This is a genomic window from Pseudomonas asturiensis, from assembly GCF_900143095.1.
In the GTDB taxonomy this organism is placed as follows: Bacteria; Pseudomonadota; Gammaproteobacteria; order Pseudomonadales; family Pseudomonadaceae; genus Aquipseudomonas; species Aquipseudomonas asturiensis.
In genome coordinates this window covers 1-114,072 of record NZ_FRDA01000010.1, presented here as the reverse complement: position 1 = coordinate 114,072, position 114,072 = coordinate 1, and the positions used below count along the sequence as shown (strand labels likewise).

The window sequence follows — 114,072 nt, the reverse complement described above, 5'->3', positions numbered from 1 at the left end:
GCCACTCTGCAGCTTCTTGCTGCTGGCCTCGCTGGGCACGTTTTATCACCCGGCAGAGGATGGCGGCTGGGCGGGCTGGCTGGCGGTGTTCGCGGTGCATCTGCTGTCGCTTCGTCGCCTGGCAGGCATGTTGCCGAGCCTCGCAAACCGTGTGGCGCATATCGTCGGCTGCTGGCTGATCATCGCCGTGCTGGCGCTGGAATTGCGTTTTGGCCTGATGCAGCTTTCCGAGTCCTACAACGCCTGGCGCTGGCTAGGCTGGGCGGTCGTGCCAAGCCTGTATCTGTGGGCCATGACCTCGCAGCGTCAATGGCCGTGGCCTGTCTCGGCCTACCCCGACACCTATCGGGTCAGCGCCGCTGCTCCCCTGGCGGTGCTGATGCTGGCGTGGTTCTGGCTGGCTAACTTCTTCAGCGATGGCGCGGCCGACCCGCTGCCCTACCTGCCGCTGCTCAACCCGCTGGAAATCGGCCTGCTGTTTTCGCTGGGTGGCGTTTTCCTGTGGATGCGCCACTGCCTGTCGAGAATGGGCCTGGACGACATTCGCGCTCGCACCCTTGCCCTTCTGATAGCGGGCAGCTCAGTGTTCGCACTGGTCACGGCAATGGTCATGCGCACCGCGCATCACTGGGCCGATGTGCCATGGCATACGCAAAGCCTGCTCGAATCGATGCGTGTGCAGGCCGGACTGTCGATTGTCTGGACGCTGATGGCGTTGGCGCTGATGATCGGCGGACACCTGCGCGCCAACCGACAGGTCTGGCTGGGCGGCGCGGTACTGATCGGCGTGGTGGTGGTCAAACTGTTCTTCGTGGAACTGAGCAATCGCGGCGGCATGGAGCGCATCGTCTCCTTCATAGGAGTTGGCATTTTGCTACTGGTGGTGGGATATTTCGCACCATTACCGCCGAAACCTCTCGTTGCGAAAAGGGACGAGGAACCCGGCACGGCTCCTACCAGCGAGCCGACCAGCCCATGAGGAAACCGTTCTTGAGTCGTTCCCCCCTGAAAGTCGCTGCGCTCGGCCTGGCGCTGTGCACGACGATGGCCGCCCATGCTCAAGACAAACCGGCCGACTTTGCCAGCCAGACGCCGTTGACGCTCAGCGGCGATGGCCCGTGGTATCGCATCGAGCTGCCGCTGGCCGTGCAACTGAGTGCTCGGCAGACCGACCTCAGCGACCTGCGCGTCTTCAACAGCGAGGGCCAGCCGCAAGCGTATGCACTGAACCAGAAGCAGGCGAAGCAGGATCAGGAGCCCACGCCGATTCCGGTGAAGTGGTTTGCGCTCTACAGCACTCAGGAAGCGGGCGATGCAACACCGGTCATTCGTATCGAGCGCGCCAGTAACGGCACAGTCATCGAAGTCCAGCCGCAAAGTGACATCGAGGCAGGCGAAGAAGTGCTGCGTGGCTGGCTGCTGGACACAAGCGCAGTCAAGGCACCACTGGAACAGTTGATTATTGACTGGAGCGCCGAGCGCGAGGGTTTCCAGAGTTTCAGCATCGAAGCCAGCGATGACCTTCAGCACTGGCGCAACTGGGGTGACGGGCAAGTGGCCCGCCTGTCGTTCGCCGACGAAGTGGTGGATCAGCGCGAAGTCGGCCTGCCCGGCCAGAGCGCTCGTTATCTGCGCCTGCTGTGGCGCTCGCCGCACAGTGCGCCGACGCTGATTTCCGCGCACGTATTCGCGGCAGAGACGCAAAGCCCCGCGCCGCCCCTGACCTGGTCACCTGCCATCACCGGCAAGGTCGAAACGGCCAACGAGTATGTCTGGCAACTGCCTGCGGGCTTGCCGGTCGAGCGCGTGAAGGTCGACATCACTCAACCCAACAGCCTGGCGCCCGGCACGCTCTATGCGCGCAGCGACGCCAGACAGCCGTGGCAACCGGTCAGCAGCGGGCTTCTGTATCGCCTGACGCAGAACGGCGGCGACATGGTTCAGGATCAATTGCACCTGTCCGGGCGCGTCGTGCAGCAACTCAAGCTGGTGGTCGATGACCGCGGCGGCGGGCTGGGCAGCGAAGCGCCAACCTTGAGCGTGGCCGTGCAGGCGAGCGAAGTGGTGTTTCTGGCACGCGGCAATGGGCCTTTTACCCTGGCCGTGGGCAACTCGAGCGCCAAGGCTGCCAACCTGTCGCTGGCCACACTGATTCCTGATTTCACGCCACAGAAACTGGCCGCGCTGGGTAACGCGAAACCGACCACTGCTGCCGTCGCCAACATGGCCGCGCCGCTGCCGGTGGCGCAGGAAAGCGTCGACTTCAAGCGTCTTGGTCTCTGGGCCGTCCTGCTGCTGGGTGTGCTGTTTCTGGGCTGGATGGCGCTCAGCACCCTGCGCGCCTCGAAGCGCTGAACAGGCCATCGACCCGGCCGGATTCCAGCTACGCTGACCCGACATATGAACTGAAACCGTCATAAGCCAGTCTGATAGCAGTATTACGTCGCCACTCGCGTTAAACTGCGCGGGTTTTCATACCCCCTATCTTCGGAGCTATCCATGTCCCGCGTTACACTAAGTCGCTACTTGATTGAGCAGACCCGCAGCAACAACACTCCTGCCGATCTGCGCTTCCTGATCGAAGTAGTGGCGCGAGCGTGCAAGGAAATCAGCCACGCCGTCTCCAAAGGCGCGCTGGGCGGCGTACTGGGCAGCATGGGCACCGAGAACGTGCAGGGCGAAGTGCAGAAAAAGCTCGACGTGATCTCCAACGAAATCCTGCTGGAAGCCAACGAATGGGGTGGTCACCTGGCCGGCATGGCGTCCGAAGAAATGGACAATGCCTACCAGATTCCCGGCAAATACCCTAAAGGCGCCTACCTGCTGGTGTTCGACCCACTCGACGGCTCGTCCAACATCGACATCAATGCGCCGGTCGGCACCATCTTCTCGGTGCTGCGCTGCCCAAACCAGTACCTGAGCCAGAACGAAGCCCTGAACGAAAAAGCCTTCCTCCAGCCAGGCACCGAGCAGGTCGCGGCCGGTTACGCAATCTACGGCCCGCAGACCATGCTGATCCTGACCCTGGGTGACGGCGTCAAAGGCTTCACCCTGGACCGCGAGATGGGCAGCTTCGTATTGACTCACGAGGACATCACCATCCCTGAGACCACTCAGGAATTCGCCATCAACATGTCCAACCAGCGCCATTGGGAAGCCCCGGTACAGCGCTACGTGGAAGAGTTGCTGCAGGGCGAAGAAGGTCCGCTGAAGAAGAACTACAACATGCGCTGGGTCGCGGCGATGGTTGCCGACGTGCACCGCATCCTGACCCGTGGCGGTCTGTTCATGTACCCGCGCGACAGCCGCGAGCCATCCAAGCCGGGCAAGCTGCGCCTGATGTACGAAGCCAACCCGATGTCGTTCCTGGTTGAGCAGGCAGGCGGCGCGTCCACTGATGGCCACCAGCGCATCCTCGACATCCAGCCTGAAGGTCTGCACCAGCGTGTCGCTGTATTCCTGGGTTCCAAACAGGAAGTCGAGCGCGCCACGGCGTACCACAAAGCGTAAAAGGAACAAGCCCCATGCGTGCGCCCTGGCTGCCGCTGCTCGACTGGTGGTTCGGCCCGGCCGAATCACCCACTGAAGTGGTGAAAGCCAGGAACACGCTCTGGTTTGGCAAGAAACAGGCGAACGACGCCGAAGCCCGCGAGCGCTTCGGTGATCTGGTCGATAAAGCGCTGGCGGGTGGCTTGGCCGAGTGGGCGGAAAACCCAAAGGGCTGGCTGGCGCTGATCCTGTTGCTCGATCAGTTGCCACGCATGATCCATCGCGACACCCCCAACGCTTTTGCCGGAGACCCGCGTGCGCAGGCGCTGGTCAAGCACGGCCTGAAGCTGGAGCGTGACCAGCATCTGGATCCCCTGCAGCGCACCTTTATCTACCTGGTGCTGGAGCACAGCGAGAACCTCGCTGACCAGAATCAGGCCATCGCCTGTTTCACCCGTTTGCTGCCCCTTCTGCCTTCCACTGATCGCGACTATTTCACAAGCAGCCTGGATTTTGCCGAGCGCCATCAGGCGATCATCGCCCGCTTCGGGCGCTTCCCGCATCGCAATGCCATTCTGGGCAGAACCTCTACCGATCAGGAAATCGAATTTCTCGAGAAACCGGGCTCAAGCTTCTGATAGGCCGAATAAATCCTTTTGTCTGCCGGGAACCAGATCCGCTTTTCCTCTTCTAAGCTTTCGGTACTGCGCCAGCGTCAGGCTGCATCGGCCCCCGTTGCGACGAGACCCCTCTTCCGTTCAGGAGCTTCACCCATGTCCTTGCGCTCTGTCGCTTTACTCTCGTTTTGCGTGTTCCTGGCTGCGTGCAGCAAAATCACTCAGGAAAACTACTCCAAACTCTCTGCGGGCATGCCCAAGGCTCAGGTCGAGTCCTTGCTGGGCAGCCCGACTGAATGTTCCGGTGCGCTGGGCATGTCGAGTTGCACATGGGGCGACAAAAACACGTTCATCAGCGTGCAGTATGCCGCTGACAAGGTCGTCTTGTTCTCGGGTCAGGGCCTGAAATAAGCATGGTCAAGGTACTCGTACGTTTCGGTATCTTCGTGATGGCCAGTTTTCTGGCCATCGGCTTTGCGCACTCGGCTGACAACCTTGAGCCGAGGACGGTCGACAGCGTCGATCTCAAGCAGTATCAGGGTACCTGGTACGAGCTGGCACGACTGCCGATGTTCTTCCAGCGCAAATGCGCCCAGTCCGAAGCCCACTATCAGCTCAAGGACGACGGCAACATCGCCGTGACCAATCGCTGCCGCACCCTTGAAGGCGAATGGCAGGAAGCGACCGGTACCGCCTCGCCGCAGGTTCCGGGCAAGACCGACAAACTGTGGGTCGTGTTCGATAACTGGTTCTCGCGTCTGCTACCGGGTGTTGCCAAGGGTGATTACTGGGTGCTGGACGTGAGCGACGGCTACAAGACCGCTGTGGTCGGCAACCCGGACCGCAAGTACCTCTGGCTGCTGTCACGCACGCCCACCGTGTCCGAGTCGGTCAAGCAAGACATGCTGAGCAAGGCCCGTCAGCAGGGTTACGACACCTCACGCCTGATCTGGCGCGAGGCTGATTCGAAGATTGGCAAAGACGGGAAGTGAACACTGGCGCGATTGATCGTGCTAACCCGTTGGCACGATCAGTCAGCTAGTCCAATAACGTCTTCAGTACCTGAGCAAACGCCTGGGCACTCTGATCCTGATCGGCATGTCGTCCTTCACGAATCACCCAGCGCCCGCCAACCGCCACGTCGCGGATCTGGCGATCACTGCCTGCAAACAACCAGCGATTGAGAATGGCATCACCCGTTGCAGTGGCGATATACGGGTCATTGCCATCCAGTACCAGCCAGTCTGCACGCTTGCCGATTTCCAGCGCGCCAATCTCCTGACCCAACGCCTGAGCACCGCCCGCGAGCGCCGCATCCATCAAGGTTCTGCCAACCCTCGGCTGATCGCTGCGATACAACCGGTTACGACGCTGATCGCGCAGCCGCTGGCCGTACTCCAGCCAGCGCAGCTCTTCGACCACGCTGAGCGACACATGGCTGTCTGAACCAATGCCCCAACGCCCGCCCTGCGCGAGGTAATCCACGGCCGGGAAAATCCCGTCACCCAGATTCGCTTCAGTGGTCAGGCACAAACCGGCAACGGCTGCGCTGTTTGCCATAAGGGCCACTTCGTCAGGCTCGGCATGGGTCGCATGCACCAGACACCAGCGGTTATCCACAGGCGCGTTCTCATACAGCCACTGCAACGGACGTCGACCGCTCCAGCTCAGGCAGTCATCGACTTCCTTCTGCTGTTCGGCAATGTGGATATGCACCGGGCAATCCGGGGCGCTGGCAGCCAGCACGGCGCTGATCTGCTCGGGCGTCACGGCACGCAATGAGTGAAAGCAGAGGCCAAGCCGCTGCGCCGTTTGACTCGCCACAATCGGCTGCAAACGCGCCTGCAGGTCCAGATAGCTGTCGGTGCTGTGGATAAATCGGCGCTGGGCTTCGTTCGGTGCTTGCCCGCCAAAACCGGAATGGCTGTAAAGCACCGGCAACAGCGTCAGGCCGATACCGACCGAGCTTGCCGCCTGGCTGATCTGCACCGCCAGCTCGGCCGGGTCGGCGTAGGGCTTGCCCGTGATGTCCTGATGCACATAGTGAAATTCGGCAACTGAGGTGTAGCCACCTTTGAGCATCTCGATGTACAGCTGCCGGGCAATGATGCCCAGTTGCTGCGGTGTGATGCGCCCGACCAGCCGGTACATGAGGTCGCGCCAGGTCCAGAAGCTGTCGTTCGGGTTGCCGGCCACTTCCGCCAGACCGGCCATGGCACGCTGGAAAGCGTGCGAATGCAGGTTCGGCATGCCGGGCAGCAGCGGGCCATTGACGATTTCAGCGCCCTGCCGCTCCGCATTGGCCTGAATCCGCGTCAGCATGCCCTCAGGGCTGACCTCCAGACGCACGTCATTGGCCCAGCCATCAGGGAGTAGCGCGCGCTCGGCAAAGAAGGCTGACATTGACTTCATACCTCATCACTGTAATTTGTATATACATATACAGACGTTTGGCGCACTGGTAAACCGTCGGCAAACTTGCCGTACCACGGGTTAATGGTTAGCTTGAGCGCCTGAATCATCTTCACAACAAGGACACCTACGTGCCGACGCCGCCCGCCTCTTCCTCACTGGCAGCCCAGATGGGCGAAAGTCCCGCACCCTTGTACGCCCGCGTCAAACACATGATCGCCCTGCAGATCCAGAACGGCACCTGGCCGCCGCATCACCGCGTGCCGTCGGAAAGCGAGCTGGTGACGCAACTGGGTTTCAGCCGCATGACCATCAATCGCGCCTTGCGCGAACTCACCGCCGAAGGCCTGCTGGTGCGCATGCAGGGCGTTGGTACGTTCGTCGCCGAGCCCAAAAGCCAGTCCGCGCTGTTCGAAGTCCACAATATCGCTGACGAGATTGCCGCACGAGGCCATCGTCATTCCTGCAAGGTCATCATCCTCAAAGAAGAAGCCGCAGGCTCCGAACGCGCACTGGCGCTGGACATGCGCGAGGGTCAGCGGGTGTTCCATTCGTTGATCGTGCATTACGAAAACGACATTGCCGTGCAGATCGAAGACCGTTTCGTGAACGCGTTGGTCGCGCCGGATTACCTCAAGCAGGACTTCACCCTGCAGACGCCCTACGCCTACCTATCGCAGGTCGCGCCGTTGACCGAGGGTGAGCATGTGGTCGAGGCGATTCTGGCCGAGGCCGACGAGTGCACACTGTTGCAGATCGACGCGGGCGAACCCTGCCTGTTGATTCGCCGCCGTACGTGGTCAGGTCGCCAGCCGGTGACCGCCGCACGCCTGATCCATCCCGGCTCCCGTCATCGCCTTGAAGGACGCTTCACCAAATGACCTCCACCCGAATCCTGCGCGCCATCGACTACCCGCGCATGCCGTGGAAGAACGGCGGCGGCAGCACCGAAGAAATCGCCCGCGACGCAGGTCAGGACCTTGACGGTTTCGGCTGGCGGCTGTCGATTGCAGATATCGAACACTCAGGCGGCTTTTCCGTGTTCGCCGGTTATCAGCGGATCATCACCGTGCTGCAGGGTACCGGCATGACACTGACGGTCGATGGCCTCAACAGCCGTCCGCTGCTGCCTTCCGATCCGTTTGCGTTCAGCGGGGACAGCCAGGTCGAGTGCACATTGCTCGACGGGCCGATCCGGGATTTCAATCTCATCTATGCGGCGCATCGATACAGCGCTCGCCTGCAATGGATCGACGTGCGCCAGCCGCAACGGCTGTTCAGTTCGGCGAGCACCTTCATGCTGTTCAGCATGGCCGAGCAGGTCGCCCTCAGTATCAACGGCCAGCCGTGGGAAATCCTCGGCCGACACGACTGCGCCCAGGTGGACAACACCGGCGCACTCATGGAGATCGAGCTGCAATCGTCGGGCGCCAGCCGTTGCTGCCTGATTGAGCTGAACGCCATGGGTCAATGAAGGTATGCTAGGCGCCCTCTAAAAATCAGATCCCTTCAAGGACGACCATGACTCAATTCCCGATCAAGGAAACGCCTCGGGCTGTTGCCATCCTCGCCAGCTTTCTCGCCTCCGAGTCCGCAGGCGGCATCGTCTTGATGCTGGCCGCGCTGGCCGCGCTGATTGTCGCCAACTCGCCACTGTCCGCCGGTTATTTCGCGGTACTGCACAGCGTGTGGCTGGGCCTGTCAGTCGAGCTGTGGGTCAATGACGGGTTGATGGCGATCTTTTTCCTGATGGTCGGCCTGGAAATCAAGCGCGAAGTGTTGGCGGGTGGACTTTCGACCTGGGGGCAACGCGCCCTGCCCGGCTTTGCCGCTGCCGGCGGGATGCTGGTGCCGGCGCTGATCTACATCGCCGTCAACTGGGGCAACCCGCAGACATTGAGCGGCTGGGCGATTCCTGCCGCGACTGACATCGCATTCGCACTGGGCGTACTGTCTTTGCTGGGCAATCGAGTACCGACGTCGCTCAAGGTGTTTCTCGCGGCACTGGCGATTCTCGATGATCTGGGTGCCGTCACCATCATCGCGTTCTTCTACAGTTCCGGCCTGAACCTGCCGATGCTGGGCGCGGCCTTCGCCACGCTGGCGGTGCTGATCGTGATGAATCGCCTCAACGTCCGTCGCCTGCTGCCTTATCTGTTGCTGGGCGCGCTGCTGTGGTTCTTCGTGTTGCAGTCGGGCGTTCACGCCACACTGGCCGGCGTCGCACTGGCGCTGTGCATCCCGATGGGCAAGCCCGAGGAAGAAGCGCGCTCGCCGCTGCTGTTCCTTGAAGAGAAGATGCATTACTGGGTGGCGTTTGCCGTAGTGCCGATCTTTGGCTTTGCCAACGCCGGGGTTTCGCTGTCCGGCATCTCCCTGGAAAATCTCATCGATCCGGTGCCGCTCGGGGTCGCGCTGGGGCTGTTCGTGGGCAAGCAGATAGGCGTATTCCTGGCCGCCGTGCTGGCCATTCGTGCAGGGCTGGCCGTGCTGCCGGAAGGCAGTAACTGGGTGCAGCTGTATGGCGTGGCGATCCTGTGTGGCATCGGCTTCACCATGAGCCTGTTCATCGGCAACCTGGCGTTTCCCGGTCAGCAGCACCTGATCGATGAAGTGAAAGTCGGCGTATTGATGGGCTCGGGCCTCGCGGCGATCACCGGGATCTTGCTGCTGCGCAGCCGTTTTAGCAGGCCCTGAAAAAATATTTTCAAATCACTGCATCCAGATCGTTTCCTCGCGGGTAGTACTTGCAGCAGCCACTTCGAGTTGCTGAGCGCGGTTAAACCATCTGGAGATTTCTGCATGAACGCAAAACGCTTGCTCTGCCTTGCAGGTAGTACCCTGGCTTTCACTTGCCTGTCGTCCGTCGCCATGGCCCAGACCGATCTGCCCGAAAGCGTTCGGGTTCCGGCCGGCCACAAGATCAGCATGCAAACCACCGGGGTCGGCGAAATTACCTACGAATGCCGCGCCAAAGCCAACATGCCCAATGAGATGGAATGGGCGTTCGTCGGTCCCAAGGCGGTACTCAATGACAAGAGCGGCAAACAGGTCGGCACCTACTACGGCCCGCCTGCAACGTGGGAAGCCAAAGACGGCTCGAAAGTGACCGGCACTCAGGTCGCCGTGGCACCGTCGAGCGCAGGCAACCTGCCGTATCAACTGGTCAAGGCCAACCCGGCTGAAGGCAAAGGCGCCATGACCGGCGTTGCCTACATCCAGCGCACCGCCCTGAAAGGCGGCGTGGCACCGACCACCGCGTGCGCGGCCAGCAACAAGGGCGCCAAGGAAGTGGTCAAGTATCAGGCCGACTATCTGTTCTGGACCGCCAACTGATCACAGTCAGGCAATCGGTCACCGCGCAGCCAGTGAGCTATGCTGCTGCGCGGGTCCTCGTGATATCAACGAGGCAGTAGTCCATTGACGGCGGATCACCTTGTCCTCACACGAATCTCTCTTTGATTACGAAGGCACGCTTCAGGCCTGCGCTCGCGGTGAGCGGCAGGCCCTGCATCGTCTTTATGAACAGGAAAGCGCACGGCTGCTCGGTGTGGTCATGCGGCTGGTGCGTGACCGCGCACAGGCTGAAGACATCGTGCATGATGCCTTTCTCAAGATATGGACCGGTGCCGCCAGTTTCGACGCCTCACGCGGCTCGGCACGCGGCTGGATTTACAGCGTGACGCGCCATCTGGCGCTCAACAACCTGCGCAACACCGCACGGGAAGTTCGCGTTGAGGATGACGGCAGCGAAGATCATCATGAGCAGGCGACACTGGAAGGCTGGCAGGAAACCGGCGATGCTTTCGACTGGCGAGTCAATCCCGGGCGCGTTACATCGTGCCTGGAACAGCTAGAACCGGTGCGGCGTAACTGTGTGCTTCACGCCTATGTAGACGGTTATTCGCATCAAGAAATCGCGCAGAAAGTTGGCGCGCCACTGGGTACGGTCAAAGCCTGGATCAAGCGCAGCCTGACGGCTTTGCGGGAGTGCATGGGATGACCCGACCTTCGAACGAGAACATTCACGAGCTGGCGGGCGAGTACGTACTCGGCACCCTGCCGGCCGGGCAACGGCTGGACGTCCAGCGTCGCCTGCCCCACGAGCCTGACCTGCAGGCGGCGATAGACGCCTGGGAACAACGCCTGCTGCCCCTCACCGAGCTGGCGGAGCCCGTCATGCCGTCACCCGGTCTATGGGAGCGGATCGAGCGCAACCTGATGGATCGCACAGTGACCCGGTCGCAGCCTGAACAGCGCGTACGCTGGTGGGACAACCTGGCGATCTGGCGCGGCCTTGCAGGCGCAGGACTTGCCGCCTCGCTGGTGCTGGGCATGACACTGCTGACCCGCACCCCAACGCCGCCCTCTTATCTGGTGGTGCTGGTCGGGCCTCAGGACAAATCACCCGGCTGGGTCGTGCAGGCCAGCAACCCACAGGAAATCCAGCTCATCCCGCTGGGCGCGTTCGAAGTCCCGGCCGACAAGGCGCTGGAGTTCTGGACCAAGGGTGATGGCTGGCAAGGACCGGTTTCCCTCGGGCTGGTCAAACCGGGGCAAAGCCTGAACATCCCGCTCGACAAACTACCGCCACTGCAACCCAACCAGTTGTTCGAGCTGACGCTGGAAACATCCACCGGCTCGCCCATCGGCAAACCGACGGGTCCGATTCAATTCATTGGACGAGCAGTCAAGGTGATTTGAGACGTATGACACGGATCGTCTGACGTTCTGCCCCCTTCGCTTCACACCCGCCTCACCGGATAACTACAACCCTGTGGGAATGCGCCGGCAACCCGAGCCGCACCAGCGTGTTACCCACCGCCCCAAAACTGCGCAAAAAAGCCCTCAGGTAACAATCACGGCGTCTTGGCGCGCTCGCACGCCAACCATGCCCGTTCCTCTGAAAACCTCGAAAAGCAAGGCCTTGCGCTGTTTCTGAATAGGCTACAGCCATCGCGCGACAAAGTTGGTCTTCAGATTGCATATGCTTGTATGTACAAGTAGAGACAGGTTAATCAAGCCGCTCTGCCGACCTGCATTGAAGCGCCCTGCACGGGCTGGTTTGGAATGATCGCTGAGGATTTTTTTGTGGCCGAGAATAATCAAGACCTGAAGCAGGACTGGACCCGCCATCGTGAAGGCGAGGTACGTGCTGCCCGTGGGACTCAACTAACAGCCAAGAGCTGGCTGACCGAAGCGCCGCTGCGCATGTTGATGAACAACCTGGACCCGGAAGTGGCCGAGAACCCCAATGAACTGGTGGTCTACGGCGGTATCGGGCGAGCGGCGCGCAATTGGGAGTGTTACGACAAGATCGTCGAAAGCCTCACTCACCTGAATGACGACGAAACGCTGCTGGTGCAGTCCGGCAAGCCGGTTGGCGTGTTCAAGACCCACAGCAACGCCCCGCGCGTACTGATCGCCAACTCCAACCTGGTGCCGCACTGGGCGAGCTGGGAACACTTCAACGAACTGGATGCCAAGGGCCTGGCGATGTACGGCCAGATGACCGCAGGCAGCTGGATCTACATCGGCAGCCAGGGCATCGTGCAAGGCACCTACGAAACCTTCGTCGAAGCCGGTCGTCAGCATTACGACGGTAACCTCAAAGGCCGCTGGGTATTGACCGCAGGTCTGGGCGGCATGGGCGGCGCGCAGCCATTGGCCGCAACACTGGCCGGCGCGTGCTCGCTGAACATCGAATGCCAGCAGAGCCGCATCGATTTCCGCATCAAGACCCGCTATGTCGACGAACAGGCCACCGATCTGGACGACGCGCTGGCCCGTATCGCCCACTACACCGCTGAAGGCAAGGCCATCTCCATCGCCCTGTGCGGCAACGCGGCCGAAATCCTGCCGGAAATGGTCCGCCGTGGCGTGCGTCCGGACATGGTCACCGACCAGACCAGCGCCCACGACCCGCTCAACGGCTACCTGCCCAAAGGCTGGACCTGGGACGAGTACCGCGCCCGCTCGGTGAGTGAGCCGGCCAATGTGGTCAAGGCTGCCAAGCAATCGATGGCCGAACACGTCCAGGCCATGCTGGCGTTCCAGCAAGCCGGTATCCCGACCTTCGATTACGGCAATAACATCCGGCAGATGGCCAAGGAAGTCGGCGTGACCAACGCCTTCGATTTCCCAGGCTTCGTTCCCGCCTATATCCGTCCGTTGTTCTGCCGTGGCATTGGCCCGTTCCGCTGGGCCGCGCTGTCGGGCGACCCACAGGACATCTACAAGACCGACGCCAAGGTCAAGGAACTGATCCCGGACGACGAGCATTTGCACAACTGGCTGGACATGGCCCGCGAGCGCATCAGCTTCCAGGGTTTGCCCGCCCGTATCTGCTGGGTCGGTCTGGGTCAGCGCGCAAAACTCGGTCTGGCGTTCAACGAGATGGTACGCAGCGGCGAGCTGTCGGCACCGGTCGTGATTGGTCGCGACCACCTGGACTCTGGCTCGGTTGCCAGCCCCAACCGCGAAACCGAATCCATGCGTGACGGCTCAGACGCGGTGTCAGACTGGCCATTGCTCAATGCCCTGCTCAACACCGCCAGCGGCGCGACCTGGGTGTCCCTGCACCACGGCGGCGGCGTCGGCATGGGCTTCTCGCAGCACTCGGGCATGGTGATCGTCTGCGACGGCACCGATGAAGCCGCCGAGCGCATCGCCCGCGTGCTGCACAACGACCCGGCGACCGGCGTCATGCGCCACGCCGATGCCGGTTACGACATTGCAATCGACTGTGCCAAAGAGCAGGGCTTGAACCTGCCGATGATCGGACGTTAAGGGCGACGTCGGTCATCAGGCCGACAGACCCCGGGGACGGGCGTGTAAACGCCCAAGGGCCGGATGCCTGTTTTGATGAAACTGCCACCATCCCTTTCAGGCGTAGGAGCATCGACAATGAATATGAAAAAGGCCCTGTTGACCACTCTGGTATCCGCTGGCTTGCTCGCCAGCGCCGGAGCGAGTCAGGCCGCCAACTGGTGTGAGTCAGGCAAGCCAGTGAAATTCGCGGGCCTGAACTGGGAAAGCGCGATGCTGCTGACCGACATCCTGCAGATCGTGCTGGACAAGGGTTACGGCTGTACCGTGGATGCCCTGCCCGGCAACTCGATCGCCATGGAAAACGCCCTGAGCACCAACGACATCCAGATCTTCGCCGAAGAATGGGTCGGTCGAAGCGAAGTGTGGAACAAGGCTGCCGCCGCCGGGAAAGTGGTCGGTGTCGGCGCGCCGGTCGTCGGTGCAGTCGAGGGCTGGTACGTGCCGCGCTACGTGATCGAAGGCGACGCCAGGCGCAAGCTGGAAGCCAAGGCACCGAACCTCAAGTCGATCAGCGATCTGGCGCAGTATTCGGCAGTGTTCAAGGATCAGGAAGAACCCGGCAAAGGCCGTTTCTACAACTGCCCGGCCGGCTGGACCTGTGAGCTGGAAAACAGCGAAATGCTCAAGACCTACGGCCTGGAAAACACGTACACCAACTTCCGTCCGGGCACCGGCCCTGCGCTGGACGCAGCTATTCTGTCCAGCTACAAGCGTGGCGAGCCGATCCTGACGTATTACTGGTCGCCAACGCCGTTGATGGGTCAGGTAGACCTGGTGCGTCTGGAAGAGAAGGCCGGGGTAAACAAGACGATCGATATCAAGGTCGGCGTGTCCAAAGTGTTCCATGATCAGGCGCCTGAACTGATTGCCGTGCTGGAGAAGGTCAATCTGCCGATCGACCTGCTCAACCAGAATCTGGGGCGCATGGCCAAGGACCGCATCGAATCGCCGAAACTCGCCCGGATCTTTCTGAAAGAGCACCCGGAAGTCTGGCATCAGTGGGTCAGTGAAGACGCCGCGAAAAAGGTGGACGCCTCGCTGTAAACGACTGGGCAGCCAGGCTGACACTGCAGGTCCGGCTGCCCGTTCGTTGACCGAAACACCTTACTTGAGAGCCGCTTATGTTTCCTGAAAGCTTCACTTTCTCGATCGCCAACTGGGTCAACGACGGCGTCGACTCGCTGGTGACCCAGTACGGCGATGTGTTCCGACACATCTCCGACACGCTGCTGTGGGCCATCGTCAACCTGGAAGGCCTGCTGCGCATGGCGCCGTGGTGGTTGATGCTGATCATTGTCGGCGGCATTGCCTGGCACGCCACGCGCAAGATTGTCACCACCGTGGTGATCGTCGGCCTGCTGTTTCTGGTCGGCGCGGTCGGGTTGTGGGACAAGCTGATGCAGACACTGGCGCTGATGCTGGTCGCCACGATCATTGCCGTACTGATCGGCATTCCGCTGGGCATTCTTTCGGCGCGCAGCAACCGCCTGCGTTCGGTGCTGATGCCGCTGCTGGACATTATGCAGACCATGCCCAGCTTCGTTTACCTGATTCCGGTGCTGATGCTGTTCGGCCTGGGCAAGGTCCCCGCGATCTTCGCCACCGTGATCTACGCCGCGCCGCCGCTGATTCGCCTGACCGACCTGGGTATTCGTCAGGTCGACGGCGAGGTCATGGAAGCCATCAATGCCTTTGGTGCCAACCGCTGGCAGCAACTGTTCGGTGTGCAACTTCCGCTGGCGATGCCCAGCATCATGGCCGGTATCAACCAGACCACCATGATGGCACTGTCGATGGTGGTGATTGCCTCGATGATCGGCGCTCGCGGTCTGGGCGAAGACGTACTGGTCGGCATTCAGACGCTGAACGTCGGACGCGGACTGGAAGCGGGTCTGGCCATTGTCATTCTGGCGGTCGTCATTGACCGCATCACTCAGGCCTACGGCCGCCCACGGCATGAGGCGCAAAAATGATGAGTGAGCAACCGAACAAGATCGTTGTGCGAAACGTGTACAAGATTTTCGGCAATCGGGAAAAAGAAGCGCTGACCATGGTCCAGCAGCATCAGAGCAAGGATCAGGTGCTGGCGAAAACCGGTTGCGTGGTGGGCGTGAACGACCTGTCACTGTCGATTGCCAGCGGCGAAATCTTTGTGATCATGGGCCTGTCCGGCTCGGGTAAATCGACCCTGGTGCGCCACTTCAACCGGCTGATCGATCCCACCAGTGGCGAGATTCTGGTCGATGGCGAAGACATTCTGCGCTACGACATGGAAGCGCTGCGCCAGTTTCGTCGGCACAAGATCAGCATGGTGTTCCAGAGCTTCGGCCTGCTGCCGCACAAGACCGTACTCGCCAACGTCGCCTACGGCCTGAAAGTGCGCGGCGAGACCAAGGCATTGTGTGATGAACGCGCACGGCACTGGATCACCACCGTCGGCCTGAGCGGCTATGAAAACAAGTACCCGCATCAGCTTTCCGGCGGTATGCGCCAGCGCGTGGGTCTGGCCCGTGCGTTGGCGGCCGACACCGACATCATCCTGATGGACGAAGCGTTCAGCGCACTCGACCCACTGATTCGCGCCGAAATGCAGGACCAGTTGCTGGCCCTGCAGGCCACGCTGCACAAGACCATCGTGTTCATCACCCATGACCTTGATGAAGCCGTGCGCATCGGTAATCGCATCGCGATCCTCAAGGACGGACGGCTGATCCAGGTCGGTACGCCGAAAGAAATCCTTCACTCGCCCGCCGACGATTACGTGGATCGTTTCGTTCAGCGCCGCGTGGCCACTCTTTAAGGACCGTTGCAGATGTCGCGAGCAGAACAGATCGTTTTCGGCGACGCCCCGGCGCGCTGGCAGGATGTAGTCGCCGTTGCCCGGCATGGCGCGCCACTGGCGCTGTCGCAAGCCGCGTGGGCCCGGATCGATAACGCCCAGGCCATCGTGCAACGCATCGTTGTCAGCGGCGAGCGCGCCTACGGCGTGAACACCGGCCTGGGCGCGTTATGCAATGTGTCGCTGGCAGGCGAACAACTCAGTCGCCTGTCGCGTAATACCCTGCTCAGCCATGCCTGTGGCGTCGGCGCACCCCTGACCGACGAACAGACGCGCGCGGTCATCTGCGCGGCCCTGCTCAACTACAGCCAGGGCAAATCCGGTATTCATCGGCAAGTGGTCGAAGCACTGCTGGCCCTGCTCAACCACGGCATCACGCCTCAGGTCCCGGCGCAAGGTTCGGTGGGCTATCTGACCCACATGGCCCATGTGGGCATCGCCTTGCTGGGCGTCGGTCAGGTCAGCTATCGCGGGCAGATCGTGCCCGCACAGCAGGCGCTGGTGGAGGAAGGCCTCAAGCCGGTCATCCTCGGTGCGAAAGACGGATTGTGCCTGGTCAACGGCACGCCCTGCATGACCGGCCTGAGCTGTCTGACCATCGCCGACGCCGAGCGACTGGTCCAATGGGCCGACGTGATCGGTGCCATGACCTTTGAAGCCCTGCGCGGCCAGCTGGATGCATTCGACGAAACCATTCTGGCCCTCAAGCCGCATCCCGGCATGCAAGCCGTCGGCAGCAACCTGCGCAGCCTGCTGGCAGGCAGCGAAGTCCTCGCCAGCAGCCAGGGCATTCGCACTCAGGACGCACTGAGCATTCGCTCCATGCCGCAGGTACACGGCGCAACACGCGACCAGCTGGCGCATGCCGTCCGGCAGATCGAGACCGAACTGAATTCGGTCACCGACAACCCGTTGCTGCTCGGCACGCCCGATGCTTACCGCGTGGTGTCCCAAGCCAACCCGCACGGTCAGTCGGTGGCGATGGCGGCGGACCTTCTATGCGTGGCCGTCGCCGAGCTCGGCTCGATTGCCGAGCGTCGTCTGGACCGCCTGATCAATCCGATGGTCAGCGGCCTGCCCGCGTTTCTGGTCAGCCAGCCGGGCGTCAACTCGGGAATGATGATCGTCCAGTACGTCGCAGCCTCACTGTGCGCAGAAAACCGCCAGATGGCGCAACCGGCGGTTGTGGATAACTACGTCACGTCCGGCCTGCAGGAAGATCACTTGAGCCTGGGCACCAGCGCCGCGCTAAAGCTGCACAAGGTGCTGGGCAATGCGACGCAGATTCTCGCCATCGAATACCTGCTGGCGGCACAGGCGTTTGAATTCCTCAAGGCCCAGCAGTTCGGCGTAGGCACGCGGATCGCCTGGCAGCTGTTGCGCGAACGCGTTCCGGCTTACGACGAAGACCGCTGGCTGGCCCCGGACATCGCCAGCAGTGCGGCACTGATCAACGAACACCAGGCGCTGGAAAGGATTTTCCAGCACTGCCGCGAACACACGGCAACCCAATAACAAGCGGTCAAGGCCCGGCGTCACCCACGCAGGGCCGACGGCGGCACGCTCAAGACGCGCGCACGCCCGACATCAATCAAGGAGTAGCTGCATCGTGACCACCCCATCTGCCAAGACCTTCAACCTGATCCCCGGCCAACTGACGCTGGCACAACTGCGCGCCTTCTATCAGCAGCCCATGACCCTGACGCTGGACGCCAGCGCTGACCAGCCGATCGACGACAGCGTGGCCTGCGTCGAGCGCATTCTGGCCGAGAACCGCACCGCTTACGGCATCAACACCGGTTTCGGTCTGCTGGCCTCGACGCGCATCGCCAGCGAAGACCTGGAAAACCTGCAACGCTCGCTGGTGTTGTCCCACGCAGCCGGTGTCGGTCAGCCAATCAGCGACGAACTGGTGCGGGTGATCATGGTGCTCAAGGTCAACAGCCTGAGCCGCGGTTTTTCGGGGATTCGCCGTGTGGTCATCGACGCGCTGATCGCGCTGATCAATGCCGAGGTCTACCCGCACATCCCGCTCAAGGGTTCGGTGGGCGCATCCGGTGACCTCGCGCCGCTGGCGCACATGTCGCTGGTGCTGCTGGGCGAAGGCAAGGCGCGTTACAAGGGTGAATGGCTCAACGCAGTCGATGCACTGAAAATCGCAGGACTGACGCCACTGACCCTGGCCGCCAAGGAAGGTCTGGCGCTGCTCAACGGCACGCAGGTCTCAACCGCCTATGCGCTGCGCGGCCTGTTCGAGGGCGAAGACCTGTTCGCCGCTGCTCTGACCTGTGGCTCGCTCACGGTCGAAGCGGTACTGGGTTCACGCTCGCCGTTCGACGCACGCATTCATGCCGCTCGCGGCCAGCGCGGGCAGATCGATTCCGCCGCCTGCTACCGCGACCTGCTCGGTGAAAGCAGTGAGGTGTCCGAGTCGCACCGCAACTGCGACAAGGTTCAGGACCCCTACTCGCTGCGCTGCCAGCCACAGGTGATGGGCGCCTGCCTGACCCAGTTGCGTCAGGCCGCCGAGGTGCTGCAAATCGAAGCCAACGCCGTGTCTGACAACCCGCTGGTGTTCGCCGCCGAAAACGACGTGATCTCCGGCGGCAACTTCCACGCCGAGCCGGTCGCCATGGCGGCCGACAACCTGGCGCTGGCCATCGCTGAAATCGGTTCACTGAGCGAGCGGCGCATTTCGCTGATGATGGACAAGCACATGTCGCAGTTGCCACCGTTCCTGGTGGCCAACGGCGGGGTCAATTCCGGCTTCATGATCGCCCAGGTCACAGCCGCGGCGCTGGCCAGTGAAAACAAGGCGCTGGCCCATCCGCACAGCGTCGACAGCCTGCCGACCTCCGCCAATCAGGAAGACCACGTGTCGATGGCACCAGCCGCCGGCAAGCGGTTATGGGAAATGGCAGAAAACGTTCGCGGGATTCTTGCCGTAGAATGGCTGGCTGCGTGTCAGGGTCTGGACCTGCGTAATGGTCTGAAAACCTCTCCAAAACTGGAGCAAGCCCGAGCCCTGCTACGCAGCAAGGTCCCGTCCTACGACAAAGACCGCTTTTTCGCACCGGACATCGAAGCTGCCAGCCAGCTGTTGTCCTCCACTTGCCTGAACCCTTTGGTTCCTGCACGTCTGCTACCCAGTCTGTGATGCACCGCGAGCCTGGCAGGGCTCGCCATGGTCAATCGCTGCGGGAAGCCGAATGCAGGCGTTCTCGCAGCTATAGCCATACCAGTAATGAAATGGACCTGAAATGACGTCACAAGATGGTTTGAAACGCGGGTTATCCGCCCGCCACATTCGCTTCATGGCTCTGGGCTCTGCCATCGGCACAGGGTTGTTCTACGGCTCGGCCTCGGCGATTCAGCAGGCCGGGCCTGCCGTGTTGCTGGCCTACCTGATCGGCGGCGCAGCCGTGTTCATGGTCATGCGTGCGCTGGGCGAAATGGCCGTGCACGATCCCGTTTCCGGCTCCTTCAGCCATTACGCCACACGCTACCTCGGCCCGCTGGCCGGCTTCGTGCTGGGCTGGACCTACGCGTTCGAGATGATCATCGTCTGCCTTGCCGATGTCACAGCGTTCGGCATCTACATGGGCTTCTGGTTTCCGGAAGTGCCGCGCTGGATCTGGGTCCTGGGCATCGTATTTCTGATCGGCGCGCTGAACCTGTGCAACGTCAAAGTCTTCGGCGAGACCGAATTCTGGCTGTCGCTGCTCAAGGTCGGCGCGATCATCGCGATGATTCTGGCGGGCTTCGGCATCATGCTGTTCGGCATCGGCACCTCGACCAGCGGCACGGAAGTCGGCATCAGTAACCTGTGGGCGCATGGCGGCTTCATGCCCAACGGCGTGACAGGCCTGATCGCTTCGTTCGCCGTGGTGATGTTCGCCTTTGGCGGCATCGAGATCATCGGTATCACGGCCGGTGAAGCGAAGGACCCGCAACGCACGCTGCCTCGCGCGATCAACGCGGTGCCGCTGCGCATCCTGCTGTTCTACGTGCTGACATTGTTCGTGCTGATGTCCATCTACCCGTGGCCACAGATCGGCACACAGGGCAGCCCGTTCGTGCAGATTTTCGACAATCTGGGCATCGCGTCGGCAGCGACCATTCTCAACATCGTGGTGATTTCCGCCGCCGTGTCGGCCATCAACAGCGACATCTTCGGCGCGGGCCGCATGATGTACGGCCTGGCCCGCGACGGTCAGGCGCCAGCCAGCTTTGCGCGCTTGTCGCGTCAGGGCGTGCCGTGGATGACGGTGCTGGTAATGGGCGTGACCCTGCTGGGCGGCGTGCTGCTCAACTACCTGATTCCGAAAAACGTGTTCCTGCTGATCGCCTCGCTGGCGACCTTCGCCACCGTCTGGGTCTGGCTGATGATCCTGCTGACCCAGGTCGCGATGCGCCGCGCCATGAGCCGCGAAGAAGCCGCACAACTGAAGTTTGCGGTGCCGTTCTGGCCCTATGCGCCGGCCGCCGCCATCGTCTTCATGCTGTTTATCTTCGGCGTGCTGGGTTACTTCCCGGATAACCGCGCCGCGCTGATCGTCGGTGCGATCTGGATCGCGCTGCTGGTCATCGCCTACCGTCTATGGGTCAAACCCAAGTCGCTCACACCTGTTCCTTAGCCTGAGGAGGCCTGGATGAAAACGCTCTGGAAGAACTGTCACATCGCAACCATGGCACAAGGCAACTACTCGATCATCGAGGATGCCGCCATCGTGACTTCCGCAGCGCTCATCGACTGGATCGGGCCTCTGGCGCAGGTGGACGAGGCAGGCTGTGACAGCACCGTCGATCTGGGCGGCGCGTGGGTCACGCCAGGCCTGATCGACTGCCACACCCACACGGTATTCGGCGGCAACCGCAGCGGCGAGTTCGAACAGCGGCTGCAAGGCGTAAGTTATGCGGACATCGCAGCCGCAGGCGGCGGCATCGCCAGCACCGTGCGCGCCACACGTGCGGCGACCGAGGACGAGTTGTATCGCAGCGCTGAGCGGCGGTTGCGGCACCTGCTCAACGATGGCGTGACCACGGTCGAGATGAAATCCGGCTATGGGCTGGACCTGGAAAACGAGCGCAAACTGCTGCGCGTGATCCGCAGCCTGGGCAACACCTTGCCGGTCACCGTGCGCGCCACCTGCCTGGCCGCGCACGCCCTGCCGCCCGAATATGCCAATCGCGCCGACGACTACATCCACCACATCTGCAACGACATGCTGCCCGCGCTGGCCGCTGAAGGGCTGGTGGATGCCGTGGACGCGTTCTGTGAATACCTGGCGTTTTCTCCCGCGCAGGTCGAACAGGTGTTCATCACCGCCGGGCAGCTCGGGCTGCCGGTAAAACTGCACGCCGAACAGCTTTCATCGCTGGGCGGTTCGAGTCTGGCGGCGCGTTACAACGCCCTGTCGGCCGACCATCTGGAGTTCATGACCGAAGACGACGTGATCGCCATGGCTGCTGCCGGAACAGTCGCCGTGCTGCTGCCGGGCGCTTACTACTTTCTGCGCGAAACTCAACTGCCGCCGCTGGATGCGTTGCGCAAACACGGTGTGCCCATCGCCATTTCCACCGACATGAATCCCGGCACCTCGCCCGGCCTGTCGCTGCGTCTGATGCTCAACATGGCCTGCACGCTGTTTCGCATGACGCCTGAAGAAGCACTGGCGGGTGTCACGCTCAACGCTGCCAAGGCACTGGGCATGGGCGACACACACGGTTCTCTGGAAGTCGGCAAGACGGCGGATTTCGTCGCCTGGAACATCGAGCGACCGGCTGACCTGGCGTACTGGCTGGGCGGCGATCTGGACAAACGCATTGTGCGCCATGGCGTGGAATCACTGGTGTAAAGGAGAAGATTGTGGACAACGTTCTGACATTCACCCGCGGCCGTATTCCGCTGCTGATCAGCATGCCCCACGCGGGCCTCAAGCTCACGCCCGCCGTGGAAGCGGGGCTGGTGGACGAAGCGCTGAGCCTGCCTGACACCGACTGGCACATCCCGCGTCTGTACGACTTCGCTGCCGAGCTGGGTGCGAGCACGCTGGCTGCCGAGTATTCACGCTTCGTCATCGACCTCAATCGTCCCTCCGACGACAAGCCGATGTACGCCGGTGCGACCACAGGACTGTTTCCGACGATCCTGTTCGACGGCGTGCCGCTGTTCAAGGAAGGCCAGACACCGGGCCCCGAAGAACGGGCGACGTATCTGGAGCAGATCTGGACGCCTTACCACCAGACGCTGGAACAGGAACTGCAACGGCTGCGTGACGCGTTCGGCTACGCCCTGCTGTTCGACGCGCACTCCATTCGCGGCCACGTCCCGCACCTGTTCGACGGTCGCCTGCCCGATTTCAACCTCGGCACCTTCAACGGCGCCAGCTGCGACGTGGAGCTGGCCAACAGGCTGGAACAGGTCTGCGCGGCCGCCAAAGACTACAGCCACGTACTGAACGGCCGCTTCAAAGGCGGGCACATCACCCGCCATTACGGCGACCCGGCGAACAATATCCACGCCGTGCAACTGGAACTGGCGCAAAGCACCTACATGGAAGAATTCGCCCCGTTCCACTACCGCCCCGACCTGGCCGAACCGACCCGCAAAGTCCTGAAGCCCTTGCTGGAAACCTTCATCGCCTGGGGGCAGGAGCGGTTTGGCAGGAGTTAGTGGATGAGTAAAAAACCGTGCGAGCTTGCTCGCGAAGGCCATGTCTCAGACTCTACATCTTGACCAGGTGCACTGGCCTCTTCGTGAGCAAGCTCACTCCCACAAGGATATGTGTGACGCGGAGCGCGGGCACGATGGTTAGCTCACACTCACGAGCGCTTACTTCTTGAGCAACCGCAACCCGTTGAATACCACCAGCAGGCTCACACCCATGTCGGCGAACACGGCCATCCACATGGTCGCCAGCCCCGCAAAGGTGATGCCGATGAACAGCACTTTGGTGACAATCGCCAGGACGATGTTCTGCTTGAGCACCGCCGAGGTTCTGCGCGACAGGCGAATGAATGCCGGGATCTTGCGCAGATCGTCGTCCATCAGCGCAACATCCGCCGTTTCAATGGCGGTGTCCGTTCCCGCCGCCGCCATGGCAAAACCGATCTCGGCCCGCGCCAGCGCAGGCGCGTCGTTGATGCCGTCGCCGACCATGCCGACGCGATGGTTTTGCGCGTACAGCCCTTCGATCGCCGCCAGTTTGTCCGCCGGCAGCAGGTTGCCCTGCGCCTGATCGATGCCCACCTGATCGGCAATCGCCTTGGCGGTGTGCGGGTTGTCGCCGGTCAACATTAGCGTCTTGATGCCCAGCTCGTGCAGCTCGGCAATGGCCTGACGGCTGCTCTCCTTGACGGTATCTGCCACGGCGAACAGCGCCAGCGGACCGGTTGCGTCGAGCAACAGCACCACGGTCTTGCCCTGCATTTCCAGCGCATCGAGACGCGCTTCCAGTTCAGGCGAGCACAGTCCCAGTTCTTCCACCAAACGGTGGTTGCCCAGGTGATACATCCGGCCATTGATCTCGCCTTTCACGCCACGGCCGCCCAAGGCTTCGAAATTCGCGACCTCATGCGCCGTGCTGTTGGCATCGGCAGCCTTGGCGATGGCCTGAGAAACCGGGTGATCGGAACGACCTGCAAGGCTCGCGGCGATGGCAGGCGCGCTATCGGCCGCCTCAGTGTGCAGCGCCACATAATCGGTCTGCACCGGCTTGCCGTATGTCAGGGTGCCGGTCTTGTCGAGGGCCAGGTAATCCAGCTTCTCGCCCATTTCCAGATACACTCCGCCCTTGATCAGGATGCCCTTGCGCGCGGCTGCCGCAAGACCGCTGACGATGGTCACAGGCGTGGAGATCACCAAGGCACAGGGGCATGCCACCACCAGCAGCACCAGCGCCCGGTAGATCCAGTCAAACCACGCGCCGCCGAAGAACAGGGGTGCAATCAGAGCCACCGCCAATGCCACGACGAACACCACCGGCGTGTAGATGCGCGAGAAGCTGTCGACGAAGCGCTGGGTCGGCGCACGCGAACCCTGGGCCGCTTCTACAGCGTGAATAATCCGCGCCAGCGTCGAGTTGTTGGCCGCCGCTGTTACGCGATACTCCAACGAACCCGCCTGATTGATGGTACCTGCGAACACTTTGTCGCCCACGGTCTTCTCGACCGGCAGACTTTCCCCGGTGATCGGAGCCTGGTCAATGGTCGATTGTCCGGACACGACTTCGCCGTCCAGCCCTATGCGCTCACCGGGTTTTACCCGCACGATGGCATCCAGTTCGACCTTTTTGGCTTCTACTTCCAGCCAGCTGCCATCCGCCTGACGGACCGTCGCCAGTTCCGGCGTCAGTTGCATAAGGCCGCTGATGGCGTTGCGCGCCCGGTCCAGCGACTTGGCTTCGATGAGTTCAGCCACGGTGAACAAGAACATCACCATCGCTGCCTCAGGCCATTGGCCGATCAGCACAGCACCGGTCACAGCGATGCTCATCAGGGCATTGATGTTGAGGTTGAAGTTCTTGAGCGCGATCCAGCCTTTCTTGTAGGTCATGAGACCGCAACTGAAGATCGACACCAGCGCCAGCAGGGCAACGACCCAGGTCGGACCCAGCGAGGCAAAATGCACCACTTCGGCAGCCAGTGCAGCCACGCCGGACAGCGCCAGTGGCCACCAGTGCTTCTTGGGCGCGGGGGCAGCAACAGCCTCAGAATCCGCGCCTTCTTCGATCAGGTCGGCCTGCATGCCCAGCGACCCGATGGCGTCGCGAATCGGGTCGGTCGATGGCAAGTCATGCCACACGCCGAGGATGCGATTGATCAGGTTGAATTCCAGCTTCTGCACGCCTGCCAGCTTGCCCAGCTTGTTCTGAATCAACGTCTGCTCGGTAGGGCAGTCCATCGCTTCAATACGGAAACTGCTCAGGCGCGCGTCGGCTGACGCGGCGTTGTCGAGCGTCACGACGGCGGGCGCTGCTTTGCTGGAACAGCAGGAATGCGCGTGCTCTGCATGCGCTGCTTCGTGTTCGTCGTGACCGTGTGTCTGAGTAACTTTGCTGATCGGGCCCATTTGGCGCGCTCCTGGATTCTGCTTGTTGCCAAGTGAACACCCTGTAGCCACTATAGGGTCAAGCGCTAAAAACGAGATGAAGCCCATGAAGATTGGCGAACTGGCAAAGTTGACGGATACACAGGTCGAAACCGTCCGTTATTACGAACGCGAAGGTCTGTTGCCTGCGCCCGCACGCAGCGACGGTAACTATCGGCTGTATACCCAGGCTCACGTCGAGCGACTGTCATTCATCCGCAATTGCCGCAGCCTGGACATGACGCTGGAAGAGATTCGCAGCCTGCTGAACCTGCGTGACAGCCCGCAGGACCAGTGCGAAAACGTCAACGCGCTGATTGAGGAGCACATCGAGCACGTCAACGCCCGCGTTGCCAGCCTGCAGGCGCTGCAACAACAACTGCTCGAGCTACGCCAACGTTGCGGCAGCGACGCAGCCGATCACTGCGCGATTCTGGAAAGGCTGGAAGTGACCGGCGCCGTCGCCTCACCTGAAGGCGAGCCCTCGCATGTGGGGCGCAGTCACAGTCATTGAGGCTCAAGGCCTGACCTGATCCTCGAAACCATCCACATACAGGGTCTGGTAACGCGCCATGGTGTCGCTGAGCCGCTGCCGGAGGTAGCCATTCGCATGGCCCAACGCATTCAGGATCTGCTCAGACTCGATCAGGTAGGACGCTCGTTTGGCGTGCGTCCATTTGGCAGGCGCTGACTGCAGATTGGTGATGCGGTCGCACAGTTTGACCGCTGCCGCTTCACGGGAATGCTCGGCGATGCCCTGAAAATAACGCTCCTCGGAAAACGGCACGATCAGGTTCTTGCTCAGGCACGCGACAGTCGATGCGACCTGCGCGCCAAAAGCCTCTTGCAACTGGATCGTGGTTACATCGGTGTCTTCAACGACGTCATGCAACAGTGCGGCAGGCAGGGCAATCTCGAATGCCCCTACGGGTTCTTCGCGATGGGCGAAGATCAGCTCATTGGCAACCATCGCCACGTGGGTCGTGTAAGGGAGATCCGAGCTTGTCATCTTCTGCCCGACGTGAGCTTGAGAAGCGAACAACCAGGCTTTGTTGTAGAGATGTTGCAGGTCGAGGGTGGGCATCAAACGGTTCCTATGCTGACGGGGTCATCACTGAATCTTCGCGTCGGTTGAAGCGGTGTGCGGGCAGACCGGAACTGGATTGTGTGGGCACAAGACCTCTGTGACATAGCGCTGTATTGCAGCCAGCACAACAACTGTGGGAGCGAGCTTGCTCGCGAAGGCGATAATCCAGGCGCACTGTCTCTCCTGAAAGTACTGACCCTTTCGCGAGCAAGCTCGCTCCCACCAGGTTTCGCATTTCTCCAGCAAGCCTTGTCTATCGCAGCAAGCACGGAGCGTCAGAACTGATCAAAAGGCATCCAGCTCAAGCCTTCGGGACATCCTCAATGCTTTGCTCAGGTTCAGGCTCTTCGGCCGCTGGCGGCTCGGCTGTCAAGTCCAGGAGGTCTGGCCCGTCATCCTCGGCGCTCTCCTCCTCAATGGCTTCAGGCTCCACCACCAAGGGTGCCAACAGGCTCGGATCGGTCACCCCCGTCAGCTTCTTACGCAGGCGCTGTAAATCCCCGACGCTGAGTTTCAGCAGCTTGGCCGACTTGGTCTTGAGCAATTGGGTGACGCTGTCTTCCTCGCCCAACTGCGCCATCTGGCCCGCGAGGTTCATCGCCAGAACCTCGCGCTTGTAGATGCCGGTGTTGTATTGATAAACCGCCGCGATCAGTTCGCGCAGCTCCAGCGGCAGACGCCAGCGGGTGCGCAGCGCAGAGCCGAAGGCCGCCGAATATTGCTCCAGCGCCTGATCGATCGCCTGTTCATTCAGCTCGCCGCCCGCCAGCAACCATTCCTGCAGGCAACCGAGCACCGCCAGATCGCCCAACGATTGCAGCATGCCTGCACAGAAGCAGCGCTCGACATCCAGCTCCAGCATGCCGCCCAGAATCCGGGCGTAATCGGCCGTGCGTTGCGACAGCGTCCAGAACTGACTGGCCTTGGCCAGCAGCGCATCGCTGGTCAATACCGCCATGCGCTTCTTGGCCAGGCCCGAGGCGATGCCAGCCGTTTGCGGCGCGCCCAGCACCGCCATCGCCCCGCCCAGGGTTTGCACGGGCTTTCCCAGATGCTGGGCAGCCGTGTTCGCCGCCGCGATCAGCACCGCCGTAATATGCGGGTCGTTGCGCAGCTCTTGCTCAAGCAGCGTTGCATCAAGGCCCGTCGGCCCCTGGCTCAACTGAATCGCGTTAGGCACGTCAACGAACAGCGGCGCGCCATCGGCCACGTCGCGGCGCTTTTCGAGAAATTTCATCAACGTCAGGCCTGGCGTCAACGCTGGCATGTCGCCTGCGGGAGACGCACGCCGTCCCAGCAACAGCCCTTCCAGACGCTGCTTCAGGCCCACGGTATCAAGAGGCTTGGTCAGATACGCCGTCGGCGCGAGCGGCAGCACTTCACGCACGCTGGCCGCATCACTGCGGTTACTGATCAAAATAAACGGGATGGGCGGCTGACGACGCAGGTTACGAATGCCGCGCAGCAGGCTCAAGCCATCGATAGCGGGCAGTTCACGCGCAGCAATGACCAGATCCGGCAGGTGTTTTTTCATCCACTCGATGGCTTGCCTGCCGTCGGTGCACATCTCCAGCTCGACATCACCACGCACACTCAGCACCAGATCGCTGAGTGTTTCGCGAACCCACGGATCAGACTCAGCAATCAATACGCGAGGTACCGCGGGCAAAACTACAGCAGTCATCAGGACTCTCCGACATCGATGCGTTCACCTTAGCCAAAGCCTTCGCCCGGATATAGCCAAAACAGTGAAATACCTTCGTCCAGACGAAAAAAAACCCGTCGAAACGGGCTTTTTCTGTCTGTTTGGTCACAAATCAACCAATCCGAGACCGCACAGTGAATCAGGCGATTTCAGCGAAACACTCTTCGAGAATGGCCAGACCTTTGGTCAGCAGTTCGTCTTCAGCGGTCAGCGGAACCAGCACGCGCAGAACGTTGCCGTAGGTGCCGCACGACAGCAGGATAAGACCCTTGTCACGCGCCTTGGCGACAACCTGAGCCACTGCCGCAGCGTTTGGCTTGTGCGAGTCGCCGTCTTCGAACAGCTCCAGCGCAATCATCGCGCCCAGCGCACGGACTTCGCCGATGACCGGGTGCTTGGCCTGAATGGCCTTCAAGCCAGTGACCAGACGCTCGCCGACCGACTTGCAGCGCTCCAGCAGGTTCTCTTCTTCGAAGATATCCAGCACGGCCAGCGCCGCCGCACAGGCCACCGGGCTACCGGCATAGGTGCCGCCCAGACCGCCCGGCGCGATGGCGTCCATGTACTCGGCCTTGCCGCATACGCCCGCCAGCGGGAAACCGCCTGCGATGGACTTGGCGAAGGTGGTCAGGTCGGCCGCAACGCCCATCTGCTCCATCGCGAAGAAGGTACCGGTACGACCAGCGCCCGTCTGCACTTCGTCAGCGATCAACAGAATGCCGTGCTTGTCACACAGCTCGCGCAGACGCAGCATGAAGGCCTTCGGCGCCACGTAGAAACCACCTTCGCCCTGCACAGGCTCGATGATGATGGCGGCGATGTCCTTCGGCTCGGCGTCGTTCTTGAAGATGCGCTCGATGCTGGCGATGGAATCGTCAACGCTCACGCCGTGCAGCTCGCACGGGTACAGTGCGCGGAAGATACCGCCGGGCATCAGGCCCATGCCTGCCGAGTACGGCACGACCTTGCCAGTCAGACCCAGGGTCATCATGGTACGGCCGTGGTAAGCGCCGGTGAACGCGATCACGCCAGCGCGGCCAGTGGCAGCACGGGCAATCTTGACGGCGTTTTCGACCGCTTCGGAACCGGTGGTGACCAGCAGGGTTTTCTTCTCGAAATCACCTGGCACCTTGGCGTTGATCTTCTCGCACAGCTCGACGTACGGCTCGTAAGCCAGCACCTGGAAGCAGGTGTGCGTCAGCTTGGTCAGCTGTTCCTGCACCGCAGCCACGATTTTCGGGTGCAAGTGACCGGTGTTCAGGACCGCAATACCGCCCGCAAAGTCGATGAACTCACGACCTTCAACGTCGGTAACGGTGGCGTTCTTCGCCGAAGCAGCAAAGATCGGGTGAATCTGACCCACGCCACGCGGGACGGCAGCATGGCGGCGTTGCATCAGGGAGTCGTTTGTCTTGCTCATGTATTCCTCATTCGCCGCTCATCGGTCGGCGTGGTTCAAGGATCGAGCGGCCTGGATGGACTGCAACAGCATACGATGATCGACTGCTGCAGCCTTCAAGCCACCAATAAGTTTCGGGTGCTGCAAAAGCCGATGACACGTCGCTCTCGCGCGCCATCGGCTGCAATAACTCTGGTCACGCCGTCTGGATCAGACCGACAGGCAGAGGTATTTGATTTCCAGATAATCTTCGATGCCGTACTTGGAGCCTTCACGGCCCAGGCCCGAAGACTTGATGCCGCCGAACGGTGCCAGTTCGTTGGAGATCAGGCCAGTGTTGATACCCACCATGCCGTACTCCAGCGCCTCGGCCACGCGGAACACGCGGCTCATGTTCTGAGCATAGAAGTACGACGCCAGACCGAACTCGGTGTCGTTGGCCATCGCGATCACTTCGGCTTCATCTTTGAAGCGGAACAGCGGTGCCAATGGACCGAAGGTCTCTTCCTTCGCGACGGCGGCATCTTTCGACACGTTGATCAGGATAGTCGGTTCGAAGAACGAGCCTTCCATGCTGTTGCCACCGGACAGCACTGTCGCGCCCTTGCTCACGGCATCGGCGATGTGTTCCTTGACCTTGGCCACGGCCTTGTCGTCGATCAGCGGGCCTGTGGTAATGCCCTCTTCCAGACCGTTACCGATCTTGAGCTTGCCCACCGCCACCTTGAGCTTCTCGGCGAACGCTTCATACACCGCGTCCTGCACATAGATGCGGTTGGCGCAGACACAGGTCTGACCGTTGTTGCGGTACTTGGAGATCATCGCGCCTTCAACCGCCTTATCCAGGTCGGCATCATCGAACACGATGAACGGCGCGTTGCCGCCCAGCTCCAGCGAGACTTTCTTGATGTCCTTGGCGCACTCGGCCATCAACTGGCGACCAATGTCGGTCGAGCCGGTAAAGGACAGCTTGCGCACGATCGGGTTGCCGGTCAGCTCGCTGCCGATATCGCCCGCGCTGCCCGTCACGACACTGAACACGCCCGCCGGGATGCCCGCACGCTCGGCCAGTTCAGCCAGCGCCAGAGCAGAGTAAGGGGTCTGCGAAGCAGGCTTGAGCACCATGGTGCAACCGGCCGCCAGTGCCGGACCGGCCTTGCGGGTGATCATCGCCGCCGGGAAGTTCCACGGCGTAATCGCAGCGGTCACACCAATCGGCTGCTTGAGCACGATCAGACGCTTGTCCGGCTGGTGGCCCGGGATCACGTCACCGTAAACACGCTTGGCTTCTTCAGCGAACCACTCAATAAAGGAAGCAGCGTAAGCAATCTCGCCTTTGGCCTCGGCCAGCGGCTTGCCCTGCTCCAGCGTCATCAACAGACCCAGGTCGTCCTGGTTCTCGATCATCAGCTCGAACCAGCGACGCAACTTGTTGCCCCGCTCCTTGGCGGTCAACGCACGCCAGGCCGGCAGCGCCTTGTCTGCCGCTTCAATCGCACGACGCGTCTCGGCCGCGCCCATTTTCGGCACAGTCCCGAGAATCTCCTGGGTAGCAGGGTTATTGACCTTGATCGACTGACCACCGTCCGCATCCAGCCACTGGCCGTTGATATAGGCTTGCTGGCGGAACAGTTTGGAATCTTTGAGCTGCATGTCGGCCTCCTAAACAGCACCGCACAAGGGCGGAGCGAACACATGAATATCGATGCACCTCTTTTGGAAGCCATCGCCGTAAAAACATTCCATCGGCCTGAGCGATGCACGGCGCAAAAAAAGCGCGAAGACCGGACAAGTGCGTTTGAAATCTCAAACGAATCCTAGGGACTGCGGGGGTAAAGGACAATAGGCTGTTCGAAAAAAAGAACGGGGTAGCGAGGAGCGGTCGAAGGTTTTACCGGGTTTGGCCGTGAGGATGAGTAAAGCGTGCGAAATCGACAACAGCCGCTCGCCAGCATGGACGCCCGCCCACCAGATGAGTATCATGGCGCCCGCGTTGCACCAGTAGCTCAGCTGGATAGAGTACTGCCCTCCGAAGGCAGGGGTCGTGGGTTCGAATCCCGCCTGGTGCACCATCTTCTATCCCTTGTATTACAAGGGGTAAGCGCAACTGCCAGAAACCTGTCCGGGTCCTGAAAGTCTTTTTTGCCAAAAATTTGCCACACTCAAGTGTGGCGGGAATGGTCGAAATGGCAACCATCAGGAGTCGCGGCCCAGCCGTTAGTAAGGGACAGTGAGAAGCGCAAATTCGCCGTAAGGGCTATCCAGCCCAGCGCAAAACCTTCGAGACCAAATCCGATGCCCAAGCCTGGGCACGCATGATCGAAAGCGAAATCGACCGGGGCATCTTTGTCTCTCGGGTCGAGGCTGAACGCACAGCCTTTCATCAACTCATTGATCGCTACATCTCCGAGATCGCTCCGAAGCACAAAGGCGCGTATTCGGAAATCAAACGTTTGGAAGCGCTCAAATGTCATCCGCTCGCGACGCGCATCGTTGCCACCCTCAGCACGATTGCTTCATCGCTAACGTTGGGCGAGGTTTTGAAACGTTTGGGCTCAAGGCGCTTTAGCCAAAGGCGAAAACCGTTGCGTTCCCAATACAAAATCTTCACTCGGTTGCGGGGTTTGTTGAGAAAGACGAAAAGCACGGGATCGAATACCGCCACTTTTATGTCCAGCTCGACCAACGCAGAGAGGCCGTCGATGGATTTTCGAAAGTCCACGGGTGTGGGGTAGAGATAGAGTTTTTCGACTTTGGCGTCGGCTCGCATCATGAGGTGCTGGCTCCAGAAAAGAATCGGAAGCACAGCATCGGGGATTAACTGAGCGCTTTGAATGTGGGGTTAATGGCGCGGTTACGACTCAATAGCCCGCTCCCGCACCCGCGCCTGTCACGATCGCAATCCCTGAACTGGTGCCCAGGCGTGTTGCGCCAGCTTCGATCATCGCTCTGGCAGTGGCCACGTCACGCACCCCGCCAGACGCCTTGACGCCGATGTCAGGGCCTACCACACGGCGCATCAGCGCCACATCTTCGAGCGTCGCGCCACTGCGGCTGAAGCCGGTGGAGGTCTTGACGAATGCCACGCCTAGCTCGCGGCAGATCTCGCAGGCACGCACCTTTTGCGCCTCGTTGAGCAGGCAGGTTTCCAGGATCACCTTGAGCGGCACCTTGCCACAGGCCTGCAGCACAGCAGCGATATCGTCGCGTACTTCATCGTGCAGGCCGTCCTTGAGCCAGCCGATGTTCAGCACCATGTCAATTTCCTGAGCCCCGGCGGCGATCGTCAGGGCGGCTTCCGACGCCTTGCTGGCGCTCAGCCCGGCACCCAGCGGAAAGCCCACCACGGCACAGACCTTCACGGCAGACCCGGCCAGTCGTAGAGCGGCAAAAGGCACCTGGCTGGAGTTCACGCACACCGAGTAGAAGCCGTGCTCTCGGGCTTCGGCGCAAAGTGTGGCAATCTGCTCTCGGCTGGCATCCGCCGCCAACAAGGTGTGATCGATGGCCTGAGCCAGTGCAGCGGGTTCGAGCGAATTCATCAAGAGATTCCTGTCATCAGTAAAAACACGTGGGCGGATACCCATAAGTTATAAAATTAACACTTGGTGTTACTATAGTGACACCACCAACGGATTGCCGGGATGCCCGTGGACGTCAAGAAAACCGATCGCATCAAACAGATTCAACAGGCCCTTCAAGATCAGAAAGCCATCCATCTGCGGGAGATGGCGGCGCTGCTCGATGTGTCCGAAATGACCTTGCGCCGCGACCTCAGCCGGCACCCCGAACAGTTACGTCTGCTGGGCGGCTACATCACCCGTGCCCACGATGATCCTGAACCGGGGGATTACCGGGTCAGCGAACAGAACACCCGCCACGTCGAGGAGAAGCGCCGTATCGGCAAGCTGGCCGCCACGTTCATCCAGCCCGGCGACACGGTATTTTTCGACTGCGGCACGACCATCCCCTTCGTGGTCGATTTCATCCCCGACGAGCTGGAGTTCACTGCGGTGTGCAACTCACTCAACGTGCTGCTCAAGCTGCAACAAAAACCCAATTGCAGCATCGTCCTGTGCGGCGGCGTATTCCACCGCAAGAACCAGGTGTTCGAGAGCCATGCCGAAACCAGCATCCTTGATGGCGTGCGCCTGACCTGGGCCTTTGTCTCGGCGGCCGGAGTCAGCCTGGACTGCGGTGTCACCTGCTTCAACTTCCACGAGGTGGAGGTCAAGCAGAAGGTGATGCGCCAGGCCCGGCAAAGCCTGCTGCTGGCCGATCACTCCAAATTCGACGCCGTACGCACTGCACACTTCGGTGCCTTGAGCGATTTCCATTGCGTGGTTAGCGACAAGAAAATCCCGCGTAGCTACCGCGAGGCCATCAAGGCTGGCGGCGCGCAGCTTGTGATTTAGAAGCGTCACGGTTGCAGCGCCCGGCGTTCGGATGCATTCATGTAACCGGTGGTCAGGCTGAACTCGGCGCTGGCACCGGGCGCGAGTCTGCGCACGTTGCCTTTGGCGAGTTCGGCGCGGTAGCCCTCCGGCTCGCAGGTGGCTGGCAGGACGAAGGCCGCCACCTGCTGATCGGGGTTGTGCAAGATCCAGCGCGCAGCATGTTCAAATTGCCGGGGGCTGTAGCGGGTGTAGAACGCCGCGCCGTCGGGATGATCAAGGAAGAAGTGCGCCTGTCCCTGAGCGTCGCTGCGCACGTCATCGAAGAAGCAGACGATCTCCGGGTCATACAACGCAGGTGAGTCGAGCACCTTGAGGCGGGTCGGGTCCTGGCTGAGTTCAGCGATATACGCGTTCCAGGCCGGAGTCGGTCGAACGTGGGCCGGTACGCTGGCGCGCACACGTGTGTGCTCGCAGCCCAAGGGCTGGTTGAGGCAGGCGCCGTCGACATAGGCGTAGTTCATGTGCGCCATGTACATCAGGTCCATCCCCTTGCCGGACAGATTGACCACCTGCATGCCGATCTCGAACAGCCCGCTGGCCGGGCGCAGGGTCACGCTCGGGCTGGCACGGTAATGGTCGCCGAAGCCCTGCACGTATTCGTAGGTGCCGCCGAGGCGCAGATAAGCGCCGTGTTCGTCTTCGCCTGTTTGCAGCCAGGCATCGTCCATCGGCGCGCAGGGCATTTCGCCGTGCAGCGCATGATCATCCTCAGGTCCCGGGCAACCGTTGCGCAGCAGGCCGCTGTGAAACATGAAACAGCCGTAGGTGCCGATCACGCTGGCACTGGGCCGTGGCTGAGTGAACATATTGAGCATGGTCAAATCGACGCCGTCGAATTCAGCCGACCAGATCATTTGCCCCTGCCAAGGCAGGATGACCAGCTTGCCACGGCTGTTTTCCAGTGACAGCGCCTTGACTCCGCTGGGGTAGGTCCAGGCGCGCACGTTAAAATTCGCTGATTCGAGCAGCAGGCGGCTGGCCTGATCCCAGAGCTGTGGGTAGAGCGGCAGGCGTAACGGTTCGCGACTCATTGCGCCACCGCCGTGGCCGAGCCATCCAGCACCGGTTGCGGCTGACGCATGCAGCGCACTGCATACATCACAATGGCTACGAAGCACAGCAGCGGCACACTATAGGCAATCTGCATGTTGCCGCCAGTGGCATCGCTGAGCAGGCCCTGGAAGATCGGAATCACGCCACCGCCGACGATGCTCATCACCAGCAACGAGCCGCCGACACCGGTGTCCTCGCCAAGCCCATCAATGGTCAACCCATAGATGGTCGGCCAGCAAGGCCCGAGAAACACGCTTACCCCCACGGCGGCATACACTGCGGTGATGTTCGGAACCAGGATGGTGTAGGCCAGCAGTACGATGCACAGCACGCCATACACCGCGAGGACTTTGGCAGGGTGCATTTTTCGCATCAGCAGGTTGGCGATCATCTTGCCGATAAAATAGGCGGCAAAGGTGGTCAGCAGGAACCACGAGGCGCTGCGCTCATTCATGCCGCCCATTTGCATCGCCAGGCGAATAGTGAAGCTCCACACTCCGACCTGCGCGCCCACGTAGAGGAACTGCGCCAGCACACCGAAGCAGAAGCGCGGATTGCGCCGCAGGCGGCTGAGGCTCTGGCCGATACTCGCCCGGGGTTCGCTGACGGTGGAGTTGCCCTTGCAGGCGGGGAAGCGAGTGATGGCGATCAGGATGAACATCAATATGAGTACTGCGATCATCCATTTGTAAGGCAGCAGGGTTGACTGGATCATTTGCAATTGCTGCACCGCCGCATCGCTGGCGCTCATGGTGGCCAACTGTTCGCTCGTGGCGTCGGTGTCCTTGAACATCACGAAGCTGCCGACGTACACCCCGGTCATGGCGCCGAATGGGTGAAAGGTCTGCGAGATGTTCAGGCGTCGTGTGCCGGTTTCTCGCGGCCCCATCAGTGTCGAATAGGTGTTGCACGCGGTCTCGAGAAACGACAGGCCAGCGGCGATGACGAACAGCGCCATCAGGAACATGCCGTACTTGGCGGTCGACGCCGCCGGAAAGAACAGGGCACAGCCGAACATGTACAGCATCAGGCCGATGAGGATGGTGGTCTTGTAGCTGAAGCGGCGCACCACCATTGCCGCCGGAATGGCGACGAAAAAGTAGCCCAGGTAGAACGCCGACTGGACGAAAGCGGTCTGGAAATCGCTGAGCAGGAAGGCCTTCTTGAAGTGTGCGATCAGCACGTCGTTCATGCTCGCGGCCGCCGCCCAGAGGGCGAAGATGCTGCAGAGCAGGAGGAAGGCGAACCAAGGTGTGCGGTTCAGGTAGAACCCGTCCGGGGTTTGTTGCAGCGCAGGCTTATTCATTATTGTTCTCCGCGAGATGCTGGTGAGTGTCAACTGGCCGATGCATCGAGGAATCGCGCAAACGTGGGCGCATCGGGGTAAGAAGATTGCGTGCCGAGCCCGGTGACCGAGCAGGCGGAATAGGCCACCGCCTGGCGCATGGCTTGGCGAATATTGCCGTCCTGGCTCCAGTGCCGGGCGAAGCAGCCAATGAAGGCGTCACCGGCTCCAGTGGTGTCACGCGCCTGAACCTTGACCCCTGGAATCTTCCACTCGCCTTCAGCGCCGATGTACAGCGCCCCTTGTTCGCCCAGGGTGACGATGACGTGGCGTACGCCCAGCGCCACCAATTGGCGTGCAGCCTGAGCCGCCTCCTCGGCGCACGTCACCGGCTGGCCACTGATCAGGGCCAGCTCGCTCTCATTGGGGATCAGGAAATCCAGCTGCGCCAGGTGCTCGCGGCTCAGGCCAGCCAAGGCCGGTGCCGGATTGAGCAGCACCGCGATGTCATGCCGGTGAGCGAAGGCGATGGCGTGGTAAACGGTCGCCAACTCGACTTCCAGTTGCAGCACGATCAAAGCGCAATCACGCAGTTGCGCCTCGGCGCGGTCGATATCGGCCGGGCTTAGGTGGGCATTGGCGCCTTTGACGATGAGGATGCTGTTATGAGAGTTCTCCTGGACGAAGATCGGCGCCACGCCGCTCGACACACCCGGCACCCGTTCGACGAATCGCGTATCAATGCCCAGCCGTTGAAAATTGGCCAGGGTGGTATCCGCGAAAGCATCGTCGCCGACCTTGCTAAGCATCAGCACGTCAGCGCCCAGCAGCGCCGCAGCGGCGGCCTGATTGGCGCCCTTGCCGCCGCAGCCCATGGCAAAACGCGGTGCTTCTAGCGTTTCGCCCTGGGCGGGCATGCGCTCGATGTAAGTGATCAGGTCGACCATGTTGCTGCCGATGACTGCAATCTTGCTCATTGTTATTTTGACCTCACCAACGCCGATGGAAGCCTCATCGGCTTTTATTTGTGTTATTTAAATAACATTTGTTGTTATTATTCAATCTTTATTTTTTGATGTGAACGTGCGCCAGCAAAACACTGGCCAGACGTTTTAGAGGCCGTTCCGGATTGGAGACAGGGAAATCGGACGCCTGCCATCGTCGCCTTCCATCTCTGATGCAAGCCAAGCGGAGATGGGGATTTCGGGTCATTGCCTGGCCGTTGACGGCATTCGCGCATGGCGAGGGCTGCCGCCTATTGCGGCGCAGATTGAGGTGTCGGCGGGCAGCTCAATCTGACAGAGGGCGGCGTATCGAGTGCGACCGAGACCACACTGGCCGAAGATCAGGTTCACATCGGCGGCCTGCAAAGCCAGACGCGGGCCCTGAGCATGCTGAGGGTGCCTTGCCGGGTATCTGGGGTATGGCGATGCTGCTCGGTGCTGCCGGTGGTGCCAGCGACCCGGTGCGGACCTTGAAGGTGCTCACCGGCAACGCCGTGGCAACGGTGCCCAGTGACCGGCACTTCATCAATCTGAAGGACCCGGCTGGGGGGAGTAGCCGACGCTCATCAAGCCGGTTGAAGGGCGACAGTTTCCAGGAGCCCCCCGCCTCACCCACCAAACGACGCATACCGCAGCGGCAGCCCGGTGGTGAATTTGATCTGTTCCATGGCAAAGCTCGAGCTGACGTCGGTAATGCCAGGGATGCTGATCAGTTGTTTATAGACGGCGTCGTAGCCTGCGATGTCGGCAACGACGATGCGCAGCAGGTAGTCGGTGTCGCCGGCCATGCGGTAGCACTCGACCACTTCGGGCAGGTCGCCGACGGCGTTGTGGAATTGTTCGAGCCAGGCGGCGTTGTGCTGGTTGGTGCGGATGGCGGCGAAGACACTGACGGATACGTTCAACTGCTGCGGGTTGAGCAGGGCTACGCGGCGGTCGATGATGCCGCTTTCTTCCAGTTTTTGAATGCGACGCCAGCAGGCGGTGCTGCCCAGTCCGATGCGTTCGGCGATGTCTGCGACCGAGCGGGTGCAGTCGGTCTGCAGAATGTCGAGGATGGCTCGGTCGAATTTGTCCATGTGGGTTCCTGTGGCTCGGGCTCAATGTGAAAACGGGGAAGGTGCGCTGACCGGTATTCACGCCGCCTTGGGCATAAAACTACTGACTGCCAATCAGTCTGTAAAACATTAATCGCAAAAGCAGGCCATAAGCCGAATAATTTTTCACTCCTGATCGTTCAATCCGCCCAAATGTCAAAAATTTTTCGCGTCGTCGTCGGTAATCTTTCATCCATCAGCCATGACCCGATCACGAAGCGAATTGACCATGACCGCACCTGCTCTGTACCTGGATTACGCCGCCACCACGCCTGTCGATGAGCAGGTCATTGAAGCCATGGTTGCCTGTCTGGGGCTCGAAGGGCATTTCGGTAATCCGGCGTCCAGCGGGCACGGTTATGGACAGGTGGCGCGGCAGGCGGTCGAGCTGGCGCGGCGGCAGGTGGCGGACGCGGTGGGTGCGCCTGCCGATGCTGTGATCTGGACATCCGGCGCGACCGAGTCCAATAACCTGGCGATCAAAGGCATCGCCCACGACAGCAGCGCGAAGCGTCGGCACATCATCACCAGTGTTCTGGAACACAAGGCCGTGATCGACACCGTGAAAACGCTCGAGCGTCAGGGCTTTCCGGTGACCTGGTTGACGCCGGATGAGCAAGGTCTGATCCAGCCGCACGCCGTGCAAGCCGCGCTGCGTGAAGACACTTTGCTGGTGTCGCTGATGCTGGTGAACAACGAGCTGGGCACGCTGACGGATGTCGCAGCCATCGGCGCGCTGGTGCGCGAACATGGGGCGTTGTTTCATGTGGATGCGGCGCAGGCGGTCGGCAAGGTGCCGGTTGATCTGGCGAGCCTGGCGGTCGATCTGATGTCGTTCTCGGCACACAAAGCGTATGGCCCCAAGGGCATCGGCGCGCTGTACATCGGCCCGCGCGCGCATTCGATGTTGCAGGCGCAGATTCACGGCGGTGGTCATGAAGGTGGCTTTCGTTCAGGCACTCTGGCGACGCACCAGATTGTCGGGATGGGCGCAGCGTTTGCGCTGGCAATTGGCAAGGCTGACGCGGAAAACCGTCGCATTGCGGAGTTGAGCAGCCATCTGCGTGAAGGGCTGCTGGCCCTGCCGGACGTGCGGCTCAACGGTTGTGCGCAGCAGCGCATTCCGCACACCTTGAACCTATGCATCACACGCGCTGGCTTCACCAGTTCGCAGCTGTCCCATGCGCTGGCGTTGTCCTCGACTTCGGCGTGCAACTCGGCGAGCAATGCGCCTTCGCATGTGCTGCTGGCGCTTGGGCTGGATGCCAACAAGGCGCTGGCCAGCGTGCGGGTCAGTCTGGGGCGTTACACGACGCAGGCGGACGTCGAGCGCGCCATCGAGGTGTTCAGCAAGGCGCTCAGCGCACCGGCGGCATTCTGGTAAGCCCGTACGGTCAGCCGAGAAAGAGCACAGTGAGTTGCAGCAGGGTGAGGACGATCCAGAGAATCAACAGGCTCTGACGCCTGCCCAGCGTGCGCGAGCGAAAGAATAGGTAGAGGAACGGAAACAGCACCGACCAGATGGGCGGCCTGGCGTAACCCACCTTGCGCAGCATACCCACGTCGATGCACATGATGATCAGCACCACGATATCGGCGGTATACGGGCCGACGCTGCCCATGAGCCTGTCGATGAAAAAATACAGCGGAGACAGCGCGACAAGCCATGCCAGCGTATCCGGGACCTTGCTGCTGTCCAGTGTCGGCGGCAGCGCCGATGCCAGCTCGGTGGTTGCCAGCACCACCCAGTCTTCAAGCCCGCTGTGCCAGACCCGCGTGGAAGCGCCAATCCGTCGGTTGGCCACGAGTTCCTCAAGCTGAAGCCGGGTCATCGGGCCGCACCGTTGGCCCCACTGCTTATAAAACCACTGTACTTCAGCCATTCAGGGCAGGCTCCGCTTGCGGTCAGATCACCTCGGGAGCCGAATTGTTACATGGATGCCAGGCACATGCCGCACTGTTACGAAGGCATCTTTGCCGCTTCAGCCGGGCGACACGCCGCCGCCCTCGTCCGCCACGATGTCCGGGTCATCCGAATACACCTCAGGCTCATCATCTTCGTACGCCTCGTCCTCTTCGGTGCGCTCCAGCACCTCGTCGCCCTTCTCGGGTCCTGCACCCGGTTTGTTGGCGTTCATGTTCAACACCGGATCGGCTTCACGGTCGTACTGGCCGAGCTGCGGGCTCGCCGGATCTTCCTTGGGCACTTCGTTTGTCAGGATGAAATCGGTTGTCATGTCGGCCACCTCTTTTGTCTTGCCAAAGAAAGTGGACGTGCCTGAGCGCCAGGGGTTCGATCCAGGTGATAAACGCAGCGATACGCGCCCTTCATCGGCCTTTGTAATCTTCATGATACAAAAAGACACAATTGGCACAGATCTTCCAAGTGGAACGCCCGTGCCATAAACCATTGGCGCGCGCTGCACATGAGAGGTGCCCACACGCACCAACGTGCAGTTCACGGACGCCAGCGCGTTCACAAACAGTGCAGGGGCCAGACCACAAGTCGTGTGCCTTGCCAGGAAAGGAGTCTACCGGTGTCATATTCAGCTCGTGCCCGATCACTGCAATCCCCGTCACTGCCGCAAATGGCTACGCCCGCAATGGGTCTGCCCCCTGTTCAGGCTTCGCCCTGAGCACCGACTTCTCCGATCGACTGATCGAAAGGCGCGAGCCTTGAATGAAATGCCAACGGGTTCTGCCCTGCCTTATGGGCCAGGACTGGCGAAGCCCTGCGTGTCTCTCATTAACTAACACAGGACAAGTCTGCCTACTAAGCCTCTTATCGTCCGACAATTTATTTTGACTAGTTGCACTTAGCCATTACCCCTCATAAGGGCTGGCTTTATATTTCATCTAACCTTTCATCCTTCCTTACCCACAGGAGCACCTTGCCGTGAGTAATTAATCAACTAACGCACCAACTTGAATCGGATCTAACAGTCATGGTGCATCGTTTTTCATGACCGATCGGTCATGTATTTTTTAATTCGTCTGCCTGCTCAGAGGGACGAGTCTCGTCCTCTGACTTTATTTTCTTGCTGTTCAAATGAAGGTAATAACAAGCGGAAAGCTCCTTATTCGAAAAAAAGGTACAGGAATGCGACACCTGCTCTAGAGCGGCCCATACAGGCCAGCCGATGGGCCTTTTCTGGCACAGCGGTTGCAATGTAAGCCTTCAGGAACACGTTTGTACCTCGCTGTACACGACTGATAAGCAAGGATTTGCAATGCCATCATCCTGATCGAACATCGCGCGTTACCAAACTGAGCCTGCTGTTCCAGCACGCTCCGCGGCAGCGTGCACGCTAAAGACTGTGCAGGTCTCCATCATTCGAACATTCGTCAATGTTTGAACGGACTTTTATTGCCCTTCAACTACCCGAGGGAGCGTTAATGAATGATGCGGTAATAATGAAAGCGGTTCCTGTTCCACCGCCGGAAGAACGTCCAACGGTGTGGGAGAGCATTCCTTTCAAGGCCAATACTTCGCAACCTGGCGGCCTTAAAAAGTCCCACGCTTTTGTATTGATAGCCGCTTCGGTACTTATTCATGGTGCCGTGTGGTGGTACATGCAAACAGCCGAGGCAGAGGTGCCGGAAGTTGCTCCGCAAGTCCCGGAGATGACCATTGAACTGACCAGCCCGACGCCGCCAACACCGGAGCCACCGCCGCCACCCGAACCTCCACCGCCGCCGCCTCCCCCGCCACCGCCGCCCGAACCGGAGCAGCCAGTCGAGGACCCGGACGCGGTCGAGCCGCCGCCCAAGCCGATCGAAAAGCCCAAGGTCGAGAAGCCCAAGCCGGTCAAGAAACCTGAGCCGGTGAAAAAGCCGACACCTCCGGCACCGCCCAAACCGGTAGCTGCGCCTGCGCCGGCTGCACCCCCGACGCCAGCGCCCGCGCCGCTTGCCCCGGCAGCGCCAGCAGCACCCGCCAAGGAAAGCGCGGCGGTGTCCGGGCTTGCCAGCCTGGGCAACCCGCCACCCGAGTATCCGGGGCTGGCCCTGCGACGCAGTTGGGAGGGTCGCGTGGTGTTGCGCATCAAGGTACTGCCCAACGGCCGTGCTGGCGCTGTCGAGGTGACCAGGTCCAGCGGCAAACCGGTGCTCGACGACGCAGCGGTGGAAGCGGTGCGCAACTGGAAGTTCATCCCGGCCAAGCGCGGCGACACACCGATTGAAGGCTTCGCGACACAGACCATCGATTTCAAGCTGCCGGAATGACCCGGCGCATGACCACAGACAACTTTATTAAAGCTGGTGAGGTGTAAACCATGAACGCATCGCTCTCTTCCATGATCGTCCCCGCCGTGCTCTGGGCGCTGATTCTGTTTTCCGTCCTGAGTTGGGCGCTGTTGTTGATCAAATCCGCGCAGTACGTGAAACAGAAATCCCAGAACAAACACTTCACCAAGGCGTTCTGGGGCGCGCCGGATCTGCTGACGGCCGCCGAACACGCCTCGCAATACCCAGGCTCGCTGGCACGTATTGCCAACAGCGGTTTCGAAGCCATGGCCGTGGACGACTCGCCGCGCACCACGCAACAACTGGCGCACACCATCAACCGTTCCGACCGCCTGGAACGCAACCTGCGCCAACAGATCCAGAAGGAACGCCGTTCGCTGGAAAGCGGCCAGGCGATTCTGGCCAGTATCGGCAGCACTGCGCCCTTCATCGGTCTGTTCGGGACAGTGTGGGGCATCATGGAAGCGCTGCAGAGCATCGGCCTGACCGGCTCGGCCAGCCTTGAGGCGGTCGCCGGTCCCATCGGTCACGCCCTGGTCGCCACGGGCGTGGGCATCGCGGTCGCTGTGCCGGCGGTGCTGATCTACAACTTCTTCCTGCGCCGTCTCAAGCTGGCCGTCGCCGACATGGACGACTTCGCCCACGACTTCGATGCCCTCGCCCAGCGCAGCGCCTTCGCCGTGACTCGTCAACCCATCGCCAGCAAGCAAGGCCACGCCGTGCGGGAGGCAAGCTAATGTCGTTTTCCACTCAAGACAGCGATGAAGTGCTCAGCGAAATGAACGTCACGCCGCTGGTGGACGTGATGCTCGTGCTGCTGGTGGTGTTCATCGTCACCACGCCGCTGATGACCAACGCCATCAAGGTCAACCTGCCCAAGACCGGCTCGGTCGCCCCGGCCGAGAAGAAGGATCCGGTGGTGGTCAGCGTCGATCAGAGCGGCAAGTTTTTCCTCGCCAAATCGGAAATCGCCCCCGAATTGCTGGAGAAAAGCCTGCAGGACGAGAAGGCCAAGGACCCGGACATCCGCGTCCAGCTTCAGGCCGACACCGACGTGAACTACGGCCAGGTGGCCAAGGCGATGGCGTCCATCGAACGCTCGGGCATCACGAAGATTTCCGTCATGACGGCCAAATGAATTGAGGGTTTCGCCCCGCGAAACCCGCTAACCCGACTCCCGTGAACACGGTCGTCCGTGGGCTGAAAAGCCCTTGGAGGGGAGCGGCTTGCTGGAAAACCAAAGCAGTGGAACGCCCGCCCGGCATAACCGGGAAGGGAATAGAGGGCTCACAAGGCCATTTCAATAATGTCTGGACCAGGTCGGAAATAACCATGCTGATGAATCTTCCCGGATACACCCTCAAGCCACTGACCCTCGCGGTCCGCCGTCATCCTCGCGTGCTGTTGTGCGCATTGGCCATGGGCATGAGCGGTGCCCACGCGGCCGATGTCGTCGAGGCGGACACAGGCGGTGAGTCCGTCTCCGCTGCCGCCGTCGTGCCGGCCACGACCCAGTTGCAACGCGTTGAAGTGACAGGCTCGGCGATTCGCCGGGTCGATGCCGAAACCGCTGTACCGATCACCATCCTGCGCGCCGATGATCTGAAGAAACAGGGCGTGACCACCACTCAGGAAATGGTTCAGCGCATCACCGGCAGCCAGTCGATCAACAACAGCGCAGGCTCGGTCGGTGCAGGCACAGGCGGTGCATCCTTCGCCGACATGCGCGGCATCGGCGCGAACAAGACGCTGGTCCTGCTCAATGGCCGTCGCCTGGCCAACAACGCGCTTTCCGGTGTCGGCACGCCCAACGGCAGCGCCATCGACCTGAACATGATCCCTTTCGCGGCTATCGACCGTGTGGAAGTGCTGCGCGATGGTGCATCGGCGCTGTACGGCACCGACGCCATTGGCGGGGTGATCAACTTCATCACCAAGAAAACCCTGACCGACGGCACCCTGAGCCTGGGCGGCGAGACCCCGACCAACAGCGGCGGCGGAGCGACCAAGGACATGAGCGCCAGCTGGGGCTTTGGTGATCTGGACGAAGACCGCTTCAACGTGATGGGCGTCTTCAACTACAACAAGCAGCAGAACCTGGACGCCAACGATCGCTCGTTCGCGCAGGACTATGTGCCAGGACGCGGTCTTAACCAGACGTCCGGCACGGCGTATCCCGGCAACTACTATCAGGGCGACAACTCCGCCAACCCGCTGGGCACCAACTGCTCGGGACCTAGCCTGATTGCGCGCAACGGCATCTGCCGGTTCAGCACCCGCGAATACATCGACCTGATCCCGCAGACCGAAAAAACCTCGTTCTTCGGCAAGGCCACCGGCAAGCTGGCCGACGATCACAACGTCAGCCTCGAATACTTCTGGGCACGTAACAACAACCACACCGACATTGGTCCGGCGCCACTCACCGGTCTGTCACTGGATTCGTCATCGCCGTTTTACCCCGGCAATGGCATCACCCCGGCACCGACCAACTTCACGCTCGACCCCACTCAACCCATCGACACCGCCTGGCGCGAAACCGCAGCCGGACCTCGTGGTTCAAGTGACCAGAACACCAGCCAGCGCTTTCTGTTGAATTTCGACGGTCTGGTCGGCGGCTGGGATTACAACGTCGGTGCCTCATACAACCAGAACAAGGTGCTGTCCAACCTCACCAACGGCTACGTCAGTGACGCAGCGATGATCAATGGCCTGGCCAATGGCGTGATCAACCCGTTCGGTCCGCAAACAGCGGCCGGTCAGGCGCTGATCGATGCCAACGAATACCACGGACAATATTCCAGCGCCGTGGGCCGCGTGGCCGGCATCGACGGACGTATCAGCCGGGAAATCGGTGACTGGTTCGGCGCAGGCCCCGCCGGTCTGGCACTGGGTGGCGAATACCGCAAAGAGAAGATGCACCAGCAGTACGAAACGTTCGTCAACGACATCAGCAGCCTGGGAGCGGACGCGGCAGGCAGCGTGTCGGGAGAGCGCAGTGTGAAGGCTCAATACGCCGAATTGAACGTGCCGGTACTCGACAGCCTGGAGCTGAGCGCGGCGATTCGTCACGACAAGTACAGCGACTTCGGCAGCACCACCAACCCCAAGTACTCGTTCCGTTACCAGCCGGTCAAACAACTGGTGGTCAGGGGTGCATACAGCGAAGGCTTCCGTGCACCGTCGCTCTATGAGCTGTATGCGCCACGCAGCACGACCTTCACCCAGGGTTACTACAACGATCCGGTGCTGTGTGCAGGCGGCACTGTCCAACCCGGCGGGAATTCGGGTCGCGACTGTGCGCAACAGTTCCTCAACAACGGCGGCGGCAACACCGACCTTGCGCCGGAAAAAGCCCGTAACGTGACACTGGGCTTCGTTTATCAGCCAGTCAGCAATCTGTCGATGGGCCTGGATTTCTGGTGGATTCACATTTCCAACCAGATTCAGGCGTTCCCGGAATCGACGGTTTTCGATGAACCCGACACCTACGCCGATCGCTATATCCGCAACGCTGACGGCTCGATCGCCAACATCGTGACCGGCAACGCCAACCTGGGCATCGTCAAGACCAGCGGTGTGGACGTCAGCCTCGACTATCGCTTTCCGAACACGCCTTACGGCCAGTTCGGCCTGGGCATGACCGGCACCTACGTGACCCGTTATGACTTCCAGAACATCATCGACGGTCCGTACACCGACAAGGTCGGCGACTTCCAGGGCGACGGCGTGATCGCACGCTGGAAACACGTGCTGGTGGGTTCCTGGTCGCTGGGCAACACCCGCGCGTCCATCACCAACCGCTTTACCACCGGCTACAACGATTACGACCGCACCACCAACGACCGCGTCGCCTCGTATGCGCTGTGGGACCTGTCGGTCGGGCACACCTTCGACAAGGTGCTGGACGTCGATGCCGGGGTGCGCAACATGTTCGACCGCAACCCGCCGTTCTCCAACCAGGCTTACAACTTCCAGTCCGGCTACGACCCTCGCTACGCCGACCCGCTGGGCCGCACGCTGTTCGCACGCATGACGTATCACTTCTGAGTGAGGACGCGACCCACACCCGCTCCGTGGGTCGCGTCTGGATTGCGAGCTCGCCCCCTCCGGCCACAGGTTTCATCCACCTTCTCCGGCCGGAGGCCTTTTTCGCCGCGTTGCGTTATCAGTGCGTTCGAGGATAGCCCCATCATGTCGCGTCAAATCCGTTTTCTGCGACGCCTGCTTCTGGGTGTTGCGGTGCTGTGCAACTGTTGGCAGGTCGCGCTGGCCTCGCCAACCCATGCCTTGACTGTCTATGGCGAAGCACCGAAATACCCGGCTGGCTTCAAGCACTTCGACTACGTCAATCCGAATGCCCCCAAAGGCGGATCACTGACCCGCTCGGCCGAAGAAATCGGCCAGTTCAATTACCTCAATCCCTACGTCGATCAAGGCATAGGTGTAGTGCAGGTGGACAGTTGGGTCTACGCGCCGCTGGCGTATCGCTCGCTCGACGAGCCTTACACGGTCTACGGGCTGATCGCAGAAAAGATGGAAGTGGACCCGGACGGTCTGTGGATCCGTTTCTACCTTAACCCCAAGGCACGCTTCGAGGACGGCCAGCCCGTCACTGCCGAGGACGTGCGCTACACCTTCGAGCTGATGACCACCAAGGCCAGCTTCAGCTATCGCCCGATGTTTGCCGACGTCAAGGACGTGACCATCGAGGGGCCGCTGCAGATTCGTTTCGACTTCAAGAACAACCTCAACCGCATGCTGGCGCTGGACATCGCCAGCCTGCACATTCTGCCGCAGCACTGGTGGAAGAGCCGGGACTTCGCCAATGGCGGCGGTTTCGAGCCACCACTGGGCAACGGACCGTACCGGGTCGCCAGGGTCGACGCCGGACGCAGCGTGGTTTTCGAACGGGTCAAGGACTGGTGGGGCAAGGACCTGCCGGTGAGCCGTGGCCTGTACAACTTCGACACCCTGACGGTGAATTTCTACGGTGACACGGAAATCGCCCGGCAACTGCTGCAGGCCGGGGCGTTCGACTACAACCGGGAGTTTTCTTCAGCCGGGTTTACCGTGGGCTACAGCGGCCCGGCCATTGATGACGGGCGCTTGCAGAAAAACATTCTGGCCACCCAGCGCCCCGTGGCCGCGCAGGGTTTCGTGTTCAACCAGGACAACCCGATCTTCAAGGACCGCCGCGTGCGCCAGGCGTTGTCGATGCTGTGGGACTTCGACTGGATCAATCGCCGGGTGATGCGTAATTTCTACCTGCGCCAGCAGAGCTACTTTCCGAAAAGCGAAATGTCCGCCACCCAACTGCCGGACGAAGCTGAGCTGAAGATTCTCGAACCCCTGCGCGGCCAGGTGCCAGACGAGGTGTTCACCCAGGTTTATCAACCACCGAAGACCGATGGCAGCGGCTATATCCGCGACAAGCAGATGCAGGCCCTCAAACTGCTGGCCGAAGCCGGTTGGCACCCGAAGAACAACAAATTGGTCAACGCCGCGGGCGAGCCGATGGTGTTCAGTTTTCTTGATGGCCAGGGCGGCTTCGACCGGTTGATCCTGCCGTTCAAACGCACCCTGGCGCAGATCGGCATCACGCTGGACTTCCTGCGCATCGACTCGGCGCAGTACATCAACCGGCTCAACGCACGGGACTACGACATGATCGTGGTCACCTTCCCGAAAAGCGGCAACCCGCTGATCTCGCCAGGCCGTGATCTGTACAACCTGTACGGCTCGCAAAGCGCAACCGAAGTCGGCAGCTCGAACGCCATGGTGCTGCGTAACCCGGCCGTGGACACCCTGATCGATGGACTGGTGGCAGCCAACAGTCGCAACGAGATGGTGCATTACGCCCGTGCGCTGGATCGGGTCCTGCAATGGGGTTACTACATGATCCCCAACTACTTCTCCAAGGGCACACCGCTGGTGTACGCCAACCGTTTCGGCAGGCCCGACACCGCGCCTGTCTATGACGTTGGCCTGGAAACCTGGTGGCAAATCAGCCCGACCGCGCTGACCAACGCCCAGGCTGCTGCGCTGGGCAGCACGACCACCGCTGCGAAGGAGCATTGAGATGCTGGCATACGTAATCCGACGCCTGCTGCTGATCATTCCTACGCTGCTGGCCATTCTGATCGTGAATTTCCTGATCGTGCAGGCCGCGCCTGGCGGGCCGGTGGAACAGGCCATCGCACGCATTCAGGGTTTCAGCCCCAATGGCGTGGGCGGAGGCGGCGGCGAAGTGGCGTCCAACGGCACCGCCAGCCGCAGCACGCGGGGTCTGGACCCGGCGCTGATCGAGTCGATCAAGGAGCATTACGGTTTCGACAAACCGATGCACGAACGCCTGTGGCTGATGCTCAAGAACTACGCGCAACTGGATTTCGGCAACAGCTTTTTCCGGGGCGCGCCGGTCACTGAGTTGATTGCACAGAAGCTGCCGGTGTCGCTGTCGCTCGGGCTGTGGGCAACATTGATCACGTACCTGATTTCCATCCCGCTGGGGATTCGCAAGGCGGTGCGGCACGGTAGCGCGTTCGACGTGTGGAGCAGCACGCTGGTGATCATCGGCTACGCCACGCCCGCATTTCTGTTCGCGATTCTGCTGATCGTGGTGTTTGCCGGCGGCAGCTACCTGAGCTGGTTTCCCGCGCAGGGGCTGTTCTCGGAAAACTTCGACAGCCTCGGCACCTGGGGCAAGGTGAAGGACTATTTGTGGCATCTCGTGCTGCCGGTTACTTCGCTGGTAATCGGCGGCTTCGCGACACTGACCATCCTGACCAAGAACAGCTTTCTCAACGAGATCAGCCGCCAGTACGTGGTCACGGCGCGGGCCAAGGGGCTGACGGAACATCGCGTGCTGTACGGCCACGTATTTCGTAACGCCATGCTGCTGGTGATCGCGGGTATTCCCCAGGCGTTGATCGAGGTGTTCTTCGCCGGTTCGCTGCTGATCGAAACCATTTTCGGCCTCGACGGGCTGGGGCGCATGAGCTACGAAGCGGCGGTGTCGCGGGACTATCCGGTGGTCTTCGGCACGCTGTTTCTGTTCACCCTGTTCGGCCTGTTGATCAAACTGGTGGGCGACCTGTGCTACATGCTGGTCGATCCGCGCATCGATTTTTCCGCGAGGAGCGCCTGATGTTCGAGTTCTCTCCCCAGAGCCAGCGACGCATGGCGCTGTTCAAGGCCAATCGGCGCGGCTGGTGGTCACTGTGGATCTTCATCGGCCTGATGCTGGTGTGCCTGTGCGGCGAGCTGATCGCCAACGACAAGCCATTGCTGCTGAGCTACGACGGCGAGTTGTATTACCCGGCGTTTCACACCTACGTGGAAACTGATTTCGGCGGCGAATTGCCCTTCGAGCCAGACTACGCCAGCGACTATGTACGCCAGTTGATCACCGCGAAAAACGGCTGGATGCTGTTTGCGCCGATTCCGTTCAGTTACGACACCATCAACTACGACCTGGAAGCGCCCTCGCCCAGCCCGCCGGGTGGCCGTAACTGGCTGGGCACCGACGAGCAGGCGCGTGATGTGCTGGCGCGGGTGCTGTTCGGTGCGCGGATTTCGATTCTGTTCGCGTTGCTGCTGACGGCGATCAGCACCGTGATCGGCGTCTGCGCCGGGGCGATTCAGGGTTACTACGGCGGCCTGACCGACCTGATCGGCCAGCGTATCCAGGAGATCTGGTCGGGCCTGCCGGTGCTGTATCTGCTGATCATTCTGTCGGGCTTCGTGTCACCGAATTTCTGGTGGCTGCTGGGCATCATGGCGCTGTTTTCGTGGCTGTCGCTGGTGGACGTGGTGCGCGCCGAGTTTCTGCGCGGCCGCAATCTGGAATACGTCAAAGCCGCCCGCGCACTGGGCCTGACCGATGCCGCGCTGATGTGGCGGCACATCCTGCCCAATGCCATGACCAGCACCCTCACCTTTCTGCCGTTCATTGTGACCGGCGCCATTGCCACGCTCACCGCGCTGGATTTTCTCGGCTTCGGCATGCCTGCGGGCAGCGCGTCGCTGGGTGAACTGATCGGCGAAGCCAAGCGCAATCTGCAGGCACCGTGGCTGGGCCTGACCGCCTTTGTCGCGCTGGCGCTGATTCTGTCCCTGTTGGTGTTCATCGGCGAAGCCTGCCGAGACGCGTTCGATCCCCGGAGCTGACATGCACGATAACCTGATTGAAATACGTGACCTGCGCGTCGCCTTCAACGGCCACGAGGTGGTGCATGGCGTCAGCCTCGACATCCGGCGCGGCGAATGCCTGGCGCTGGTGGGCGAGTCCGGCTCGGGCAAGTCGGTGACGGCGCATTCGATTCTGCGCCTGTTGCCCGCTAAAACGGTCAGCACGCAAGGCTCGATTCACTACGACGGACTGGATCTGGTCAGCGCCAGCGACAAGCAACTGCGCAGCCTGCGCGGCAACCGGGTAGCGATGATCTTTCAGGAACCCATGAGCTCGCTGAACCCGCTGCACACGGTGGAAAAGCAGATCGGCGAAATTCTTGTCACTCACAAGGGCCTGAAAGGTAAGGCCGCCCGGAACCGTACCCTTGAGTTGCTGGAACTGGTGGGCATTCGCGATCCGCTGTCGCGCCTCAACGCTTATCCGCATCAACTCTCGGGCGGGCAACGCCAGCGCATCATGATCGCCATGGCGCTGGCCAACGAGCCCGATCTGTTGATCGCCGACGAACCCACCACCGCACTGGACGTGACGGTGCAGGTGAAAATCCTCGAACTGCTCAAGTCGCTGCAACAGCGGCTGAACATGTCGCTGCTGCTGATCAGCCACGACCTCAATCTGGTGCGTCGCATTGCGCAGCGGGTGTGTGTGATGCGCGAAGGCGAGATCGTCGAACAGGCCGACTGCCAGACCCTGTTCGACAACCCGCAGCACCCGTACAGCCAGTTGTTGATCAACGCCGAGCCCGACGGCGAGCCGGTGCCTTCGACGCACAGCAACACGTTGCTGTCGGTGCTGGACCTTAAGGTCTGGTTTCCGTTGGCGAAGTCCTGGTTCAAGCGCGAGCAGCAGTTCGTGAAAGCCGTGGACGGCGTGAGTTTCGAACTGCTCAAAGGCAAGACGCTGGGTATCGTCGGTGAGTCGGGTTCAGGCAAATCGACGCTGGGCCAGGCCATTCTGCGGCTGGTCGACTCCGAAGGCAGTATCCGTTTCGGCACCAAGGAGCTGAGCCTGCACAGTCAGCACCTGATGCGCCCGCTGCGTCGTCATCTGCAGGTGGTATTTCAGGACCCGTTCGGCAGCCTGAGCCCGCGCATGACCGTGGCGCAGATCATTGCCGAGGGGCTGGTCACTCACAACATCGGCACGCCCAAAGAGCGTGAGGCAACGGTGATTCGGGTGCTGGGCGAAGTCGGGCTGGACCCGGCCAGTCGCCATCGTTATCCGCATGAGTTCTCCGGTGGGCAACGCCAGCGTATTTCCATTGCCCGCGCACTGGTGCTGGAGCCCGACCTGATCCTGCTGGACGAACCGACGTCGGCACTGGACCGCACCGTGCAGAAACAGATTGTCGCCCTGTTGCGTGATCTGCAGATTCGTCATGGCCTGACGTACCTGTTCATCAGCCACGACCTGGCTGTGGTGCATGCCCTGGCGCATGACCTGATCGTGATCAAGGACGGCAAAGTGGTCGAACAAGGTCCGTCGCGGGAGATTTTCGCTGCGCCGCAGCAGCCCTATACACAGGAACTGCTGCGTTCATCCGGCCTAGTGTTTGCCTGAAGCCTATTTGTGGAACGTCTGACCCAACGCTTCCAGACGCATGGCCAGCGGCGGCAGGCGCTGGCTACTGGACGCGAGCACACCGATATTGGCGGCGGTGTGCTCGGCAATGTCCTGCACCGAACGCAACTGGTCGGCAATCTCGCGGCTTGCCGTGGCCTGCTGATCGGTGGTTGAAGCAATCAGGCCGTTGAGCTGGGTGATATGCCCGATTCCCTCGCCCACTGCATGCAGCGATTGCGAGGCGCGCTGGCTGTTCTGCACGCAACGTTCGACCCCTTGACGACTGTCTTGCATGGCCGAAGCGGCCTGACGACTGCGTCGTTGCAGGTCGCCAATGATGGTCTGGATTTCCTGGGTGGAAGACGCTGTGCGCTGGGCCAGATTGCGCACTTCGTCGGCGACCACTGCAAAGCCACGTCCCTGTTCGCCCGCCCGTGCCGCTTCGATGGCCGCATTCAGCGCCAGCAGGTTGGTCTGCTCGGCGATGCTGCCGATCACCTCCAGCACCTTGCCGATCTGCTCGGACTGGCTGGCAAGCGCCTGCACGGTTTCATCGGTGGTGTTGATGCGTGCCGCCAGTTGGGTGATTTCGCTCTGCGCCAGATCGACACTTTCCTGGCCGTGGGCCACTTGATCGCTGGCGTCTCCGGCGCGCTGTACAGCTTGCGCGATGTGGCCTGCGATGTCGTTCATGGCATCGCCCATGCGCTGCATTGCGCCGGTCATGCGAGCGATTTCACTCAGCTGGTGCTGCGCACCGGTTTCCAGCGTGCTGCTGGCGCTGGCCAGGTCGTGACCGAGTTCGCCCAGCCCCTGCGTATCGCGCACCACGCCGTCGATCAAGTCAGTGATTTGCGCCAGAAAACGCTCGAACTGTTGCGCCAGCGGAATGTGCTTGCCCGAGCGCTCGTGACTCAGCACTTCAGACGTGAACTGGGTGGTGGTGGCAAGCATGCGATCAAGCATGTCCTGATTCTCGACCGCTTCGGCCTGGCTCTGCACCGCCAGGTAAATCAGAATCGCGGTTTCTACCACCACGTAAATGGCATGCAACAGGACCATGTCCCAGCCACCGGCATGATGCATCACATACACCGGGAAGCCTGCGTGTTGCAGCACATGAAACAGCACGTGGTGGACGGCGATGGTAGCCGCCGCGACGAGGATCGGCAGCCAGTCGCGGTAGAAGGTCAGCACGGCAAGGAACACGAAGATGCCGAAGTGGATTTCAATCAGCCCGCGCGCCTGGTTGATGTGCAACCCGGCCATGACCATCAACCCGACGCCGACGCAACAGCGCATCAATCGGGTGCCGCCGATGACCCGGTACAGGCCGGTCAGCACCAGCGCGGTGCCGCCACCGATCAACAGTGCCTGCGAAAACGTATCGAACCAGAACGCCAGGCCCAGTGCATAGACGAACAGCAGCCAGGTCAGGCCCAGCATGATGCGGTCGGCTTTGCGGTAGTGCTCACGAAAACGAGAAGCTGCAGGCATCGAAGCAATTCCTTTTGAAAATCCAGGGCGACGGGAAGCCCCGTCGGTTTTCAATTCTGCGAGCAAGAGTCCAGCCAGAATGGTCGATGGATAGTAGCTCCATGCCAGTAATTGGAAAAATGTATTTAAGGGGTGTGCAAGTACCGTGAAAAACGGCTTGCGAGCAATGATCTCAGGTCAGCTCATCTGAGAAACCGAATCGCTGGCAATCCGCCTCCCACAAAAGCCATCGGGAGCGAGCTTGCTCGCGAAGGGGCCGGTGTGTTCAGTCGAAGGGTTGCGTCTGGAAGTCAGCCTCCGCGGACAAACGGAACTGCATTCGATGTGGGCGCGGGAGTGGACTTGTCCACGAAAAGGCCAGCACATCCGACAGAGATGTCGCGCCTGACACGCAGCCTTCGCGGACAAACGGAACGCCAGCCGGTCCGCATCCCACATTGAGCGCGCATCCCTTGCTGGGGCTGTGTGTGCTGCGAGGCAGCGCGCGTTGCGTCACGTCTGCTTTCAGTGACGCAATAATTTGCGCAGCGGGACGCCGTCTTTCATGACCGGGGATTTGATGACGATGTAGCTGAAGTACTTGGAGATGCCGATGTTCTTGTCCAGCAGCTCCTCGATCACTTCCTGATAGTGCTGGATGCTGCGGGTCATGAAGCGCACCAGGTAGTCATAGCCGCCACTGATCAAGTGACACTCCAGCACCTCATCCACATGGCGAATGTTGGCTTCGAATTTGGCGAAGTCTTCGCGCTTGTGGTCGCTGAGGGAGATTTCCGTGAATACAGTGACCGACTCAGTGATTTTCGCCAGGTTCAGGTGCGCCTTGTAGCTGGAGATGTAGCCCGCCGACTCCAGGCGTTTGACACGTTGCAGGCAGGGGCTTGCTGACAGCCCGACGGCATCGGCGAGGCTGACGTTGGTCATGCGCCCGTCTTTCTGGAGTTCTACCAGGATATTGATATCAATCCGATCCAGTTTGACCAAGCCTTCCATCTACCTACCTCGTTTTGTGCCGTTCTCAGTGCCTACCTTCTAGCAAAATCAGCGCCGTAAAGACAGCTGATGCTGAGCGACCAGATCAGCCATGCTGCTGATGCAGATGTCCGCCGCGCACGGCTGGCGGTGTTGCGCCCGGTCTCTGCGGATCAGACAAAGACCGCCATCGCTCAATGCTTTGGCGGGCGGACGCGATACCCGCAGGGTCTCGCCGGGGTCCAGATCCATCTCGGCAAGCCATTGCGGATCGTCCAGTGGATGGGTGGTCAGCGACAGCAGACTGTCGGGCTCCAGCCCCAGACGCTCGCAGAGCAGACCACGGTCCTGCAGGTCACGGTCGGCATACACCAGCAACCGGTAGAACTTGCGCAGATAAAGCATGGCACCGGGTGCGTCCTCGAACAGCGTCCAGTTGGGCACCGAACGAGCGAAGGTCATGCCCTCTTCCCAACTGGTCCTGATGCCGAGCCGCTCGGCCAGGTGGCGGTGTGCAAAACACAACAGGCCACTGAACCCCAGCTCGTCGAAGCGCGGATAGAGCGTGCCGATGACCGCTTCGAACCCGGCCATCACGACGTCCCTGTCAGGTGCGCGCGGCGCGTTGTCCAGCAACGGCTGCAAGGCGCTCCAGACACCGGAGTCGCGATCCACCAGCACTTCATCACAATCGATCAGCAAGGCGCGGTAATCAATAAGCCCCATGGCAGGCAACGTCTCCTTTCCAACAGTTGAACCTCAGCGCCCGACCGCGGCATCTTGCGACACCACGACCGGAGCCCGGCTCAGTTGGATTTCAATACTCGTGCCAGAGCGGCGTCGAGGATGGTCAGTGCTTCGTCGATCTGCTGCTCGGTGGTCACCAACGGTGCCAGGAAGCGCAACACGTTGCGGTAAACGCCGCACTTGATCACCAGCAGTCCGCCCATGCGGACCTGATCAATGATCTTCGAATTGAGGTCTGCATCGGGGCTGCGCTCGGCATCATCCTTGACCATCTCAATAGCCAGCATGAAACCGGTGCCGCGCACGTCGCCGATAAAGCTGTAGCGCTCTTTAAGCTTGAGCAGTCCGGCCCGCAGGCGCTGCCCCAGTTGCTCGCCACGGGCCAGCAGATTTTCCTGTTCGTAGGTGTCGATCACCGCCAGCGCTGCGGCGCAGGACAGCGCATTACCGCCATAGGTGCCGCCCAGCCCGCCCGGAAGTGGTGCGTCCATGATCTCGGCGCGGCCGACCACACCCGACAGCGGCATGCCGCCGGCAAGGCTCTTGGCAACGGTGACCAGGTCAGGCTGGATGCCGGCGTGTTCAAAACCGAACCACTTGCCGGTACGACCGAAGCCGGTCTGGATTTCATCCAGAATCAGCACGATGCCATGCTGCTCGGTCAGGGCGCGCAGCGCTTTGAGGAACTCGACCGGCGCGGTCAGAAAACCACCGTCGCCTTGTACAGGCTCGATGATGATCGCCGCAACACGGTCCGGAGCAACCTGGGTCGCCAGCAGCTCATGCAGCGCGGCCAGCGCCATCTCGCTGGTGACACCGCGATACGCGTTTGGGTACGGGGTATGGAACACCTCGGGCGCCATCGGCCCGAAGTTCTGTTTGTAAGGCTGGCTCATGCCGGTCAGCGTCGTACCGAGCAAGGTGCGGCCATGAAAGCCGCCACGGAAAGAAATGATCGCCGGGCGATTGGTGTGAGCGCGGGCGATCTTCACCGCGTTTTCCACCGCCTCGGCGCCCGAGGTAAAGAACACGGCCTTATGATCGATGCCACTCTGCCCGGCCACCAGCAGACTCAGGCGTTTGGCCAGGTCCACGTAAGGCTGGTAGGAGACCACCTGAAAGCAGGCATGAGTGACTTTTTCCAACTGCCCCTGGATGGCCTTGACCACGTTCGGGTGGTTGTGGCCGATGTTCAGCACGCCGATGCCGCCCACGAAATCCAGATAACGCTTGCCATCGACGTCCCACAACTCGGAACCCTGCGCACGGTCGATGACCAGTGGATGGGCCGTGACAATGCCGCGCGGCACGAATTGATCGCGCTGATGCAGCAGATGAGGTGTTTCATCGATTTTGCTGTTCATGGTTTTACCTATAGTGAGCCAGGCAACCGGCAGGTGGCTGCGATGGTGTTCAGATTAAGCGTTCGGCGAAACGATCTAAGCCGAACTTGACCGCCCAGACGTCCATATCCACTGTTTTTTGCCTCGCAAACGGCAGATTCCTTCAAGCCGCCGAAGGCCGGTTAATCTGCCGCAAAACGCTCTTTTTCAGCGCGTAGCGTGCTTGGGAATAGACCTTTCAACAGATCGTGCTTCGTACTTGCGGCAAGATGGAGCCCCACTTTCATACTCAGGAAAAGCCCATGCCCGCCTTCCTCTACAAAGCCGATCCTGCACGCGCCGAACGCTGGCGAGTGCTGTTCGCCGAGCACGCGCCAGACATCGAATGGCGGGAATGGCCACACATCGGTAATCCGGACGACGTTCACTATCTGGGCGCCTGGCTGGCACCGGATGATCTGCAGACGTTACTGCCGAATCTGAAGGTGCTGTTCGCCCTGTCGGCGGGTGTCGATCAACTGGACCTGAGCCGCATTCCGGCATCGTTGCCTGTCGCGCGTCTGCTTGATCCGGGCATTGGCCGGGGGATGTGCGAATACGCGACCTTCGCGGTGCTGAGCCTGCATCGCGACATGCTGCGCTATCGGCAACAGCAGGTAGAAGGACGCTGGAAGGCACATCCACTGACGCCTGCTCACCAACGTCGGGTGGGTGTGATGGGCCTGGGCCTGCAAGCGCAGCAGATTCTGTCGGCGCTGAAACCATTCGGTTTCAAGCTGTCAGGCTGGGCGCGCAGTGAACATCACGTCGAGGGCGTGACCTGCCACGCAGGCGAAGCGCAACTGCCAGCCTTTCTCGGCCAGTGCGACATTCTGCTGTGCGTACTGCCGTTGACCGGACAAACCGAAGGCATCCTCAATGGCACGCTGTTCGAGCAATTGCCTCCCGGTGCCGCGCTGATCAACATGGGCCGTGGCGGGCATCTGGTGGAACAGGATCTGTTGGCGGCGCTGGACAGCGGCCAGCTCAGCGCTGCGGTGCTGGACGTGTTGCAACAGGAACCAGCACCGGCCGATCATCCGTTCTGGGCACACCCGAACATTTTGCTGACGCCACACGTGGCGGCCATGACCCAGCCGGAAAGCGCGTTCCCGGGGCTGCTGGACAATATTCGACGCTTCGAGCGTGGCGAAGTCATGAAGGGTCAGGTGGATCGCGGCCAGGGTTACTGAACCACGAGCCGCTTCGCTTACCGACAGGCATGAAGGGTTTGTCTTACAATGGCGCTCGTTCAACCGAGAGCCTTGTCATGACCCGTACCGCCGCCCCGCGCAAACCCCGAGCACGCAGCCAGGCCAGGATCGACTCGATTCTGGACGCGGCCCGTACGTTGCTGGCGTCGGAAGGAGTGGCCAGCCTGTCGATTTACAGCGTGGCGGAGCGTGCGGGTATTCCGCCGTCCTCGGTCTATCACTTCTTCGCCAGCGTACCGGCGTTGCTTGAAGCCCTGACGGCAGACATCCATGCAGCCTTTCGCGCCTCCCTGCAAGCCCCTATCGAACATGATTCGCTCGACAACTGGCGAGACCTGTCGCGGGTGGTGGAGATGCGCATGCTGGACATCTACAACGCCGACGCCGCCGCACGCCAGTTGATCCTGGCGCAGCACGGCCTGACCGAGATCAATCAGGCGGACCGTCAGCACGACATTGAACTGGGCCACTTGATGCTCGAGGTGTTCAACCGCCACTTCCACCTGCCCGCGCTGCCGGACGACGTGGACGTGTTCGCGCTGGCCATGGAGCTAGGCGACCGGGTGTATGCCCGGTCGGTGCAACTGCACGGTGAGATTACCCCGCGCATGGCGGTGGAAGGGATGCGGGTGTTTGATGCGTATGTGGGGTTGTACTTGCCGGTTTATTTGCCGAAGAGATCTGTTTGAGAGCCCTTATTGACGAATGGTGGCCACTTCACTAGACGTCTGGGCATAAGTTTCTATCCTTCTGTTCGCAGCGTTCAGCAAAGTCCGATTCTCATCAAACGCTGCTTGGCTGAAGCCTGGCTTTGACCGATTTGCATCCATATATTCGTTATTCAGTTTTCTGTATGCGGCCTCCCGAAGCGTTGCTCGGGCATCGAGTCGTCCGAGCAGATAAGGATCTGCCCCAAGCAAACTGTTGGTAACAGCAAAACTTTCCATTGCAGACTCATATTCCCTTTTTGCTTTTTTGACCTTGGCGGCTCCATCATCCCGTAGCGCATTGCGCTTTCTGGACCGGCCTGGTTTCGCAACAGAAGGCGAGGTTACATTGACTTCGGAAGACGGTATTGGCTGAGTGGGTGATCGCGAGGCAACAGAGGCTGTACTGGCAACCGTTGATGAAACGGGAACCCCGTTGCCCACTCCGGGAACGGCGTGCCCTGCAGGTAATGACCCCATCACTCTTGGCAGCGAAGAATGTTCAGCCCCAAAAACCATTGCGCGCTTGGCAGGCTGCATCTTAAGTAATGCTGAATACCCGAGCATATGCCCTGTCGGGTCATCAAAATTAACCGGATCACCCTCGCAATACGCATACGCATTCAACCCTCCGTCCTCAAACGGACTCAAACTGTCGGGGCTGTTGAACCGCATCAACACCGGATTGAACGCGCGGTAACCATTGCCCAACAGGTAATGCCCGGTCACCGGGTCGCACGGTTCGCCATTGAAGCCCGGCACAAAGGTCTGGTCGCTCTCGACGGGGTGATGCCCGTAAGGCGTGTACGCCAGCGATTCCAGCCCGGCACCCAACAGCCTCTGGAGCACGGAGCGGTGTTGATCCGTCGCCAGCATGTTGGTAGAGGCCTCGCCTTGCGCACGCTGCTTTTGAGCCAGCAACACAGCTTCGTGCTGGACAAGACGACGCTGCACATCGCCCTGAATTTCAATCGCCAAACGGTTCTTCTGATAGAACCACTGCACCTCTGTATCTGTCGCGGGGGCGCTGGCGGTGAGTCGATCCAGCGCGTCATAGCGATAGCGGCAAAGTGCGGTCTGCGCTGAAAAGCCCATGTCCGGCCCTCCAGAAGAATGGATCACCAGCATCCCGCAATCCTGGCTCGAACCGTACCTGACAGAACTGCTAGCCCGGACGAAAAAAACCCCGAAGGGTCGTCACCGTTCGGGGTCGGGTGTTGAAGCCTGATCACAGCTTGGCGATCGAGACCTCGGTGGATTTGACGAAGGCAATCACTTCGCTGCCCACAACCAGTTCCAGTTCCTTGACCGAACGGGTAGTGATCACGGATGTCACGACGCCGGACGCAGTCTGCACGTCGATTTCGGACAACACATCACCGTGGACGATTTCCTTGATGGTGCCTTTGAACTGGTTACGAACGTTGATGGCTTTGATAGTCATGGCAGGTCTTCCTTTGGGGGATCGGGGTTAAGTGGCCCAGCGCAATTGCGTGGGCAGTGGTGAAGAGGGTTCGGGCTCAGGCGGTGAACCGGGAACGGCCAGTACCTGATTGAGCACCTGGGTTTCAAGTGCAGCTAAACGATGCGAGCCACGGGCTCTGGGACGGGGCAGATCGACCGTCAGGTCGAGGCCGATACGCCCTTCTTCGATCAGAATCACGCGGTCGGCGATAGCAACGGCTTCACTGACATCGTGGGTCACCAGCAGCACGGTGAAGCCATACTGGTGCCACAGTTTTTCGATCAATTGCTGCATTTCGATACGCGTCAGCGCGTCCAGCGCGCCGAGGGGCTCGTCGAGCAACAGCAGGCGCGGCTTGTGGATCAAGGCCCGTGCCAGTGCAACACGCTGCTTCTGACCGCCCGACAAGGCTGCCGGCCACTCATCGGCGCGCTCGGCCAGGCCAACCGCCTCAAGGGCTTCGAGAGCCTGCCCGCGCCAGTCGCCGCTCAGGCCGAGCCCGACGTTGTCGATGATCTTTTTCCACGGCAGCAGGCGGGCTTCCTGAAACATCAGACGGGTGTCTTCGCGGGCATCGCCAAGGGGTGCAGAACCGGCCAGCAACTCGCCCTGGGTCGGGCTGTCGAGCCCGGCCAGCAAACGCAGCAAGGTGCTTTTGCCGCAGCCGCTGCGCCCCACGACCGCCACGAATTGCCCGGCCGGGATGTGCAGGTCAATGTCCTTGAGCACTTCGCGCGAGCCAAATGTTTTTTTCAGGTTCTGGATCGCCAGCGGAATGCCTCGAAGCAGGTGCGCCGGTTGTTGTTTCAGATTGCTCATGCGGCACCGCCTTTACTGACTTGATAAGCCGGGTGCCAGCGCAGGCAGACCCGTTCCAGACCTCGCGCGGCCAGGTCGGCCAGTTTGCCGAGCACGGCGTACAGGACGATCGCCAGCACCACGATGTCGGTTTGCAGAAACTCACGGGCATTCATCGCCAGATAGCCGATGCCGGAGCTGGCCGAGATAGTTTCCGCCACGATCAGCGTCAACCACATAAAGCCCAGCGCGAAGCGCACACCCACCAGAATCGAGGGCATGGCGCCTGGAAGAATCACATGGCGAAACAGGCTGAAGCCGGACAGCCCGTAGCTGCGCGACATTTCCACCAGCGCCGGGTCGATGTTGCGGATGCCGTGGTACGTGTTCAGGTAGATCGGGAACAGGGTGCCCAGCGCCACCAGAAAGATCTTGGCGGTTTCATCGATGCCGAACCACAGAATCACCAGCGGAATGAGCGCAAGGTGCGGCACGTTGCGAATCATCTGCACCGAACTGTCCAGCAGGCGCTCGCCCCATTTGCTCAGGCCGGTAATGAAACCCAGCGCCAGACCGATGCCACCCCCGATGGCAAAACCGATACCGGCGCGCCAGCCGCTGATCGCCAGGTGGGTCCAGATCTCGCCACTGGCAATCAACTGGACGCCCGCCTCGATGACCGCGCTCGGCGCCGGAAGAATGCGGGTCGACAGCCAGCCTGCGCTGACCGACAACTGCCAGACCGCCAGCAGCAGGACAGGCAAAGCCCAGGGTGCCAGCCGATGGGTGATGCGTTGCGAAGCACTTAGGCTCATGGAGTGGTCTCCTCGAAGGGCCTGTCGATCACTGTGCTTGAGCAACAGCAGCAGGTGGCGTCCAGACCACGTCAGCAATGCTGAGCGGCTTGGGGATCAATTTGAGCTGGTAGAAGGTGTCGGCGATCTTCTGTTGAGCTGCCACCACCGGCGGCGTGATGAACAACGCGCCGTAGCCCTGACGCTTGACCGAAGTCAGTGTGATGTCGGCTGGCAGACCCAGCAAAGGCGCGACCTGTTTAGTGACTTCCTCAGGGTTGGCTTTGGACCATTCACCCACCGCGCGCACCTCTTCGATCAGCGCCTGAATCACTTTCGGGTTTTTCTGCGCGTAGGGCTTGGTCGCCAGATAGAACTGATGGTTGTCGACAATGCCGGATCCGTCTTTGAGCGTGCGCGCCTGCAGTTGTTTCTCGGCGGCGGCCTGGTAAGGGTCCCAGATGACCCACGCATCGACACTGCCACGCTCGAAGGCGGCACGCGCATCGGCGGGCGGCAGGAACACGGTCTGAATATCGGAATACTTCAGGCCCGCATCTTCCAGTGCGCGCACCAGCAGGTAATGCACGTTGGAACCTTTGTTAAGGACGACCTTTTTGCCTTTGAGGTCCTTGACCGAGGTGATTGCAGAATCCTTGGGCACCAGAATCGCTTCACTGGTCGGCGCCGGCGGCTCGTAAGCGACGTAGAGCAGATCGGCACCGGCCGCCTGGGCGAACACTGGAGGCGTTTCACCAGTGACACCAAAGTCGATCGAGCCGACGTTCAGGCCTTCGAGCAACTGCGGGCCACCGGGAAATTCTGTCCACTGCACCTTGACGCCCTGCTCGGCCAGACGTTTCTCCAGCGAGCCCTTGGCCTTGAGCAGCACCAGCGTGCCGTATTTCTGATAACCGATACGCAGGTCCTCGGCCTGAGCCTGGCTCAAGGCACCGATCGTAACCGCAGCAGCCAACAGAGCAGCCAGACCTCGACGCAAATTAACAGTGCGCATGGCGCGCTCCTTTGGTGAATATCGACATGGCGTGAATCGCCGGAATGGAGTGACAGTAACAGTGATTTTTTATATCTATAAATCTCATTTATTCATTTGGTTATTCCGTAAATGAATATAACAAGATGCTATGAGCCCGTGCCTGTTCCGACCTCTCGCAACACGCATACCGCGGGAGGCGGCTTGCCGGCGATAGCGTCGGTTCAGGCGCGAACACCCATAAAAAAGGGCCGATAAATCGGCCCGAATAACCCCACGCTTGGTAATCAGGAATCAACGATTGGGCTGAGGCGTCAGGCGCAGGTAAGGCGTGACGGCTGTGTAGCCCTTGGGAAAGCGCTGCTTGATCTCTTCTTCATCCTTGATCGACGGCACGATGACCACATCATCGCCGTCCACCCAGTTGGCGGGCGTGGCGACCTTGTAGTTGTCGGTCAATTGCAGTGAATCGATGACCCGCAGAATTTCATGAAAGTTACGCCCCGTGCTGGCCGGATAAGTGATGGTCAGGCGCACTTTCTTGTTCGGGTCGATCACGAACAGCGAGCGCACGGTCAGCGTGTCGTTGGCATTGGGATGGATCAGGTCGTACAGATCGGACACCTTGCGGTCCGCGTCAGCCAGGATCGGGAAATTGACCTGGGTGTTCTGCGTGGTGTTGATGTCGTCGATCCACTTGATATGCGAATCGACCGGGTCCACCGACAGCGCAATGGCCTTGACGCCGCGCCTGGCGAACTCGTCTTTCAATTTGGCGGTGAAACCCAATTCGGTGGTGCAGACCGGCGTGAAGTCGGCGGGGTGGGAAAACAAAACACCCCAGCTGTCACCCAGCCATTCATGGAAGCGTATACGGCCCTCACTGGATTCTTGCTCGAAGTCGGGGGCGATATCGCCAAGTCGCAGTGTCATGGTGCAGCTCCTGTCTTGTTCGATTGAGTCTTTCAGTCAAGACCACTGTGCCTGCTCGTGAAGTAATTTAAAAAGAATAGATATCGCTTTGGATAGATCGATAATGAATATCAAAAAACAGGCAAAAGAAACCCCGCACGGGGCGGGGTTTCCTTGACGCTCAGTACACTTACATGAAGTTGTAGGTGTAGTTGAAGATCACACGAGCCTGATCGGCGTTCGTCGAGTTGTTCAGGCCGTCTTCAGCACGGTAGGTGCCGTAACGAACGGTAGTGCCGAAACCCTTCAACGGACCGCTCTGCAGCACGTAGTCTACGCGCATGTCGCGTTCCCACTCGGAGTACTCTTTACCAAAGGCAGTCGTGCCACGAGCACCTTTGATGTCATCACCGTGCAGGTAAGCGATTGCAGCTTTCAGGCCTGGAACGCCCAGCTTGGCGAAGTCATACGAGTACTGACCGAAGGTGGTGTTTTCACCGGCACGGTTGAAGCCGTTGATCATCGAGTCAGTGAACGAGTAGAAGCTTGCGCCGCCGTTGCCTTCAGGACGACCGCGGCCGTCAACAACGTTGCCCTGGTTCAGGAACACCAGGCCGCCGTCGTCGCCGATCTGTTGGTGACCCACCAGGAATGCGTGACCGCCCAGGGTGTACGTGAACATGGCAGACCAGGTCTGGTTGTCAACTTCACCGGTGGTTTTTGCGTAACCGCTGTTGTTGTTGAAACCGTAGCCAGCGGTGTTGCTGCTGTTCTTGCCATCGGAGCTGCTGTTGAAGTAACGCAGGTCAGTCTTGAACGTCTGGTTGTCAGCGATCGGGTAAACGTGAACCAGGCCCAGGAAGTGCTGCTTGTAGAAGTCTTCCAGGTTCGCGAAGTAGTACTGCAGGGTCAGGTCTTTGGTGACCTTCCAGTCAGCACCGGCGAAACGGAAGTGATCGCTGCCTTGGGTGGCACCGGCAACGGACAGGTCAGCCCAGTTGCTCGACGCACGACCGCTGGACTTGGTCAGTTGACCGCCAGTGATGGTGAAGTTGTCCAGGTCCTTGGACGTAACGATGCCGCCTTCGAACGCCTGAGGCAGCAAGCGACCGTCGTTGCTGACCAGGATCGGCAGGTTTGGAGCCAGAGCGTTACCGACTTTCAGCTCGGTTTTGGAGAAGCGCACCTTGGCGTTGGCACCGGCACGGCTCCAGTCGCTGACCGAAGAACCGTCAGTGTCAGTAGGCACAACGGTGTTGGCTGTGGATGCCGAATGGTGATCAATGCCGCCACCCAGATGCAGGCCCATGACAGCTTGCAGATCGAGGCCGAAACCAACGGTGCCTTGCGTGTAGCCAGACAGGTAGTCGAACTTCAGGCCAGTCGCGGTTTCGCGCTGGTCGGAAGCACGAACGCCTTCGCGCAGGTCGTTGTTGAAATACAGGGTACGAGAACTGATGGACGCTTTGCTGTCTTCAAGGAAACCAGCTGCACCGGCCTGCTGAGCCAATACACCAACGGTTACGGCCAGGGCCAGGGTGGACTTCTTCATTGCTACGCTCCTCGTGAATCTAATTTTTTATGTCCAGAATGCCGGGCTTTGCCCTGACTTCCGGATTCGCGATAGGCGACAGTCCCGACCCTGAGGTCAATGGTTTCTGAACGCCACGACTGCTTGACTAGACCGCGTATGTCAGTGCAGCAAGGTAGTGAAAACCCTTCAGGTCCAAAAGGAATCATTTATCTGATCCTAAGAACCTTTCGGCATATGTCACAACTCGTGTCACAAAGACGTCACGGAGTGTATCGACCTAATTCGCTAATTCCCAAAAAATATTTTGCGACCGTTCGTCAGATCGTCGGGTTTTGAGCCATCACTTAGCCACATACCGACTGGCCAGTCATATCCCGCGAACACAAAACCTGAAGATCTCGTGCTCAAACCCCTTATAAATCGGGTACTTCGCGGAGAATAAGCACCTAATGTTACAGTTGTCACCACATTGACGTTTCCGATGGAAACACCGGTGAAGAAATAAAAATAATCGTTTTTTGAGGTTCAACACGTTCATTTTTACCCCTCGCATGACCGCTCGAACGGTTAAGACGATGAACCAAATGGGCTTTTAGCGGTCTCGCCGACCTGTGCGCGAGCCGATTGGCCGATGCGAGACAGTTTCAGGTGTGCCTCACAACGCTTAACTCCCCACCAGAAGGACGCAAAACCCTTCATAAGCTAATGCTTAAATGTTATTTATTTAGCGTTTCTTAGATCATTTAGCCTCCGCTTTCAGCCAATTCCCGGCCCGCCTGATTCGGAGCACCGCCATGAAACTGCACTTCTCCCTGCGCCTGTTGACGGCGCTGTCGCTGACCGGTGCGGCCTTTATCGCCCAGGCGGCCGACTTCACCGTGGCCTACCAGACCACCGTGGATCCGGCCAAAGTGGCTCAGTCCGATAACGCGTACGAAAAGGCCACCGACTCGAAAATCGCCTGGCGCAAGTTCGAGAATGGTGCTGACGTGATCACCGCGATTGCCTCCGGCGATGTTCAGATTGGCTATCTGGGCTCAAGCCCGTTCACCGCTGCAGCGACACGCAAGCTGCCGGTGGAAACGTTCCTGATCGCCACCCAGATCGGCGCGGCAGAAGCGCTGGTGGCGCGCAACGGGTCGGGGATCAATTCTGCGCAGGACCTGATCGGCAAGAAGATCGCCGTGCCGTTCGTGTCCACCGGGCACTACAGCCTGTTGGCCGCGCTCAAGCACTGGAATATCGATCCAGCCAGGGTGACGATCCTGAACCTTGCCCCACCGGCTATTGCTGCGGCATGGAAACGCGGTGACATTGATGCGACCTATGTGTGGGACCCGGCGCTGGGCGTCGCCAAGGAAACCGGCAAAGTGCTTATAACGTCCGGCGAACTGGCCAGGGTCGGCGCACCCACGTTCGACGCCTGGATCGTGCGCAAGGATTTCGCCGCCAAGCACCCGGAGGTGGTCAGCGCCTTCGCCAAAGTCACCCTCGACGCCTACGCACAGTATCGTCAGGACCCAAATGCCTGGATCGCCAACGCCGCCAACATCGACAAGCTGACCCGCCTCTCCGGCGCGAAGGCGGCGGACATTCCCGGCCTGCTGCAGGGCAATGTCTACCCGCTGGCTGCCGAGCAGACCGCGCTACTCGGTGCGCCCACCATTGAAGCGGTGACCAAAACGGCTGCCTTCCTCAAAGAACAAGGCAAGGTCGACGCCGTGCTGCCCGACTACTCGCCTTACGTGACGGCTACATTCATCGCACGCTGATCAGCCCTGAAGGAGCCAAAGGCCATGGCCTTACTGCAACTCAAGCGCGTCGGCGCACAGTACCCCGGCGCAGCGCAGCCCGTACTGACGGACATCAACCTGAGCCTGGGCCCGGACCAGTTGCTGGTGGCCCTCGGCCCTTCGGGTAGCGGCAAGACCTCACTGCTGAACCTGATCGCAGGCTTCATCACGCCCGACACCGGACGCATCACCCTGGACGGCGTACCGGTTGAAGGGCCAGGCGCCGAACGTGGCGTGGTGTTTCAGGATGATGCCTTGCTGCCCTGGCAGAACGTGCTGGCCAACGTCGCCTTCGGCCTGGAACTGGCAGGCGTCGGCAGGAATGAGCGGGAAGCAAAGGCGCGGGACATGCTCGCACTGGTGGACCTGAGCGGCTTTGAACAGCGGCGCATCTGGCAGCTATCCGGCGGGCAGCGGCAGCGTGTCGGGCTGGCTCGAGCGCTGGCAGCCGACCCTCGGGTGCTGCTGATGGACGAGCCCTTCGGCGCACTGGACGCCTTCACGCGTGAAAGCATGCAGGAACTGCTGCTGCAGGTGTGGCGACGCACCGCCAAGCCGGTATTCCTGATCACCCACGATATAGAGGAAGCGGTTTTCCTTGCCACGGACCTGATCCTGCTCGCGCCCGATCCCGGACGCATCGCCGAACACCTGCGCCTGGACTTCGGCCAACGCTACAGCGCCGGCGAATCGGCACGGGCAATCAAATCCGATCCACGATTCATCGAAACCCGCGAGCACGTGCTGGCCAGCGTCTTTTCGCAACGCGCGCGGGAGCAGCACGCATGAACAGCTATGAACTGAGCAACCCGGTCAAATCCGGGACACCGGCACGCAGGCAGCGCCTGTTCCTGAGTACGCGCGCCATCAGCGTCGCGACCCTGGTGGTACTGCTGACGCTGTGGTGGGCCGTAACCGCAGCCGAATGGATCGAGCCCTTGTTCCTGCCGCCGCCTTCGGATGTGCTGGAGAAAGCCTGGCTGCTGTTGACCCAGGGCTACATGGACTCCACGCTCTGGCAGCATCTGGGGGCCAGCCTGCAACGTATCGGGCTAGGCCTGGGCGCAGCGATACTGACAGCCATTCCGGTAGGGATCGCCATCGGCCACAACCGTGTCGCGCAGGGCATTCTCGATCCGCTGATCGAGTTCTACCGCCCTATTCCGCCTCTGGCCTATCTGCCGCTGATCGTGATCTGGTTCGGCATCGGCGAGTTTTCCAAGGTGCTGCTGATCTATCTGGCGATCTTCGCGCCCATCGCCATTGCCACGGCAACCGGCGTACGAACAGTCGATCCGGCCAAAGTACGCGCTGCGCAGTCATTGGGTGCCACGCGATGGCAGTTGATTCGCCACGTCATCCTGCCCAGCGCACTGCCGGACATCCTGACCGGCGTGCGCATCGGGCTCGGCGTGGGCTGGTCGACCCTGGTCGCTGCCGAACTCATCGCCGCCACCAGCGGGCTGGGCTTCATGGTGCAGTCGGCGGCGCAGTTCCTGGTCACCGATGTGGTGGTGCTGGGGATTCTGGTGATCGCGATCATCGCCTTCGCCATGGAGCTGAGCCTGCGGGCGCTGCAACGCAAACTGGTGCCCTGGCACGGTCAGCATCATTGAGTCTGCTGACTCAGGACACAAATTGCATCAGCTTGGTGTGACGCACCGTTGTGATGCGCAAATTGGGTGCACAAAGCGGGGCAAACGCGCTGTTGTATGAGCCGCTGGATGAATAGCTGAAGGGGCCAGCGCCAAGGCGTCAGCCTGTCGAAGCCCGGCATTACGGCCTTTGCGGCGCTGGGAACGGATTTTATCGCTTGTTTCTCAAAACTGGCACGCTGCCTGCAATAGGTATTACATCACCCGTTTTGGGGACCTTGGTACAGGCAGGCCGGGGAATCCCCTCTTTTATTCCTCCCGGAGACTGACCTCCAGTCTCCAGCGCCCGTCCACCTTCTCAGTGCGCCAGTCGCCGTGAAGTGGACGGGCTGCCAGGAGCGTCAGCACCAACCCCTTCTCCCCTCGTTCCAGCTTCCAGCGTGCAACCCTGTTGTCGAACCGCAATTGGCCATTCCACGGCCGCCCGGACGCATCGAGCCTGACCACCATGGCACCATCGACCGTACTGGCTTCGTACCTGGGTTGCTCGTCGAACCACAGTGCAAGCCCCGTCGGCAACTCTTCGATCTGTTCCAGTTCGACCGGCACAGGCTGCTGCAAACGACCGATAATCGTGCCGATGGTGAAGCCGACAATGGCCATCGAACCAAGAACACGCGGCCAGAGCTTCGGTCTGGGGTCCTCTTCAGGGGTAGAATGCATCCCGTCCTTTCGTTCGGAGCCGTGCATGTTTCACGTCATCCTTTTTCAACCAGAAATTCCGCCGAATACCGGCAATGTCATCAGGTTGTGCGCCAACAGCGGCTGCACCCTGCATTTGATCGAACCCTTGGGTTTCGAGCTGGACGATAAACGCCTGCGCCGGGCGGGTCTCGACTATCACGAGTATGCCACGCTGCAGACCCATGCCGACCTGGCCAGTTGTCTGGAGAAGATCGGCCACCCGCGGCTGTTTGCCTTTACCACCAAGGGCTCGCGCCCGTTTCATGATGTCAGCTTCGAGCCGGGCGATGCCTTTCTGTTTGGCCCGGAAAGCCGGGGCCTGCCTGCCGAAGTGCTCGACGCATTGAGCGGCGACCATCGCCTGCGCCTGCCCATGCGTGAAGGCTGCCGCAGCCTGAACCTGTCCAACACCGTCGCCGTGGCCGTCTATGAGGCCTGGCGTCAGCACGGATTCGCGTAACGCCGTGAGCGGATGCGGGGTGCATTCCCACGCAGGTTCTCTGAAATCAGAATTCCTTGTGGGAGGCGGCTTGCCGGCGATGGCGTCCGTTCAGTCACTGATGTGTCACCTCAGAAAAAGCATCGCCGGCAAGCCGCCTCCCACAGTCTGATGGTTTGCTGCGAGACAGCGGTGCGTCAGTACAGAGGTATATCGCTCCACAAAAAAGCGCCCCGAAAGGCGCTTTTTCATTCAACCGTTACGCTTACTGAACAGTCGGCGTTTCGCCGGCTTCCTGCATGCGTTGCAGTTCCTGTGCGTACAGCGCGTCGAAGTTCACCGGGGCCAGCATCAGCGCCGGGAACGAGCCGCGGACAACCAGGTTGTCGATGGCTTCGCGGGCATACGGGAACAGGATGTTCGGGCAGAACGCGCCCAGGGTGTGGCTCATCGAAGCGTCGTCCAGGCCCTTGATCAGGAAGATACCGGCCTGCTGCACTTCAACGATGAAGGCAACTTCTTCGCCGTTGTTGACGGTCACGGAGAGGGTCAGCACCACTTCGTAGAAATCGCCTTCCAGCGGCTTCTGACGGGTGTTGAGGTCCAGGCTGACGGTCGGAGTCCACTCCTGGCGGAAGATCGCCGGGCTTTTCGGTGCTTCGAAAGACAGGTCGCGAACATAGATACGCTGCAAGGAGAATTGCGGAGCGTTTTCTTCTTCGTTGGCCACGGCGCCGTTGTTCGGTTGATCGGTCATTTCGGATCCTTCTCAAAGGGGGCGGTTAAATTGGGGAGTCAGCCGAGCAGCGCATCAAGCTTGCCGGCGCGTTCCAGAGCGAACAGATCGTCACAGCCGCCGACATGGGTCGAGCCGATCCAGATCTGGGGTACCGACGTGCGACCGGCCTTCTTGGTCATTTCGGCACGAACCTGCGGCTTGCCATCGACCCTGATTTCCTCGAAGGCCACACTCTTGCTTTGCAACAACTGCTTGGCACGTATGCAGTACGGGCAGTAGTCGCTGGAATAGACGATGACTTGAGCCATATTCATTTCACCAGTGGGAGGTTGTCGCCGCGCCAGCTGGAGATACCGCCGGACAGCTTGGCCGCCTTGAAGCCAGTCTTGAGCAGCTCGCGGGCGGTACTGCCAGCATGCTGCCCCATGGCGTCGACGATGATCAACGTCTTGTCCTTGTATTTCTGCAGTTCTGCGGTGCGGGTCAGCACTTTGTCCTGCGGAAAGTTCAGGGAGCCGACGATGTGGCCGTTGGCGAAATCCTTCTTGGAGCGCACGTCGATAACCACGCCCTGGTCGCTGTTGACCAGTGCGGTCAGCTCGCGTGTGCTCAGGCTCGCGCCGCCTTTGCTCAGTTCGTAAGCGATCAGCAGTCCCAGCAAAATGACGAAGGCACCGGTGATCAAATAGTGGTTAGTAGCGAATTCAAGCAGATGAGCAACCATCGGTAGGTTCCAGGGCGTTAAAATGTCGGCCAGTATACACAGCACCCAAGGTCGGCCAAAGTCCGTACGGCAGTGACGCCGTTTGAACTTGTCCTTAAAATGCCGATCCCTTGTTCTTTACTTCAACCAGCCTCGAGTGGGTTCTATGACTGCCACCCCAAAACCTCTGGTCCTTATCATCCTGGACGGCTTCGGACACAGCGAACACCGTGAAGGCAACGCTATTCTGGCCGCGAAGATGCCAGTCATGGATCGCCTCTACGCGACCATGCCCAATGGCCTGATTTCGGGCTCTGGCATGGATGTCGGTCTGCCGGACGGGCAGATGGGCAACTCTGAAGTCGGCCACATGAACCTGGGGGCCGGGCGCGTGGTGTACCAGGACTTCACTCGAGTGACCAAGGCGATTCGCGACGGCGAGTTCTTCGAGAACCCGACCATCTGCGCAGCCGTGGACAAAGCCGTGGCCGCTGGCAAGGCCGTGCACATCATGGGCCTGCTGTCCGATGGCGGCGTACACAGCCACCAGGACCATCTGGTTGCCATGGCCGAACTGGCCGTCAAGCGTGGCGCCGAAAAGATCTACCTGCACGCCTTCCTCGACGGTCGCGACACGCCACCACGCAGCGCGAAGACGTCCCTTGAGCTGATGGACGAGACCTTCGCCCGTCTGGGCAAGGGCCGCACGGCCACAATCATCGGCCGTTATTTCGCCATGGACCGTGACAACCGTTGGGACCGCGTCTCCAGTGCTTATAACCTGATCGTCGACAGCACCGCCCAATTCCAGGCAGAGAGCGGTGTTGCCGGCCTTGAAGCCGCCTACGCTCGCGACGAGAACGACGAATTCGTCAAGGCCACCCGCATTGGTGAGCCGGCAAAAGTCGAAGACGGCGATGCCGTTGTGTTCATGAACTTCCGCGCTGACCGTGCCCGCGAACTCACCCGCGTATTTGTCGAAGATCATTTCAAGGACTTCGAGCGCGCCCGTCAGCCGAAGGTCAACTACGTGATGCTGACCCAGTACGCTGCCAGCATCCCTGCGCCATCCGCGTTTGCGGCAGGCAGCCTGAAGAATGTGCTGGGCGAATACCTGGCCGACAACGGCAAGACGCAACTGCGCATTGCCGAGACCGAGAAGTATGCCCACGTGACCTTCTTCTTCTCCGGCGGTCGTGAAGAACCGTTCCCGGGCGAAGAGCGCATCCTGATCCCGTCGCCGAAGGTCGCCACTTACGACCTGCAGCCGGAAATGAGCGCGCCGGAAGTGACCGACAAGATCGTCGACGCCATCGAGCATCAGCGTTATGACGTGATCGTCGTCAACTACGCCAATGGCGACATGGTTGGTCACAGCGGCATCATGGAAGCGGCCATCAAGGCCGTGGAGTGCCTGGACGTCTGCGTCGGCCGGATCACCGAGGCGCTGGAAAAAGTCGGTGGCGAAGCGTTGATCACCGCTGACCATGGCAACGTCGAGCAGATGACCGATGACCATACAGGCCAGGCTCACACCGCGCACACGTCCGAACCTGTACCGTTCGTGTATGTCGGCAAACGCCAGCTGAAAGTCCGTGAAGGCGGTGTTCTGGCCGACGTCGCGCCGACCATGCTGCACCTGCTGGGCATGGAGAAACCGCAAGAGATGACCGGCCACTCGATCCTGGTGAACGAGTAATCCGCTGAAAACCGGCACTTAGCCATCAGGCAGTGCCGGTTTTTTGTGTTACAGCCCCCAAAGCAGTACGTCCGGGGCGTTTTTTTTGTACCCCATGCCGGGCATACTAGGCCTGACATTTTTTCTCACAATTCCTCGGTATCGCCCACCCTCATGCTTCGCGCCTTGATCGCCCTTGTTCTGATCTGCCTGCTCAATCCGGCGTTCGCCGAAGATGAGCGTGTGCAAACCCAAAAACAGATAGACGCTGCGCGTCAGGATGTGGCGGAGCTGCAAAAAGTCCTGAACAAGCTTCAGGAAGAACGCACGGGCGTCCAGAAGGACCTGCGCACCACCGAAACGGAAATGGGCAAGCTGGAAAAGCAGGTCGAGGTCCTGCAAAAGGAACTAAAAAAGACCGAAGCCGAGCTGACAAAGCTCGACAATGAGAAAAAAAAACTGAATAGCGCCAAGGTCGAGCAACAACGTCTGATCGCGATTCAGGCCCGCGCCGCCTACCAGAGCGGCCGCCAGGAATACCTCAAGCTGTTGCTCAACCAGCAGCACCCCGAAAAATTCGCCCGCACCCTCACCTACTACGATTACCTGAGCCAGGCGCGCCTCGAACAGTTGCGCAACTTCAATGAAACCCTGCGTCAGTTAGCCAATGTCGGCAAAGACATCGACCTGCAACAGGCGCAATTGCTGGTTCAGAAGAGCAACCTGGACAGCCAGACCGAAGAATTGGCCAAGGTTCGCCAGGAACGTCAGCAGGCTTTGGCTAAGCTTAATCAAGACTACAAGGCCCGCGACCAGAAGTTGCAGGCGCGTCAGCAGGACCAGGCCGATCTGGCCAAGGTGCTGAAGACCATCGAAGAGACGCTGGCCCGACAGGCCCGCGAAGCCGAAGAGGCACGCCAGAAGGCGCTGTTGGCAGCCAGGGAAGCAGAAGAGAAACGCCAGCGTGAAGCCGAGGCCGTGGCCCGCAACAGTGGCAAGAGCGACGATGAACCCGTTCCGCGCCGTCCGGTCAAAAGCCCCGGCGCGCTGGTTTCCAGTGCCGGTGTTTCGTATGGCGGACCTTTTGCAGAGGCCAAGGGAAAACTTCCATGGCCGATTGATGGTCGATTGCTTGCACGCTTTGGTGAAGCGCGCGGTGATGACGAGCGGACCAAATGGGACGGCGTCATGATCAGCGCTTCGGCCGGAAGCCAGGTACATGCGGTGCATGGCGGTCGGGTGGTTTTCGCCGACTGGTTGCGCGGCGCGGGGCTTCTGGTCATTCTCGACCACGGTAATGGCTATTTGACTCTGTATGGACACAATCAAAGCCTGCTCAAGTCGGCAGGCGACATCGTAAAAGCCGGTGAAGCGATTTCCACCGTAGGCAACAGCGGCGGTCAGGACACATCAGCGTTGTACTTTGCTATTCGTCAGCAGGGTCGCCCCAGCGATCCAGCCCAATGGTGCCGCACTCAAGGATAAGTCGGCACCAATATCAGTAGGAGCTCGTTAGACATGCTGCATTTGTCCCGCCTCACCTCGCTGGCCCTGGCGATTGCCATCGTTATCGGCGCGCCCTTGGCGCACGCTGCCGAAAAAACCACGCCAGCCACGACAGCAGCAGTCGCCCCGGCCAACGCCAACGCCAAACCGCCGCTGCCGCTCGATGAGCTGCGCACGTTTGCCGAGGTCATGGATCGGGTCAAAGCCGCCTACGTTGAGCCGGTGGACGACAAGACCCTGCTGGAAAACGCCATCAAGGGCATGCTCAGCAACCTTGACCCGCACTCGGCCTACCTTGGCCCGGAAGATTTCCAGGAGCTGCAGGAAAGCACCAGCGGCGAGTTCGGCGGCCTGGGCATCGAAGTCGGCGTGGAAGACGGCATCGTCAAAGTGGTCTCGCCCATCGACGACACCCCGGCTTCCAAGGCAGGCATCGAGGCCGGCGACCTGATCGTGAAGATCAACGGCGCGCCGACCCAGGGTCAGACCATGCAGGAAGCGGTCGACAAGATGCGCGGCAAGATCGGCGAAAAAATCACCCTGACGCTGGTACGTGACGGCGGCACGCCGTTCGACGTGACGCTGGCGCGCGCGACCATTCAGGTCAAGAGCGTCAAGGCGCAGATGCTGGAGAACGGCTACGGCTATATCCGCATCACCCAGTTCCAGGTCAAGACCGGCGATGAAGTCGGCAAGGCGCTGGCCAAGCTGCGCAAGGACAACGGCAAGAAGATGAGCGGTCTGATCCTGGACCTGCGCAACAACCCCGGTGGCGTGCTGCAATCGGCCGTGCAAGTGGCTGACCACTTCCTCACCAAGGGCCTGATCGTCTACACCAAGGGGCGCATCGCCAACTCCGAACTGCGCTTCTCGGCCGACCCGGCGGACGCCAGCGAAGGTGTGCCGCTGGTCGTGCTGATCAACGGCGGCAGCGCCTCGGCGTCGGAAATCGTTGCCGGTGCCTTGCAGGATCAGAAGCGCGGCATCCTGATGGGCACCGACAGTTTCGGCAAAGGCTCGGTGCAAACCGTGCTCCCGCTGAACAACGACCGCGCCCTGAAGATCACCACGGCGCTGTACTACACGCCGAACGGCCGCTCGATTCAGGCGCAGGGCATCAACCCGGATATCGTGGTGCGGCGCGCCAAGGTCACCAACGAAGTCGATGGCGAGAACTACAAGGAAGCCGACCTGCTCGGTCACTTGGGCAACGGCAACGGCGGCGCAGACAAACCGACCCTCAAGGGCGGCGCGGCAGCCAAGGCGCGTCCGCAGGACGATGACTTCCAGCTCAGCCAGGCGCTCAGCCTGCTCAAGGGTTTGAGTATCACGCGCGGCAACTGACGGATGCGGATTCTCTGCCTTCTGCTGTTGGCATTCTCGATCACTGGCGCTGCCCACGCAGCGCCAGCCGAGACCGACGCAAAACCTGCGAAAGCCTACCTCAGCCTGATCATCGATGACCTGGGCCAGAACCCCGAGCGCGACAGTCGCACGCTGGCGCTTCCGGGCCCCGTGACCCTGGCGATCATGCCCGACACCCCTCATGCCACCGAGTTTGCCCGCCAGGCCCATCGCGCGCGCAAGACCGTAATGCTGCACATGCCCATGGACCCGGCGACCGGGCCTTATGCCTGGCACCCGGAACTGCCGTTGCCGGAACTTGAAAGCCGCCTGAATGCCGCATTGCTCAAAGTGCCGTATGCAGCGGGCATCAATAACCATATGGGTAGCCGCATGACCGCCGAGCCGGTCGCCATGACCTGGCTCATGGAAGAACTGCAGCGTCGCCATATGTTCTTCGTCGACAGCCGCACCAGCGCCAAGACCGTCGCCGCCGCCCAGGCGCAACGCATCGGACTGGCCAGCGTGTCCCGTGATGTGTTTCTGGACGACGAACGCACCGCCGAAGCCATCACTCGCCAGTTGCAGACCGCAATCAGGCTAGCGCGCAAGCAGGGCTCAGCCGTGGTCATCGGCCATCCCTATCCGGTCACTCTGGATGTGCTGGAACGTGAATTGCCCAAGCTCAAGGCGCAGGGCATCGAATGGATCGAACTGCGGGAAATGATCGGCCAGCGCGGCAACAAGGCTATGGCCGGTCACGGCAAAGACGGGACCTATCGTTAGGCTTACAGGTAACGGTCGCGGATTTTCTTCAACTGCCCTTCGTCACGCAGGGTGTTCAGCGCCGACTGCAAACGATCGACCACCTCCTGCGGCGTGTCCTTGTTCAAGGCCAGGTACAGCTCGGCCGTGTGGAAGCGCAGCACTGTCTTGAGATCGGTGATGCCTTCCTGCTTGGCCAGATAAAGCCCCACAGGATCGGCCGTCGCCCAAAGGTCGATCTGGCCGTTGACCAGTTTGCGAGCGTTGTCCTGATCGCGCAGCATCACTACCGGGTTCAGGCCCTTGAGCGCCAGATGCTCGGCCACGGCGTCGCCCTTGTAGGCACCGATCTGATAACCCTTGGCCTGTTCCAGACTCGACAGCGCAATCGTGCTGTTCCCGGGTGCCAGCAACACCCAGTCGACCGGTCCGAGAGGCCCGACCCACTTGAAAAGCTTTTCACGTTCGGGCGTGCGCACCGTGGAGAACACACCATAGCCGTGCTTCTCCAGCGCAAGCTTGTAGACGCGCTCCCAAGGGAAGCGCAGGGTCAGGTTGTAGCCGACACCGGCGCGTTTGAACATTTCGCGAACCACATCGACGGCAATGCCATCGATGTTGCTGTCCTGCGCGAAGTTCTTGCCATCGACCGCCATGTTGTAAGGCGGGTAATTTTCGGTCAGCAGCACCATGGAATAAGCAGGTGAATCGCTGGCTCGGGCGACTTCGCTGAGCAGAACAGCTGCTCCGACCAGTGCGAGAAAAAGACGTTTGAGCATGTTCCTGCACTCGACCTTGAACGACCGATGCAGAGTGCCGCGAACCCGAGGCAGTGTCTAGCCCGGTGCTATTGGATGTCGCTTACAGACAATACGTCAGAAGCAAAAGGCGGGGTTTTGACGCAAACGAGCGCTGCGCCTTCAAACCTTATGCTTGAAGCACAGCACTCGTTTCGGGGAAGACTGCTCAGCGCATGACGATGCCGCGGCTGGCCATGTAAGCCTTGGCTTCAGGGACCGTGTATTCGCCAAAGTGGAAAATACTCGCCGCCAGCACAGCGCTGGCGTGGCCTTCAAGCACGCCAGCAGCCAGGTGCTCGAGGTTGCCGACACCGCCCGAGGCGATCACCGGAATGCCCAGCGCATCGCTGATCGCGCGCGTGACGCCCAGGTCGAAGCCGCTCTTCATGCCGTCCTGATCCATGCTGGTCAGCAGGATTTCGCCAGCGCCCAGCTCTTCCATCTTTTTCGCCCAGACCACCGCATCCAGCCCGGTCGGCTTACGCCCGCCGTGGGTGAAAATCTCCCAGCGCGGGGTTTCGCCCGGCCCGGAAACCTTCTTGGCGTCGATGGCGACCACGATGCACTGCGAGCCGAAACGGGCCGCCGCTTCACCCACGAACTCGGGATTGAACACGGCAGCGGTGTTGATCGACACCTTGTCGGCCCCGGCGTTGAGCAGGTTGCGGATGTCCTGCACGGTCCGTACGCCACCGCCCACGGTCAGCGGGATGAACACCTGGCTCGCCATACGCTCGACGGTATGCAACGTGGTGTCACGGCCGTCGACGCTGGCGGTGATGTCCAGAAAGGTGATTTCGTCGGCACCCTGCTCATCATAGCGACGAGCGATTTCTACCGGATCACCCGCATCACGGATGTTCTCGAACTTGACGCCCTTGACCACTCGACCGTTGTCGACGTCCAGGCAAGGGATGATGCGTTTGGCTAGGGCCACAGAATCGATCTCCGGTTAGTGGAACAGTGCCGTGCTCAGCGCTGTTCCCGATCACACAAGGCTTGAGCCTCGGCCACGTCCAGCGTGCCTTCATAGATGGCGCGACCGGTGATAGCGCCGATGATGCCCGGTGCCTTGGCGTCCAGCAGCGCCTGGATGTCACCCAGGTTATGGATGCCGCCCGACGCAATGACCGGAATCCGCGTCGCCGCCGCCAGCGCAGCGGTGAACGGGATGTTGCAGCCCTGCATCATGCCGTCTTTGGCAATGTCGGTGTACACGATGGCCGACACGCCATCGGCTTCAAAACGCTTGGCCAGGTCGATGACCTGCACCGAGCTGACTTCAGCCCAGCCGTCGGTCGCCACGAAACCGTCCTTGGCGTCCAGGCCGACAATCACTTTGCCGGGGAACGCACGGCAGGCTTCGGCCACGAACTCAGGCTCTTTGACGGCTTTGGTGCCGATGATGACGTAGCTCACCCCAGCCTTGACGTAGTGCTCGATGGTTTCCAGCGAGCGAATGCCGCCACCGATCTGGATCGGCAGGTTCGGGTAGCGACGCGCAATGGCCGTGACCACGTCACCGTTGACCGGCTGACCTTCGAACGCACCGTTAAGGTCGACCAGATGCAGACGGCGGCAGCCACCTTCGACCCACTTGGCGGCCATGGCCACCGGGTCATCGGAAAACACCGTGGAATCTTCCATGCGGCCCTGACGCAGACGCACACAGGCGCCGTCTTTAAGGTCGATAGCGGGGATAATCAGCATCGGGAAACCTACTTGTCCGGAAATTAGTTTTTCTCGAGCGCCCACAGGTCACTTTCGATGCTCTCGAACCTCTCTTTGAGGTGCTGCTGAACATCGAAAATGGCTCGATTGTAGTAATGCGGGGCAATCTCGCGCGTGAACAGCTCAAGCACTTCAGCCACCTCGAACGACCCCAGCTCCAGCTCGAAGCGGTCTGCAAACAGGCGCTTGAGCTGGTCGATCGCCTGCTGTTCGTGCTCGGGCGAGAGGGTCAGGATGGGGGGCTTGGCCTTGGCTTTGCTCATGTCGATTACCAGCGGCCGTCCCACGCAGCGAAGTTCTGCAGCAACTGCAGGCCATGGGTATGGCTTTTCTCCGGGTGGAACTGCACGGCAAAGCGCGAACCGTCGGCCAGCGCCGCGGCGAAGTCGAGGCCATAACGCCCACGGCCCACTACCTGACGCTGATTGACGGCGTCGATGTAGTAGCTGTGGACGAAGTAGAAACGCGCCAGATCGGGAATGTCGTGCCACAGCGGGTGATCGACCGACTGGGTGACCTGATTCCAGCCCATGTGCGGCACCTTCAAGTGCTCGCCGTCTTCATGCAGGTCCTTGCCAAAGAACTTCACCTGGCCGGGGAACATGCCGATGCAATCCACGCCGTCGCTCTCTTCGCTGCTGTCGAGCAAGGCTTGCATGCCGACGCAGATACCCAGAAAAGGACGATCCTTGCTGACTTCCTGCACCAGCGAATCAAAGCCCAGACGACGGATTTCGGCCATGCAGTCGCGAATCGCGCCCACACCCGGAAACACCACACGGTCGGCTTCGCGAATCACATCGGCGTCGCTGGTGATCAGCACCCGGCCTGCGCCAACGTGCTCCAGGGCCTTGGCGACCGAGTGCAGGTTGCCCATGCCGTAATCGATGACCGCCACTGTCTGCATCAGAGCACACCCTTGGTGGAAGGCATCTGTCCGGCCATGCGCTCATCCAGCTCGACGGCCATGCGCAGGGCACGGCCAAAGGCCTTGAAGACCGTTTCGATCTGGTGGTGAGTGTTGTGGCCACGCAGGTTGTCGATGTGCAGCGTCACGTTGGCGTGGTTGACGAAGCCCTGGAAGAATTCCTGGAACAGGTCAACGTCGAAGCCACCGACAGTCGCACGGGTGTACGGCACATGCATCTGCAGGCCTGGACGACCCGAGAAATCGATGACCACTCGCGACAGCGCTTCATCGAGCGGCACGTAGGCATGGCCGTAACGGCGAATACCTTTCTTGTCGCCAATGGCCTGGCTGAATGCCTGACCCACCGTGATACCGACGTCTTCCACTGTGTGGTGGTCGTCGATTTCCAGGTCGCCCTTGCACTCGATGTCCAGGTCGATCAGCCCGTGCCGGGCGATCTGGTCGAGCATGTGCTCAAGGAAAGGCACACCGATATCGAATCGGGCCTTTCCGGTGCCATCCAGGTTGATCGAGGCTTTGATCTGGGTTTCCAGAGTATTGCGCTCGACGTAAGCCTTACGTTCGGCCATCACCAGCTCCGCAAAATCATTGGGCGAAAAAGGCGATCATTATAGGCCCAGAACGGCCGCGCATGAAGCAAACAGACGACAGACAGGGGATTTACTGTGCATCGCCCTCTCACGCCTCCCGGCAAACGCTGAACCGTGGGAGCGGACTTGTCCGCGAATGCAGTAGCTCAGCCACTGCATCTTCATCGGATATACCGGCCTCTTCGCAGACAAGCGGAACGCCGCCCGGTGCGCTCCCACTGAGTTTGCTGCGCGACAGCGCGACGTCGAAGACGTGGTGAGGCCTCCCACATTCTGCGCGGCTGCGAGACCTCATCGCGTCAGGGGCAAAGGACACCGCGCCCGGAAAAATCAGCTGAACAGGCTGGCGATCGCGTCGCACACCTTGTCGATATTCCCTTCGTTCAGCCCGGCCAGGCACATGCGGCCGCTGCGGATCAGGTACACGCCGTGTGCCTCCCTCAGCTCGTCGACCTGTGCCGGCGTGAGGCCGGTGTAGCTGAACATGCCGTTCTGCCGCAGGATGAAGCTGAAATCATGCTGCGGCACTTTGCGCGCCAGCACCGACGCCAGACGCGTGCGCATGTCGAGAATGCGCTGGCGCATGACCTCGACCTCGGTCAGCCACTGATCACGCAGTTGCGGCGAATTGAGCACGCGGGAAACCACATGCGCACCATGAGCCGGCGGGCTGGAGTAGTTGCGCCGCACGGTCGCCTTGAGCTGACCCAACACGTTGACGGCCGACGCGCTGTCTTCGCAGACCACTGACAGCCCGCCGACGCGCTCGCCATACAGCGAGAAAATCTTCGAGAACGAGTTGCTGATGAACGCCGTGACGCCTGCGTTCGTCATTGCCCGAATCGCATAGGCATCTTCGTCCATGCCGTTGCCGAAGCCCTGGTAGGCGATGTCGAGGAACGGAATCAGCTCACGCGTTTTGACCAGTTCGACCACTTGATCCCACTGCGCAACAGACAGATCAGCCCCGGTCGGGTTGTGGCAGCACGGGTGTAGCAAAACAATGCTGCGGGGAGGCAGTTGCTGCAGCGCGCTCAGCATGGCATCGAACTTCACGCCGCCACTCTGTGCATCGAAGTAGGGATAGGTATTGACCTTGAAACCCGCCCCTGCGAACAGCGCGTGGTGGTTTTCCCAGGTCGGATCGCTGACCCAGACCTGCGACTCGGGGAATGCATACTTGAGGAAGTCGGCCCCCACTTTCAGCGCGCCGGAACCGCCCACGGTCTGGATCGTGGCCACACGGTTGGCCAGCACAGCCGGGTTGTCCGCACCAAACAACAGGGTCTGCACGGCCTGACGATACGCCGCCAGGCCTTCCATCGGCAGGTACACCGACGCTGTCTGCTCGCCCTCGGCCAGTTGCTGCTGCGCGGTAACCGCTGCCGCCAGGCGCGGAATGCAACCCTGCGCGTCGTAATACAGGCCGATGCTGAGGTTGACCTTGTCGGCGCGAGGGTCCTTGCCGAAGGTCTCCATCAGCGAAAGGATCGGATCACCGGCGTACGACTCCACGTGGGCTAGCATGCAAACAACTCCTTGAATAATGAATCAGGCCGAGTAGCGATCAGCTCTGTGGTTCTGCGCAATGATGAAGTTCAGCAGCACTGCGCCGAGTATGGAACAGGCCAGTATCGGCAGGCTGATGAACGTCAGGGAGGCCAGCAGTACGCCGATGTCGATACCCATCTGCAACCAGCCCGCCTTGAAGCCATATCTGTCCTGCAAGTACAGCGCGAGAATATTAACCCCGCCCAGACTTGCTTTGTGACGGAAAAGTATCAGAAAACCGACGCCGAGAATCAGGTTGCCCAGCACCGCAGCATAAAAAGGCTGCAACTGATCGATATGGATGAACACGGCGTGCTGATCGGAGAAGAACGACACCAGCGCGACGGCGCAAAAGGTCTTGAGGGTGAACAGCCAGCCCATCCTGCGCAATGACAGGTAATAGAACGGCAGATTGAGCGCAAAGAACACGGCGCCGAACGGCAGGGCGAACGAGTAATGAATCAACAGCGCTATGCCTGCCGTACCTCCCGTCATCACCCCTGCCTGACGCAGCAGCACCACGCCGAAAGAGACCAGCACGGTCGCGATCACGAGTGCGAACACGTCTTCCTGAGCCGAGTGACGCGTCGCAAAACGCGCGGATGATGAGGTGCTGATAGTCATTGCGATGCCCGGCTCGGTCGATGTCCATGAATGTCGGGCTTTCAAAAAAACGAAATACCCTGCCTCACTCACACTTTGAGCGGCAATCTATAGATGCAGCGTGATTCGCGCAAATATTGGCGACAAAACGCTTATATCAATCTTTAAATTCAATTTTTATGCGTTATTTGCGCGCATAGACTGGCACCAGTGCGCCACTTCGGTGCATAGCAGGTGTCAGAAGATCACAACGCTGTTTTCCTTCAAGCGCTCCAGCACCACCGCCGTCTTGATGTGAGCAACGCAATTGCCTGCGGTGATCTGCGCCATCAGCTTGTTGAGACTGTCCAGGTCCGCCACCGCGACTTTGAGGGTGTAATCCGCATCGCCCGTGGTCTTGTAGGCGTCGATGATCGAACCCACATCCGCCACCAGCGCCAGAAACTCTTCCCAGTGCTCCGGCCGATGGCTGGTCAGGCGCACTTCGACCATCGCCAGCACGTCGCGACTCATCGCCTGCGGCGCAACGCGGGCGTGATAACCGAGGATCAGGTGCGCCTGCTCCAGGCTGATCCTGCGACGCGAGCACTGTGACGCCGAGAGCCCCACCAGATCGCTCAACTCCTGATTGGTCAGACGCCCGTTGGCCTGAAGCAACGTCAGAATCTTCAAATCGAAGTCATCGATTTCATTCGCTTTCATGAAGGCAATCGCTCGCGCTGGAGGGGTTTCAGGGCAGTAAGCCTACCAGTTTCATCGTCAGCGGTAGTGAGCGTGCTCATGAATGGACCGGTCCACGCATGAGCCGTGCGCGCTTCGAAACACAGCCTTCGCAAGCCCTCTTGTCCCTGCCGCCGTGAATGCGGCGCCTGATGGCATCACCCCAAAACCAGATCAAAAAAAAAGCGCATGCACCGAAGTGCATGCGCTTTTTCATGACCGCCAGACTGTTAGTGGAACAGTACTGCGGTTTTTTGCAGCGTAATCCAGACGCCCCACGCCAGCGGGATACCCACTGCCAGCCAGGCCGCAATCACCAGCGGCTTGCTGCCCGCGGAAGCTTTCCACTCCAGCGATGTGGTGGCATTGGCGCCCTTGTCGTGACCGATGGCCTGTTCGGCCGCCAGTTCGGCGTCGGTCATGAAGTACTTGTCGGCAACCGGGCGGATCAGCAGGTTGCAGATGAAGCCCAGCACCAGAAGACCGGCAAGGATGTACAAGGTGATGTCATAGGCATCGGCACGTGCAACACCGTGGCTGAGTTGATACTCGCGCAGGTAGTTGACCAATACCGGACCCAGTACACCGGCCGCAGCCCATGCAGTCAGCAGACGACCGTGGATCGCACCCACCATCTGTGTACCAAACAGGTCGGCCAGATAAGCAGGCACTGTTGCGAAACCGCCACCGTACATTGACAGCACGATGCAGAACGCCGCCACGAACAGCGCGATACTGCCCATGTGGCTCAGGGTCGGAACCGACGCATAGAGCAGGAAGCCCAGAGCGAAGAATACGAAGTAAGTTGCCTTGCGGCCGATGTAGTCAGAGCACGAAGCCCAGAAGAAACGACCACCGATGTTGAACAGACTCAACAGACCGGTAAAGCCTGCAGCAATGGCCGCAATGGCTTTTAGTTGATCGGCATTGAGCTGGCTGAACGTCAGGTCATTACCCAGCAACTTGCCGGCAAACACTTCCTGCAACAGCGGAGACGCCATACCCAGAATGCCGATACCGGCAGACACGTTAAGGCACAGCACCAGCCAGACCAGACGGAATTGCGGTGTCTTCCAGGCCACGCTCACGTGCACGTGACGGTTGGTGATCATCGCGTTCTTGGCCTTGGCCGCCGGAGCGGTCCAGCCTTCCGGTTTCCAGCCGGTCGGTGGCACGCGGTAGCCCAGTGCGCCGCCGATCATGAAGATGAAGTAGATCACCGCCATCACGACAAAGCTCTGCCAGACGCCCACGCCATCAGCGGACGCGAAGTGGCCCATCAGGGCAGTGGCCAGAGGAGCACCGACCATTGCGCCGCCGCCGAAGCCCATGATCGCCATGCCGGTCGCCATGCCGCGCTTGTCCGGGAACCACTTGATCAGGGTCGACACCGGGGAGATATAGCCCAACCCCAGGCCTATACCACCGATGACACCCGAGCCCAGCCACATCAGCCAGATCTGATGGGTATAGATACCCAGCGCAGAAATCAGCAGACCGCCACACCAGCACAGGGCCGAAACGACGCCAGCCTTGCGTGGACCTGCGTGCTCCAGCCAGCCACCCCAGATGGCAGCCGAACAGCCCAGGAAGATGAAGAACAGGGTATAGATCCAGCCCAGCATGGAGATCTGCCAGTCACAGGTCGATGCAAAGATCTGTGCGAAGAAACCCATGTCCGGCGTACAGGCGACAGGTGCCGAAACACCGATAGCCTTGGACAGCGGCAACCAGAAAACCGAAAAGCCATACGCCATACCGATACAAAGATGGATGGCCAGTGCAGCAGGTGGAACAAGCCAACGGTTGAAACCGGGCTTGGCGATAATGCGCTCTTTGGACAAGAACGCAGGCTGAACGGCAGCGCCGCCCAAGGCTGTGCTTGTGCTCATTATGATTACCCCAATGTGTGAAGCTCGCAGATGGTTCCGCTGGTCCGCCCCAGACTCCATGCCGGACGGCCATGTCTGTTTTATCGGCAGCGTGTTCAGATACGTGACAAAAAGACGCACCTGACTTCAGCAGAAGCGGAGACTATCACTTACTGATGGCCAATAAGCATCTTGTTACAGGCTTTTTATTATCAAATTCATCAACTTAATCCACGTTATCTATGACCCCATAGATGCAATCAATTAAACGTCAGGAGAAACGCATGCCGGTCTTAGTTGGGTTAATAAGTTCGCCCACTTGTCAGGATCAGGAAGACCTTCACAAAATCTACCGTGACGCACCGCCCGACCTGTTCCCGCCCTTCGCCGACGCTGCGCTTCTGATCGAAAACGCCCTTGCCGGACGCACGCTGCTGGCCGCTCGCTTCAATGATCGACTGCTGGGTGCCGCACGCCTGGCACGTGGCGACACTGTCTGGCATCTGTCGCACCTGTGCGTGCGCACATTGACCCGCCGCCGCGGTGTCGCCGGGCGCATCGTCTCCCATGCGTTGAAACTGGCCGCCGACGCCGGTTGCGAACTACGCTTGCTGGCACCTGCCGAGCGTCCCGAAGTCCTCGCTCTGGCAGCCAGGCTCCAGGTGCGGCTGGAAGTCGCAAAACCCTGAAACGGGGCTGTCGCCCACCATGAGAGCATCCGAAGCCCGAGACGCTCGTCAGAGCGGTATACTCGTGGGCTATTTTTTGAACATCGACACAAGGACTCGCCCATGAAAGCGTTCGGCAAAATCCTGGGGCTGTTTATTCTCGGGTTGTTGCTGATCATCGTGGCTCTCGGCTTTGCCTTGACCCATCTGTTTGATCCCAACGACTACAAAGACGAGATACGGCAGCTGGCACGCGAAAAGGCTAACGTCGAGCTGACGCTCAATGGCGACATCGGCTGGAGCCTGTTCCCGTGGCTCGGACTGGAATTGCATGACGCGCATGTCGCCACCCTGACCGCCCCCGATCAGCCGTTCGCCGATGTGCAGATGCTGGGCCTGTCCGTACGCGTGCTGCCGTTGTTGCGCCGCCAGGTGCAAATGAGCGACGTGCGTGTCGAAGGCCTGAACCTTGTGTTGCATCGCGACGAACAAGGCCATGGCAACTGGGAAGACATCGGCAAACCGCCTGCCGTCGCGTCTACCGAGCAGAAACCCGATGCCGCGCCCGCTCCGACGCCGGAAGCCTCGAAGCCTGAACGAGCCTCGCAGCCGATCAGGCTCGACATCGACAGCCTGACCGTCAACAACGCCCGCGTGGATTACAGCGACGCCCGCAAAGGCCGGACCTTCACGGCAGAAAGCATCCAGTTGAGCACCGGCCCGATTCGCGAAGCGTCCGACATTCCCGTCAAGCTGACCGCCTTCCTGAGCACCAACCAGCCTGTCGTGCGCGCCAAGACCGAACTGGTCGGCGAGCTGCGCATGGACCGCGTACTCAAACGTTATCAGTTCGAAGACATGCGCCTGTCCGGCGAAGTCGCAGGCGAACCCCTGCAGGGCAAGATCGTGACCTTTTCGGCTCAGGGCCAACTGCTGGTCGACCTGGCAGCGAACATCGCCGAATGGAACAGCCTGAAGATCTCGGCCAATCAGCTGCGCGCCCTGGGCGAGCTGCGGGCCCGTGACCTGGACAAGACACCGCAGATCAGTGGCGGCCTGTCCATCGCCCAGCTTGATCTGCGCACCTTCTTCGACAACATCGGCCAGCCGCTGCCCGCGATGGGTGACGGCGCACTCAGCAAGGTCGAAATGGTCACCCGCCTTAGCGGCACGCCCACAAGCGTTGTACTGGACGGCCTGAACCTGAAGGTCGACGACAGCACCTTTACCGGCCGCATCGCGATAGACGACTTCGCCAAACAGGCCCTGCGCGTTCAGCTCAAGGGCGACACCTTCGACGCCGACCGCTATCGTCCGGCCGAAAGCGAAGAAAGCAAAGGCGCCAAGGCCGCGCGCAAATCCGAAGTGCAGAGCGGTGAAGCCGCCGCTGTTGCCGGTGACTCGCCGCTGCCCGAGCAACCGACCAAGGCTGCGTGGAGCACCGCCAGACTGCTGCCACTGGAGCGCCTGCGGACCCTGGATGTTCAGGCCGACCTGAGCTTCGGCAAGCTGACCCTCGATAAACTGCCAATCCAGAATGCAGCACTCAAGACCCAGGCGCTGGGTGGCGTGATCAAACTCGACACCTTGAGCGGCGATCTCTACAACGGCAACTTCGAGGTCAAGGGCAACCTGGATGCACGCCCTGACGTCCCGGCGATCAATGTGCAGACCCGCGTGGCCAAGGTGCCGATCGAGCGTGTGCTTGAAAGTCAGGGACAAACCCCGCCCGTGCGCGGCCTGCTGACGCTCAACAGCGACCTCACCGGCAAGGGCAACAGCGAAAAAACCCTGATCGACAGCCTGAACGGCACCGCCAGCTTTGCCCTGAGCAACGGCGTGCTGGTCAACGCCAACCTCGAGCAACAACTGTGCAGGGGCATCTCCGTCCTGAACCGTAAGCCGCTGGCCGGCGAGCCACGTGCCAAGGACACGCCGTTCCAGCAGTTGAACGGCAATCTGGTGGTACGCAACGGCGTAGCCAGCAACCCGGACCTCAAGGTGCGCATCCCCGGCCTGACCGTCAACGGCAACGGTGATGTCGACCTGCGCGTGCTGGGCATGAACTACCGCGTCGGCATCATCGTCGAAGGCGACAAGAGCGACATGCCGGACCCTGCCTGCGAGATCAACCCGCGCTACGTCGGCATCGAGTGGCCGGTGCAGTGCCGAGGCCCACTGGAACTGGGCGCCAAAGCCTGCCGTCTGGACAAGGAAGGCATCGGCCAGATCGCCGCCAAGCTGGCCGGTGACCGGATCAGCGAAAAACTCGAAGACAAGCTCGACGAGAAACTGGGCGACAAGGTCAGCCCGGAACTCAAGGATGCGCTCAAGGGGTTGTTCAAGCGCTAGTCAGTAAACCTGCACAAAACCGTGGGAGCGAGCTTGCTCGCGAAAGGGCCGGTTCATTCGATCGAGATGCATCGTTTGGAAAATAGCCTTCGTGAGCAAGCTCACTCCCACATTCAACAGCAGCATTTCACCCGGTCATGAGTTGTTTCACAGGAGCCCACCAGGCGATGCAACCCGAGCAATTCTCCAGCGCCGTGCTGGATTGGTACGACCGCCACGGCCGACACGACCTGCCTTGGCAGCAAGGCATCACACCGTATCGGGTCTGGGTATCGGAAATCATGTTGCAACAGACGCAGGTCAGCACCGTGCTGAACTACTTCGACCGCTTCATGGAAGCACTGCCCACCGTGCAGGCTCTGGCCGCAGCGCCGGAAGACGAAGTGCTGCACCTGTGGACCGGTCTGGGCTACTACACCCGCGCCCGCAACCTGCAGAAAACCGCACGCCTGATCGTGGCCGAACACGGCGGCGAATTTCCCCGCGATGTTGAAAAGCTGACGGAGCTACCCGGCATTGGCCTGTCCACGGCCGGAGCCATCGCCAGCCTGAGCATGGGTATCCGCGCATCGATCCTGGACGGCAACGTCAAACGCGTTCTGGCGCGCTTCACGGCGCAGGAAGGCTATCCGGGCGAGCCCAAGGTCGCCAAACAGTTGTGGGCCACGGCAGAGCGCTTCACGCCCCACACACGGGTCAACAACTACACCCAGGCCATGATGGACCTGGGCGCAACGCTCTGCACCCGCAGCAAACCCAGCTGCCTGCTCTGCCCGCTCGAACGCGGCTGCCAGGCACACATGCTGGGGCTGGAAACCCGCTACCCGATCCCCAAGCCACGCAAGACCGTCCCGCAGAAGCGCACACTCATGCCAATCTTCGCCAACGGCGACGGCGCAATTCTGCTGTACAGACGCCCGTCCAGCGGACTGTGGGGCGGATTGTGGAGCCTGCCCGAACTCGATCACTTCGACGACGTGCAGCACCTGGCCACACAGCACGCACTGGAACTGGGCAAACACCACGAACTGCCCGGCCTGATCCACACCTTCAGCCACTTCCAGTTGAGCATCGAACCCTGGCTGGTACAGGTCCAGGAGTCCGCCCATCACGTGGCCGAGGCCGACTGGCTCTGGTATAACCTCGCCACCCCGCCGCGCCTGGGCCTTGCCGCCCCGGTGAAAAAGCTGCTCAAACGCGCAGCCGACGTATTGAACGCAGGAGAGTCGTCATGACCCGCACCGTAATGTGCCGCAAATACAAAGAAGAACTGCCAGGCCTTGAACGCGCGCCCTATCCGGGTGCCAAGGGCGAAGACATCTTCAATCACGTCTCGCAGAAAGCCTGGGCCGACTGGCAGAAACACCAGACCCTGCTGATCAACGAACGCCGCCTGAACATGATGAACGCCGAAGACCGCAAATTCCTCCAGACCGAGATGGACAAGTTCCTGTCCGGCGAGGAATACGCCCAGGCCGAAGGCTACGTTCCCCCCGAGAAATAAAGCGTTTCACGCAGTGAAGGTCGTAAGCGTCGGTAATAATTCAATATTTTTTGATAACGCGCTTGACGACCTCCTGAAAAACACGTTTAATGCGCCCCGTTGCCCAGATAGCTCAGTCGGTAGAGCAGGGGATTGAAAATCCCCGTGTCGGCGGTTCGATTCCGTCTCTGGGCACCACCTTTCGTTTTCAGGTGATGCCAAGCACACCTGAAAACACACAAGAAGCCCGCCTCGTGCGGGCTTTTTGTTGTCTACGATTCCTCACAACACCCTTGAAAGCCCACCTCTTTGCGAGCAGGTTCGTGAGCAGATCAACTCAGTCTACGAATCCACTTACATTTCATCAGTGAAAAAGCTGATGGGGGTGTGGCCTGCAAGGCGCTATTCAGCCATGCGTTTTCAGCATTCTCCGTTTGAACTCATCGGCGTTGAATGGGCTGGGTTCGCCGCTTGAATCGTCCTCTACCAGAGCCAGGCGGATGCCTTCGCTCTCGGCACTGCGCTCTTGCTCACCACAGATCAGGTCGCGGGTGTACTCGCTGTAATCGGTGCCTCACGCGTTATCGCGCACCGCTGAATGGGTCCTTGCACTGAGTGGCTAATCCTGACTGGAGCCTCTGCTGAAAGGCTGCCTTTCATGAAACGAATATTCATGCATTTGATCGAGAGGCACTTTACTTAGTCCACCTAGTGGACCAAGCTATCCCTTAAACCAATCCACGGGAGGCAATGCCATGCAGACCCATAACATCCATGCAGCCAAGACGCACTTCTCGCAGCTTGTCGATGCAGCGGCAGGCGGAGAGACCATCATCATCGCCAAGGCTGGCATACCCGTAGCAAAGCTGGTCCCCATCACGGCACCGAAGCGCCGCGGGATGCTGAGCAACCTGACATTCAACGCAGAAGCCTCGGACGCCATGGATGCTGAAATCGCTGATCTTTTCGAGGCAAAGGAATGAAGTTACTGCTCGACACTCACGTTCTGGTTTGGGCCGTCACAGGGGATCGGAAGCTTTCTGAAACAGCGGCTCAACTCATCGACGATGAGGCCAATACCCTGTATTTCAGTGCTGCCAGTATTTGGGAGCTGACGATCAAGGGTGCGGAGCGGACCGGTGTTAACCCCGCATTGCTGCGCAAGGAACTGATCGATGCTGGCTACCTTGAATTGCCGATTACTTCGGTCCACGGCCTGACTGTAGACAGATTGCCCAACCATCATCGCGATCCCTTCGACCGCATCATGGTTGCCCAGGCGCTGGCCGAAGGAGTCAGCCTTGTGACTCACGATGGCGCTATGCACGACTATCCGCACACTATTATCGTTTGATCAAAGCAGCATGTGAAACGAGCCCCTGCCTGGCGAAGTCCACCACCGCCCGAAGCGCCAAGCCCGAGGACACCCAGGGCCAGCCTCCACAGCTTAGCCTTGGGCGATGCCTCTGATCCCGGCCGTCACCCTGCTCCACTGCCTCCTTGAACGCTCCTTCCTGCATGCTACCCACGACGGCTTTTGCGCAATCCACGAGATCAGTAGAAATCGTAATAAAGTACCCACTCGCCGGTTACTTTGCTTTTCCAGAACATCAGGGATCCACTGTCAACCACATTCAGATTGATCTCAGGATCGCTTGATAGTTGAAACACAAATTCAAAATCTTCCCCAGGGTCGATGCCAGGCTGGCAGAAAGACGGATACCCACCGACCTTATGACCATAAGCATGTGCCCCTAAATCTTCATAGCTTTCGATCTGTCCCGAACGTTCCAGCTCGACGATCTCTGCGTCCAGATACGTGGGTATTCCACCTTCATCCCACAGCGGAAAATCTTCTGCTACAAAGGCGACTTTCAATGACACGGCTTTGATAGTCGAGCCCGCCACAGGTAGCTCTTTAGGAACGAGCACGTGGTCAGGCCCATACTCGCGAATCAGCCAATTATTGCCCATAGGCTCAAAGGCTTCAGGCAAAGGCTCCGCGACAAACAGCGTAATGACACTGACACCCTCAAGCAGGGGATGCTTGAACGGCAGGCTACCAAGGTGTAACTGCGCATAGGGGTGCAGCTCTACCCCTTGATCATTCTTGGGTACGCCTTCCTCAAGTCCGTAAAGGGACACTTTGCCGATCCAGCTTTCTACAACCTGATCTGTGGATGGACTATTGCTGACTACAAATTCAGCGGCGGGTCTTACCAGCAGCTTTTTGACCTCGTCAATGCCCATGCTACCCGCAGGTTCGTGCCTGGGCGGTTGATAGTCAGGATCGGCAGCTTTGAAGCCCGGCAAACCATTCGCCTCGCGCCACTGGCGGATAATGTCAGTAATACCTTTGGCTGACGTGTCAGAACCGTCCTCTGGCCAAAAAATAAGGTCTGTACTGTCAGGATATTCGGTCACCTCAGCAAAGCGGTTCAACAGCCTCTCTGCCTGCCGGTCCCTCCCATGAGGTTTTGTGCCGAGGATTTGCTCCATGCAATGAAGAAATTCAGCTTCCGTGTAATCCGAAAAGTGTTGTTTGCTAACGCTGTGGCTACTCATCCGCCCCCCTCAGTTAAAGAATCGTGAGGGAGCGAAGCTAGGAAAATTGCTCGAACAAGGTAAGAGGACCGCAGCCATGCGGCTTGAGTGAATGGTCTCTGTTGAGCCAGGACGAATCTTAAGACGCACCGCCATACCCCGCTTAAGAAGCAGCATGCCTGCTTGAATTCAACGGACGCGCGTGCGGACACTGAATGATTGATGCCTCAGCCATAACCCCTCCGTTAAATAATTCCCGCCGCCTGCCGCTAACCCTGAATCGTGATATGTCTTGCAAATGGCCGAGCGCCGGATTGAGGATGTTCTTGATGGTTCAGCAAGCGTCGTGTCGCAGGCGGGTCTTTGCTTCGGGTTTTACGAGGCGTTTCATGGCTGCCGTGGCGCTGATGCTCATCGTACTCAATGGCGGAGTCGGTATACCCATGGCGCAAGCAAATCAGGATCAGCTGGCACCCGGTGTTCTGTACGTGATCTGCGAGGAGCCCTCGAGCGGAATGTGCCGGGCATTGGCCGCTGCGTTGTCGCAAGAGCATCGACAGGTCGAGGTTGTGCCGCAAACGACAGGGCTGCCCACGATAGCGTTCGTCGAGGAACTCAGGACATCAACGAGCCTGTCAGGTCATCTGGCCTGGAGAGCAACAAATGGCGTCGAAGGACGCGGGCCGACCCTTCGTTTTCAGGTCACCGACGCCACGTTATCGGAGCGGATGCTTCGAGATTATGTAAACGCCTTGCTGCACGAGTCTCCTGCGGCGCGGTAAATGCTCACGTTTTATGTCCCTGTTGCCCACGCTTGAGGTCGGCTCCATGTGTGTTCTGTGTATGACGTATCCCAACCTGAAAGGGCCAAACTGCCTCGATAAACTCGATGCACAAGGCACGCAGACCACCAGCAACGTCGCGGCCAATCTGCCGTCCTTTACGCTGGATCAGCAGGCCCGCTACCTGACAGATGGGTTCTGGCAGGATGTGGGCGGTCAACCTCACCATTTCAATGTGCGGGCTGGCGGCTCGATAACAGTCAATATCGCTGCCCTGCGCGCCGATAATCAGGACACCGCGCGCGCCGCGCTGCAAACCTGGTCCAATGCCACCGGCATCAAATTCATTGAAACGACAGGCTGGGCACAAATCGACTTCAGCGAGGACCAGAGCGGCGCGTATGCCAACTCCACGACCTCATCCAACGGGCTGATTGTCAGCAGCATCGTGAACGTGGAGGCCAACTGGTCCAATGGCAGCTGGTACAAACTGCAGACGTTTGTCCACGAGATCGGGCATGCGATCGGTCTTGGCCATGGCGGCAACTACAACGGCTCTGCGAATTTCGGCACCGATGCGAGTTATCAGGAAGACAGCTGGCAGAAGTCGATCATGTCGTACTTCGACCAGAACGATAATCCCTACGACACGGCAGCCTTTGCCTTCGCCATTACGCCCATGCTGGCTGACATACTCGCTACCCAGACGCTGTATGGCGTTTCTTCGGGCGTGAACACGGGCAATGACACGTATGGCGATTTCCGCACTGTCTTTGCGGCTGGAACGGATGTTGTCCAGGGAACAGCCGCGACCATTTTCGACTCGGGCGGCATCGATACATTCAACTTCAGCCTGCGTTCGGCCGACCAGAAGATCGACCTGCGTGCAGAAGCGTTCTCCAGTATCGACGGGGTCGCTGGCAACCTCGCCATTGCCAGGGGAGTGGTCATTGAAAATGCGATCACCGGTGGCGGCAGCGACACCCTTATCGGTAATGACGCAGCCAACCGTCTGGAAGGCGGTGCCGGGAACGATACGATTCTGGGCGGCGGCGGCAATGACATACTGGTGGGCGGCGCCGACCGGGACGACCTCGATGGAGGCGCAGGAACGGACACGGCGCTCTTCGCCGGCCTGAGCACGGCCTATCAGGCCCTCTACAATGCTGACTTCGCGCTCAACGGCATTCTCAGAATGACCGACATGGCAACCGGCGCGGTGGACACGCTGCGAAGCATCGAAAAGCTCAGCTTCGATGACGTGACCCTGGATGTCACCGCCCTGCTGGAAAACATGAAAGGCCGCTTCGGCACGATCAAGGCCGGTGAAGCCGATAGCCACCTCACTGTACTCTCAGCACGCTCGGACGACACATGGGTTCGCAGCGCCTACGAGATTGATGGAGCGTTCACCGCGACCGCCACGGCACGCTTCGACAGCCTGAATGCGGGCGCGTGGCAGCGCATCTTCGATTTCGGCAACGGGCCTGCCGCGGACAATATATGGCTGGGTCAGGTCGGCCGTTCTGACGACATGGCGTTCGCCATCGTCAAAGGGTCGACGTCTTACCAGATCGTGGCCAACGACGTGATCGTGGAAGGCCAGACCGCAACCTGGAGTGCGCGCGTCAATGCCAACGGCCTGATGCAGCTGTCCAAGGATGGCAAGGTCGTGGCCGAAGGTCAGGGCACAGTGCCTGACGATGTCGGCAGAGCGGACGAGCTGATTGGCAGATCGGCGTGGGCCAACGATACGCCGCTGATCGGCCAGGTGAGCAATGTTCAGGTCGTTAACGGCAGCCCCGTCACGAGTGGCGGCGGCACTTCCGGGTCCGGTGGCACGACGTCAGGCACAGCGCCCTCCTCCACGAAACTTCCCGACGCCAATCTGCACCTGTCGGGATTGAGCGATGGTCAGCAGGACTTTCTCATCAGTCTGTACATCGGCGCCTTTGGCCGTACACCCGAGTACAGTGGCCTTGCCTACTGGGCGGACGAACTGGCTGCCAACCTCAAGACGGGCATGGCACAAAACACGGCCAATCTGCTTGTGGGTCAAAACATGTACAAAGCCGGTGCCCAGAATGGCGAGGGTGGCACGCAGTTGCAGACCGCCGAGTACGTGACGTTCGCTTACAACAATGCGCTGGGTCGCCAGGCCGACCAGGCCGGTTATGACTACTGGGTCAACGACCTGTCGGCTGCCCGCATCAGCCGGGGCGATTTTCTGACCACTTTCCTGACTGCTGGCATGAATGCGACACGCGATGCGGACTTTCTGATTTCGCGCATCGCCGTGGGTGAATTTGCGGCTCAAAAACATGTGTCTGGCGCGGGCGCGCCGGGCATCGACTCCAAGGCGATTCTGTCCTCGGTCACCGACCCGGCCAGCGCTCAGACGGTCATCAACGGCATCATTCAAAAGTACGGGGCAGCGTCCGCAGAAATCACGCAGATACAGGTGACGGGGAACTCAGCCCAGACGAGTGACATTTTCTATGTCTGAACCGATCAGTACGGCGCACTGAACGACATCGGCGCAAGCCCTGTACGAAAAGTCGGCGAGCACAGCCACTTTCCACGCAGAGTCTAAAGCCGATTGAACTTAGTGCTTGAGCCATCCATCGAAGCCATACATTTGTTTTCGAAGGAAAAATCCTGTGCTTAAGTTCACTGCCTCTGCCCTCATCATCGCCGCTACTCTGGGTCTCGCTGCCTGCGACAGCAAGTCCGAGCAGAAAGCGCAGGATGCCCAGGCGCATCAGGAAAATGCTCAGCAGAAGATGGAATCTGCTCAGGCCAAGGTCAACGACGCAGCCAAAGAAAACGCCGAGGCCGCCAAAGACAAGGCTGCGTCCAAGGAAGCGGCTGCCGAAGAGTCGAAAACCTTCGTGCCGACCTCCGACGTGACCAACACCGTTCAAACACCTGAAAAAAAGTAAAAACAGTCAATTCTCTTCACAAAGTTTTCACAGCCACTGCGTCATTGTAGAGCTGCTCCCAAGTGTGAATCCTTAAGCCCGCTCCCCCATCGCGGGCTTTTCTTTGTCCGGCGTTTGGCGACGCTACGCACGAAATGCATTGAACCCTCCCTTCTGAAGTAGCTCAAAGCCATCATCGAGCTCGATAAAGACGCGCTGTTATATATCTTCCTGAGAAAAGCAGCGGTATTTCTGGCGTCAATTTTAGTATTTTCCGTCCGTCAGAATAATGAGTAGCTGTCCTCATGCCTTCATCCTTGTCGTCGATAGACTCACATGAAGAGTTCCGCAACACCACACTAGGGGCAGGTTATGTTCGGGAAGAAAGACAGAACTGAACTGGCAGCCATGAAGGCCGAAGTAGGAGGACTCAAAGGACTGATGGGCGCGCTCGAAAAATCAATGGCTATCGTCGAGCTGGAGCTCGACGGAACGATCATTCGGGCCAACGATAACTTTCTTGCTGCAATGGGTTATCGGGCGGAAGAACTGCACGGCAAGACGCATCGCGACTTCTGCGATCCGGAAGTGGCACGCAGTCGCGAGTATGCAGATCTGTGGGCCTCCCTGCGGGCAGGCAAATTCATATCCGGCACGTTCAGGCGCATTGCCAAGTCAGGCAAGAGCGTCTGGCTGGAAGCCAGCTACAACCCCGTGGTCGACGCGCAGGGCAAAGTGATCAAGGTGGTCAAGTACGCCTTGGACGTCACTCAGCAAGTCCTGCTCGAAAACGAAAGCCGCAGCAAGCTCAACGCCGTGGATCGCGCCATGGCGATTTGCGAGTTCGACCCGGCAGGCCAGGTGCTTACGGCCAACGACAACTTCCTGCATGTCATGAGTTACTCACTGGGCGAGATCAAAGGCAAACACCACAAGACCTTCTGTGAACCGTCGCTGGTCAACAGCGCCGAGTACTCGGAGTTCTGGCGCAAGCTGAACCAGGGCCAGTTCGTGGGCGGCCAGTTCAAGCGCATCGGCAAAAATGGCCGGGTTGTGTGGCTGGAAGCCACGTATAACCCCGTTTTCGACACCGATGGCAAACTCTACAAAGTCGTGAAGTTCGCCAGCGACATCACGGCCAAGGTGGAGATGCAGGAAGCCGACGCACATGGCGCCTCCAAGGCGTATCACATCTCGGCCGAAACCGAGAAAGTCGCCGAACAAGGCACTCTGGTGATTCAGGAAACCGCACGCGAGATGCGCCAGATCGCGGAAAACATCGGCTCCTCCGCCAGGCTGGTCGGGCAACTGGGCGATCGCTCGGAGCAGATCACCGCCATCGTCAACACCATCCGGGGCATCGCCGATCAAACCAACCTGCTGGCACTCAACGCTGCCATTGAAGCGGCACGGGCGGGCGATCAGGGCCGTGGCTTTGCGGTCGTGGCCGATGAGGTGAGGCAACTGGCCGGACGCACCAGCGGCTCTACCACGGAAATCGCCGAGATGATCGGCAAGATTCTGGCAGAAACCCGCGAGGCAGTTGCCAGCATGAGCGCCACCCAGGAAGGCGCCAACCGTGGCGTGACGCTAGCGGATCAAGCGGGACAGGTGATTGTTCAGATCCGGGATGGCGCGAGCGACGCCGTTGAAGCCGTCAGCATGTTTGCCAATCGCATGGACGAAGCGGAAGCGTTTTCAAAGCTCGGAAAGAAATAAGTCTTTCGCGTAACGATGCAAGTCTGGACATTTAATCGGTTCATACTTTCATCCCGTAACGGCTTGCCCAGCAAATATAAAAGCCCGCCTCAGCGGGCTTTTTATGTTTTTGTTTTCCGCGCCTGACAACTGTCTATTCAACACCTGCATCGTCCTTATTCGGTCCCTTTAAATTCGTACTGTTCGTTCGAACGTCGAAATGCATTCGTCACCCTGAATCCAGACAGACGTTTTATATGCTTGAACACCGCCTGACACACAACAAACACCCTCGAATAAACGGTGCTCGATCCGGTGCTTCAGGTGCCACCGCGCGGCAGTGTTGGGCACAGGCCCTGTAATCGAGCCTTGGCTATTGAAGCGTCGTGCGCTTCAATAGCGACCATTGCCCTTACCGCCTGACAAAGGACCGCCCCATGGCTTCGCCGGACAAACAGCAGAAACGCGCCAAACGCGCAAAGATCAAGGCCAAGCAGAACCGCTCCGGGAAGTCACCGACCAACGTTGTCCATCCGGTATTCGCCTCTGCGCTGGTCAGCCAGCCGTTCGACGACGTGCAGCTGGACATGAGCACCTTCGACTTCAAGGACATCGTTGAGAACGGCTTCGAACCGGCCGACTACGAAGACCTGTTCGACGCCATGAAAGCCGCCGAAGCCATCAGCCAACTGGCGATGTGCCTGGTGTTCCTGCAATACCCGGTACTGGCACTGGTTGTGTCTGAAGAAGACGAAGACGAAGCGACCGACTTCATGATGGGCCTGCTCATCACCTACCGCGCCATCCACCACGACGAAGACGAAGACACCGCCGTGGAGTGGGTCGAAGGCAAGGCCTTCCAGGCCGATTTCCAGATGGCATCGGACCTGCTGATGAAACGCGACGCCAAGGCAGTGCGCTGAGGGAACGAGGGTGTGCGATCATCCATAAGCCCTTGATCGCGCCCTGCACTGCTACTGTCCAGTGGGAGTGAGCTTGCTCACGAAAGCGATAGCACGGACATTCTATCTACTGGCGTTTGCGCCAACCGCTTCGCGAGCAAGCTCGCTCCCACCAAGCTGTGCGTGTGTTCAGCGCCCTTCTGCACAGAACATAACGCTTTGTGCAGCACTCACATCACCCCGACGCAGCAGCACCAACCCGTGCAGCCTTGCGGCGAAGTGCTTCAAACCTGCCGACGACGGAAACCTGTGGGAGCGGACTTGTCCGCGAAGGCAGTGTGTCCGGCGCGACATCTCTACCGAATGCACTGGCCTTTTCGTGGACAAGTCCACTCCCACGACCCAGTGTGTAACGAGACAGCGGAGCGTCCTGGACAGAGTGCCAACGCGGGGCGTTGGCATCATCAGATCCAGGTCACATCACCCCAGCGCAGCAGCACCAACCCGCGCAGCCTTGCGGCGACGTGCTTCGAACCTGCCGACGACGGAAACCTGTGGGAGGCGGCTTGCCGGCGATTCGGTCTCTCATGCGACCTGTCAGCGACTGAGCTGACGCCATCGCCGGCAAGCCGCCTCCCACGGTCCTGTGTTTGCAACGAGACAGCGGAGCATCCTGGACAGAGTGCCAACGCGGAGCGAAGTGGGAGCGGACTTGTCCGCGAAGGCAGTGTGTCAGGCGCGACATCTCTACCGGATGTACTGGCCCTTTCGTGGACAAGTCCACTCCCACGGTCCTGTGTCTGCAGCGAGACAGCGGAGCGTCCTGGACAGGAGTGCCAACGCGGAGCATTGGCACCATCAGATCCAGGTCACATCATCCCAGCGCAGCAGCCCCGACCCGGGCAGCCTTGCGGCGACGTGAGACGGTCAGGCCCGCACCGACCACCAGCAGGCTGAGCACGCCGGTCGCGATGATCTCGATGCGATGGTCTTCCTGGATCAGCATGATCGTCAGCACCGCGACGATGAAAAAGATCACCAGCCAGGTCAGCCACGGAAACAGCCACATCTTGAAGTCGATGGCTTCGCCTGCCGCGATACGCTTCTGACGCATGCGCAGTTGCGACACGGCGATCACCAGATACACCAGCAACGCAATGGCGCCCGAGCTTGCCAGCAGGAAGTCGAACACCGCCGCCGGTGCGACATAGTTGGCAAACACAGTCAGGAACGCCGCAGCAGTCGACAGCAGGACCGCGCAGTAAGGCGTGCCGCCCTTGCTGGTGCGCTTGGACATTGCTGGTGCATCACCGCGTTTGCCCAGCGAGAACAGCATGCGCGAGGCGGTGTACAGCGCCGAGTTCAGGCAACTGGTCACTGCCACCAGCACCACCAGATCGACGATCAGCTTGGCGTTCGGAATGCCCATGGCATCCAGCACTGTCTGGTACGAGCCCACTTCAGCCAGGCGCGGATCGTTCCACGGCACCAGCGACACAACGATGAAAATCGAAACCAGATAAAACAGGAAGATCCGCCAGATCACCGAATTGGTGGCCTTGGTGATCTGCTTGCCCGGGTTCTTGGATTCTGCCGCCGCAATGGTCACGATCTCGGTGCCCATGAACGAGAACATGGTGGTCAGCATCGCCGCCAGCACTGCGCCCATACCGTTAGGCAGAAAACCGCCGGTGTCGAACAGATGGCTGACACCGCTGACGTGGCTGGTCGGCAGCAGGCCAAAGATGGCCGCAACACCCAGCACCACAAAGGCAATGATCGCCACCACCTTGATCAGCGCGAACCAGAACTCGAACTCGCCGTAGTTCTTCACACTGAACAGGTTGGTCGCTGTCAGCAGCAGCGTGATGACCAGCGTGAACATCCAGATCGCGATGTCCGGGAACCAGGCATGCAGAATGGTCGCGGCCGCATTGGCCTCCAGCGGAATCACCAGCACCCAGAACCACCAGTACAACCAGCCGATGGTAAAACCGGCCCAATGGCCGATGGCGCGGTCAGCGTAGGTCGAGAACGACCCGGTGTCAGGCGAGGCAACGGCCATTTCGGCCAGCATGCGCATGACCAGCACCACCAGTGTGCCGGCTGCGGCGTACGCCAGCAGCACGGCAGGTCCGGCTTCGGCAATCGCATGGCCGGAGCCGACGAACAGACCCGCGCCAATGACGCCTGCAATCGACAGCATCGTGATGTGTCGAGGTTTCAGCCCTTGTTCGAGCTCGGAAGAATTAGCGGTATTGCTCATAAAACCACCTGTGCAAGACGAGCGAAGCACACCGAAGCGCCTCGTAAAAAGAAAGCAACGGTGCCGTTCTTTATTCTTGACGCAAGAACTGCGCCAAAATATTTCAAAAACGACGTCGCTCCTGAAACACAAGGGCTGGAGCCGAACAGGCAGGGAGTGGACAGAACGAGATTTTGGTCTATGGCGTAGGAATTGTTACCGAATGCCCCAAAAGCCGTCCACAGGTGCGCACCGAAAAAGCACACGTACAGCAAAAAAGCGCAGCAATGGTGCGTGAACCCACGTACCACTCGGCAAAAGCTGCTTCCAACAGAAGGTCAAAGCTGGCAACATCGCGCCTTTTTCGCGCACGCCCACCGGCAACGGGTACCCGATCCATGCAACGGCGCGCCCTTTGGCAACGGTCTGCCGGGACGATGCGACAACCTGTAAAACGCTGTCACATTCACCGTTGCACGCAGTTGGTTGTCTTTTGAACGCTGTGCTAGCTTGGCGCTCGCCTCGCAGAAAAGAGCGCACAACCCTATGAGGACCCCACATGGCTGAGGCCACGCCCGCCCTGGAAATCCGCAACCTGCACAAACGCTATGACCAGCTTGAGGTGCTCAAAGGCATCTCGCTGACGGCGCGTGAAGGTGATGTCATCTCGATTCTGGGCTCATCCGGTTCCGGCAAGTCCACCTTGCTGCGCTGCATCAACCTGCTGGAAAACCCGCATCAGGGCCAGATTCTGGTCGCTGGCGAAGAACTCAAGCTCAAGTCCGCCCGCAATGGCGAACTGGTTGCCGCCGACAACAAACAGATCAATCGCCTGCGCAGCGAAATCGGCTTCGTGTTCCAGAACTTCAACCTGTGGCCGCACATGAGCGTGCTCGACAACATCATCGAAGCGCCGCGCCGCGTGCTGGGCCAGAGCAAGGCCGAAGCCATCGAAGTCGCCGAAGCACTGCTGGCCAAGGTCGGTATTGCCGACAAGCGCCATGCGTATCCGGCCCAGCTTTCGGGAGGCCAGCAACAACGTGCGGCCATCGCCCGCACGCTGGCCATGCAGCCTAAAGTCATTCTGTTCGACGAGCCGACCTCGGCCCTCGACCCGGAAATGGTTCAGGAAGTGCTCAACGTCATCCGCGCGCTGGCCGAAGAAGGCCGCACCATGCTGCTGGTGACCCACGAAATGAACTTTGCACGCCAGGTTTCCAGTGAAATCGTGTTTTTGCATCAAGGAATGGTCGAAGAACAGGGCACACCGCAGCAAGTGTTCGAGAACCCGCTGTCGGTAAGGTGTAAACAATTCATGTCGAGTCACCGCTAACGGAGCAACACCCATGCAGACGTACAAGAAAATCCTGCTGGTCGCAGCGGCCACCCTGGCTTTCACGACCAGTGCTTTTGCCGAAACCTTGAAAATGGGTATCGAAGCGGCCTACCCGCCGTTCAACAACAAGGATGCAAGCGGTCAGGTCGTCGGTTTCGACTATGAGATCGGCCAGGCCCTGTGCGCCAAGCTCAAGGTCGAATGCCAGGTGGTGACCTCTGACTGGGATGGCATCATCCCGGCCCTTAATGCACAGAAGTTCGACTTCCTGATCTCCTCGCTGTCGATCACCGACGAGCGCAAGCAGGTGGTGGATTTCACCGACCCGTACTACTCGAACAAACTGCAGTTCATTGCACCGAAAACCTCCAGCCTCGACGTTTCGTCCATCGACAAGGCCAAGGAAAGCCTGGCCGGCAAGGCTGTAGGCGCACAGCGCTCCACGCTTGCCGCCACGTGGCTGGAAGACAAGCTGGGCATTCTTGATGCCAAGCTCTACGACACCCAGGAAAACGCCTTCCTCGACCTGACCTCCGGTCGCGTTGACGCCATGCTCGCCGACAAATACGTGAGCTACGAGTGGCTTAAAAGCGATGCCGGCAAGAACTTCGAGTTCAAGGGTGAGCCTGTCGAGCAGAACGACAAGATCGGCATCGCCGTGCGCAAGGGCGATCCACTGCGTGAGCGCCTGAACGCGGCACTGAAAGAAATCATCGCTGACGGCACCTACAAGAAGATCAACGACAAGTACTTCCCTTTCAGCATTCTCTGATTCACCTGACAGCGTCGCCGCGGCTTCCCCCGAAGCGCGGCGACACGTCCTGAAAAAGCCTGCCCATGAACATTGATCTCCACGGATTCGGCCCGGCCCTTGCGGCTGGCGCGCTGATGACGATCCAACTGGCACTCTCGGCCCTGTGCCTTGGGCTGGTACTCGGACTGCTCGGCGCACTGGCCAAGACTTCGCCTTACAAGCCTCTGCAATGGCTGGGCGGCACCTACTCAACCCTCGTGCGCGGCGTTCCTGAATTGCTCTGGGTGTTGCTGATTTACTTCGGCACCGTCAACGGCATGCGCGCGCTGGGCGAGCTGTTCGGCAAGCCGGACCTGGCCCTGAGCGCCTTCGCCGCTGGCGTCATCGCGCTGGGCCTGTGTTTTGGCGCTTACGCCACCGAGGTGTTTCGCGGCGCTATCCTGGCCATTCCCAAAGGCCATCGCGAAGCGGGTCTTGCGTTGGGCATGTCGCGCACGCGCATTCTCTACAAGCTGATCCTGCCGCAAATGTGGCGCATCGCCCTGCCCGGCCTGGGCAACCTGTTCATGATCCTGATGAAAGACACCGCGCTGGTCTCGGTGATCGGCCTTGAAGAAATCATGCGTCACGCGCAGATCGCCGTGGGCTTCACCAAGGAAGCGTTCACCTTCTATATGGTCGCGGCCATCATGTACCTGGGCCTGACCGTGCTGGCGATGATCGGCATGTACTTTCTGGAAAAACGCGCCGCTCGCGGCTTTGCGAGGAGCGCGTCATGAACTGGGAAGTCATCATCAAATGGCTGCCACGCCTGGCCCAGGGCGCGACCCTGACGCTGGAGCTGGTGGCGATTGCGGTCATCGCAGGCTTGATCCTCGCGATTCCGATGGGCATCGCCCGCGCTTCACGGCACTGGCCGGTGCGTGCGCTGCCGTATGCCTACATTTTCTTCTTCCGGGGCACGCCGCTGCTGGTTCAGCTGTTTCTGGTCTACTACGGCCTGGCGCAGTTCGACGCCGTGCGCCAAAGCGCGTTGTGGCCTTACCTGCGCGACCCGTTCTGGTGTGCCGTCATCACCATGACCCTGCACACCGCCGCCTACATCGCGGAAATCCTGCGCGGTGCCATCCAGGCCGTGCCAGCCGGTGAGGTCGAGGCAGCGCGGGCGCTGGGCATGTCGAAGTGGAAAGCGCTGTTCTACATCGTCCTGCCACGTGCCGCCCGAATCGGCCTGCCCGCCTACAGCAACGAAGTGATCCTGATGCTCAAGGCCAGCGCACTGGCCAGCACCGTCACGCTGCTGGAACTGACCGGCATGGCGCGCACGATCATTGCGCGCACCTACATGCCCGTCGAGATATTTTTCGCCGCCGGCATGTTCTACCTCGTCATGGCCTTCGTGCTGGTGCAGGGCTTCCGGCTGCTGGAAAAGCTGTTACGCGTAGACGCGAGCCAAGGTCGCTGATATGAAGAGGGCTGGCTTTCATTCAGCCAGCCCTCACACGCGAAGCCGCCGCCCATGACCTCTGAATCCAGCCTGCAGAACGATCAGCTTCGCAGCCACTTTGGTGCGCTGGACAGCTTCCTGTTCGCGCATCAGGGGCTGTGGCGACCCAAGCCGTTCACCCACCTGCGTCTGCCCTGGGAAGCTCAACACCCCGAACTGGCCGACTGGCTGCGCCAACGCACCCTCGACCAGGCAGACGCGGACCCTGAACAGCTCGACGCGCCCTTCCCATTCACGCAACTGGCCGCCGAAGCCGCCGCCTTGAGCCAGGTGGGCGAACTGCCCGCCTTCCCGCTCGCGCCCGTCGAGCCGCGCATGAGCGTGGACGTACCGGGGCGTAAATGGCAACAGATCGAAGCCTTCGCCCGTCACCTCGACACCCGGCAGCCCAACACCCACTGGCTGGACTGGTGCGCAGGCAAAGGCCATCTGGGTCGCCGCCTGACCGGCCGCAGCCAGCAATTGACCTGCCTTGAGCGCGACCCGGCGCTGGTCGAAGCGGGCCTGACCCTTAGCGCACGTCAGGGCATCGAGGCCAGGCATGTGCAGCAGGACGTCATGGCCGACGATGCCTGGCGCTGCCTGCAACCGCATCACAGCCCGGTGGCGCTGCACGCCTGTGGCGATCTGCATGTGCAATTGATGCAACTGGCCAGCCAGACCGGCTGCCAACAGCTGGCCATCGCGCCGTGCTGTTACAACCGCACGCGTCACGCCGACTATCAGCCACTGTCTATTGAAGGCCTGGCCTCGGGGCTAAAGCTGTCGCGCGATGAGCTGGGCCTGCCGCTGAGCGAAACCGTGACCGCAGGCGCTCGGGTCCGCCGCCAGCGGGACACGTCCATGGCACGACGTTTGGGTTTTGACCTGTTGCAACGCAGGCTGCGCGGCAGCGACGACTATCTGCCCACGCCGTCACTGCCCGTTGCCTGGCTGGATGTGCCCTTTTCCGACTATTGCTGCCATCTGTCGCGATTGAAAAACCTGCCCGAGCCGGGCGCGCAGAACTGGACGGAACTGGAAGCCGCTGGCTGGCAACGGCTGGCTCAGGTGCGCAACCTCGAGCAGGTCCGCAATCTGTTCAGGCGACCTCTGGAAATGTGGCTGGTACTGGACCGGGCGCTCTATGTTCAGGAGCAGGGTTACAAGGTCTTGGTCGGGACGTTTTGTGACCCTCAAGTCACCCCACGCAACCTGCTGATTCTGGCCCACAGGCTGTGAAGGAAATCAACAGAACATCCTGTGGATAAGTCTGTTGATGAAAATTCCGACGAGTGCAATAAAGCTTGGCGCGCCAGTTACTCAAGCCCCTGATTATTCCTGGCCGTGCCGTCAGGAACCCGCAAAAACAGTGGTTTGCGACAGACATCGCACAACTGCACACTTGCGCCCATGTGTGCAAACGTTTATGCGGGAATTGTGCATAAAGATTTAGTAAAGGCTCTGAAACAGGCCTGTCAGGGGTCAAAATCGTGCGCGGGTAAACACCTGCGCACGACCCGATTTGACGCAGGTTTTCAGACTTCTTCCACACACTCCAGCGACCGCTCGACCATCACTTTGGCCATCTCCACCATGTGCATGGCGGCGAAGGCCAGATCGCGTTCCGAGCCGTTCAATTCATCGCCCAACTCGTAAGCCGTTGCCGATGCACAGCGCAGGAAATCGAGAGCGTGCAGCAGCGTTGATTCCAGGCTGATGTAGTCGTTGGTCTTGTCTTGAGGGTCTTTGCGGGATCGACCCGTCGGCAGGTAGCACGCCATGGCACGCTTGACGACGGCCTGGTCGAAGATCGGGGCGGTGGACGTTTGCGGGGGTGGATCGGGGGTTACTTTGACCATGTTTTAGCTCCTTCCATGAAGTCGCTGCCTGATCGCTACTAAACGAAAGGTGGCGACTGTACGCGAGTTAGTAGACCGGCGAGCTAAGTAACCGGCGCACCCGAAGGCGCCACGCGCACAGCCGCCATAACATCGGCAAACGCCAGATGGAGACACGGTTGTGAAGCCTTAACTCGGTGCGGGCTACTAAACCCGATCGCTGATGGGCAGCGACGGATGGAGGGTAAGAGCACAGACCCAAAGGCACAAGCGGGCGGGGATTCTCTCGGAAATGTCCGTCAAAGGAAAGAGACGAAACCTGCAAAAACCCACCGCAAAGCGTTGCAAATCGTGAGCGGAGGGTCGATTTCGAGGTAAAGGTTCTTCGCCGCCCCACTGTCTCCCGGCACACCCGGAACAGTGGGAAGCAGCTTGCCCGCAAATATCAAGAACGGTGAATGATCAGCAAACCCACCTTAAAACTGATCATCCCTCAACCGCGTGAACGGCACGCTGCGCCCCTGCAACTTGCGCAGCGTCAATTTGTACGCACTGGACTTGATCTGGCTGCCCATCGGCGTCTCCTCCAGCAAAATCCGCCCCGACGCAAACGCACAGCCTGTGTCCAGCATCTTGTACTTGAGCAGGTACAGCCCCGCGTCCATCTTGCTGAACGTGAACGTCGCGCCCACCGGCACAAACGCATGACGATACGCCTTGCGCCCCACCGCATCCGTCACCTTGGCGTACACCGCCGAACCGCCCGCCGTGTTATCCACAGTGATCTGCGACCAGCCGTTGTCCTTGAGCGTGGGCATGTCCTTCACATAACCGGCCTTCTGCGGCCAGGGCGCGCCCATCGGATCGACCGTCGGCACCTCACACTCAGGCACAGCAGCCTCCACCGGCTTCTCGGCGACCGCCGCAGGCGCCTCCACCACAACCGGCGCAGGCTTGACCCAGGTTTGTGCAACCGGCACGGATTCTGTCGGCACAAACGACTTGCCTGCATTCGGGTCGTAACCCATCCAGGCCCCGGCCGCGCAAAAAATCACGAACACCGTTGCCCATCGCCAAGCACTGCTGCGCCGCTGACGGTTGGGTGGGTTTGAAGAGCCGGAAGCGTTTGAAGAGGCAGTGGCCCGTCGTCGTTCGGGGCCGTGATAGGCAGGACCGTGCCCGGCAGAAGACATCGACGCAGCCGCAGCGGCGTAACCATGAGCAGCACGCCCACGCGCCGCCTGCACCTGCTGGCGGCGCGCAGCTTCTTCACGTGCCTTCTGCTCATCGGCCACAAGCTGCGCGTCATACGCTGCGCGCCTGCCCGCATCGGCCAACACATCGTGAGACGCGTTGACGATGCCCATCATGTCCGAGGCATAAGGGTCGGAATTCCTGTCCGGGTGCAGCTTCTGAGCGATCTTGCGATAAGCCTTCTTGATCTGATCAGGAGAGGCATCGCGAGCGACATTCAGCAGCTCGTAATGCGTGGGCGTTCTCTGCATTGCACTAGCTGTCCATCGCCTACTGCCATTTTGATACAGCTATATCGGCCAAAACCGCCCGAACTCCAATCGCAATGCTACACACCTGATACAAACCCAAAAAAATGCCCGGGTCCTGAGACCCGGGCATCGTTTTAAAGCATCGAGACCTTCACACCCGCCGAAGCGACCTTGACGATCCCGACCCGGTGATGACTTCATCAGCGTCCAGACGCACATTCATGCGATTCAGACGGCAATGCATAGCCTCTCTATCACCTGACGCATGCCCGACCGGGCAAAACGTCGTTACCAATATCCTGCAACCGCTTCTCAGTGAATGGCTGGCCTGGGGTGTACTGCATTCCCGAGCCCCTGCAACGATCCTTCGTATCATTCATCGGATAATCCTTTATCCCGAACTGAAAAGTGAACGCCCCTCGCCGCTGACTCAGTGGCTTGGGCCGTTGAGAACAAGCCTATGCAAAGCCCCCACACCCTGCAAACCGCCCAAAAGCCCCCGAGCCTTTCCGCCCATCCAAACACACCACAACGCCACCAGCGCCCAACCCCCTTATTCGCCTGCCCGAGTTAAAAATCCCCGCCTGCTCACGGCCATCACCCACCTCGACAAACGCCGGAACCGATACCTCATAACCCCCTTATTACCGCCACCCAGCCGCCTAATCCGCCAAAACCCAAGGAAACGTCCCGCACCCACGACACCCCTCGTCCTGCAAACCACCCCCTCGCCGCCCCGATGGCAAAAATTTTTCAACTGAATCAGACAGCTAGGCTTTACAAGCGCATCAGACTCTATATACTCGCAGCCCATCACGCCGGTATAGCTCAGTTGGTAGAGCAACTGACTTGTAATCAGTAGGTCCCGGGTTCGACTCCTGGTGCCGGCACCATACGCAACATCGAAAGAGGCTCACCGAAAGGTGGGCCTTTTTTGTTTGTGTCGTGCCGGTCCCGGCTGTGGAAAACCAAAGATTCCCACCGGTAGATAATTTCATCCACAGGCGCAAAGAAGATCGAGTAAAGCGCTGTTGTGGTGAGCAACCCCTGGTGGCCAGAACCTTTTAAGGCTATGCCACACCGTGGTGGTTCTCCCAAAGTGCGATTAGCGTCCGGCAGCTCGCGCGGTCACAGCGATGTGATGGATGCCTACTTTTGTCAGCGTGCCCACTGCGGCAGCTTGTCCCCTTTCAGCAACCTATCCGCTTGGCCATTTCATTGCGCCAACCTGCGCACGTCTCTTTCTCCCGGAAAGAGACGGGCGCTCCTACCACTGCTGCAGCCCACCACGTACAAGGCATTGCGGCATTTCCCCTAGTGACAATCGGCGTGACAAACACCGAATTCACCAGCAGCAGCGATGCAGATGATGGTGCCGCAGCCCACAGAATGGACTGCACTTGACTGACAGTCAGGCATGCCCCGGTCATCGCATTGCTGCGTTCACCCGGCTCAGTATCTTCAGGCGCTGGTCTCGTCAGCCAATGCTGCCTCCACCCGCCCACCTCTTCGGAGGTGTTCAGGAGGCCAGATCATGAGATGCGCAAGCTCCCGTTCGTAAAGAGCCGCCAGTCCCGCGTTAGTGGACAACACCCACAGGCCGCAGGGGCCTTGATCCCTGATAACACTCAACATTCTTGGCGGGACGACGTGGGACGAGGATCGGAGAACATCAGAAGAGGTGACCGGCATGGCACTGGTGGGTAGGCGCGACGGCCGCAATTTCGGCTACGGCAGGCAATTGAGTTACGCAGGACCTCAGGCGTTGAAAGACATGTTCGGCGGTGGCCACTACGGCACGGTCAAGGCGCACAGTGATCGATGGTTGGCATTCGTGAAGTGGTGCCGCTCCGAGCAGGGACCCGGTATCAATGATGCAAGGCACATTGATCGGAAAGTGTTAGCGGACTATGCGGCGTATCTGCGCGACGTGGTTAGGCGCGCTGACCTCGCCGTCAGCACCCCACAAAACTGGCTATCCAGCGTTAACAGGACCATGGCAGCGCTTCGCGGTGATCAGTACGTGGAATTGCCAAGCCCAAGCAAGGCGTTGGATATGCAGCGCACCGTGATTCGCTACTCAGTGCCGCAGGGCCAAGACCGCGAACAGGTTAAGCAGATCGTCCATGCGCTTTGCAGTCAACATCAGCTCCGGGCCGCCGCAATTGTTCTGTTAGCGCGAGCCACCGGTATGCGCTTGCGTGAGGCCATCTTGGCTGACTTACCACGGCTAAGCCGCGAGGCTAACGGCCAAGTTAGCATTAACATTCAGGATGGCACCAAAGGTGGCCGCGCCGGCGCTTCAGCGCCACGTTGGATCGCGGTGGACGAAAATGTCCGAAGTGCACTTGGGGTTGCGCAGCAGGCGACGCCTGCTGGTAGCCGCAACCTGATTGCTCCAAACGAAAGCTACCTGAATGTTCTGCGAGAAATTATCCGCCCTACGCGGGACATACTGCACGCACACAATCTGAAAGGTTTCCATGAGCTACGAGCGGCCTACGCATGTGAGCGCTATGAGCAAATCACCCAGCACTCTGCGCCTATCAAGGGCGGCCAATGCTGTCGAGTAGATTGGCGCCTTGATCGTGAGGCCCGGAGGCAAATCAGCCATGAACTGGGGCATGGTCGGATCGACGTGATCGGGGCCTACATTGGTGGACGGGCATGAGTAAGCCATTCGACATGGAGCTGTTTCTGTCTACCGTTCTGACCGGCTCGCACACAACCCGGCAACGTCATGTACGCCAGGCGAAAATCATCGAAGCTGAAATTGCAGTTCGCTGGCTGCGACAGACGCCTTGGGCTTGGCAGAGAAAACACGTCGCTTGGTTCCTCGATCATCGCCTAGGCAAGCGCAGTCAGGCGACGCGGTACTACTACCTGTTGACTGTGCGGTTGCTCGTTCGACGATTATCCAAATCTTGGAACTTCAACCCATAAGAAAATGCTTGGTCTTTACAGTCCTGACTGGAACAGATTACCCATTTCGTTGCCAGTGCTCAGTTCAGACGGCCACTACAAGGCCTGCCTGAGACTGATCGCGGGCGTGCTGATGGCAACTCGTAAGCACATCATAATGTGCCGCTCAGCATGGGGCCACGGTCTCCTTCAGTCAGTCGACGCTAAATACACGCATTGCTCTAAAATGCACAAATAGCCATTTCTGCTCTTTCCAAGCAACCTTAATTTCGCTATAAATAGCGTATTTCTGAGAATCTTTTACATCAGCGCGCCTAGCGCCATGAAACATACAAAACTCAAAGGGAGGTGTAGATAATGGATTCCGGTCGACTAAGGGCTTTGACGATCGAACGATTCAAAAGCATTTATGATAAAACCAGAGTTGAGTTTGGCCAATTAACTATATTCTTAGGCAGGAACAATAGCGGAAAAAGCACCATATCTCAGGTACTACTTCTTCTGAAGCAAACTCTAGAATTGGCACGAGTCGAAACCGTGCTGAATATCGACGGCTACGTATCTGCAATAAACCTGAGAGAACTTATCTCTGGCTGGCCAGAAACGCCAGAAGACGTTGATGGTCCATTTTTTTCCATTGAGTGGTCCTCGCATGTTGACATTGACAAAGCTCTTGATATTTCGGGCTGGCCAGACTTACCTACACTCATGGATAAAGCATCGCTGCCATGGCTTGCAGAAAGCCGTGGAACGAGTGTTGAGCTCTATTGTAAATTAGACCTTCAATACTGCGAGCTAAATGGAAAAATTGCGCTAAATAGATTGGCACTGACATCATCCCTAAACTCAGATTTTGATGACTCAAGCTCAGTTTGTGCTCGCGTTGAAATTGACAGAGGCGAAGATGGGCGCTATCAGTGCCATTGGGATGGGGTACCGTATAAAAAAATCGAAGTTGACATGCATCACTTCATCCCCTCTATATCAATAGACAGACGAAATATCGGCCCAAGGAATAGACAGCGATCTTTAGCGAATGCCTTCAACGTTCTATTCTCTCAACCTTTGGATTCTCTGGAGTCCATGTTAAAGGGTTTTTCTTATTTAAGCTCCACTCGTGGATTACCGCTATCAATCTACTCCCCAAACTCATCAGGCGGTGAAGATATAGGGATGAGCGGAGAATTTGCAGCGCAGTTGCTCTACACTCATAAAGAAGAGCCTGTACACTATTTCTTCCCAGACTTCGATGACGTCAACGTTCCATTCGCGCCAAAAGAAAAAAGCTTAGCAGTCGCAATAAATGAGGTCCTTGAAGGACTTGGGATTGATACTCCACTATCCATTCATGAGATAGAAAAAGTCGGCTTTAGATTAATGTTTGGCAAAGCCACATTCTCCCACGTAGGGAGAGGGCTTACATATTTACTGCCGATAGTGCAACTAGGTTTGTTTAGTGACCCCATGCGCTTCAAGCATGGCGCCGATGTACTTGTATCTGCACAAAATCGACTCTGTGCATTCGAAGAGCCTGAATCTCATCTTCATCCTAAAGTACAAGGGCGCTTAGCTACTTGGTTCGTTTCCTTGGCACGCGCAAATCGTCAAGTAATTGTCGAAACCCACAGCGACCATATGGTTCGACGACTTCGTAAGCTATTAGCCCAAGCAAAGCCTGGGAGCGACATAGAAAAATGGTTAAGCGCTAATATTCGAATCGTGAGTGTAAACCAGGTTGACGGGAAAACCTCAATTGAGTCCGGGCTTATTAAAAAAGACGGTAGCGTGGAGGTTTGGCCAACCGACTTCATGGATGCTGCAGTTAATGCAGAGCAAGAAATTTATTATGCCGCGCTAGACAAGGAAGAAGAAGCCTCGCAGGCTACTGACCTCAGGGTAGAGCACATGGACAAGGATGAGCCGGATGCTATTAATTGACCCTTACATCTTTTTGCCTACTAAAGGCCTTCCCTACAACGCGCAAAGAGTGGAAGAAGTTAAAGCCAACCTAAAAAATATTCTACGCATCAATCGCCATCTAAAATACGATTTGATCGTAGATCAGACACATTGGCAAGATATTGAAAAGCGCTACTTAAGAGTTCTAAGCACTTCATTCAAGGATGCAGAACTAAACGTCGCACTCATAAACTTAAGAAACTTAATAAAGAAAGTCGACACTACGTCAGTCGGAGCTATACGTACATGGGGAGTCAAACCATTATACTATGGCTTCATATCAGACGAAGACACCCTTTTTGGGGGCTTGATTGCACGTGCCGCAGCCTATTGCATCACTCAATACGGGCAAGCCAACCTGTTCGTTGAAGAAACACTAGGGCGCAATATTCAAGAACATTCCACAGGCCATTCACGTATAAAAGAGCGCTTGAGATGGCGGATCTACGTTTCTCGCGCGGGGTTAAACGGCGCCATGCCAGTTTCGTGCATTTACGCCCCAAGAAACATAGAAATCCCTTGGACCACGAGATTTGATATTCTTTTACCCGACACCGGAGAGTACTCATTTGTACCGCCAGCCAATTGGCATTTGCGAAGCACGCCGGCAGTAGTCACAAAAAAATCTAAACCTGTGTTCTTAGATGCCTCTGGAAACGGATGGGCTACTCCGAACACGCCCGGGCAGGCATATCATTGGGATGTTTACTTGACAGACCCTAAATGGGCTGCCGCGAGAGGAACCGATCAAATTAACGTTACTAGATTTGGTGCTCCCGAGTCTCAAGGCGTACCTGGAACGATTCACCACGTGCCTACAGGAAAGGCTAGCTTAGCAAGAGGCAAGTGACTCTCTAGAGCTTTTTAACGGCTACCATAGTTTATATATAAACTATTCACTAACAAACGAGGCTTGGGTATTTCAATGCCCAAGCAGGGTTAGCCTTGTACGCAGCCGGAATCCGTTTTAGGATAGTTTTAGAGATAGAGCGTTGCGGTCAAAACTGAAATAAGTATAATAATTATAAGGTTATAAACCAGTTCGATTCCTGGTGCAGCACCGCCTCATGCAAAGGTCAACTGATCGTAAGCGCTCCATGAATCCCACATTCCAAGCGCTTATCTGATGCTCGATGCTGTGCTCCCGATTCTCTCAGGAGCACGTTCGCCATGATGCGACC

Annotated in this window: 107 protein-coding genes, 3 tRNA genes and 1 pseudogene (1 of these 111 only partly in view); 67 read left to right on the top strand and 44 right to left on the bottom strand. The window is 59.8% G+C overall.

Going from position 1 to position 114,072, the window contains the following annotated elements; genetic code table 11:
- The 6 genes from BUB69_RS18100 to BUB69_RS18075 all read left to right on the top strand — a co-directional run.
- A protein-coding gene (locus BUB69_RS18100; protein WP_073169120.1) for a DUF2339 domain-containing protein crosses the window boundary here: on the top strand, positions 1-979 show its 3' end. 1,877 nt of this gene lie to the left of the window's left edge; 979 of the gene's 2,856 nt are visible here — the last part of the coding sequence; the start codon falls outside the window, past its left edge; the stop codon is at positions 977-979.
- Positions 976-2,355: a DUF3999 domain-containing protein gene (locus BUB69_RS18095; RefSeq protein ID WP_073169118.1), complete on the top strand. Its 1,380-nt coding sequence runs from the start codon at positions 976-978 to the stop codon at positions 2,353-2,355. Before BUB69_RS18100 ends, BUB69_RS18095 begins: the two co-directional genes overlap by 4 nt.
- A gap of 144 nt (positions 2,356-2,499) precedes the next feature.
- Positions 2,500-3,510, top strand: a complete 1,011-nt coding sequence (locus tag BUB69_RS18090; RefSeq protein ID WP_073169116.1) for a class 1 fructose-bisphosphatase — start codon at positions 2,500-2,502, stop codon at positions 3,508-3,510.
- Between the two features lie 14 nt (positions 3,511-3,524).
- Positions 3,525-4,127, top strand: a complete 603-nt coding sequence (locus BUB69_RS18085; RefSeq protein ID WP_073169114.1) for a DUF924 family protein — start codon at positions 3,525-3,527, stop codon at positions 4,125-4,127.
- A gap of 135 nt (positions 4,128-4,262) precedes the next feature.
- Positions 4,263-4,517: an outer membrane protein assembly factor BamE domain-containing protein gene (gene bamE, locus BUB69_RS18080; protein WP_073169111.1), complete on the top strand. Its 255-nt coding sequence runs from the start codon at positions 4,263-4,265 to the stop codon at positions 4,515-4,517.
- Positions 4,518-4,519: 2 nt separating this feature from the next.
- Positions 4,520-5,098, top strand: coding sequence for a lipocalin family protein (locus BUB69_RS18075; RefSeq protein ID WP_073169109.1), 579 nt, complete (start codon positions 4,520-4,522; stop codon positions 5,096-5,098).
- Positions 5,099-5,144: 46 nt separating this feature from the next.
- On the opposite strand, the gene BUB69_RS18070 is transcribed toward BUB69_RS18075, so the two are convergent.
- A complete protein-coding gene (locus tag BUB69_RS18070) occupies positions 5,145-6,509 on the bottom strand; it encodes a formimidoylglutamate deiminase (protein WP_073169107.1) in 1,365 nt (454 codons plus the stop codon).
- A 179-nt stretch (positions 6,510-6,688) separates the two neighbouring features.
- Here BUB69_RS18070 and hutC point away from each other — a divergent pair, with 179 nt between their 5' ends.
- From hutC to hutG, 15 genes are all read left to right on the top strand, one after another.
- A complete protein-coding gene (gene hutC / locus BUB69_RS18065) occupies positions 6,689-7,399 on the top strand; it encodes a histidine utilization transcriptional repressor HutC (protein WP_175561776.1) in 711 nt (236 codons plus the stop codon).
- Complete coding sequence (locus tag BUB69_RS18060) at positions 7,396-7,992, top strand: HutD/Ves family protein (RefSeq protein WP_073169105.1); 597 nt, start codon at positions 7,396-7,398, stop codon at positions 7,990-7,992. Before hutC ends, BUB69_RS18060 begins: the two co-directional genes overlap by 4 nt.
- Positions 7,993-8,039: 47 nt before the next feature.
- Positions 8,040-9,215, top strand: a complete 1,176-nt coding sequence (nhaA, locus tag BUB69_RS18055) for a Na+/H+ antiporter NhaA (protein ID WP_073169103.1) — start codon at positions 8,040-8,042, stop codon at positions 9,213-9,215.
- A 105-nt stretch (positions 9,216-9,320) separates the two neighbouring features.
- On the top strand, positions 9,321-9,854 hold the full coding sequence (locus BUB69_RS18050; RefSeq protein ID WP_024695982.1) for a DUF3455 domain-containing protein: 534 nt from the start codon (positions 9,321-9,323) through the stop codon (positions 9,852-9,854).
- Positions 9,855-9,954: 100 nt separating this feature from the next.
- The gene (locus tag BUB69_RS18045) at positions 9,955-10,521 is read left to right on the top strand and encodes a sigma-70 family RNA polymerase sigma factor (protein ID WP_024695981.1); all 567 of its coding nucleotides are present in this window, start codon (positions 9,955-9,957) and stop codon (positions 10,519-10,521) included.
- Entirely contained in the window at positions 10,518-11,222 is a 705-nt protein-coding gene (locus BUB69_RS18040; RefSeq protein ID WP_073169101.1) for an anti-sigma factor, read from the top strand. The genes BUB69_RS18045 and BUB69_RS18040 overlap by 4 nt, the downstream gene beginning before the upstream one ends.
- 366 nt (positions 11,223-11,588) lie before the next feature.
- The gene (gene hutU / locus BUB69_RS18035; protein WP_175561774.1) at positions 11,589-13,307 is read left to right on the top strand and encodes a urocanate hydratase; all 1,719 of its coding nucleotides are present in this window, start codon (positions 11,589-11,591) and stop codon (positions 13,305-13,307) included.
- A gap of 117 nt (positions 13,308-13,424) precedes the next feature.
- Positions 13,425-14,393, top strand: coding sequence for an ABC transporter substrate-binding protein (locus BUB69_RS18030; protein ID WP_073169099.1), 969 nt, complete (start codon positions 13,425-13,427; stop codon positions 14,391-14,393).
- A 77-nt stretch (positions 14,394-14,470) separates the two neighbouring features.
- Entirely contained in the window at positions 14,471-15,322 is an 852-nt protein-coding gene (locus tag BUB69_RS18025; protein WP_024684960.1) for an ABC transporter permease, read from the top strand.
- Complete coding sequence (locus BUB69_RS18020; protein WP_073169097.1) at positions 15,319-16,149, top strand: quaternary amine ABC transporter ATP-binding protein; 831 nt, start codon at positions 15,319-15,321, stop codon at positions 16,147-16,149. The genes BUB69_RS18025 and BUB69_RS18020 overlap by 4 nt, the downstream gene beginning before the upstream one ends.
- A gap of 12 nt (positions 16,150-16,161) precedes the next feature.
- The gene (locus tag BUB69_RS18015; protein WP_073169094.1) at positions 16,162-17,703 is read left to right on the top strand and encodes an HAL/PAL/TAL family ammonia-lyase; all 1,542 of its coding nucleotides are present in this window, start codon (positions 16,162-16,164) and stop codon (positions 17,701-17,703) included.
- A gap of 94 nt (positions 17,704-17,797) precedes the next feature.
- A complete protein-coding gene (gene hutH, locus BUB69_RS18010; RefSeq protein WP_073169092.1) occupies positions 17,798-19,345 on the top strand; it encodes a histidine ammonia-lyase in 1,548 nt (515 codons plus the stop codon).
- A gap of 103 nt (positions 19,346-19,448) precedes the next feature.
- Entirely contained in the window at positions 19,449-20,825 is a 1,377-nt protein-coding gene (locus tag BUB69_RS18005; RefSeq protein WP_073169089.1) for an amino acid permease, read from the top strand.
- Between the two features lie 15 nt (positions 20,826-20,840).
- Entirely contained in the window at positions 20,841-22,046 is a 1,206-nt protein-coding gene (gene hutI / locus BUB69_RS18000; RefSeq protein WP_073169087.1) for an imidazolonepropionase, read from the top strand.
- Positions 22,047-22,057: 11 nt separating this feature from the next.
- Complete coding sequence (gene hutG, locus BUB69_RS17995) at positions 22,058-22,864, top strand: N-formylglutamate deformylase (RefSeq protein WP_073169084.1); 807 nt, start codon at positions 22,058-22,060, stop codon at positions 22,862-22,864.
- 159 nt (positions 22,865-23,023) lie between these two features.
- On the opposite strand, the gene BUB69_RS17990 is transcribed toward hutG, so the two are convergent.
- Positions 23,024-25,261, bottom strand: coding sequence for a heavy metal translocating P-type ATPase (locus BUB69_RS17990; protein WP_073169082.1), 2,238 nt, complete (start codon positions 25,259-25,261; stop codon positions 23,024-23,026).
- 85 nt (positions 25,262-25,346) lie between these two features.
- On the opposite strand from BUB69_RS17990, the gene cadR reads away from it, so the two are divergent.
- Positions 25,347-25,793, top strand: coding sequence for a Cd(II)/Pb(II)-responsive transcriptional regulator (cadR, locus tag BUB69_RS17985; protein WP_073169080.1), 447 nt, complete (start codon positions 25,347-25,349; stop codon positions 25,791-25,793).
- Between the two features lie 3 nt (positions 25,794-25,796).
- Here the strand turns inward: cadR and BUB69_RS17980 are convergent, their stop codons facing one another.
- From BUB69_RS17980 to gabD, 4 genes are all read right to left on the bottom strand, one after another.
- Positions 25,797-26,363, bottom strand: coding sequence for an HD domain-containing protein (locus BUB69_RS17980; RefSeq protein WP_073169077.1), 567 nt, complete (start codon positions 26,361-26,363; stop codon positions 25,797-25,799).
- 304 nt (positions 26,364-26,667) lie between these two features.
- Complete coding sequence (locus tag BUB69_RS17975) at positions 26,668-28,050, bottom strand: HDOD domain-containing protein (RefSeq protein WP_073169075.1); 1,383 nt, start codon at positions 28,048-28,050, stop codon at positions 26,668-26,670.
- Between the two features lie 160 nt (positions 28,051-28,210).
- Entirely contained in the window at positions 28,211-29,491 is a 1,281-nt protein-coding gene (gabT, locus tag BUB69_RS17970) for a 4-aminobutyrate--2-oxoglutarate transaminase (protein ID WP_004880423.1), read from the bottom strand.
- A 189-nt stretch (positions 29,492-29,680) separates the two neighbouring features.
- Positions 29,681-31,123: an NADP-dependent succinate-semialdehyde dehydrogenase gene (gabD, locus tag BUB69_RS17965; RefSeq protein WP_073169073.1), complete on the bottom strand. Its 1,443-nt coding sequence runs from the start codon at positions 31,121-31,123 to the stop codon at positions 29,681-29,683.
- A gap of 42 nt (positions 31,124-31,165) precedes the next feature.
- Between gabD and BUB69_RS29335 the strand changes: the two genes are divergently transcribed.
- Together BUB69_RS29335 and BUB69_RS17960 are read left to right on the top strand one after the other, a co-directional pair.
- Positions 31,166-31,291: a hypothetical protein gene (locus BUB69_RS29335; protein WP_275669757.1), complete on the top strand. Its 126-nt coding sequence runs from the start codon at positions 31,166-31,168 to the stop codon at positions 31,289-31,291.
- A gap of 174 nt (positions 31,292-31,465) precedes the next feature.
- Positions 31,466-31,542: transfer RNA gene (locus BUB69_RS17960), tRNA-Arg, on the top strand.
- A 90-nt stretch (positions 31,543-31,632) separates the two neighbouring features.
- Here BUB69_RS17960 and BUB69_RS28275 read toward each other — a convergent pair.
- The 3 genes from BUB69_RS28275 to deoC all read right to left on the bottom strand — a co-directional run bounded on the left by BUB69_RS28275 (position 31,633) and on the right by deoC (position 33,012).
- On the bottom strand, positions 31,633-31,944 hold the full coding sequence (locus BUB69_RS28275; protein WP_245825295.1) for a hypothetical protein: 312 nt from the start codon (positions 31,942-31,944) through the stop codon (positions 31,633-31,635).
- Positions 31,941-32,243 carry an IS66 family insertion sequence element accessory protein TnpB gene (gene tnpB / locus BUB69_RS17950; protein ID WP_073169071.1) on the bottom strand — a complete coding sequence of 101 codons (303 nt, stop codon included), beginning with the start codon at positions 32,241-32,243 and terminating at the stop codon, positions 31,941-31,943. Before tnpB ends, BUB69_RS28275 begins: the two co-directional genes overlap by 4 nt.
- 88 nt (positions 32,244-32,331) lie before the next feature.
- Entirely contained in the window at positions 32,332-33,012 is a 681-nt protein-coding gene (deoC, locus tag BUB69_RS17945; RefSeq protein ID WP_073169069.1) for a deoxyribose-phosphate aldolase, read from the bottom strand.
- A gap of 102 nt (positions 33,013-33,114) precedes the next feature.
- Between deoC and deoR the strand changes: the two genes are divergently transcribed.
- A complete protein-coding gene (gene deoR, locus BUB69_RS17940; protein WP_163032121.1) occupies positions 33,115-33,885 on the top strand; it encodes a DNA-binding transcriptional repressor DeoR in 771 nt (256 codons plus the stop codon).
- Positions 33,886-33,890: 5 nt separating this feature from the next.
- Here deoR and BUB69_RS17935 read toward each other — a convergent pair whose 3' ends face one another.
- The 4 genes from BUB69_RS17935 to BUB69_RS17920 all read right to left on the bottom strand — a co-directional run bounded on the left by BUB69_RS17935 (position 33,891) and on the right by BUB69_RS17920 (position 38,348).
- Entirely contained in the window at positions 33,891-34,958 is a 1,068-nt protein-coding gene (locus tag BUB69_RS17935; RefSeq protein ID WP_073169067.1) for an aldose 1-epimerase family protein, read from the bottom strand.
- Entirely contained in the window at positions 34,955-36,286 is a 1,332-nt protein-coding gene (gene fucP, locus BUB69_RS17930) for an L-fucose:H+ symporter permease (RefSeq protein ID WP_073169065.1), read from the bottom strand. Before fucP ends, BUB69_RS17935 begins: the two co-directional genes overlap by 4 nt.
- A 29-nt stretch (positions 36,287-36,315) precedes the next feature.
- The gene (rbsK, locus tag BUB69_RS17925) at positions 36,316-37,242 is read right to left on the bottom strand and encodes a ribokinase (protein ID WP_073169063.1); all 927 of its coding nucleotides are present in this window, start codon (positions 37,240-37,242) and stop codon (positions 36,316-36,318) included.
- A 635-nt stretch (positions 37,243-37,877) separates the two neighbouring features.
- Positions 37,878-38,348 (bottom strand): Lrp/AsnC family transcriptional regulator, encoded by a 471-nt coding sequence (locus BUB69_RS17920; RefSeq protein WP_024688116.1) that lies wholly within the window; start codon positions 38,346-38,348, stop codon positions 37,878-37,880.
- Positions 38,349-38,595: 247 nt separating this feature from the next.
- Between BUB69_RS17920 and BUB69_RS17915 the strand changes: the two genes are divergently transcribed.
- Positions 38,596-39,750 carry a cysteine desulfurase family protein gene (locus BUB69_RS17915; RefSeq protein WP_073169061.1) on the top strand — a complete coding sequence of 385 codons (1,155 nt, stop codon included), beginning with the start codon at positions 38,596-38,598 and terminating at the stop codon, positions 39,748-39,750.
- 10 nt (positions 39,751-39,760) lie between these two features.
- On the opposite strand, the gene BUB69_RS17910 is transcribed toward BUB69_RS17915, so the two are convergent.
- Both BUB69_RS17910 and BUB69_RS17905 read right to left on the bottom strand, forming a co-directional pair.
- Positions 39,761-40,249 (bottom strand): DUF4339 domain-containing protein, encoded by a 489-nt coding sequence (locus tag BUB69_RS17910; protein WP_073169059.1) that lies wholly within the window; start codon positions 40,247-40,249, stop codon positions 39,761-39,763.
- Between the two features lie 99 nt (positions 40,250-40,348).
- Positions 40,349-40,603, bottom strand: a complete 255-nt coding sequence (locus tag BUB69_RS17905; protein WP_024688114.1) for a hypothetical protein — start codon at positions 40,601-40,603, stop codon at positions 40,349-40,351.
- 1,159 nt (positions 40,604-41,762) lie between these two features.
- Between BUB69_RS17905 and BUB69_RS17900 the strand changes: the two genes are divergently transcribed.
- From BUB69_RS17900 to BUB69_RS17865, 8 genes are all read left to right on the top strand, one after another.
- Positions 41,763-42,593, top strand: a complete 831-nt coding sequence (locus BUB69_RS17900; RefSeq protein WP_073169057.1) for an energy transducer TonB — start codon at positions 41,763-41,765, stop codon at positions 42,591-42,593.
- A gap of 71 nt (positions 42,594-42,664) precedes the next feature.
- The gene (locus tag BUB69_RS17895; RefSeq protein ID WP_032610726.1) at positions 42,665-43,351 is read left to right on the top strand and encodes a MotA/TolQ/ExbB proton channel family protein; all 687 of its coding nucleotides are present in this window, start codon (positions 42,665-42,667) and stop codon (positions 43,349-43,351) included.
- A complete protein-coding gene (locus BUB69_RS17890) occupies positions 43,351-43,752 on the top strand; it encodes an ExbD/TolR family protein (protein WP_024688111.1) in 402 nt (133 codons plus the stop codon). Before BUB69_RS17895 ends, BUB69_RS17890 begins: the two co-directional genes overlap by 1 nt.
- 194 nt (positions 43,753-43,946) lie before the next feature.
- The gene (locus BUB69_RS17885) at positions 43,947-46,664 is read left to right on the top strand and encodes a TonB-dependent receptor (RefSeq protein ID WP_163032123.1); all 2,718 of its coding nucleotides are present in this window, start codon (positions 43,947-43,949) and stop codon (positions 46,662-46,664) included.
- Positions 46,665-46,808: 144 nt separating this feature from the next.
- Positions 46,809-48,695 (top strand): extracellular solute-binding protein, encoded by a 1,887-nt coding sequence (locus tag BUB69_RS17880; protein WP_073169055.1) that lies wholly within the window; start codon positions 46,809-46,811, stop codon positions 48,693-48,695.
- 1 nt (position 48,696) lies between these two features.
- Positions 48,697-49,764 carry a microcin C ABC transporter permease YejB gene (locus tag BUB69_RS17875; RefSeq protein ID WP_024695895.1) on the top strand — a complete coding sequence of 356 codons (1,068 nt, stop codon included), beginning with the start codon at positions 48,697-48,699 and terminating at the stop codon, positions 49,762-49,764.
- Complete coding sequence (locus tag BUB69_RS17870) at positions 49,764-50,786, top strand: ABC transporter permease (protein WP_073169053.1); 1,023 nt, start codon at positions 49,764-49,766, stop codon at positions 50,784-50,786. Before BUB69_RS17875 ends, BUB69_RS17870 begins: the two co-directional genes overlap by 1 nt.
- Position 50,787: 1 nt before the next feature.
- Positions 50,788-52,371 (top strand): ABC transporter ATP-binding protein, encoded by a 1,584-nt coding sequence (locus tag BUB69_RS17865; RefSeq protein ID WP_073169050.1) that lies wholly within the window; start codon positions 50,788-50,790, stop codon positions 52,369-52,371.
- A gap of 3 nt (positions 52,372-52,374) precedes the next feature.
- Here BUB69_RS17865 and BUB69_RS17860 read toward each other — a convergent pair whose 3' ends face one another.
- The 4 genes from BUB69_RS17860 to gabT (BUB69_RS17845) all read right to left on the bottom strand — a co-directional run bounded on the left by BUB69_RS17860 (position 52,375) and on the right by gabT (BUB69_RS17845) (position 56,954).
- Positions 52,375-53,871: a methyl-accepting chemotaxis protein gene (locus BUB69_RS17860; protein WP_073169048.1), complete on the bottom strand. Its 1,497-nt coding sequence runs from the start codon at positions 53,869-53,871 to the stop codon at positions 52,375-52,377.
- 504 nt (positions 53,872-54,375) lie between these two features.
- Positions 54,376-54,864: an Lrp/AsnC family transcriptional regulator gene (locus BUB69_RS17855; RefSeq protein ID WP_002555947.1), complete on the bottom strand. Its 489-nt coding sequence runs from the start codon at positions 54,862-54,864 to the stop codon at positions 54,376-54,378.
- A 48-nt stretch (positions 54,865-54,912) separates the two neighbouring features.
- Positions 54,913-55,569 carry an HAD family hydrolase gene (locus BUB69_RS17850; RefSeq protein ID WP_073169046.1) on the bottom strand — a complete coding sequence of 219 codons (657 nt, stop codon included), beginning with the start codon at positions 55,567-55,569 and terminating at the stop codon, positions 54,913-54,915.
- Positions 55,570-55,649: 80 nt separating this feature from the next.
- Positions 55,650-56,954, bottom strand: a complete 1,305-nt coding sequence (gene gabT, locus BUB69_RS17845; RefSeq protein ID WP_073169044.1) for a 4-aminobutyrate--2-oxoglutarate transaminase — start codon at positions 56,952-56,954, stop codon at positions 55,650-55,652.
- Positions 56,955-57,235: 281 nt separating this feature from the next.
- Between gabT (BUB69_RS17845) and BUB69_RS17840 the strand changes: the two genes are divergently transcribed.
- A complete protein-coding gene (locus tag BUB69_RS17840) occupies positions 57,236-58,165 on the top strand; it encodes a 2-hydroxyacid dehydrogenase (RefSeq protein ID WP_073169042.1) in 930 nt (309 codons plus the stop codon).
- A 77-nt stretch (positions 58,166-58,242) separates the two neighbouring features.
- Positions 58,243-58,875, top strand: coding sequence for a TetR/AcrR family transcriptional regulator (locus BUB69_RS17835; protein ID WP_073169270.1), 633 nt, complete (start codon positions 58,243-58,245; stop codon positions 58,873-58,875).
- 6 nt (positions 58,876-58,881) lie between these two features.
- On the opposite strand, the gene BUB69_RS17830 is transcribed toward BUB69_RS17835, so the two are convergent.
- From BUB69_RS17830 to BUB69_RS17800, 7 genes are all read right to left on the bottom strand, one after another.
- A complete protein-coding gene (locus tag BUB69_RS17830) occupies positions 58,882-60,021 on the bottom strand; it encodes an RHS repeat-associated core domain-containing protein (protein ID WP_073169040.1) in 1,140 nt (379 codons plus the stop codon).
- 100 nt (positions 60,022-60,121) lie between these two features.
- Positions 60,122-60,337: a TOBE domain-containing protein gene (locus BUB69_RS17825; RefSeq protein ID WP_002555770.1), complete on the bottom strand. Its 216-nt coding sequence runs from the start codon at positions 60,335-60,337 to the stop codon at positions 60,122-60,124.
- A gap of 27 nt (positions 60,338-60,364) precedes the next feature.
- Entirely contained in the window at positions 60,365-61,177 is an 813-nt protein-coding gene (ssuB, locus tag BUB69_RS17820; protein WP_073169038.1) for an aliphatic sulfonates ABC transporter ATP-binding protein, read from the bottom strand.
- On the bottom strand, positions 61,174-61,971 hold the full coding sequence (gene ssuC / locus BUB69_RS17815; protein ID WP_073169036.1) for an aliphatic sulfonate ABC transporter permease SsuC: 798 nt from the start codon (positions 61,969-61,971) through the stop codon (positions 61,174-61,176). Before ssuC ends, ssuB begins: the two co-directional genes overlap by 4 nt.
- A 28-nt stretch (positions 61,972-61,999) precedes the next feature.
- Complete coding sequence (locus BUB69_RS17810; protein WP_073169034.1) at positions 62,000-62,965, bottom strand: sulfonate ABC transporter substrate-binding protein; 966 nt, start codon at positions 62,963-62,965, stop codon at positions 62,000-62,002.
- Between the two features lie 273 nt (positions 62,966-63,238).
- Positions 63,239-63,877 carry a peroxiredoxin gene (locus tag BUB69_RS17805; RefSeq protein WP_073169032.1) on the bottom strand — a complete coding sequence of 213 codons (639 nt, stop codon included), beginning with the start codon at positions 63,875-63,877 and terminating at the stop codon, positions 63,239-63,241.
- Positions 63,878-64,046: 169 nt separating this feature from the next.
- On the bottom strand, positions 64,047-65,408 hold the full coding sequence (locus tag BUB69_RS17800) for an OprD family outer membrane porin (protein ID WP_073169030.1): 1,362 nt from the start codon (positions 65,406-65,408) through the stop codon (positions 64,047-64,049).
- A gap of 776 nt (positions 65,409-66,184) precedes the next feature.
- Here BUB69_RS17800 and tauA point away from each other — a divergent pair.
- From tauA to tauC, 3 genes are read left to right on the top strand one after another with little or no spacing between them, the layout of a single operon-like run.
- Positions 66,185-67,162, top strand: coding sequence for a taurine ABC transporter substrate-binding protein (gene tauA / locus BUB69_RS17795; RefSeq protein WP_073169027.1), 978 nt, complete (start codon positions 66,185-66,187; stop codon positions 67,160-67,162).
- A 24-nt stretch (positions 67,163-67,186) separates the two neighbouring features.
- Positions 67,187-67,972, top strand: coding sequence for a taurine ABC transporter ATP-binding subunit (gene tauB / locus BUB69_RS17790; protein ID WP_073169025.1), 786 nt, complete (start codon positions 67,187-67,189; stop codon positions 67,970-67,972).
- On the top strand, positions 67,969-68,799 hold the full coding sequence (tauC, locus tag BUB69_RS17785) for a taurine ABC transporter permease TauC (RefSeq protein ID WP_073169023.1): 831 nt from the start codon (positions 67,969-67,971) through the stop codon (positions 68,797-68,799). The genes tauB and tauC overlap by 4 nt, the downstream gene beginning before the upstream one ends.
- 288 nt (positions 68,800-69,087) lie before the next feature.
- Here tauC and BUB69_RS17780 read toward each other — a convergent pair whose 3' ends face one another.
- Positions 69,088-69,528: a hypothetical protein gene (locus BUB69_RS17780; protein WP_073169021.1), complete on the bottom strand. Its 441-nt coding sequence runs from the start codon at positions 69,526-69,528 to the stop codon at positions 69,088-69,090.
- On the opposite strand from BUB69_RS17780, the gene BUB69_RS17775 reads away from it, so the two are divergent.
- On the top strand, positions 69,527-69,982 hold the full coding sequence (locus tag BUB69_RS17775; protein ID WP_073169019.1) for a tRNA (cytidine(34)-2'-O)-methyltransferase: 456 nt from the start codon (positions 69,527-69,529) through the stop codon (positions 69,980-69,982). The two genes, BUB69_RS17780 and BUB69_RS17775, sit on opposite strands and share 2 nt — an antisense overlap.
- A 244-nt stretch (positions 69,983-70,226) precedes the next feature.
- Here BUB69_RS17775 and secB read toward each other — a convergent pair whose 3' ends face one another.
- The 3 genes from secB to BUB69_RS17760 are packed head-to-tail and all read right to left on the bottom strand — an operon-like array spanning position 70,227 to position 71,424.
- Entirely contained in the window at positions 70,227-70,718 is a 492-nt protein-coding gene (gene secB / locus BUB69_RS17770) for a protein-export chaperone SecB (protein WP_024685362.1), read from the bottom strand.
- Between the two features lie 38 nt (positions 70,719-70,756).
- Entirely contained in the window at positions 70,757-71,008 is a 252-nt protein-coding gene (gene grxC / locus BUB69_RS17765; protein ID WP_029243875.1) for a glutaredoxin 3, read from the bottom strand.
- Positions 71,009-71,010: 2 nt separating this feature from the next.
- Positions 71,011-71,424 (bottom strand): rhodanese-like domain-containing protein, encoded by a 414-nt coding sequence (locus BUB69_RS17760; protein WP_024685360.1) that lies wholly within the window; start codon positions 71,422-71,424, stop codon positions 71,011-71,013.
- A 145-nt stretch (positions 71,425-71,569) separates the two neighbouring features.
- On the opposite strand from BUB69_RS17760, the gene gpmI reads away from it, so the two are divergent.
- The 4 genes from gpmI (at position 71,570) to BUB69_RS17740 (ending at position 76,717) form a co-directional block, all read left to right on the top strand.
- The gene (gene gpmI, locus BUB69_RS17755; RefSeq protein ID WP_073169017.1) at positions 71,570-73,102 is read left to right on the top strand and encodes a 2,3-bisphosphoglycerate-independent phosphoglycerate mutase; all 1,533 of its coding nucleotides are present in this window, start codon (positions 71,570-71,572) and stop codon (positions 73,100-73,102) included.
- A 153-nt stretch (positions 73,103-73,255) separates the two neighbouring features.
- Positions 73,256-74,566: a murein hydrolase activator EnvC family protein gene (locus BUB69_RS17750; protein ID WP_073169015.1), complete on the top strand. Its 1,311-nt coding sequence runs from the start codon at positions 73,256-73,258 to the stop codon at positions 74,564-74,566.
- A gap of 33 nt (positions 74,567-74,599) precedes the next feature.
- Positions 74,600-75,931 carry a S41 family peptidase gene (locus tag BUB69_RS17745; protein ID WP_024685357.1) on the top strand — a complete coding sequence of 444 codons (1,332 nt, stop codon included), beginning with the start codon at positions 74,600-74,602 and terminating at the stop codon, positions 75,929-75,931.
- A 3-nt stretch (positions 75,932-75,934) separates the two neighbouring features.
- Positions 75,935-76,717: a divergent polysaccharide deacetylase family protein gene (locus tag BUB69_RS17740; RefSeq protein ID WP_073169013.1), complete on the top strand. Its 783-nt coding sequence runs from the start codon at positions 75,935-75,937 to the stop codon at positions 76,715-76,717.
- A 2-nt stretch (positions 76,718-76,719) separates the two neighbouring features.
- Here the strand turns inward: BUB69_RS17740 and BUB69_RS17735 are convergent, their stop codons facing one another.
- The 10 genes from BUB69_RS17735 to BUB69_RS17690 all read right to left on the bottom strand — a co-directional run bounded on the left by BUB69_RS17735 (position 76,720) and on the right by BUB69_RS17690 (position 85,514).
- Positions 76,720-77,475, bottom strand: a complete 756-nt coding sequence (locus BUB69_RS17735) for a substrate-binding periplasmic protein (protein WP_073169011.1) — start codon at positions 77,473-77,475, stop codon at positions 76,720-76,722.
- A gap of 187 nt (positions 77,476-77,662) precedes the next feature.
- The gene (hisF, locus tag BUB69_RS17730) at positions 77,663-78,433 is read right to left on the bottom strand and encodes an imidazole glycerol phosphate synthase subunit HisF (RefSeq protein ID WP_024685354.1); all 771 of its coding nucleotides are present in this window, start codon (positions 78,431-78,433) and stop codon (positions 77,663-77,665) included.
- Positions 78,434-78,468: 35 nt separating this feature from the next.
- The gene (gene hisA / locus BUB69_RS17725; RefSeq protein ID WP_073169009.1) at positions 78,469-79,206 is read right to left on the bottom strand and encodes a 1-(5-phosphoribosyl)-5-[(5-phosphoribosylamino)methylideneamino]imidazole-4-carboxamide isomerase; all 738 of its coding nucleotides are present in this window, start codon (positions 79,204-79,206) and stop codon (positions 78,469-78,471) included.
- Between the two features lie 23 nt (positions 79,207-79,229).
- Entirely contained in the window at positions 79,230-79,490 is a 261-nt protein-coding gene (locus BUB69_RS17720) for a DUF2164 domain-containing protein (protein WP_024685352.1), read from the bottom strand.
- A gap of 5 nt (positions 79,491-79,495) precedes the next feature.
- Positions 79,496-80,134 (bottom strand): imidazole glycerol phosphate synthase subunit HisH, encoded by a 639-nt coding sequence (gene hisH, locus BUB69_RS17715; protein WP_043306305.1) that lies wholly within the window; start codon positions 80,132-80,134, stop codon positions 79,496-79,498.
- Positions 80,134-80,727 (bottom strand): imidazoleglycerol-phosphate dehydratase HisB, encoded by a 594-nt coding sequence (gene hisB, locus BUB69_RS17710; RefSeq protein ID WP_004883084.1) that lies wholly within the window; start codon positions 80,725-80,727, stop codon positions 80,134-80,136. Before hisB ends, hisH begins: the two co-directional genes overlap by 1 nt.
- A 351-nt stretch (positions 80,728-81,078) precedes the next feature.
- Positions 81,079-82,275 carry an amino acid aminotransferase gene (locus BUB69_RS17705; RefSeq protein WP_073169007.1) on the bottom strand — a complete coding sequence of 399 codons (1,197 nt, stop codon included), beginning with the start codon at positions 82,273-82,275 and terminating at the stop codon, positions 81,079-81,081.
- Positions 82,276-82,299: 24 nt separating this feature from the next.
- Positions 82,300-82,923: a YitT family protein gene (locus tag BUB69_RS17700; RefSeq protein ID WP_050586034.1), complete on the bottom strand. Its 624-nt coding sequence runs from the start codon at positions 82,921-82,923 to the stop codon at positions 82,300-82,302.
- Between the two features lie 216 nt (positions 82,924-83,139).
- A complete protein-coding gene (locus tag BUB69_RS17695) occupies positions 83,140-83,604 on the bottom strand; it encodes an Lrp/AsnC family transcriptional regulator (protein ID WP_073169005.1) in 465 nt (154 codons plus the stop codon).
- Positions 83,605-83,852: 248 nt separating this feature from the next.
- Positions 83,853-85,514, bottom strand: a complete 1,662-nt coding sequence (locus tag BUB69_RS17690; RefSeq protein WP_073169003.1) for an OFA family MFS transporter — start codon at positions 85,512-85,514, stop codon at positions 83,853-83,855.
- Between the two features lie 263 nt (positions 85,515-85,777).
- Here BUB69_RS17690 and BUB69_RS17685 point away from each other — a divergent pair, with 263 nt between their 5' ends.
- The 7 genes from BUB69_RS17685 (at position 85,778) to BUB69_RS17650 (ending at position 91,350) form a co-directional block, all read left to right on the top strand.
- Positions 85,778-86,182, top strand: a complete 405-nt coding sequence (locus tag BUB69_RS17685) for an acetyl-CoA sensor PanZ family protein (protein WP_073169001.1) — start codon at positions 85,778-85,780, stop codon at positions 86,180-86,182.
- Between the two features lie 102 nt (positions 86,183-86,284).
- Complete coding sequence (locus tag BUB69_RS17680) at positions 86,285-88,513, top strand: AsmA family protein (RefSeq protein WP_073168999.1); 2,229 nt, start codon at positions 86,285-86,287, stop codon at positions 88,511-88,513.
- A gap of 167 nt (positions 88,514-88,680) precedes the next feature.
- On the top strand, positions 88,681-89,748 hold the full coding sequence (gene mutY / locus BUB69_RS17675) for an A/G-specific adenine glycosylase (RefSeq protein ID WP_073168998.1): 1,068 nt from the start codon (positions 88,681-88,683) through the stop codon (positions 89,746-89,748).
- The gene (locus BUB69_RS17670; RefSeq protein ID WP_002555777.1) at positions 89,745-90,017 is read left to right on the top strand and encodes an oxidative damage protection protein; all 273 of its coding nucleotides are present in this window, start codon (positions 89,745-89,747) and stop codon (positions 90,015-90,017) included. The genes mutY and BUB69_RS17670 overlap by 4 nt, the downstream gene beginning before the upstream one ends.
- 101 nt (positions 90,018-90,118) lie before the next feature.
- Positions 90,119-90,194, top strand: a tRNA-Phe gene (locus BUB69_RS17665).
- 557 nt (positions 90,195-90,751) lie between these two features.
- Positions 90,752-90,979, top strand: coding sequence for a type II toxin-antitoxin system Phd/YefM family antitoxin (locus BUB69_RS17655; protein ID WP_073168996.1), 228 nt, complete (start codon positions 90,752-90,754; stop codon positions 90,977-90,979).
- Complete coding sequence (locus BUB69_RS17650) at positions 90,976-91,350, top strand: type II toxin-antitoxin system VapC family toxin (RefSeq protein ID WP_073168994.1); 375 nt, start codon at positions 90,976-90,978, stop codon at positions 91,348-91,350. Before BUB69_RS17655 ends, BUB69_RS17650 begins: the two co-directional genes overlap by 4 nt.
- Positions 91,351-91,550: 200 nt before the next feature.
- Here the strand turns inward: BUB69_RS17650 and BUB69_RS17645 are convergent, their stop codons facing one another.
- On the bottom strand, positions 91,551-92,561 hold the full coding sequence (locus BUB69_RS17645) for a bacteriocin immunity protein (RefSeq protein WP_073168992.1): 1,011 nt from the start codon (positions 92,559-92,561) through the stop codon (positions 91,551-91,553).
- A gap of 368 nt (positions 92,562-92,929) precedes the next feature.
- Here BUB69_RS17645 and BUB69_RS17640 point away from each other — a divergent pair, with 368 nt between their 5' ends.
- From BUB69_RS17640 to BUB69_RS17620, 6 genes and pseudogenes are all read left to right on the top strand, one after another.
- Positions 92,930-93,322, top strand: a complete 393-nt coding sequence (locus BUB69_RS17640) for a hypothetical protein (RefSeq protein ID WP_141121873.1) — start codon at positions 92,930-92,932, stop codon at positions 93,320-93,322.
- Positions 93,323-93,368: 46 nt separating this feature from the next.
- A complete protein-coding gene (locus BUB69_RS17635) occupies positions 93,369-95,828 on the top strand; it encodes a M10 family metallopeptidase C-terminal domain-containing protein (RefSeq protein WP_175561772.1) in 2,460 nt (819 codons plus the stop codon).
- Between the two features lie 154 nt (positions 95,829-95,982).
- The gene (locus BUB69_RS17630; RefSeq protein ID WP_024684676.1) at positions 95,983-96,264 is read left to right on the top strand and encodes a hypothetical protein; all 282 of its coding nucleotides are present in this window, start codon (positions 95,983-95,985) and stop codon (positions 96,262-96,264) included.
- 351 nt (positions 96,265-96,615) lie between these two features.
- Positions 96,616-97,392, top strand: a pseudogene (locus BUB69_RS29685) (PAS domain-containing protein); the annotation flags it as partial.
- The gene (locus BUB69_RS29680; protein WP_240033469.1) at positions 97,393-97,962 is read left to right on the top strand and encodes a methyl-accepting chemotaxis protein; all 570 of its coding nucleotides are present in this window, start codon (positions 97,393-97,395) and stop codon (positions 97,960-97,962) included.
- A gap of 416 nt (positions 97,963-98,378) precedes the next feature.
- On the top strand, positions 98,379-98,864 hold the full coding sequence (locus BUB69_RS17620; RefSeq protein WP_073168984.1) for a hypothetical protein: 486 nt from the start codon (positions 98,379-98,381) through the stop codon (positions 98,862-98,864).
- 853 nt (positions 98,865-99,717) lie between these two features.
- Here BUB69_RS17620 and gabP read toward each other — a convergent pair.
- Positions 99,718-101,109 (bottom strand): GABA permease, encoded by a 1,392-nt coding sequence (gabP, locus tag BUB69_RS17615; RefSeq protein ID WP_073168982.1) that lies wholly within the window; start codon positions 101,107-101,109, stop codon positions 99,718-99,720.
- 538 nt (positions 101,110-101,647) lie between these two features.
- On the opposite strand from gabP, the gene BUB69_RS17605 reads away from it, so the two are divergent.
- The 5 genes from BUB69_RS17605 to BUB69_RS17585 all read left to right on the top strand — a co-directional run bounded on the left by BUB69_RS17605 (position 101,648) and on the right by BUB69_RS17585 (position 105,906).
- Positions 101,648-102,421 carry an ABC transporter ATP-binding protein gene (locus BUB69_RS17605; protein ID WP_073168980.1) on the top strand — a complete coding sequence of 258 codons (774 nt, stop codon included), beginning with the start codon at positions 101,648-101,650 and terminating at the stop codon, positions 102,419-102,421.
- A 13-nt stretch (positions 102,422-102,434) separates the two neighbouring features.
- Positions 102,435-103,196: an ABC transporter substrate-binding protein gene (locus BUB69_RS17600; RefSeq protein WP_073168973.1), complete on the top strand. Its 762-nt coding sequence runs from the start codon at positions 102,435-102,437 to the stop codon at positions 103,194-103,196.
- Between the two features lie 65 nt (positions 103,197-103,261).
- Positions 103,262-103,957 (top strand): ABC transporter permease, encoded by a 696-nt coding sequence (locus BUB69_RS17595; RefSeq protein WP_073168971.1) that lies wholly within the window; start codon positions 103,262-103,264, stop codon positions 103,955-103,957.
- Positions 103,954-104,643 carry an ABC transporter permease gene (locus BUB69_RS17590; RefSeq protein ID WP_073168969.1) on the top strand — a complete coding sequence of 230 codons (690 nt, stop codon included), beginning with the start codon at positions 103,954-103,956 and terminating at the stop codon, positions 104,641-104,643. Before BUB69_RS17595 ends, BUB69_RS17590 begins: the two co-directional genes overlap by 4 nt.
- Before the next feature lie 54 nt (positions 104,644-104,697).
- Positions 104,698-105,906 (top strand): methyltransferase, encoded by a 1,209-nt coding sequence (locus BUB69_RS17585; RefSeq protein WP_073168967.1) that lies wholly within the window; start codon positions 104,698-104,700, stop codon positions 105,904-105,906.
- 296 nt (positions 105,907-106,202) lie between these two features.
- Here the strand turns inward: BUB69_RS17585 and BUB69_RS17580 are convergent, their stop codons facing one another.
- Positions 106,203-106,526 (bottom strand): DUF6124 family protein, encoded by a 324-nt coding sequence (locus BUB69_RS17580; RefSeq protein ID WP_073168965.1) that lies wholly within the window; start codon positions 106,524-106,526, stop codon positions 106,203-106,205.
- 455 nt (positions 106,527-106,981) lie between these two features.
- The gene (locus BUB69_RS17575) at positions 106,982-108,010 is read right to left on the bottom strand and encodes a J domain-containing protein (RefSeq protein ID WP_073168963.1); all 1,029 of its coding nucleotides are present in this window, start codon (positions 108,008-108,010) and stop codon (positions 106,982-106,984) included.
- 817 nt (positions 108,011-108,827) lie between these two features.
- On the opposite strand from BUB69_RS17575, the gene BUB69_RS17565 reads away from it, so the two are divergent.
- The 5 genes from BUB69_RS17565 to BUB69_RS28595 all read left to right on the top strand — a co-directional run bounded on the left by BUB69_RS17565 (position 108,828) and on the right by BUB69_RS28595 (position 113,741).
- Positions 108,828-108,903, top strand: a tRNA-Thr gene (locus tag BUB69_RS17565).
- Between the two features lie 797 nt (positions 108,904-109,700).
- A complete protein-coding gene (locus BUB69_RS17555) occupies positions 109,701-110,681 on the top strand; it encodes an integrase domain-containing protein (RefSeq protein ID WP_073168959.1) in 981 nt (326 codons plus the stop codon).
- Positions 110,678-110,953, top strand: coding sequence for a hypothetical protein (locus tag BUB69_RS17550; protein ID WP_073168957.1), 276 nt, complete (start codon positions 110,678-110,680; stop codon positions 110,951-110,953). The genes BUB69_RS17555 and BUB69_RS17550 overlap by 4 nt, the downstream gene beginning before the upstream one ends.
- Positions 110,954-111,289: 336 nt before the next feature.
- A complete protein-coding gene (locus BUB69_RS17545; RefSeq protein ID WP_073168955.1) occupies positions 111,290-112,870 on the top strand; it encodes an AAA family ATPase in 1,581 nt (526 codons plus the stop codon).
- Positions 112,857-113,741 carry a hypothetical protein gene (locus BUB69_RS28595; RefSeq protein WP_141121871.1) on the top strand — a complete coding sequence of 295 codons (885 nt, stop codon included), beginning with the start codon at positions 112,857-112,859 and terminating at the stop codon, positions 113,739-113,741. Before BUB69_RS17545 ends, BUB69_RS28595 begins: the two co-directional genes overlap by 14 nt.
- The last annotated feature ends 331 nt before the right edge of the window (positions 113,742-114,072 follow it).

Excerpts from the sequence above, each read along its gene's own strand:
- BUB69_RS18095 (WP_073169118.1), top strand. The coding sequence starts at position 976 with ATGAGGAAACCGTTCTTGAGTCGTTCCCCCCTGAAAGTCGCTGCGCTC.
- BUB69_RS18090 (WP_073169116.1), top strand. The coding sequence starts at position 2,500 with ATGTCCCGCGTTACACTAAGTCGCTACTTGATTGAGCAGACCCGCAGC.
- BUB69_RS18085 (WP_073169114.1), top strand. The coding sequence starts at position 3,525 with ATGCGTGCGCCCTGGCTGCCGCTGCTCGACTGGTGGTTCGGCCCGGCC.
- bamE (WP_073169111.1), top strand. The coding sequence starts at position 4,263 with ATGTCCTTGCGCTCTGTCGCTTTACTCTCGTTTTGCGTGTTCCTGGCT.
- BUB69_RS18075 (WP_073169109.1), top strand. The coding sequence starts at position 4,520 with ATGGTCAAGGTACTCGTACGTTTCGGTATCTTCGTGATGGCCAGTTTT.
- BUB69_RS18070 (WP_073169107.1), bottom strand. The coding sequence starts at position 6,509 with ATGTCAGCCTTCTTTGCCGAGCGCGCGCTACTCCCTGATGGCTGGGCC.
- hutC (WP_175561776.1), top strand. The coding sequence starts at position 6,689 with ATGGGCGAAAGTCCCGCACCCTTGTACGCCCGCGTCAAACACATGATC.
- BUB69_RS18060 (WP_073169105.1), top strand. The coding sequence starts at position 7,396 with ATGACCTCCACCCGAATCCTGCGCGCCATCGACTACCCGCGCATGCCG.
- nhaA (WP_073169103.1), top strand. The coding sequence starts at position 8,040 with ATGACTCAATTCCCGATCAAGGAAACGCCTCGGGCTGTTGCCATCCTC.
- BUB69_RS18050 (WP_024695982.1), top strand. The coding sequence starts at position 9,321 with ATGAACGCAAAACGCTTGCTCTGCCTTGCAGGTAGTACCCTGGCTTTC.
- BUB69_RS18040 (WP_073169101.1), top strand. The coding sequence starts at position 10,518 with ATGACCCGACCTTCGAACGAGAACATTCACGAGCTGGCGGGCGAGTAC.
- hutU (WP_175561774.1), top strand. The coding sequence starts at position 11,589 with ATGATCGCTGAGGATTTTTTTGTGGCCGAGAATAATCAAGACCTGAAG.
- BUB69_RS18030 (WP_073169099.1), top strand. The coding sequence starts at position 13,425 with ATGAATATGAAAAAGGCCCTGTTGACCACTCTGGTATCCGCTGGCTTG.
- BUB69_RS18025 (WP_024684960.1), top strand. The coding sequence starts at position 14,471 with ATGTTTCCTGAAAGCTTCACTTTCTCGATCGCCAACTGGGTCAACGAC.
- BUB69_RS18020 (WP_073169097.1), top strand. The coding sequence starts at position 15,319 with ATGATGAGTGAGCAACCGAACAAGATCGTTGTGCGAAACGTGTACAAG.
- BUB69_RS18015 (WP_073169094.1), top strand. The coding sequence starts at position 16,162 with ATGTCGCGAGCAGAACAGATCGTTTTCGGCGACGCCCCGGCGCGCTGG.
- BUB69_RS18005 (WP_073169089.1), top strand. The coding sequence starts at position 19,449 with ATGACGTCACAAGATGGTTTGAAACGCGGGTTATCCGCCCGCCACATT.
- hutI (WP_073169087.1), top strand. The coding sequence starts at position 20,841 with ATGAAAACGCTCTGGAAGAACTGTCACATCGCAACCATGGCACAAGGC.
- BUB69_RS17990 (WP_073169082.1), bottom strand. The coding sequence starts at position 25,261 with ATGGGCCCGATCAGCAAAGTTACTCAGACACACGGTCACGACGAACAC.
- cadR (WP_073169080.1), top strand. The coding sequence starts at position 25,347 with ATGAAGATTGGCGAACTGGCAAAGTTGACGGATACACAGGTCGAAACC.
- BUB69_RS17980 (WP_073169077.1), bottom strand. The coding sequence starts at position 26,363 with ATGCCCACCCTCGACCTGCAACATCTCTACAACAAAGCCTGGTTGTTC.
- BUB69_RS17975 (WP_073169075.1), bottom strand. The coding sequence starts at position 28,050 with ATGACTGCTGTAGTTTTGCCCGCGGTACCTCGCGTATTGATTGCTGAG.
- gabT (WP_004880423.1), bottom strand. The coding sequence starts at position 29,491 with ATGAGCAAGACAAACGACTCCCTGATGCAACGCCGCCATGCTGCCGTC.
- gabD (WP_073169073.1), bottom strand. The coding sequence starts at position 31,123 with ATGCAGCTCAAAGATTCCAAACTGTTCCGCCAGCAAGCCTATATCAAC.
- BUB69_RS29335 (WP_275669757.1), top strand. The coding sequence starts at position 31,166 with ATGAATATCGATGCACCTCTTTTGGAAGCCATCGCCGTAAAAACATTC.
- BUB69_RS28275 (WP_245825295.1), bottom strand. The coding sequence starts at position 31,944 with ATGACATTTGAGCGCTTCCAAACGTTTGATTTCCGAATACGCGCCTTT.
- tnpB (WP_073169071.1), bottom strand. The coding sequence starts at position 32,243 with ATGATGCGAGCCGACGCCAAAGTCGAAAAACTCTATCTCTACCCCACA.
- deoC (WP_073169069.1), bottom strand. The coding sequence starts at position 33,012 with ATGAATTCGCTCGAACCCGCTGCACTGGCTCAGGCCATCGATCACACC.
- deoR (WP_163032121.1), top strand. The coding sequence starts at position 33,115 with ATGCCCGTGGACGTCAAGAAAACCGATCGCATCAAACAGATTCAACAG.
- BUB69_RS17935 (WP_073169067.1), bottom strand. The coding sequence starts at position 34,958 with ATGAGTCGCGAACCGTTACGCCTGCCGCTCTACCCACAGCTCTGGGAT.
- fucP (WP_073169065.1), bottom strand. The coding sequence starts at position 36,286 with ATGAATAAGCCTGCGCTGCAACAAACCCCGGACGGGTTCTACCTGAAC.
- rbsK (WP_073169063.1), bottom strand. The coding sequence starts at position 37,242 with ATGAGCAAGATTGCAGTCATCGGCAGCAACATGGTCGACCTGATCACT.
- BUB69_RS17920 (WP_024688116.1), bottom strand. The coding sequence starts at position 38,348 with ATGGACAAATTCGACCGAGCCATCCTCGACATTCTGCAGACCGACTGC.
- BUB69_RS17915 (WP_073169061.1), top strand. The coding sequence starts at position 38,596 with ATGACCGCACCTGCTCTGTACCTGGATTACGCCGCCACCACGCCTGTC.
- BUB69_RS17910 (WP_073169059.1), bottom strand. The coding sequence starts at position 40,249 with ATGGCTGAAGTACAGTGGTTTTATAAGCAGTGGGGCCAACGGTGCGGC.
- BUB69_RS17905 (WP_024688114.1), bottom strand. The coding sequence starts at position 40,603 with ATGACAACCGATTTCATCCTGACAAACGAAGTGCCCAAGGAAGATCCG.
- BUB69_RS17900 (WP_073169057.1), top strand. The coding sequence starts at position 41,763 with ATGAATGATGCGGTAATAATGAAAGCGGTTCCTGTTCCACCGCCGGAA.
- BUB69_RS17895 (WP_032610726.1), top strand. The coding sequence starts at position 42,665 with ATGATCGTCCCCGCCGTGCTCTGGGCGCTGATTCTGTTTTCCGTCCTG.
- BUB69_RS17890 (WP_024688111.1), top strand. The coding sequence starts at position 43,351 with ATGTCGTTTTCCACTCAAGACAGCGATGAAGTGCTCAGCGAAATGAAC.
- BUB69_RS17885 (WP_163032123.1), top strand. The coding sequence starts at position 43,947 with ATGCTGATGAATCTTCCCGGATACACCCTCAAGCCACTGACCCTCGCG.
- BUB69_RS17880 (WP_073169055.1), top strand. The coding sequence starts at position 46,809 with ATGTCGCGTCAAATCCGTTTTCTGCGACGCCTGCTTCTGGGTGTTGCG.
- BUB69_RS17875 (WP_024695895.1), top strand. The coding sequence starts at position 48,697 with ATGCTGGCATACGTAATCCGACGCCTGCTGCTGATCATTCCTACGCTG.
- BUB69_RS17870 (WP_073169053.1), top strand. The coding sequence starts at position 49,764 with ATGTTCGAGTTCTCTCCCCAGAGCCAGCGACGCATGGCGCTGTTCAAG.
- BUB69_RS17865 (WP_073169050.1), top strand. The coding sequence starts at position 50,788 with ATGCACGATAACCTGATTGAAATACGTGACCTGCGCGTCGCCTTCAAC.
- BUB69_RS17860 (WP_073169048.1), bottom strand. The coding sequence starts at position 53,871 with ATGCCTGCAGCTTCTCGTTTTCGTGAGCACTACCGCAAAGCCGACCGC.
- BUB69_RS17855 (WP_002555947.1), bottom strand. The coding sequence starts at position 54,864 with ATGGAAGGCTTGGTCAAACTGGATCGGATTGATATCAATATCCTGGTA.
- BUB69_RS17850 (WP_073169046.1), bottom strand. The coding sequence starts at position 55,569 with ATGGGGCTTATTGATTACCGCGCCTTGCTGATCGATTGTGATGAAGTG.
- gabT (WP_073169044.1), bottom strand. The coding sequence starts at position 56,954 with ATGAACAGCAAAATCGATGAAACACCTCATCTGCTGCATCAGCGCGAT.
- BUB69_RS17840 (WP_073169042.1), top strand. The coding sequence starts at position 57,236 with ATGCCCGCCTTCCTCTACAAAGCCGATCCTGCACGCGCCGAACGCTGG.
- BUB69_RS17835 (WP_073169270.1), top strand. The coding sequence starts at position 58,243 with ATGACCCGTACCGCCGCCCCGCGCAAACCCCGAGCACGCAGCCAGGCC.
- BUB69_RS17830 (WP_073169040.1), bottom strand. The coding sequence starts at position 60,021 with ATGCTGGTGATCCATTCTTCTGGAGGGCCGGACATGGGCTTTTCAGCG.
- BUB69_RS17825 (WP_002555770.1), bottom strand. The coding sequence starts at position 60,337 with ATGACTATCAAAGCCATCAACGTTCGTAACCAGTTCAAAGGCACCATC.
- ssuB (WP_073169038.1), bottom strand. The coding sequence starts at position 61,177 with ATGAGCAATCTGAAACAACAACCGGCGCACCTGCTTCGAGGCATTCCG.
- ssuC (WP_073169036.1), bottom strand. The coding sequence starts at position 61,971 with ATGAGCCTAAGTGCTTCGCAACGCATCACCCATCGGCTGGCACCCTGG.
- BUB69_RS17810 (WP_073169034.1), bottom strand. The coding sequence starts at position 62,965 with ATGCGCACTGTTAATTTGCGTCGAGGTCTGGCTGCTCTGTTGGCTGCT.
- BUB69_RS17805 (WP_073169032.1), bottom strand. The coding sequence starts at position 63,877 with ATGACACTGCGACTTGGCGATATCGCCCCCGACTTCGAGCAAGAATCC.
- BUB69_RS17800 (WP_073169030.1), bottom strand. The coding sequence starts at position 65,408 with ATGAAGAAGTCCACCCTGGCCCTGGCCGTAACCGTTGGTGTATTGGCT.
- tauA (WP_073169027.1), top strand. The coding sequence starts at position 66,185 with ATGAAACTGCACTTCTCCCTGCGCCTGTTGACGGCGCTGTCGCTGACC.
- tauB (WP_073169025.1), top strand. The coding sequence starts at position 67,187 with ATGGCCTTACTGCAACTCAAGCGCGTCGGCGCACAGTACCCCGGCGCA.
- tauC (WP_073169023.1), top strand. The coding sequence starts at position 67,969 with ATGAACAGCTATGAACTGAGCAACCCGGTCAAATCCGGGACACCGGCA.
- BUB69_RS17775 (WP_073169019.1), top strand. The coding sequence starts at position 69,527 with ATGTTTCACGTCATCCTTTTTCAACCAGAAATTCCGCCGAATACCGGC.
- BUB69_RS17780 (WP_073169021.1), bottom strand. The coding sequence starts at position 69,528 with ATGCACGGCTCCGAACGAAAGGACGGGATGCATTCTACCCCTGAAGAG.
- secB (WP_024685362.1), bottom strand. The coding sequence starts at position 70,718 with ATGACCGATCAACCGAACAACGGCGCCGTGGCCAACGAAGAAGAAAAC.
- grxC (WP_029243875.1), bottom strand. The coding sequence starts at position 71,008 with ATGGCTCAAGTCATCGTCTATTCCAGCGACTACTGCCCGTACTGCATA.
- BUB69_RS17760 (WP_024685360.1), bottom strand. The coding sequence starts at position 71,424 with ATGGTTGCTCATCTGCTTGAATTCGCTACTAACCACTATTTGATCACC.
- gpmI (WP_073169017.1), top strand. The coding sequence starts at position 71,570 with ATGACTGCCACCCCAAAACCTCTGGTCCTTATCATCCTGGACGGCTTC.
- BUB69_RS17750 (WP_073169015.1), top strand. The coding sequence starts at position 73,256 with ATGCTTCGCGCCTTGATCGCCCTTGTTCTGATCTGCCTGCTCAATCCG.
- BUB69_RS17745 (WP_024685357.1), top strand. The coding sequence starts at position 74,600 with ATGCTGCATTTGTCCCGCCTCACCTCGCTGGCCCTGGCGATTGCCATC.
- BUB69_RS17740 (WP_073169013.1), top strand. The coding sequence starts at position 75,935 with ATGCGGATTCTCTGCCTTCTGCTGTTGGCATTCTCGATCACTGGCGCT.
- BUB69_RS17735 (WP_073169011.1), bottom strand. The coding sequence starts at position 77,475 with ATGCTCAAACGTCTTTTTCTCGCACTGGTCGGAGCAGCTGTTCTGCTC.
- hisA (WP_073169009.1), bottom strand. The coding sequence starts at position 79,206 with ATGCTGATTATCCCCGCTATCGACCTTAAAGACGGCGCCTGTGTGCGT.
- BUB69_RS17720 (WP_024685352.1), bottom strand. The coding sequence starts at position 79,490 with ATGAGCAAAGCCAAGGCCAAGCCCCCCATCCTGACCCTCTCGCCCGAG.
- hisH (WP_043306305.1), bottom strand. The coding sequence starts at position 80,134 with ATGCAGACAGTGGCGGTCATCGATTACGGCATGGGCAACCTGCACTCG.
- hisB (WP_004883084.1), bottom strand. The coding sequence starts at position 80,727 with ATGGCCGAACGTAAGGCTTACGTCGAGCGCAATACTCTGGAAACCCAG.
- BUB69_RS17705 (WP_073169007.1), bottom strand. The coding sequence starts at position 82,275 with ATGCTAGCCCACGTGGAGTCGTACGCCGGTGATCCGATCCTTTCGCTG.
- BUB69_RS17700 (WP_050586034.1), bottom strand. The coding sequence starts at position 82,923 with ATGACTATCAGCACCTCATCATCCGCGCGTTTTGCGACGCGTCACTCG.
- BUB69_RS17695 (WP_073169005.1), bottom strand. The coding sequence starts at position 83,604 with ATGAAAGCGAATGAAATCGATGACTTCGATTTGAAGATTCTGACGTTG.
- BUB69_RS17690 (WP_073169003.1), bottom strand. The coding sequence starts at position 85,514 with ATGAGCACAAGCACAGCCTTGGGCGGCGCTGCCGTTCAGCCTGCGTTC.
- BUB69_RS17685 (WP_073169001.1), top strand. The coding sequence starts at position 85,778 with ATGCCGGTCTTAGTTGGGTTAATAAGTTCGCCCACTTGTCAGGATCAG.
- BUB69_RS17680 (WP_073168999.1), top strand. The coding sequence starts at position 86,285 with ATGAAAGCGTTCGGCAAAATCCTGGGGCTGTTTATTCTCGGGTTGTTG.
- mutY (WP_073168998.1), top strand. The coding sequence starts at position 88,681 with ATGCAACCCGAGCAATTCTCCAGCGCCGTGCTGGATTGGTACGACCGC.
- BUB69_RS17670 (WP_002555777.1), top strand. The coding sequence starts at position 89,745 with ATGACCCGCACCGTAATGTGCCGCAAATACAAAGAAGAACTGCCAGGC.
- BUB69_RS17655 (WP_073168996.1), top strand. The coding sequence starts at position 90,752 with ATGCAGACCCATAACATCCATGCAGCCAAGACGCACTTCTCGCAGCTT.
- BUB69_RS17650 (WP_073168994.1), top strand. The coding sequence starts at position 90,976 with ATGAAGTTACTGCTCGACACTCACGTTCTGGTTTGGGCCGTCACAGGG.
- BUB69_RS17645 (WP_073168992.1), bottom strand. The coding sequence starts at position 92,561 with ATGAGTAGCCACAGCGTTAGCAAACAACACTTTTCGGATTACACGGAA.
- BUB69_RS17640 (WP_141121873.1), top strand. The coding sequence starts at position 92,930 with ATGGCTGCCGTGGCGCTGATGCTCATCGTACTCAATGGCGGAGTCGGT.
- BUB69_RS17635 (WP_175561772.1), top strand. The coding sequence starts at position 93,369 with ATGTGTGTTCTGTGTATGACGTATCCCAACCTGAAAGGGCCAAACTGC.
- BUB69_RS29680 (WP_240033469.1), top strand. The coding sequence starts at position 97,393 with ATGCAGGAAGCCGACGCACATGGCGCCTCCAAGGCGTATCACATCTCG.
- BUB69_RS17620 (WP_073168984.1), top strand. The coding sequence starts at position 98,379 with ATGGCTTCGCCGGACAAACAGCAGAAACGCGCCAAACGCGCAAAGATC.
- gabP (WP_073168982.1), bottom strand. The coding sequence starts at position 101,109 with ATGAGCAATACCGCTAATTCTTCCGAGCTCGAACAAGGGCTGAAACCT.
- BUB69_RS17605 (WP_073168980.1), top strand. The coding sequence starts at position 101,648 with ATGGCTGAGGCCACGCCCGCCCTGGAAATCCGCAACCTGCACAAACGC.
- BUB69_RS17600 (WP_073168973.1), top strand. The coding sequence starts at position 102,435 with ATGCAGACGTACAAGAAAATCCTGCTGGTCGCAGCGGCCACCCTGGCT.
- BUB69_RS17595 (WP_073168971.1), top strand. The coding sequence starts at position 103,262 with ATGAACATTGATCTCCACGGATTCGGCCCGGCCCTTGCGGCTGGCGCG.
- BUB69_RS17590 (WP_073168969.1), top strand. The coding sequence starts at position 103,954 with ATGAACTGGGAAGTCATCATCAAATGGCTGCCACGCCTGGCCCAGGGC.
- BUB69_RS17585 (WP_073168967.1), top strand. The coding sequence starts at position 104,698 with ATGACCTCTGAATCCAGCCTGCAGAACGATCAGCTTCGCAGCCACTTT.
- BUB69_RS17580 (WP_073168965.1), bottom strand. The coding sequence starts at position 106,526 with ATGGTCAAAGTAACCCCCGATCCACCCCCGCAAACGTCCACCGCCCCG.
- BUB69_RS17575 (WP_073168963.1), bottom strand. The coding sequence starts at position 108,010 with ATGCAGAGAACGCCCACGCATTACGAGCTGCTGAATGTCGCTCGCGAT.
- BUB69_RS17555 (WP_073168959.1), top strand. The coding sequence starts at position 109,701 with ATGGCACTGGTGGGTAGGCGCGACGGCCGCAATTTCGGCTACGGCAGG.
- BUB69_RS17550 (WP_073168957.1), top strand. The coding sequence starts at position 110,678 with ATGAGTAAGCCATTCGACATGGAGCTGTTTCTGTCTACCGTTCTGACC.
- BUB69_RS17545 (WP_073168955.1), top strand. The coding sequence starts at position 111,290 with ATGGATTCCGGTCGACTAAGGGCTTTGACGATCGAACGATTCAAAAGC.
- BUB69_RS28595 (WP_141121871.1), top strand. The coding sequence starts at position 112,857 with ATGCTATTAATTGACCCTTACATCTTTTTGCCTACTAAAGGCCTTCCC.